This is a genomic window from Allochromatium vinosum DSM 180, assembly GCF_000025485.1.
Taxonomy (GTDB): domain Bacteria; phylum Pseudomonadota; class Gammaproteobacteria; order Chromatiales; family Chromatiaceae; genus Thermochromatium; species Thermochromatium vinosum.
On sequence record NC_013851.1, the window covers coordinates 2,659,305 to 2,772,017 of the forward strand.

Sequence of the window (112,713 nt, forward strand, 5' to 3'; positions counted from 1 at the left end):
GCCGATGCCCTCACGCGTTCGAGGCGTCGAGCGCCGCTTGCAGTTCCGCCAGGACCGCCAAGGCATCCTCGAAGGCATAGTCCTCGATCACGCCTCGGAGGCGCGCCAGGGTGTCCATATGGGCAGTTCCGGTCAAGACCGACTCCAGCGGATCGAGCAGCTCGACGGACTCGGTATCGTCTTCAGCCAGCAAAGCGCGCATCCGCGCCAACAGCGACTCCAGGGCTTCGCGATCGACCACGGAACCGACAGGCTCGACAGGACGCGCGTCAGCCGCGAGCGACTCGGCGCCATCGATCCGTGCCAACCCAGCCAGCACGGGTTCCAGGCAAGCCAGGGTCTCGGCCAACAGTCCATCGAGGCGCTCATCGGACTCGCCCGCCTGACAGGCCGCCTCCAGCGCCTGAGCCGCCGCCTGGACGTCATGGGCCGCGATATTACCGGCCACACCCTTGAGTGTGTGGGCGCGGCGCACGGCCGCCTCGGGATCCGGATCGCGCCGCGCGGCCTCGAAGCTCGCGGCGAAGTCACCCTGACTGTCGCGGAAGCGGCGCAACAGCTTGCGATAGAGCCGAGGGTTATTCTGACTGATGGCCAACCCGGTCTGGACGTCGATCCCCGGCAGTTCGGGCAGTACGCCGGTCTCTCCGTCCGCCACGTCGGCCGACCAGGTCTCGACCACCACCGGCACGGTCTTCAGATGCGCGGGTCGGATCCACTTGGCCATGGTGGTGAACATATCGCGCACATTGATCGGCTTGCCGATGTGATCGTTCATGCCGGCCGCAAGCGCTTTCTCGCGATCGCCGCTCATGACGTTGGCGGTCATGGCGATCACCGGCAGTCCGGCCAGTTCCGGGCGCCGGCGGATGGCGCGCGTGGCCGTATAGCCGTCCATCACCGGCATCTGGCAGTCCATGAGCACGCCGTCGAAGCGCGATTCACCGGCGAGCCGGTCGAGCGCTTCCTGGCCATTGGCGGCGATCTCGACACTCAGCCCGTTGCTCACCAGCAGCTCCAGCGCCAGTTCCTGATTGAGTTCGTTGTCCTCGACCAGCAGCACATGGGCGCCGCGCAGACGGGCACAGGCTTCGCTGGCGGCCTCCTGACGGCTGGCCGCGCGCGTCAGTTCCGAGACCTCGTGGCCGATGGCGTGCATGAGGGTGTTGAGCAGGGCCGAGGGAGCCACCGGCTTGGTCAAAAAGCCGGCCACGCCCAGATCGGCGCTGGCCTGGCGTACCCCCTCGCGTCCATAGGCCGTGATCATGATCAGCGCCGGCACCTGGCTGACCGCCGCCTCGGCCCGCAGAGCGCGGATGGTCTGCACGCCATCGAGTCCCGGCATCTTCCAGTCCAGCAGCATCAGATCGAACGGCGCCTGCGTCTCGACGGCGCGCAGCCGCGCGATCGCCTCCGCGCCGCTGCTGACCGCCTCGGCGCCGAACCCGAGCTGCTGGAGCATATGCGTCAGGATCGCGCGCGCACTGGCGTTGTCGTCAACCACCAGCACGCGCAGCGGCAGCAGCTCACGCGCCACATGCAACGCGCCTTCCGGCGCCGCGCGCTGGCGCCCGAGCCGGACGCTGAACCGAAAGCAGGTACCCGCACCCGGTTCGCTCTCCACACCGATCTCGCCGCCCATCAGCTCTGTCAGATACTTGCAGATCGCCAGCCCCAGACCCGTGCCCCCGTAGCGGCGCGTCGTCGACATGTCGGCCTGGCTGAAGGATTCAAACAACCGTCCGCACTGCTCCGGCGTCATCCCGATCCCGGTGTCGCGCACCTCAAACCCCAGACATACCCAATCCGCCCCCTCGGCCTCCACCCGCACGCCAATCAGTATCTCGCCACCCGGCTCGGTGAACTTCACCGCGTTGTTGCCCAGGTTGGTCAGAATCTGCCCCAGGCGCAGCGCATCACCGATCAACGCCGTCGGAACCTCGGGCGGCAGGTCGAACATTAGCTCCAGCCCCTTATCCTCGGCCTTCAGTCCCACCAGGTTCGCCAGGTTGTCCATCACGTCCTCCAGCCGAAAATCGATCTGCTCGATGTCGAGCCGGCCCGCCTCGATCTTGGAGAAGTCCAGAATGTCGTTGAGAATCCCCAGCAGCGCCTCGGCCGAGCGGTGCACCTTCTCGATGTAGTCGCGCTGGCGCGCGTCCAGCGGCGTCTGCAACGCCAGGTGCGCCATGCCAATGATCGCGTTCATCGGCGTGCGGATCTCGTGGCTCATGTTGGCCAGAAAATTCGACTTGGCCTGCGTCGCCTCCTCCGCCTGCTCCTTGGCCCGCAACAGCTCCGCCTCCACAAGCTTGCGCGCCGTGATGTCCTCGAAAAAGGCGATGAACCACTCCTCGCCAGGAGCCTGGTGCAGGTAGATGGTGGTGGAAACCGGGTAGGTGGAGCCATCCTTGCGCCAATGCCGAGTCTCGAGCCGCAGACAGCGCGAACTCCCACGCAGCTCGTCGGCCACCTGACGCACGGCCGCTGGCGGATATTCGTGGTTGACGTCACTGACTGTCAGTGACAAGAGCTCTTCGTAGGTGTAGCCGAGCTGACGGCAGAGTTCGTCGTTGACATAGAGAAAATGCCCGGTGTCGACGCTGTTCCAGGAGATGCCGATACCCACCCGATCCATCGCAAACTGCGTATGCGCCAGGCGTTCGTTGCTGTGGCGCAACTCGGACGTACGCTGCTCGACCAGGGATTCGAGTTCGCGCTGGTAGCGTGCGAGTTCCGCTTCGGCATGCTTCTTCTCGGTGATGTCCTGCCAGACGACGTGTATCTGCTGACACTCACCAAAGACCATGGGGGTCAGCAATACATCGGCGAAAAAGTGTTCGCCATCGGCCCGCACGTGTTCCCACTCAAAGCGGCTCGATCCTGACTCCCGAGCCACATGGAGCAGCTCCTGCGCCTTCTCCGCGCTCAGGCGCCCATCCGGCTGGTATTCGGGCGAGATATCCGATGGCTTGAGTCCCAGGAACTGCTCGCGGCTCTCCAGCCGCAGCATGTCGAGAGCAGCCTGATTGGCATCGACGAAACATCCATCCTCGATCAGCGTGATGGCCTGCTTGCTCTGCTCGAAGAGCCGGCGGAAACGCTGCTCACTCTCTATCAGTCGCGCTTCAGCCTCCCGCTGGTCGGTGACATCAAGAGCCACGCCGTCCCAGATCACGGCGCCCTCTGCGGTTCGGCGCGGGCGCGAGTGGACCAGAAGCCAGCGTTGCCGCCCATCCGGCAGGTCGAATGGCAGCAACCCTGAAAAATCGCTGAGCGTCTCAGCGCTTTTGGCCTCGGCCTTGGTGTATTCCTTCAACACAGCGGGCGACATCAGCGCAAAGAGCGGTCCTGCATCATGAGTCATCTGCTCGGGCCTGTAGCCGAGCGTTCGCTCGACACCCGCGCTGATGTAGCGGAACCTGGGGCAACCATCCATGACTTCGTATTGGAAGACGACACCGTTTGGAAGGTTGTCGCCCACCGAACGCAGCTGCCACTCGCGCTCACGCAAAGCACGCTCGGCGCGCGCATACTCGGCCGTGCGTACCGTCACGGCACGGCGCAGCGACCAGACCCAAACGCCGAGCACAGCAAGCACCAGGGCCATCACAGCGATCGTTTCGAGCGCATGTGTGACATAAAAGGCGTAATCGATCGGCTCGTTCAGCCACTTGCGGCGCAACGCCTCCATCTCGGCGGCGGAGATGCTCGCCATGCCCCGCTCGACCAAGCGCAATGTCGCCTGATCGCCTTTGCGCACGGCCCGGCGGAACTGTCCTCGATAGAGCTCAAAGGCCTTGACGAACTGCCGATGCGCCTGCTGCTGGTAGAGATAGAAATTAGCGGGATACTCGTCGAGGCAGAAGACCTTGATGTCATGCGCCTTGGCGGCCTGGATCATCTGGGTATAGTTCGGGTATGCGACGAGCAAATCGATACCCCGCCCCTTGAGATATTCGATACAGGCATCGCCCTGCATCACGCCCACCTGGAAGCCGCTCAGCGCATTCAGGTTGGTCAGGCCGCCGATCGAGACGTGGCGATAGATCGCGACCGGCAGATCGGCATAGGGTTCGGAGAAATCGTAGAATGGTTCGCGAGCCGGGGTTTTGAAGATGTCTTCGATGACATCGGCCTCGCCGCGCAGCAGGATGCGTTGCGCTTCGTCCCACTGGGCTGATTTCAGCTCGACCCGGATGCCGGTCTTGCGTTCCCAGAGTCGCCAGAGATCGACGAGAAAGCCGTCTTCACGACCGTCGGCGTTGAGAAAGAGATATGGGGGGTAGTTTTCGTCGCCGACGACACGCAGGATACGTTCACTGGCTTGGGCGGCGAAGGGGATGAACAGCAATGCCGCCAATATGGCGACAAGTAAAAATGGAGGCTGAGCCCGGAATCGAACCGAGGTACACGGCTTTGCAGGCCGCTGCATAACCACTCTGCCACTCAGCCTTAAGAGTCAGGCATTGTAATCGCAAAGCGCCACCCTGTCACCTCCATCGTGCAGGATTTCGCACCCCGACCGTCGCTTTGGTGGTATGTTTCATCCCATGAACACACACTTCTCTGAATTCCTCCTTCCCGACGCGCTCATGCGCGGTTTGGCCAACGAAGGCTATACGACCCCGACCCCGGTCCAGGCCCAGGTGATCCCGCTGGCGATGGACGGCGTCGACCTGCTGGTCTCAGCGGCCACCGGCTCAGGCAAGACGGCGGCCTTCCTGCTGCCGATCATGCAGCGCTTCATCGACGTGCCGCGCCACGATGGCAGCACCCGCGCCCTGATCCTGGTGCCGACCCGCGAGCTGGCGCGTCAGATCCATATCCATTTCATGCGCCTGGGAAGCTACACGCGCCTGACCAGCGGCGTCATCACCGGCGGCGAGTCCAAAGCCCATCAGATCGCGACCCTGCGCAAAAATCCCGAGATCCTGGTGGCCACACCGGGACGCCTGCTCGAATTCCTGGAGACGGGTCAGGCAAACCTGCGCGACCTGGAGTTCCTCGTGCTCGACGAGGCCGACCGCATGCTCGACATGGGCTTTGCCGACGACGTGCTGGCGATCATCCGTTACAGCCGTCCCGAGCGCCAGTCGCTGCTGTTCTCGGCGACGCTTGAGCAGCGGGGTCTGAGTCAGATCACCGAGCGTCTGCTGCGCGATCCGCAGCGGGTCGATGTCGATCCGGTCCGCCAACAGCATCCGGACATCGCGCATTGCATGTTGCTGAGCGATGGGCTGGAACACAAACAACAGCAACTGCTGTGGTTGCTGCGCCATGAGACCTATGAAAAGGCCCTGATCTTCACCAACACCCGCGAGGGGGCCGTGGCGCTGGGCAACTTCCTCCAAGGCCAACAGCAGCGGGTTGCCGTGCTGCATGGCGAACTCGATCAACGTGAGCGCAACCGCGTCATGGGCCTGCTGCACAGCGGGCGTGTGAATACGCTCATCGCGACCGACCTGGCGGCGCGCGGCATTGATGTACCGGGCGTGCAGCGGGTGTTCAATTTCGACCTGCCGCGCCGGGGGGACGACTATCTGCATCGTACCGGACGCACCGGACGCGCGGGTGAGGCGGGCGTGGCCATCTCGCTGGTCGGCCCGCCCGAATGGAATCGGATGGAAAGCATCGCGCGCTATCTCAACCTGACCTTCGAGCCGCGCGAGATTGAAGGACTCAAGGCCAGCTTCAAGGGACCGACAAAGCGCAACAAACCGAGCAAGCCGGCCGCGACGAGCGGCAAGCGCAAGTCCACAGCCGCCGCGGAAGAGAAACCGCGCAAGAAGGAGCGTCTGCGCGACCGCAAGAACATCGGCAAACGGCGCGTGCCCACGAGCGCCAAGGCGCAAGAGGCCGGCCATGCGCCGCTGACACGGCGCGCACGCGAGCATGCCAAGCCGGACGCGGACTGAGAGGTTTCGAGCAGAGTACAGCCCTCCGAAGGCTGTGCTCTCTCACTGCAAAACCGTCTGCTCTCTACTTGGTCAGGGGCGAGAGAGCGTCAAGCCCTACCCCATCAGCCACATTCGACCGAATCGCCCACCCTCAGCGCAAGCTGCCGATCGGCACGCCCCTGATTGACCGCGATCTCGATCAAACCTAGGGCGTTCTCATACCAGAACGCCTGTCCCGGCTCGACCTCGCAGAAGGTCCGGGCACGGGGCAGCGGCTGCCCCCGAACCCGCAACACAGCCTTGGCACCAACACCGGACGCACGCACGCCCGTCATCAGATTGCCGAAATGGTCGACATAGACGATGGTCGCGCGTTCGTCCGGCCAGTAGGCACCGACCAGGTCAGCCGGTGCCAGTAGCGTCAGCTCCAGATCCTCACTCAGAACCAGCCGCGCGGCGGCCGGCGCGAACCAGTCGCGTCCGTGGAAGCTCGCCGACATCCGCTCCGGCTGCCAACCGATCCGCCACACAGCCCCATCACCGGCACGCCGTGCCACCAGCGCAAACAACCCATTGTCCGGCCCGATCAACCAGTGACCATCGGCCCGGACCAGCAATCCGGCACGCTCACCGCCAACTCCCGGATCGACGACACAGAGCACGAGCGAGTCGCGCGGCAGATCGCGCAACAGCGCCGGGAGCAGATAAGCGGCCAGATCCGGCCTGAAAGGCGGCAGATCCTGCATGAGGCCCACGCAGGGGACACCGGGCGCGAGCGCATGCAGACGCGCCTGCATCTGCCCAACATAAAGATCCGCGCCAAAGTCCGTGGCGAGCAGAATACGGTCGATAGCAGGCTGAGCAGACATGAATCGGATCTCGCTGGATCGAAGCCAGAGGCGTTTCGAGCAGACACAAAAAAGCCGAGCACGAGCCCGGCTTTTTAAGGCATCCTGGAACCGGGTCGACTCATTCTACCGAGTCCCCCACTCCAGACAGGACGCACCTCAATCCTCGTCGTCCTCGACTGCCACAGCCGTCGCCGGACGGTCGACCAGCTCGACATAGGCCATGGGCGCGGCGTCGCTGTGACGATAGCCGCACTTGAGGATACGCAGATAACCGCCCGGACGGCCCTGATAACGCGGTCCCAGCTCGACGAACAGCTTGCCGACCGCTTCCTTGTCGCGCAGACGCGAGAACGCCAGACGGCGCGTGTGAACGGAGTCGGTCTTGGCCAGGGTGATCAAGGGCTCGGCGACGCGACGCAGTTCCTTGGCCTTGGGCAGTGTGGTCTTGATCAGCTCGTGACGGAAGAGCGAGGAAGCCATGTTGCGGAACATGGCCTCGCGGTGTGAGCTGGTGCGATTCAGTTGCCTTCCGGCTTTGCGGTGACGCATGGTCCTGATCCCGAAATAATCGTTAAATCGTTAGATGGCGTGGGTCGGCCGGTGCGGATCCTGATGCCGGATCCGCACGCCGGCCTTAGCGAATACTGAGTTCGGCGATGTTCTCGGGCGGCCAGTTCTCGAGACGCATGCCCAATGACAGCCCGCGCGTGGCCAGCACGTCCTTGATCTCGGTGAGCGACTTCTTGCCCAGGTTGGGCGTCTTGAGCAGCTCGACCTCGGTGCGCTGGATCAGGTCGCCGATCAGATAGATGTTCTCGGCCTTGAGGCAGTTGGCCGAACGCACCGTCAGCTCCAGGTCGTCGACCGGACGCAGCAGGATCGGATCGTAAGGCGACTCGTCGCGCGACTCCTGGACCTGGGTCTCGGCCGGCGCCGTGCCTTCCAGCGCCACGAAGCTCGACAGCTGATCGCGCAGGATAGTGGCCGCGCGCTGGATGGTCTCTTTCGGATCGATGGTGCCGTTGGTCTCCAGATCGATCACCAGCCGGTCGAGGTCGGTGCGCTGTTCGACACGCGCCGATTGCACTTCGATGGCCACGCGCCGCACCGGACTGAAGGAGGCGTCGATCGGCAGCTTGCCGATCGGCCGATCCTCGGCGCCCTCGAGCTCGCGCTGGCTCGCCGGCTCATAGCCGCGACCGCGACGCACGGTCAGCGTCATGCTCAGCTCGCCACCGGTCGTCAGGTTGGCGATCACCAGCTCGGGGTTGGCGATCTCAGCCGTATGATCGATGGCGATGTCGGCGGCTGTCACCGGTCCCGGACCGCGTTTGCTCAGCGCAAAGGTTGCCTCGTCCTTGCCCTGGAGCACAATGGCAAGCTGTTTGAAGTTGAGCAGGATTTCGAGCACATCCTCCTGCACACCCTCCAGCGTGGTGTACTCGTGCAATACGCCCTGGATCTCGACTTCCGTTACGGCGTACCCGTCCATCGACGACAGCAAGATCCGCCGCAGCGCGTTGCCGAGCGTGTGGCCGAAACCGCGCTCGAGCGGCTCCAGCGAGACCCGCGAGTGACACGGGTTGCCGTCGACCTGCTCGACTTTGACGATGCGCGGTTTGAGAAATTCGCCAATAGCGTCAGTCATTCAGTGCCTCTCAGGGTGCTCCTTACTTGGAGTACAGCTCGACGATCAGGGATTCATTGATGTCGGCTGGCAGATCCGAACGGTCCGGGATGCGCTTGAAGACACCCTTCAGACCCTTGCTGTCGACCTCGACCCAATCCGGGAAGCCGTACTGCTCGGCCAGCGCCATGGCGTTCTGTACGCGCACCTGCTTCTTGGCCGCTTCGCGGACTTCGACGTGGTCGTCAGCATTCACCTGATAGGAGGCGATGTTGACGATACGGCCGTTGACCAGGATGCCCTTGTGACTGACGAGCTGACGCGCCTCGGCCCGGGTGGCACCAAAGCCCATCCGGTAGACGACGTTGTCGAGTCGGCGCTCGAGGATCTGCAACAGGTTTTCACCGGTCGCGCCCTTGGACTGAGCCGCCTTTTTGTAGTAATTGCGGAACTGGCGCTCAAGCACACCGTAGATACGGCGCACCTTCTGCTTCTCGCGCAGCTGCACGCCATAGTCGGAGAGGCGGCGGCGACGGTCGGTCGTCTGACCGGGCTGCTTCTCCAGCTTACATTTGGTATCGAGCGAACGCGCGCGGCTCTTGAGCGAAAGGTCTACACCCTCGCGCCGCGCCAGCTTGCAGGTCGGGCCTATGTAACGTGCCATGTGTCTTCCTGTTGAACTGTCGGACCGTCAGACGCGCCGCTTCTTGGGCGGGCGGCAGCCGTTGTGCGGGATGGGCGTCACGTCGGTGATGCTGGTGATCTTGAAACCGGCATTGTTGAGCGCGCGCACGGCGGACTCGCGTCCCGGTCCCGGCCCCTTGACGTTGACATCCAGGTTGCGCAGACCGTACTCCTTCGCGGCTTGACCAGCCTTGTCGGCGGCGACCTGTGCGGCAAAGGGCGTGCTCTTGCGCGAGCCGCGGAAACCCGAGCCGCCGGAGGTCGCCCAGGCCAGGGCATTGCCCTGCCGGTCGGTGATGGTAATGATAGTGTTGTTGAAGGAGGCATGGACGTGGGCGACCCCGTCCGCGACCTGCTTCTTGATTTTCTTCTTCGTGTTGCGAATCGGTTTAGCCATTCGACGTAATCCAGCTCATCTGGCCGAGCGCGAGCGCTTAGCGTTTGATCGGGCGACGCGGCCCCTTGCGGGTCCGGGCGTTGGTACGGGTGCGCTGACCGCGCAGCGGCAACCCGCGACGGTGACGGATGCCCCGGTAGCAGCCGAGATCCATCAGCCGCTTGATGTTCATCGACACCTCGCGCCGCAGATCGCCCTCGACCGAATACTTCGCGACCTCATTACGCAGCTTGTCGACTTCTTCTTCCGTGAGGCTCTGCACCTTGGTGGTACGCGCGATACCCGCTGCATCGCAAATCAGACCCGCACGGGTACGACCAATGCCATAGATCGCGGTCAACGCGATCACGGCGTGTTTTTTATCTGGGATGTTGACGCCGGCGATACGGGCCATGTTTACGAACCCCTTAGTCCTAAATGCTCAGCGGGTAAACCGCGCAGTATATCAAACAGTTTGTTCAGGTCAACCAAGGATCGATCAACCCTGGCGCTGCTTGTGACGCGGATCGGAACAGATCACACGCACCGAACCATTGCGCCGAATGATTCGGCAGTTTCTGCACAGCTTTTTGACGGATGCACGCACTTTCATGTTTTGTCTCCTGAACCGCGTCCACGTACGACAGGCGGTGTTTGCAATGAACCGACCGTCCGAGAGCGACTCCGGACGGTCGCCGCGCTGGACGCGGTCTACCAAGATTTGTTGACGGCTTCAGCGCAGCAGTCCGCCGCCCGGAGCCTTCAGATTGGCCTTCTTCATCAGCCCTTCGTACTGATGCGACATCAGATGCGCCTGCACCTGGGCCATGAAGTCCATGACCACGACCACCACGATCAGCAGCGAGGTACCGCCGAAGTAGAAGGGCACGTTGTAGCCGACGATCAGGAACTCCGGCAGCAGACAGACGGCGGTGATGTAGATGGCACCGGCGGCGGTCAGCCGGGTCATGACGCCATCGATGTACCGGGCCGTCTGCTCGCCCGGACGGATGCCCGGAATGAAGGCACCCGAGCGCTTCAGGTTGTCCGCTGTTTCCTTGGCGTTGAAGACCAACGCGGTGTAGAAGAAACAGAAGAAGATGATCGCCGAGGCATAAAGCAGCACATACACCGGCTCACCGGGCGCGAGCTTGGACGTGATGTCCGCGATCCAGCGCAGATCCTCGCTGCTGCCGAACCACTGACCGAGCGTGCCCGGAAACAGGATGATGCTGGAGGCGAAGATCGGCGGAATCACACCGGCCATGTTGAGCTTGAGCGGCAGGTGCGTGCTCTGTGCCTGCATCATCTTGCGCCCCTGCTGGCGGCGTGCATAGTTCACCGTGATACGCCGCTGACCGCGCTCGACGAAGACCACGAAGGCGGTCACGGCCAGCGCCATGGCAAACAGCGCCAGGACGGCCAGTGCGTTCATCTCACCGGTGCGCGCCAGCTCCAGCGTGCCGCCGAGCGCAGCTGGAAGACCGGCGACGATACCGCCAAAGATGATCATCGAGATGCCGTTGCCGATGCCGCGCTCGGTGATCTGCTCGCCGAGCCACATCAGGAACATAGTACCCGTCACCAGCGATACGGTCGCCGTGAACACGAAGCCCACGCCCGAGTGTGCCACCAGCGCCGAGCCGCCGGCCGTCTGCCCTTGCAGTGCCATCGAGATACCGATGGCCTGGAAGGTCGCCAGGAACACCGTGCCGTAGCGGGTGTACTGGGTGATCTTGCGCCGCCCGGCCTCGCCCTCTTTCTTCAGCTGCTCAAGCTGAGGCACCACCGCCGTCATCAACTGCACGATGATGGAGGCGGAGATGTAGGGCATGACGCCGAGTGCGAACAGACTCGCGCGCTCCAGAGCGCCACCCGAGAACATGTTGAACATGTCCAGGATGGAACCCTGGTTCTGGTCGAAGAGGATGGCCAGCGCCTCCGGATTCACACCCGGAACCGGGATGAAGGTACCGATGCGATAGACGAGCAAGGCCCCCAACAGGAACATCAGACGCCGACGCAACTCGGTCAACTGCCCCATCCCGCCGAGCGCCCCAGCCATGGATCCAGCGTTTTTAGCCATCCGTCTCAAACCCTTGGGTTAGTCTTCGATCGTGCCGCCGGCGGCCTCGATCGCGGCGCGCGCGCCCTTGGTCACGCCCAGACCACGGATGGTCAGGGCGCGCGTGACCTCGCCGGAGGCGATGATCTTGGCGCTCTTGACGACGCGATTGATCAGACCGGCTGCTCTGAGCGTCTCTAGGTCGACGACATCGCCCTCGACCAGGTTCAGCTCGGTCAGACGCACCTCGTCCTTCTCCAGCGACTTGCGCGAACGGAAGCCGACCTTGGGCAGACGGCGCTGCAAGGGCATCTGACCGCCCTCGAAGCCGACCTTGTGGAAACCGCCGGCACGGGCCTTCTGACCCTTGTGGCCGCGACCGCAGGTCTTGCCTAGGCCGCTGCCGATACCGCGACCGACGCGCTTGGCGGAGGGACGGCTGCCCGGATCGGGCCGCAGATCATTGAGTTTCATCTCAGGCTTCCTCCACGACCTTGACCATGTACTGCACGGCGTTGACCATGCCGCGCGTACAGGGCGTATCCTCGACCTCGACGACCTGGTGCATGCGACGCAGCCCCAGACCGCGCACGCAGGCCTGATGACGCTTGAGGCGCCCGTGCACGCTGCGCACCAGCTTGACCTTCATCATTTTCTTGTCGGACATCGCTTACCCCAGGATCTCTTCGACGCTCTTGCCGCGCTTGGCGGCAACGGTCGCCGGATCGCTCATGGCGCGCAGACCATTGACGGTGGCGCGCACGACGTTGATCGGGTTGTTGGTGCCGATGCACTTGGCGAGCACGTTCTGCACGCCCAGCACCTCGAACACGGCACGCATGGCGCCGCCGGCGATGATTCCGGTACCCTCGGAGGCCGGCTGCATGAAGACCTTGGCCGCACCGTGCTTGCCCTGCAAGGGATATTGCAGGGTCGAGCCGTTGAGCTTGACCTCGATCATGTTCTTGCGCGCGTTCTCCATCGCCTTCTGGATCGCGATCGGCACCTCACGCGCCTTGCCGCGACCGAAGCCGACCCGGCCCTTGCCGTCGCCGACCACAGTCAGGGCGGCGAAACCGAACTGACGGCCACCCTTGACCACCTTGGCGACACGATTGACCGCCACCAGCTTTTCGAGGAGATCGTCGCCTTCCACTTTTGGATTGAAGTTTGCCATTGCTCGCTCCCCTAGAATTTCAATCCGCCTTCACGCGCGGCATCCGCCAGCGCCTTGAGACGGCCGTGATAACGGAAGCCGGAACGGTCGAAGGCGACTGTCTCGACACCAGCGGCCAGAGCGCGCTCGGCGATTGCCTTGCCGATGACGGTGGCAGCGGCGATGTTGGCCTTGTTGCCCGTGATCTGCTCGGCCAGCGCCTTCTCGACGGTCGAGGCACTGGCGAGCACGCGGTCGCCGGTCTCGCCGGGCGCGATGATCTGGGCATAGGTGTGGCGCGGCGTGCGATGCACGCACAGCCGGTAGGCGCCAAGCTCGCGAATTTTGGCGCGGGCCCGCGTCGCACGACGCAGGCGAGCCTGTTTCTTGTCCATCGTTGAGACCCCTTATTTCTTCTTGGCTTCCTTACGCAGGACGTTCTCGTCCGCGTAACGAACACCCTTGCCCTTGTACGGCTCCGGCGGACGATAAGCCCGGATCTCGGAGGCGACCTGACCGACCTGCTGCTTGTCGGCGCCCGACACCAGGATCTCGGTCTGACTGGGGGTCTCGATCGTGATGCCCTTCGGCACCGGATAGTCGACCGGATGTGAGAAGCCCAGGCTGAGGTTGAGCACGTCGCCCTTGGCCTGCGCGCGATAACCGACGCCGACCAGGGTCAGCTTGCGCGTGAAGCCGGCGCCGCAGCCGGTGACCATGTTGTTGAGCAGCGCACGGGTGGTGCCGGCCATGGCCCAGGCTTCGGTCTGGCCCTCGGCGGGCGCGACCCGGATCTCGCCGTTCTCTTCGCAGACGCGAACGGTCGGATGGACACACCAGTCCAGGGCGCCTTTCGGACCCTTGACCTTGACGTCCTGACCGCTGATCTCGACGGTGACGCCCTTGGGCAGCTTGATGGGAGCTTTTGCAACACGTGACATCGTAGTCTCCCCTTAAGCGACGTAGGCGATGATCTCGCCGCCGTGTCCGGCCTGACGGGCCGCGCGGTCGGTCATCAGACCCTTGGAGGTGGAGACGATGGCGATGCCGAGCCCGGCCCAGACCTTGGGCAGCTCGTCCTTGCCGCGATAGATGCGCAGTCCGGGGCGCGAAACGCGCTTGAGGAACTCGATCACGGGCTTGCCGCGATAATACTTGAGCTTGATGACCAGCTCGGGCTTGCCACCCTTGGCTTCGACCATGGCGTCGGCGATGTAGCCTTCTTCTTTAAGCAGATTCGCGATGGCGACTTTCTGCTTTGAAGACGGCATCACGATCGTGATCTTACCGCGCTGCTGGCCGTTGCGGATGCGTGTCAGCATATCCGCAATCGGATCCGACATACTCATTGGCTTCTCCGTGGGTCAGGCCGTCGTTGCGACGCGATACCCGGTAGGTTGAAAAACGTGTGGCTGAACTTACCAGCTCGCCTTGACGACGCCGGGGACGTCCCCGCGCATCACGGCCTCGCGCAGCTTGTTGCGCGACAGGCCGAACTTGCGATAGACCGCGTGCGGACGACCGCTGACGCGGCAGCGACGCTGCTGGCGCGTCGGGCCGGCATCGCGCGGCAGCTTCTGCAGCTTCGCCAGCGCTTCGTCGATCTGCTCGGAACTCGCGCTGCGATCATTGATTACGGCCTTGAGGGCCGCGCGCTTAGCGCTGAACTGGGCTGCGATCTCGGTGCGCTTGCGGTCGCGCGCAATCATGCTCTTCTTCGCCATGGGGCTCTACCTTAGGTTCGGAACGGAAAATTGAAGGCCGCGAGCAGGGCACGTCCTTCTTCGTCCGTCCGCGCCGTGGTCGTAATGGTGATGTCGAGTCCGCGCAGCGCATCGATCTTGTCGTAATCGATCTCGGGGAACATGATCTGCTCACGCACGCCCATGGAATAGTTGCCGCGGCCATCGAAGGACTTGGCACTCAGACCGCGGAAGTCGCGGATACGCGGGATCGAGACACTGATCAGGCGATCGAGGAACTCGTACATGCGCTCGCGACGCAGCGTGACCTTGCAGCCGATCGGCCAGCCTTCGCGGATCTTGAACCCGGCGACCGATTTGCGGGCGTAGGTCACGATCGGCTGCTGACCGGCGATGGCGCGCAGATCGGCGACGGCATTGTCCATGACCTTCTTGTCGGCCACGGCCTCGCCCACGCCCATGTTGAGTGTGATCTTCTCGATCTTGGGCACCTGCATCACGCTCTGGTAGCCGAAATGCTCCTTGAGCTGAGGAACGATGCGCTCTTTGTATTCAGTCTGTAATCTGGACATCTCGCTTCACCCGGTCAGACGTCGACGACTTCGTCGTTGGACTTGAACACACGCACCTTGCGCCCGTCTTCCAGGGTCTTGAAGCCGACTCGGTCGGCCGCACCCTTGATCGGGTTGTAGAGCCCGACATTGGAGACGTGGATCGGCATCGCCTTGTCGATGATGCCGCCCGGCGCTCCGGCTTGCGGATTGCCTTTCTGGTGCTTGCGGGCGATGTTGATGTTCTCGACGACGACGTGATTCTCGTCGACTACCTTGAGCACCGTGCCGCGCTTGCCCTTGTCCTTGCCGGCGATGACCATGACGTCATCACCCTTCTTGATCTTTCTCATGACTATCGTCTCCTCAGAGCACTTCCGGCGCCAGCGAGATGATCTTCATGAAACGCTCGCCGCGCAGCTCGCGCGTGACAGGCCCGAAGATACGGGTGCCGATGGGTTGAAGCTGGTTGTTCAAGAGCACGGCGGCGTTGCCGTCGAAACGGATCAGCGAACCGTCGGGGCGGCGCACGCCATGACGGGTGCGAACCACGACCGCATTGTACACATCGCCCTTCTTGACCTTGCCGCGTGGGATGGCGTCCTTGACGGTGACCTTGATGACATCGCCGATGCCCGCGTAGCGACGATGCGACCCGCCGAGCACCTTGATGCACATCACGCTCTTGGCGCCGCTGTTGTCGGCGACGCTCAGATTGGTCTGCATCTGAATCATTGTCTTTTACCTAAAAAGCTCGTTGCTGATCCGGGAATGGACCGATGGCTCCGCGAAATGACCGCGCCGGCCGCACCGCAAGCGCCGGGCCGGAAGTACGCGAGACTGGCAAATGCCGCTCAGCGCGCCTTTTCGAGGATCTCGATCAGACGCCAGGTCTTGGTCTTGGAGAGCGGACGGCACTGCTCGACCCGCACCAGATCGCCGACGTTGCAGCTGTTGGTCTCGTCATGCGCGTGGATCTTGGTCGAGCGGCGCATGAATTTACCATAGAGCGGGTGCTTGACACGGCGCTCGATCACGACCGTGATGGTCTTGTCCATGGCGCTGCTGCTCACGCGCCCTTCGAGTGTCCGATTGGTCTTGATCTCGTTCTCGTCGCTCATGATTTCCCGCCCGCCTTCTGCTCGGCCATGATGGTCTTGATCCGGGCGATGTCCCGGCGCACGGCCTTCATGCGCGAAGGCTTGGACAACTGACCGGTGCCCCGCTGCATACGCAGATTGAATTGCTCGCGCAGCAGCTCCATCAACTGTGTCTGAAGCTCTTGGGCGCTGTTGGTTCTAAGCTCGTTGGCCTTCATCACAGAATCGTCCGCTTTTCAAAGGTGGTCTGCACCGGCAGCTTGGCCGAGGCCAGCTTGAAGGCTTCGCGCGCGACTTCTTCGCTGACACCCTCGATCTCGTAGAGCATGCTGCCCGGCTGAATCAGGGCGACCCAGTACTCGACGTTACCCTTACCCTTACCCATACGCACTTCGAGCGGCTTTTTGGAGATCGGCTTATCCGGGAACACCCGGATCCAGATCTTACCGCCGCGCTTGACGCTACGGGAGATGGCACGACGGGCGGCCTCGATCTGGCGTGCGGTAAGACGACCGCGCTCGGTTGCCTTGAGACCGAACTCGCCGAAGCTCACCCGGTTACCGCTCTGGGCCAGACCGCGGTTGCGGCCCTTGTGTTGCTTTCTGAATTTGGTGCGTTTCGGTTGCAGCATGACTTAACCCTTCTTTCCGGACGCCTTCGGCGCCGGTTCCTCGGGCAGCTGGTCGCCGAAAACCTCGCCCTTGAAGATCCAGACCTTGACTCCGAGCACGCCGTAGGTCGTCTTGGCCTCGGCAAAGCCGTAGTCGATGTCGGCACGCAGGGTGTGCAGCGGCACACGGCCTTCACGCGCCCACTCGCTGCGTGCGATCTCGGCACCGTTCAGGCGACCGGCAACGCTGACCTTGATGCCCTCGGCGCCCAGACGCATGGTGTTCTGGATCGAACGCTTCATGGCGCGGCGGAACATGATACGCCGTTCGAGCTGCTGAGCAATGCCCTCGGCCACCAGTTGCGCGTCGAGTTCCGGCTTGCGGATCTCTTCGATGGCGATGTGCACCGGAATGCCCATCATCTCCGAGACCTTGGCGCGCAGCTTGTCGATGTCCTCGCCCTTCTTGCCGATCACCACGCCCGGACGGGCGGTGTGGATGGTGATGTGGGCATTCTTGGCCGGACGGTCGATCTGGATGCGGCTCACCGACGCCTTGGCGAGTTCCTTGCGCAGGAAGTCGCGGACCTGGAGATCGGTGTTGAGCAGATCGGCATAGTCCTTGGAATTGGCATACCACTTGGATGTCCAGTCCTTGACGATGCCAAGCCGGATACCATTCGGATGAACTTTCTGTCCCATACTGGTCCCCTGGATCCTCTAGGCTTCGGCCACGGTCAGCGTGATGTGGCTGGTGCGTTTCATGATGCGGTTGGCGCGGCCCTTGGCGCGCGGCATGATCCGCTTCATGGTCGGCCCCTCGTTGACCTGGATGGCCGCGACCTTGAGTTCGTCGATGTCGGCGCCCTCATTGTGCTCGGCGTTGGCGATCGCCGACTCCAGGACTTTCTTGATGATGTCGGCGCCCTTCTTGGGGCTGAAGGACAGCGTGTTGAGGGCTTCCTCGACACGCTTGCCGCGAATCAGATCCGCGACCAGTCGGGCCTTCTGCGCCGAGATCCGGGCGTATTTGTGTGTGGCTACAGCTTGCATCGCGATCTCCGACTAGCGCTTCTTCGCTTTCTTGTCGGCGGCGTGACCACGATAGGTACGGGTCAACGCGAACTCGCCGAGCTTGTGGCCGATCATGTTTTCGTTGACGAGAACCGGCACATGTTGACGCCCGTTATGGACGGCAATGGTCAGACCAACCATCTCAGGCAACACCATGGAACGGCGCGACCAGGTCTTGATCGGGCGCTTGCTGTTTTGGGCGACCGCCTCTTCCACCTTCTTGATCAGGTGGTGATCGACGAACGGGCCCTTTCGAATCGAACGTGGCACTGGCTCAACCTCGACTGATGCTATTTCTGACCGCGACGACGCACGATCATGCCGTCGGTCCGCTTGTTATGGCGCGTCTTGTGGCCCTTGGTCGGCACACCCCAGGGCGTGACCGGATGACGGCCGCCGGAGGTCCGGCCTTCACCACCGCCGTGCGGGTGATCGACCGGGTTCATGACCACGCCGCGCACCGTCGGACGGATACCGCGCCAGCGGCTCGCGCCGGCCTTGCCGAGCTTGCGCAGGCTGTGTTCGCTGTTGCCCACCTCGCCGATGACGGCGCGGCAGTCGGAATGCACTTTACGCATCTCGCCGGAACGCAAACGCAGGGTTGCGGTACCGGAGTCGCGCGCCACCAGCTGCACTGCGGCACCGGCCGAACGCGCGATCTGCGCGCCCTTGCCGGGACGCATCTCGATACAGTGCACCTGGGTGCCGACCGGGATGTTGCGTAGCGGCATGCAGTTGCCGACCGCAATCGGCGCGGCCTCGCCCGAAATGACCGAGTCGCCGGCCTTCAGGCCCTTGGGGGCAATGATGTAGGTGCGCTCGCCGTCGGCATACTTCAGCAGTGCGATGTGCGCCGAGCGGTTCGGATCATACTCCAGACGCTCCACGGTGGCGGGAATCCCGTCCTTGCGGTTGCGCTTGAAGTCGATGATGCGATAACGCTGCTTGTGACCGCCGCCCTGATGGCGAACGGATACACGGCCCTGATTGTTGCGTCCGCCGTGCTTGCTCTGCTTGTCGATCAGGGGCGCATGGGGCGCGCCCTTGTGCAGATCGGGCGTCGTCACCTTGACGACGAAGCGTCGTCCGGCGGACGTCGGTTTGGTCTTTACGATTGGCATCTTGATCTATCCGTTGCTGTCCGCCGCCGCGCTCAAGCGGCGTCGCCGAAGTCGATGTCTTGGCCGGCCTTGAGGCGCACATAGGCCTTGCGCCAGTCCTGACGCTTGCCCAGACGCTGCCCATGGCGCTTCTGCTTGCCCTTGACGTTGAGGATCTGGACGCGATCGACTTCGACCTCGAACAGCATCTCGACCGCCTTGGCGACTTCCTGCTTGGTCGCATCGCTCAGGACACGGAAAGTCACCTGACCGGCCGTCTCGGCCAGACGGGTGGCTTTCTCGGAGATCACGGGCGCGACCAGCACCTTCATCAGACGCTCTTTGTTCATGCCAGCCGCTCCTCCAGCTTCTTGATCGCCGCCTCGGTGGCGAGGATGGTCTCGAAGGCGACCAGGCTGACCGGATCGACCTCTTGAGCCGACAGCACGTCGACCTTGGGCAGATTGCGCGCGGCCAGATAGAGCGTGTCATCGAACCCATCGGTGAGGATGAGGGCGTCGGTCAGGTCATGGCTCTTGAGCAGCGCGATCAGAGCCTTGGTCTTGGCCTCTTCCAGCGCCAGCTCGGAGACGACCACCAGACGCTCGGTGCGTACCAGCTCAGACAGGATCGAGCGCACGGCGCCGCGATACATCTTGCGGTTGACTTTCTGGCCGTAGTCGCGCGGCTGGGCCGCGAAGGTCACACCGCCCGAGCGCCACAGCGGGCTACGGGAGGTACCTGCGCGGGCACGACCGGTTCCCTTCTGGCGCCACGGTTTGGAACCGCCACCGGAAACCGCCGCACGGTTCTTCTGGGCCTTGGTGCCGGCGCGCGCGCCCGCCATGTAGGCGGTCACGACCTGGTGGACCAGGCCTGGTTTGTATTCCACGCCGAAGACGGCGTCGGAAACCTGCACACTGGACGCGCCAGTGTGGTTTCGAATGGCGATCTCCATGAGTGCTCAGCCCTTGTTCTTTTGCTTCACGGACGGCAGCACGACCAGACGCCCTCCCGTCGGTCCGGGCACGCCGCCACGGACGAGGAGCAGGTTGCGTTCGGCGTCGATGCGCACGACCTCGAGATTTTGCTGACAACGATTGGCGGCGCCAAGATGACCCGCCATCTTCTTACCCTTCCACACGCGCCCGGGGGTCTGGTTCTGACCGATGGAACCCGGCGCGCGGTGCGACAGCGAGTTGCCGTGGGTGCGGTCCTGACCGGCGAAGTGGTGACGGCGGATGACGCCGGAAAAACCACGACCCTTGGTCACGCCACGCACATCGACCTTCTGGCCCGGCTCGAAGATGGAGACCGAAATCTCCTGACCGACCTGGAGGTCGGCGCCTTCGCCGCCTTCCAGACGGAACTCGCGCAGCACTTCACCCGCCTCAACACCGGCCTTGGCGTAATGACCCGCCATCGGCTTGGTGACGCGCGAGGCGCGACGCTGGCCGAAGGCGACCTGGATGGCGCGATAGCCATCGGTCTCTTCGGATTTGACCTGACTGACGCGGTTCGGCGTGACCTCGATCACGGTGACCGGGATGCTTTCACCTGCCTCAGTGAAGACACGGGTCATGCCGGCTTTGCGTCCGATAACTCCGATCGACATGATTTCGTCCTCAGCTCAGCTTGATCTGGACGTCGACACCGGCGGCCAGATCGAGTTTCATCAGGGCGTCGACGGTCTTGTCGGTCGGATCGACGATGTCCATCAAACGCTTGTGCGTCCGCAGTTCGTACTGGTCGCGTGCGTCCTTGTTGACGTGCGGTGAGACCAGAACGGTGAAACGCTCTTTCTTGGACGGCAGCGGGACCGGGCCACGCACCTGAGCGCCGGTGCGCTTGGCGGTATCGACGATCTCACGCGCGGACTGATCGATCAGACGATGATCGAACGCCTTCAGCCGAATTCGGATTCTCTGATTCGTCATGCCCTTACTCGATGATCTTAGCAACAACACCCGCGCCGACGGTGCGACCGCCCTCGCGGACCGCAAAGCGCAGACCTTCTTCCATCGCGATCGGCGCGATCAGCTTGATCGTCATTTTGACGTTGTCGCCCGGCATCACCATCTCGATGCCTTCGGGCAGCTCGCAAGCGCCGGTGACGTCGGTGGTGCGGAAGTAGAACTGCGGACGATAGCCGTTGAAGAAGGGGGTGTGACGACCGCCCTCTTCCTTGCTCAGCACGTACACTTCAGCTTCGAAGTGGGTGTGCGGGGTGATCGAGCCGGGCTTGGCCAGCACCTGACCACGCTCGACGTCTTCACGCTTGGTGCCGCGCAGCAGGGCGCCGATGTTGTCACCGGCCTGACCCTGGTCGAGCAGCTTGCGGAACATTTCGACACCGGTGCAGATGGTCTTGACGGTGTCTTTGATGCCGACGATGGCCACTTCTTCGCCGACCTTGACGATGCCGCGCTCGACACGTCCGGTCACCACGGTGCCGCGTCCGGAGATCGAGAACACGTCTTCGATCGGCATCAGGAAGGCGCCGTCGATGGCCCGCTCCGGCTCGGGAATGTAGCTGTCGAGCGCCTCCATCAGTCGGTCGATCGAGGGACCGCCGATTTCGGAGGTGTCGCCTTCCAGCGCCAGCTTGGCCGAGCCGGTGATGATCGGGGTGTCGTCGCCGGGGAAGTCGTAGCTGGAGAGCAGCTCGCGCACTTCCATCTCGACCAGCTCCAGAAGCTCGGCGTCGTCGACCATGTCGGCCTTGTTCAGGTACACCACGATGTAGGGCACGCCGACCTGACGTGACAGCAGGATGTGCTCACGGGTCTGGGGCATCGGGCCGTCGGCGGCCGAGCACACCAGAATCGCGCCGTCCATCTGCGCCGCGCCGGTGATCATGTTCTTGACATAGTCGGCGTGACCGGGGCAGTCGACATGGGCGTAGTGACGCTTGTCGCTCTCGTACTCCACGTGCGCCGTGGCAATGGTGATGCCGCGCTCGCGCTCTTCCGGGGCGTTGTCGATCTGGTCGTAGGCCCGCGCCTCACCGCCGAACTTCTTGGCCTGATGCGTGGTGATCGCCGCCGTCAGCGTGGTCTTGCCGTGGTCGACGTGGCCAATCGTGCCAACGTTGACGTGAGGCTTGCTACGTTGAAATTTTTCTTTGGACATCCCGCTCTACCCTTCGGATGAATCGTTACTTCTTCTTGGAGACCGCTTCGGCAATGCTGGCGGGCACCTCGTTGTACTTGCAGAATTCCATGCTGTAGGTCGCGCGACCCTGGGTCGCCGAACGCAGGTCGGTGGCATAACCGAACATCTCCGACAGCGGAACCTCGGCACGGATGATCTTGCCGGACGGGGAATCGTCCATACCCTGGATCATGCCGCGACGGCTGTTGATGTCACCCATGACGTCGCCCATGTTCTCCTCGGGCGTGACCACCTCGACCTTCATGATCGGCTCCAGAAGAACCGGCTTGGCCTTGGCCGCCGCTTCCTTGATCGCCATGGAGCCGGCGATCTTGAACGCCATTTCACTGGAGTCAACTTCGTGATAGGAGCCGTCGTAGAGGGTGACCTTGATATCGACCATGGGGAAGCCGGCCAGGATACCGTTCTTCATGGCCTCCTGGATGCCCTTGTCGACCGCCGGAATGTATTCTTTCGGCACGGTACCGCCGACGATGCCGTTGACGAACTCGTAACCGCCACCGGCTTCCATCGGCTCGACGCGGATGAGGACATGACCATACTGACCGCGACCGCCGGACTGACGGGCGAACTTGGTGTCCTGCTCGACGCTGGTGCGAATGGTCTCGCGGTAGCTGACCTGGGGCGCGCCGACGTTGGCCTCGACCTTGAATTCGCGACGCATGCGGTCGACGATGATTTCGAGGTGCAGCTCGCCCATGCCGGAGATGATGGTCTGACCGGATTCCTCGTCGGTATGGACGCGGAACGACGGGTCTTCCTGCGCCAGCTTCTGCAGCGCGATACCCATCTTCTCCTGGTCGCCCTTGGTCTTGGGCTCGACCGCGACCGAGATGACCGGCTCGGGGAACTCCATGCGCTCCAGGGTGATGATCTGATTGAGATCGCACAGGGTGTCGCCCGTGGTGACATCTTTCAGACCGACGGCAGCGGCGATGTCGCCGGCGCGGACTTCCTTGATCTCCTCACGGTTGTTGGCGTGCATCTGCAGGATACGGCCGATGCGCTCTTTCTTGCCCTTGACCGGGTTGTACAGGGTATCGCCTGAGTTGAGCACACCCGAATAGACACGGAAGAAGGTCAGGGTACCGACGAAGGGGTCGGTTGCGATCTTGAACGCGAGCGCGGCAAAGGGCGCGGTGTCGGACGCTTCGCGCGAACCTTCGCTCTCGTCCCTGTCATCAAGGATGCCCTTGATCGCAGGCACATCGACCGGCGACGGCATGTAATCGAGCACGGCGTCGAGCATGGCCTGCACGCCCTTGTTCTTGAACGCCGAGCCGCACAGCATGGGCACGATTTCGCTCTTCAGGGTACGCGCACGCAGACCGGACTTGATCTCGTCCTCAGTCAGAGCTTCGCCTTCGAGGTACTTCTCCATCAGCTCTTCGCTGGACTCGGCAGCGGCCTCGACCAGCTTCTCGCGCCATTCCTCACAGTCGTCGACCATGTCGGCCGGAATGTCGCCGTACTCGAATTTGGTGCCCTTGGACTCATCGTCCCAGAGGATGGCTTTCATCTTGACTAGGTCGACGACGCCCTTGAAGTGCTCTTCGGCACCGATCGGCAGCTGGAGCGGAACGGGATTGCCGCCCAGACGATCCTTGACCTGACCGACGACGCGCAGGAAGTTCGCGCCCATGCGGTCCATCTTGTTGACGAACGCCAGACGCGGAACGCCGTACTTGTTGGCCTGACGCCAGACGGTCTCGGACTGAGGCTCGACGCCACCGACCGCGCAAAAGACCGCGCAGGCGCCGTCGAGGACGCGCAGCGAACGCTCGACTTCAATGGTGAAGTCGACGTGCCCGGGAGTGTCGATGATGTTGATGCGGTGCTCAGGACGGTCGAGCGCCATGCCTTTCCAGAAGCAGGTCGTGGCCGCCGAGGTGATGGTGATACCACGCTCCTGTTCCTGCTCCATCCAGTCCATGGTGGCGGCGCCGTCGTGCACCTCGCCGATTTTGTGCGAGACACCCGTATAGAACAGGATGCGCTCCGTGGTAGTGGTCTTCCCGGCATCGATGTGTGCCATGATGCCAAGATTGCGGTACCGCTCGATGGGTGTGCTACGTGCCACGACTGAATCCGCCCTGATGATCCTAAAGAACTCGAAAAAACGAACGCGAAACCGCCGAATTACCAGCGGTAATGCGAGAAGGCTTTGTTGGCTTCGGCCATGCGATGGGTGTCTTCTTTCTTCTTGACTGCCGTGCCACGCGAGTCGGCCGCGTCCATCAGCTCGCCAGCGAGACGCTGGGCCATGGACTTTTCGGACCGCTTGCGCGCCGAATCGATCAGCCAGCGCATGGCCAGCGAATTGCGGCGAGCCGGACGCACCTCGACCGGAACCTGATAAGTAGCACCGCCGACACGACGCGACTTGACTTCGACCATCGGACGCACGTTCTCCATCGCCTGCTCAAGCAGCTCGACCGGGCTTCCGCCTTTCTTCTCGGCGATCTGATCCAGGGCGCTGTAGATGATATGCTCGGCGACGGACTTCTTGCCGTCCTCCATCATCATGTTGATGAACTTGGTCAGCAACTCGCTTCCGTGCTTGGGATCCGGAAGGATTTGACGGCGAGCGGCAACGCGTCTTCTTGGCATGGTCTTCTAAGGCTCCGACGTATTCGTTGTAGTCTGGGTCGCGTCAGCGCGCGATCACTTCTTCGGACGCTTGGCGCCGTACTTGGAACGCGCCTGACGGCGCTTCTCGACACCCGAGGTGTCCAGGGTACCGCGTACGGTGTGGTAGCGCACGCCCGGCAAGTCCTTGACACGACCGCCGCGAATCAGGACCACCGAGTGTTCCTGAAGATTATGGCCTTCGCCGCCGATGTAGGACGCGACCTCATACCCGTTGGTCAGACGCACGCGGGCCACTTTACGCAGCGCCGAGTTCGGCTTCTTGGGCGTAGTGGTGTAGACGCGCGTGCAGACCCCGCGACGCTGCGGACAGGCCTCGAGGGCGGGCACGTTGGTTTTCGCCACGTTTCGCTTGCGAGGCTTGCGGACGAGTTGGTTGATCGTTGCCATGCGATGAGTCTCCAGCGGCGCCCTCGCGCCATGATTCTTCTTTGGAGTCAAACGAAGCCTGCGCGCACGGGCCGGCTCGATGACATCGCCGGAATGACACGCACCAGATGCGACCGTCTGCTCAGGGGCCGGGCAAAGGCGCCCAAACCAGGGAATCGGATAAAAAATGAAGCTAGCCGATAGTCTACCGGCTAGCTGAGACAGAGCAGTATAGGGAGACGCCTAGGACGTGTCAACTCCCTGATCGACCTAGGCGGATGTCCATTCGGACTACTCAGCGGCTTCCGGGGTGTTGAGCGCCTGTTCCAGATCTTCGGTGGCCATCTCGACCTTGCCCGAGTCGAGCACCCGCTGACGACGCCGTTCCTGATGGTAGGACAGCCCCGTACCGGCCGGGATGAGACGACCGACGATGACGTTCTCCTTCAGCCCCACGAGCCGATCGGTCGAGCCGCGCACGGCGGCTTCGGTGAGCACGCGCGTGGTCTCCTGGAATGAGGCCGCCGAGATGAAGGACTCGGTGGCCAGCGACGCCTTGGTGATGCCGAGCAGCAACGGCTCGTAGAGTGCCGGCTGCTTGCCCTCGGCCATGGCGCGCTTGTTCTCGTCGATCAGCAACGCATGTTCGACCTGCTCGCCGCGCAGCAGTCGGGTGTCGCCCGGTGCCGTGACCTCGACCTTGCGCAGCATCTGACGCACGATGACCTCGATGTGCTTGTCGTTGATCTTCACGCCCTGCAGACGGTAGACGTCCTGGATCTCCTTGACCAGATACTCGGCCAGCGCGGTGACGCCCTTCAGACGCAGGATGTCGTGCGAGGCCAGTTCGCCGTCGGCGATCACCTCACCGCGCTCCACGCGCTCGCCCTCGAAGACGTTGACATGACGCCACTTCGGAATCAACTCCTCGACCGTCTCGCCGTCGTCCTTGGTGATGATGAGACGCTGCTTGCCCTTGGTGTCCTTACCGAAGCCGATGGTACCGCTGGCCTCGGCGAGCAGGGCCGGTTCCTTGGGCTTGCGTGCCTCGAACAGATCCGCAACGCGCGGCAGACCGCCGGTGATGTCGCGGGTCTTGGAGGACTCCTGCGGAATACGCGCCAGGATGTCGCCAACGCCGACGTTGGCGCCATTGGCCACACTGACGATGGCGCCCGAGGACAGGGCATAGCGTGCCGGCAGATCCGTACCGGCAATGTTGAGCTCGTTGCCGTTCTCGTCGAGCAGCTTGACCATGGGCCGCAGATCCTTGCCGGCCGCCGGACGCTGCTTGGGATCGATGACCACCAGCGAACTCAGACCCGTGACATCATCAGTCTGGGCCTGTACGGTCACGCCCTCGATGAAGTCCTCGAACTCCAGTCGACCGGCCACCTCGGTGACCACGGGGTGGGTGTGCGGATCCCAGGTCGCAACCACGTCGCCCGGCTTGACGGCGTCGCCGTCGCCGACGCGCAGGGTCGCGCCATAGGGCACCTTGTAGCGCTCCTTCTCCATGCCGCGCTCGTCGACCACGGTCAGTTCGCCCGAACGCGAGACCGCGACCAGGTTGCCCGAGTGATGCTGCACGGTCTTGATGTTGTGCAGACGCGCCGAGCCGCCGTTCTTGATCTCGATGCTGCTGACGGCCGCCGCACGCGAGGCCGCACCACCGATGTGGAAGGTGCGCATGGTGAGCTGGGTGCCCGGCTCGCCGATCGACTGGGCCGCGATGACACCGACCGCTTCGCCCATGTTGACGCGATGACCGCGCGCCAGATCGCGTCCATAGCACTGGGCGCAGACGCCGAGTCGCGACTCACAGGTGATGGGCGAACGCACCCGCACCTGGTCGATACCGACGTCTTCGAAGCGCTCGACCCAACCCTCATCGAGCAGGGTGCCGGCCTTGCAGATCAACTCCGGGTTGTCGACGCCCGGACGATAGACATCGACCGCCGTCACACGCCCGAGGATGCGATCACGCAGCGGTTCGACCACGTCGCCGCCCTCGATGACGGGCGCCATCAGCAGACCCTGATCGGTGCCACAGTCCTCTTCGAGCACCACCATGTCCTGCGCCACGTCGACCAGACGCCGGGTGAGATATCCGGAGTTCGCGGTCTTGAGCGCGGTATCGGCCAGACCCTTGCGCGCGCCGTGAGTCGAGATGAAGTACTGGATGACGTTCAGACCCTCGCGGAAGTTTGCGGTGATCGGCGTCTCGATGATGGAGCCGTCCGGCTTGGCCATCAGGCCGCGCATCCCGGCGAGCTGACGGATCTGGGCCGCCGAGCCACGGGCGCCGGAGTTGGCCATCATGTAGATGGAGTTGAACGAGTCCTGCTTGCGCTCCTCGATCAGGCGCGTCGGCGCCTCCTTGAGTCCGCTCGCCAGACGCTCGCGACCCTCGGACGTCTTGATCCGCTCAGGGTCGAGCTTGGCCATGACCTCGGGACGATAGCGCGCGGTCAGTTCGTCGAAACGAGCGTTGAACGCCTCCAGGCTCAGTTCCTCGCGCGCCAGTGCCCGAGCCGCCGAACGCAGCTCGCCCTGCCACTCGGCGAAGATCGCCCGTAGCGCCTCGTAGCCCTCAGGCTCGACCGCCGACAGGGCCGCCTGACGGTACTCACCGATCAGACGCTCGGCCTCGAAGCCGGGATCGGTCTTGGCCAGATCCGTACCCAGCTTGGACATCATGGCCTTGGCGACCTGATCGTTGGTGCGCGACCAGATGTCGACGACCTTGTTGTAGCGCTCGCCGTTCGTCACCAGACCCGAGGCGTACTGCTGCTGGATCTCCTGCACCTCGAGCTCAGCCGCCGCGAGCAGTGCGCCCTTGTCCATCTTGGCGTCCTGGTCGTCGCGCGGCACCTCCATGTCGTCGAGACCGATGGAGACACCGGCGCGGGTGGCCATGCGGAAACCCAGATACATCACCTGGTCGGCGAAGACCACGGTGTCCTTGAGTCCCAGGCGGCGATAGCAGGTGTTGATCAGCATCGAGATCTGCTTCTTGCCCAGCGGACGGTCGACCAGCTCGAAAGGCAGCCCCTCGGGCACGATGGCGAACACCATGGCACGCCCGACAGTCGTTTCCTTGAGGCTTGTACGCTCGGTCAGCGAGCCGTCCTTATGCTTGATGACTTCGCGGAGACGCACCGTGCAGCGCGCATGCAAATCCGCGTGTCCGGTCTCATAGGCGCGGCGCGCTTCGTCGATGTTGCTGAACAGCGCGCCCTCACCCTTGGCGCCGATGCGCTCGCGGGTCATGTAATAGAGACCCAGGACCACGTCCTGCGACGGCACGATGATCGGCTCGCCGTTGGCGGGCGAGAGGATGTTGTTGGAGGCCATCATCAGGGCGCGCGCTTCCAACTGCGCCTCCAGCGACAGCGGGACGTGCACGGCCATCTGGTCGCCGTCGAAGTCGGCGTTGAAGGCGGTACAGACCAGCGGATGGAGCTGGATCGCCTTGCCTTCGATCAGCACCGGCTCGAACGCCTGGATGCCCAGACGGTGCAGGGTCGGCGCGCGGTTGAGCATGACCGGATGCTCGCGGATCACCTCTTCGAGGATGTCCCACACCTCCGGGGTGCCGCGCTCGACCATCTTCTTGGCCGCCTTGATGGTGGCCGCCAGCCCGCGGAACTGGAGCTTGCTGAAGATGAAGGGCTTGAACAGCTCCAGGGCCATGCGCTTGGGCAGACCGCACTGATGGAGCTTGAGCGTCGGACCGACCACGATGACCGAACGGCCCGAGTAGTCGACGCGCTTGCCGAGCAGGTTCTGCCGGAAGCGGCCCTGCTTGCCCTTGATCATGTCGGCGAGCGACTTGAGCGGACGCTTGTTGGTGCCGGTGATGGCACGCCCGCGACGCCCGTTGTCGAGCAGCGCGTCGACCGACTCCTGGAGCATGCGCTTCTCGTTGCGCACGATGATGTCGGGCGCGATCAGATCGAGCAGGCGCTTGAGACGATTGTTGCGGTTGATGACGCGGCGATAGAGATCATTGAGATCCGAGGTCGCGAAGCGTCCGCCGTCGAGCGGCACCAGCGGGCGCAGTTCGGGCGGCAGCACCGGCAGCACGGTCAGGATCATCCACTCCGGCCGGTTGCCCGAGGCCAGCAGCGACTCCATGAGCTTGAGGCGCTTGGCGAGCTTCTTGATCTTGGTCTCGGAGTTGGTCGACTCGATCTCCTCGCGCATGCGGCGGATCTCGGCGGCCATGTCGATGCTGCGCAGCAGTTCGTAGATGGCCTCGGCGCCCATGCGTGCGTCGAACTCGTCGCCATTGGCTTCGAGCACGTCGAGATACTGCTCGTCATTGAGCAGTTGACCGCGTTCGAGATCCACGATCATGCCCGGATCGATGACGACGAAGGACTCGAAATAGAGGATGCGCTCGATGTCGCGCAGGGTCATGTCGAGCAGGAGGCCGATGCGCGAGGGCAGCGACTTGAGGAACCAGATGTGCGCCACCGGACTCGCGAGATCGATATGGCCCATGCGCTCGCGGCGCACCTTGGCCAGCGTGACCTCGACGCCGCACTTCTCGCACACCACGCCGCGATGCTTCAGGCGCTTGTACTTGCCGCAGATGCACTCGTAGTCGGTGATGGGTCCGAAGATCTTGGCGCAGAACAGCCCGTCGCGCTCCGGCTTGAAGGTGCGATAGTTGATGGTCTCGGGCTTCTTGACCTCGCCATAGGACCAGGAACGGATCATCTCGGGCGAGGCCAGCCCGATCTTGATCGCGTCGAATTCGAGTGCCTGACCCTGTTGCTTGATGATTTTGAGTAGATCTTTCAAGACCTTGATCTCCTGCCTGGAATAACCGGCTTGGGATGGGTAGAGCGGCAGCGACACCCATCGCCACAACGCTTGAGCTTTGAACGGAGACCGGGATGCGGCATCGAAAGAACCGCATCACCGGCGATCGGTGCGGTTCGCTCACCGCACCCTACCCCATCAATCCTGCTGTAGCTCCACGTTGATGGCGAGCGAGCGGATCTCCTTGACCAGCACGTTGAAGGACTCGGGCATGCCGGCCTCCATGCGGTGATCCCCATCCACGATGTTCTTGTACATCTTGGTGCGCCCGTTGACGTCGTCGGACTTGACCGTGAGCATCTCCTGCAGGGTGTAGGCGGCGCCATAGGCTTCCAGCGCCCAGACCTCCATCTCACCAAAGCGCTGACCGCCGAACTGCGCCTTGCCGCCCAGCGGCTGCTGCGTGACCAGGCTGTAGGGACCGGTCGAACGGGCGTGCATCTTGTCGTCGACCAGATGGTTGAGCTTGATCATGTACATGTAGCCCACAGTGACCGGACGCTCGAACTGGTCGCCGGAGCGCCCGTCGAACAGAATGGTCTGACCGCTCGGCACGCCCTGTTCGGTGTTGTCGCGGTCGGCGAGCTTGAGCATCGCCTTGATCTCTTCCTCGGTCGCACCGTCGAAGACCGGCGTGGCCAGCGGCACGCCTCGGGTCAGATTGCGCGCCAGCTCCAGGATCTCGTCGTCGGAGAAGCTCGCCAGATCTTCCTGCTTGCCGCTGGTGTTGTAGACCTGCTCCAGGAAGTCGCGCAGCTCGCCGATCGCCGTCTGGCGTTGCAGCATACGCCCGATCTTCTCGCCCAGACCCTGGGCCGCCCAACCGAGATGGGTCTCCAGCACCTGACCGACGTTCATGCGCGAGGGCACGCCGAGCGGGTTGAGCACGATGTCGACCGGCACGCCGTCGGCCGAGAACGGCATGTCCTCGACCGGCACCACCTTGGAGATGACACCCTTGTTACCGTGACGGCCGGCCATCTTGTCGCCGGGCTGGATGCGGCGCTTCACGGCCACATAGACCTTGACCATCTTGAGCACGCCGGGCGCCAGATCGTCACCGCTGGCGACCTTGCGCTTCTTGACCTCATAGCGCTCGCGGAATTCCTCGCGCTGCTGCTTGACCTGGGCGGCGACGGCTTCGAGCTGGGTGGCGACGTCCTCGTCACGCACGCGGATCTCGAACCAGCCGTCGCGCGAACCCTTGGACTTGAGCGAATCGAGATAGTCCTTGGTGATCTCGGAACCGGGACGGAAGCCGCCCGGACCGCCGTCGGCGACCCGGCCCACCAGGAGCTTCTCGACACGCTGGAAGGTGTCGTTCTCCATGATGCGCTGCTGGTCGGCGAAGTCCTTGCGCACGCGCTCCAGTTCCATCTCCTCGATCTCGATGGCACGCTTGTCCTTGTCCACGCCGTCGCGGGTGAAGACCTGGACGTCGACCACGGTGCCGTTCATGCCGGTGGGCAGACGCAGCGAGGTGTCCTTCACGTCGGAGGCCTTCTCGCCGAAGATGGCGCGCAGCAGCTTCTCTTCCGGGGTCAGCTGGGTCTCGCCCTTGGGCGTGACCTTGCCGACCAGGATGTCGCCGTCACGCACTTCGGCGCCGACATAGACGATGCCCGACTCGTCGAGCTTGGAGAGCGCCGACTCACCCACGTTCGGGATGTCGCCCGTGATCTCCTCCGGCCCGAGCTTGGTGTCGCGCGCCAGACAGGACAGCTCCTCGATATGGATGGTGGTGAAGCGATCCTCCTGCACCACGCGCTCCGAGATCAGGATCGAGTCCTCGAAGTTGTAGCCGTTCCAGGGCATGAAGGCCACGCGCAGGTTCTGACCCAGTGCCAGCTCACCCATGTCGGTCGAGGGACCGTCGGCCAGGACATCGCCGCGCGCGATCGCATCACCCAGCTTGACCAGCGGACGCTGATTGATACAGGTGTTCTGGTTGGAGCGGGTGTACTTGGTCAGGTTGTAGATGTCGACGCCCGGCACGTCCGGGGTCTTGGCCGCCTCGTCGTCGTTGACGCGCACCACGATACGCGCCGCATCGACCGACTCGATGACACCACCGCGCCGCGCGACCACGTACACGCCCGAGTCACGCGCCACCACGCGCTCCATGCCGGTGCCGACCAGCGGCTTTTCGGCGCGCAGCGTGGGCACGGCCTGACGCTGCATGTTCGAACCCATGAGCGCGCGGTTGGCGTCGTCGTGCTCCAGGAACGGGATCAGCGACGCGGCCACCGAGACGATCTGACGCGGCGAGACGTCCATGTACTGGACTTCTTCGGGTGCGCGCATGGCGAACTCGTTGGCATGACGGCAAGAGACCAGCGCATCGGCGAGCCGACCGTCCGCGTCCAGGGTCGCGTTGGCCTGGGCGATGACGAAGTTGCCCTCCTCGATCGCCGACAGATAGTCGATGCGATCGGTGACACGGCCGTCCTCGACCTTGCGATAGGGCGTCTCCAGGAAGCCGTAGGAGTTGGTGCGGGCATAGACCGCCAGCGAGTTGATCAGACCGATGTTCGGACCTTCAGGGGTCTCGATCGGGCAGACGCGGCCATAGTGGGTCGGATGGACGTCGCGCACCTCGAAGCCGGCCCGCTCGCGCGCCAGACCGCCGGGACCGAGCGCCGAGACGCGCCGCTTGTGCGTGACCTCGGACAGCGGGTTGTTCTGGTCCATGAACTGCGAGAGCTGCGAGGAACCGAAGAACTCCTTGATCGCCGCCGACACCGGCTTGGCGTTGATGAGTTCCTGCGGCATCAGCCCCTCGGACTCGGCCAGCGACAGACGCTCCTTGACCGCGCGCTCGACACGCACCAGACCGACGCGGAACTGGTTCTCGGCCATCTCGCCGACGCAGCGGATGCGACGGTTGCCCAGATGGTCGATGTCGTCGACCATACCGCGACCGTTGCGCAGCTCGACCAGTACCTTGAGCGAATCGAGGATGTCGGAGGCACCCTCGCCGTACTGGTCGAAGAGCTTTTTGGAGAAGTCATCCGTGCGACCGGCGAAATAGCGCCCGTCATAGATGACGCCCGGCCCCGTCTCGTCGGCACGACCGAGCCGGCGGTTGAACTTCATGCGACCGACCGCCGAGAGATCGTAGCGATCGGAGGTGAAGAACAGGTTGTGGAACAGATTCTGGGCGGCCTCCTTGGTCGGCGGCTCGCCGGGACGCATCATGCGATAGATCTCGATCTGAGCGTCCAGATCGTTGGTCGTCGGATCGATGCGCAGGGTCTCGGAGATGTAAGGCCCCTGGTCGAGATCGTTGACGAACAGGGTCTCCAGGGTCTCGATGCCCTTGCGGAACAGGGTCTCCAGCAACTCGGGCGTGATCGGATCATTGGCCTCGGCGAAGACCTCGCCGGTGTCGCTGTCGACCTGGGCGTGCGCCAGGATGCGGCCGAGCAGGAAGTCCGCCGGCACTTCCAGACGATCGACGCCGGCCTTCTGGAGTTCGCGGATGTGGCGCGCCGTCACACGCCGGCCGGACTCGACCAGTACCTCGTCGCCGATCTTCACATCGAAGCCGACGGTCTCGCCGCGCAGACGCTCGGGGACCAGATCAAGCGTGACGGTCTGACCCTGGAGGCGGAAGGTGTCGGTCTCGAAGAAACGTCCGAGGATGTCCTCGACGCCATAGCCGAGCGCACGCAGCAGCACCGTGGCCGGCAGCTTGCGCCGACGGTCGATGCGCACGAAGACGTTGTCCTTGGGATCGAACTCGAAGTCGAGCCAGGAGCCGCGATAGGGAATGACGCGCGCCGAGAACAGCAGCTTGCCCGAGGAGTGGGTCTTGCCCTTGTCATGGTCGAAGAAGACACCGGGCGAGCGGTGCAACTGCGAAACGATGACGCGCTCGGTGCCGTTGATGATGAAGGTGCCGGTCTCGGTCATGAGCGGCAGTTCGCCCATGTAGACTTCCTGTTCGCGCACGTCCTTGACGACCTTGGAGCCGGCCGGGGCCTCCTTGTCGTAGATCACCAGCCGCAGCAGCACGCGCAGGGGCGCCGCGAAGGTCGCGCCACGCAGATGACACTCGCGCTCGTCGAACACTGGATCGCCCAGGCGATACTTGACATACTCCAGCACAGCGTTGCCCGAGTAGCTCTCGATGGGGAACACGGACTTGAAGGCCGCATGCAACCCGAGATCCCGGCGGTCCTTGACCGACACATCGGCTTGCAGGAACTCGCGATAGGAGTCGATCTGCGTGGCCAGCAGGAACGGGACGTCCAGGATACTGGGACGCTTGCCGAAGTCTTTGCGGATGCGCTTCTTTTCGGTGAACGAATAGGCCATTATGCCTTCCCTCGAGATGCTTGCGTGGGTCCCTGACGGGGCATGGACACGGATGCGGATGGCTCGAAACTCGAAATCGGAATCAAGACACGCCCGGATTTGGGCGTGCTATCCCACCGGATTCGCCGAATCCAACGGGAAAAGGCCGGCGGCTAATCGCCGCCAGCCTCGCTTACTTGGTCGAACGAATAACGACGCAACGCGCCGTTACTTGATCTCGACCGCGGCGCCAGCCTCTTCGAGTTCCTTCTTCGCGGCTTCGGCCTCGGCCTTGGACACGCCTTCCTTCAGGACGGTCGGAACGCCTTCGACGGCGTCCTTGGCTTCCTTCAGGCCCAAACCGGTGATCGAGCGTACGGCCTTGATGACGCCAACCTTGTTGGCACCGAACGAGGTCAGAACGACGTTGAACTCAGTCTGTTCCTCGACGGCGGCGGCCTCAGCGCCACCAGCGGCCGGACCGGCGGCCACGACAGCGGCGGCGGCAGTCACGCCGAACTTCTCTTCCATCGCGCTGATGAGGTCGACGACCTCGAGCACGGTCATGTTGCCAATCGCTTCGAGAATGTCGTCTTTCGAAACGGCCATGGGTTTCTCCTAGAAAATACGGTTGATCGGGTAGCTGATGGATGGAAGACGCGCCTTAGGCGGCTTCCTTGGCATCGCGAATCGCGGCGACGGTGCGGACGAGCTTGCCCGGCACCTCGTTGAGCGTTGCGGCGAGCTTCTGGACCGGAGCCTTCATGGTCGCCATGAGCAGACTGATCGCCTGATCGTAGGTCGGCATCTTCGCGAGACTGCCGATCTCCGTGGGCGCGAGCAGCTTGCCGCCCAGGGCGATGATCCGCACCTGGAACTTGTCATGCTCCTTGGCGAAGGGCTCCAGAACGCGCGCGACCGAACCCGGATCGTCCTGCGAAAAGGCGAGGATCATCGGGCCGGTGAGCCCATCCCGCATGCAGGCGAAATCCGTGTCTTCCAGCGCGCGCTTGGCCAGGGTATTCTTGACCACGCGCACATAGACCCCGGCCTTGCGTGCTTCCACGCGCAGCTTGGTCAGTTGCTCGACGGTCAAGCCCCGGTACTCGGCTGCGATGGCCGAATAGGCGCTCTTTGCAACTTCCGCGACTTCGGCGACGATTGCTTCTTTTTGCGCAAAATTCAGCGCCACTGTCGTCACCTCTACTGACATTGGAACCCGGTCGAGACCGGGCGGCGAGCGGGCCGTCACGTCCAGTGACGAACCGACTCGCCAGGTTCGTGCGCCGTCATCAGCTAACGATCTGACTCGGGAGCACCGTCTGCGCGGGCGTGGTGGGCATTAAGTCCAGACGCTGCATTCCGTCATAGCGTCTCGGACACCCGCGGTCTTTAACGGTCTCCAGCGATGCCCGAGACCTCAAAGAAAATCCTCCAAGCGTGCCGGCCCGAGAGCCGGCACCCTGGATCAGAAGGTCAGGGCCGAATGGTCGACCGTCAGGCCCGGTCCCATGGTGCTGGAGACCGTGACCTTCTTCATGTAAATACCCTTGGCGGCCGTCGGCTTGGCCTTCATCAGACTGCCGAGCAGCATCTCAAGGTTCTCGCGCAGCTTTTCAGGCTCGAAGTCGACCTTGCCGAGCGGGCAGTGGATGATGCCCGCCTTGTCGGTGCGATAGCGCACCTGACCGGCCTTGGCATTGCGCACGGCCTCGGCCACATCCGGGGACACGGTGCCGACCTTGGGGTTGGGCATCAGACCCCGCGGGCCGAGCACCTTACCGAGCTGACCGACGATACGCATCGCATCCGGAGAGGCGATGACGACGTCATAGTCGAGCTGACCGGCCTTCATCTCCTCGGCCAGATCCTCGAAACCGACCTTGTCGGCCCCGGCTTCACGCGCGGCATCAGCACCGGCGCCCTGGGCGAAGACGGCGACGCGCACGGTCTTGCCGATGCCGTGCGGCAGCACGGTCGAGCCGCGAACGACCTGATCCGACTTACGCGGATCGACGCCCAGATTCACCGACACATCGACGCTTTCGGCGAACTTGACCTGGGAGAGTTCCTTGAGCAGCGAGAAAGCCTCGTCAGCCGCATAGAGCTTGCCGGCCTCGACACGCTCACGGATTGCACGCACACGCTTGCTGAGACGCGCCATATCAGTTCACCCCCTCGACGTTCAGACCCATGGAGCGCGCGCTACCGGCGATGGTGCGCACGGCGGCATCCATGTCGGCGGCGGTCAGATCGGGCATCTTGACAGTGGCGATCTGTTCGAGCTGCTCGCGCGTGACGGTGCCGACCTTGTTGGTATTCGGCTTGGCGCTGCCGCTCGTGAGACCAACGGCCTTCTTGAGCAGAATCGAAGCCGGCGGGGTCTTGGTGATGAAGGTGAAGCTGCGGTCCGAATAGACGGTGATGACCACCGGAATCGGCAAGCCCTGCTCCAGTTCCTGCGTGCGCGCATTGAACGCCTTGCAGAACTCCATGATGTTGACGCCGTGCTGACCAAGCGCCGGGCCGACCGGCGGACTGGGTGTCGCCACCCCCGCCTTGACCTGAAGCTTGATGTAGGCATTGATCTTCTTTGCCACGATGACTCTCCAATGGGTGCAAGCGCCGGAGGATCGATCCGGCTCCCCGTGTGTGTTGCCCGAAACGGGCGGTCTGGAGACCGAGTCCGGGAGGGCTCGGCCAAGAAATTCAGTTCACGCGGATCAGTGGATGGACGCCGTTCAGACCTTCTCGACCTGGGCGAATTCCAGCTCGACTGGCGTCGAGCGACCGAAGATGAGTACCGAGACCTTGACGCGACTCTTGTCGTAGTCGACGTCCTCGACCACGCCGTTGAAGTCGGTGAAGGGGCCGTCGGTGACGCGCACCACCTCGCCCGGCTCGTAGAGCACCTTCGGGCGCGGCTTCTCGCCACCCTCCTGCAAGCGCTGCAGGATGACATCGGCTTGGGAGTCCGGGATAGGCGCCGGACGATCGCCCGTGCCGCCGATGAAGCCCATGACTTTGGGCACGTTCTTGACCAGATGCCAGGTCTCGTCAGTCAACTCCATGTGGACGAGGACATAGCCGGGGAAGAACTTGCGCTCGCTCTTGCGCTGCTGTCCGCCGCGCATCTCGACCACTTCTTCGGTCGGCACCAGGATCTGCCCGAACAGCTCATCGAGCCCGGCACGCTTGACGTGATCTTCCAGCGAACGCTTGACCTGCCCCTCGAAGCCCGAGTAGGCATGAATGACGTACCAACGCTTGGACATGCTCAGCCCCCCTGGCCAGTCAGGAATCGCAGAATCGACATCAACATCATATCGAACAGCCAGAGGACGATGCCGACGAGCAGCACCATGACCACGACGACCAGGGTCGTCTGCAGGGTCTCCTGACGCGAGGGCCAGACGACCTTGCGCACTTCCATGCGCGAATCGGACATGAACTGCCAGAGCGCGCGACCGCGTTCGGTCTGGAAGGCAATGGCCGCCGCGCCGCCGCTGATCACCAGCAGCGCGATCACGCGCAGCAGCGTCGAGACTTCGGAGAAATAATAGAAGGCCAGGATACCGCCGACCAGGAGGAATGCAGCGCCACCCAGCTTGAGAGAATCCAAGCCGGCACCGCGGGTCTCTGCGCGTGAACTCATGAATTCGCCTATTTCCAAACCGCGTCTAGCGCGACAAATTTAGCTTTCTGGCTCGAATACAGCACATCAAAAACCAACGGACTCAGCGGAACGCGGCCTGAAAAATGCCGTCAAAACGCGCCCGACAGGAAGCCTCATTGACTCACGCGAAGCTAGGGGATCTCACCATAAACCGCTCCCAGGAGGGAGCGGTTGCGGTGATTTGAATGGCAGGCCAGGAGGGACTCGAACCCCCAACCTGCGGTTTTGGAGACCGCTGCTCTGCCAATTGAGCTACTGGCCTAAACTCGAAGCGATGTCAGCGGATGCGAAACCTGGGGATGATTTCGCGCCGCCGCGATCGCGGATTACTCGATGATCTTAGCAACAACACCCGCGCCGACGGTGCGACCGCCCTCGCGGACCGCAAAGCGCAGACCTTCTTCCATCGCGATCGGCGCGATCAGCTTGATCGTCATTTTGACGTTGTCGCCCGGCATCACCATCTCGATGCCTTCGGGCAGCTCGCAAGCGCCGGTGACGTCGGTGGTGCGGAAGTAGAACTGCGGACGATAGCCGTTGAAGAAGGGGGTGTGACGACCGCCCTCTTCCTTGCTCAGCACGTACACTTCAGCTTCGAAGTGGGTGTGCGGGGTGATCGAGCCGGGCTTGGCCAGCACCTGACCACGCTCGACGTCTTCACGCTTGGTGCCGCGCAGCAGGGCGCCGATGTTGTCACCGGCCTGACCCTGGTCGAGCAGCTTGCGGAACATTTCGACACCGGTGCAGATGGTCTTGACGGTGTCTTTGATGCCGACGATGGCCACTTCTTCGCCGACCTTGACGATGCCGCGCTCGACACGTCCGGTCACCACGGTGCCGCGTCCGGAGATCGAGAACACGTCTTCGATCGGCATCAGGAAGGCGCCGTCGATGGCCCGCTCCGGCTCGGGAATGTAGCTGTCGAGCGCCTCCATCAGTCGGTCGATCGAGGGACCGCCGATTTCGGAGGTGTCGCCTTCCAGCGCCAGCTTGGCCGAGCCGGTGATGATCGGGGTGTCGTCGCCGGGGAAGTCGTAGCTGGAGAGCAGCTCGCGCACTTCCATCTCGACCAGCTCCAGAAGCTCGGCGTCGTCGACCATGTCGGCCTTGTTCAGGTACACCACGATGTAGGGCACGCCGACCTGACGTGACAGCAGGATGTGCTCACGGGTCTGGGGCATCGGGCCGTCGGCGGCCGAGCACACCAGAATCGCGCCGTCCATCTGCGCCGCGCCGGTGATCATGTTCTTGACATAGTCGGCGTGACCGGGGCAGTCGACATGGGCGTAGTGACGCTTGTCGCTCTCGTACTCCACGTGCGCCGTGGCAATGGTGATGCCGCGCTCGCGCTCTTCCGGGGCGTTGTCGATCTGGTCGTAGGCCCGCGCCTCACCGCCGAACTTCTTGGCCTGATGCGTGGTGATCGCCGCCGTCAGCGTGGTCTTGCCGTGGTCGACGTGGCCAATCGTGCCAACGTTGACGTGAGGCTTGCTACGTTGAAATTTTTCTTTGGACATGAACGGCTCCCCGCATGTGACAAATCGATTGAACGCACCTCACGGCACGCAAGACCTTAAATTCCGAAATTATGGAGCCCATGACCGGAATTGAACCGGTGACCTCACCCTTACCAAGGGTGTGCTCTACCAACTGAGCTACATGGGCAAAAACTCAAACGACCTTCATGCAAGACCTGGAGCGGGTGATGGGAATCGAACCCACACCATCAGCTTGGAAGGCTGAGGTTCTACCATTGAACTACACCCGCGAAAGCGTCGAGCCGCGCCAGACATCCGCGAGAACGTCAATCGCAACGAACATATTTGGTGGAGGGGGGAGGATTCGAACCTCCGAAGGCTGAGCCGTCAGATTTACAGTCTGATCCCTTTGACCGCTCGGGAACCCCTCCAAATGAGCGGCGCATTTTAGGGGTGAACTCAGACCCCGTCAACAGGTATTTTACGTTCGACCGCCAGCGGCCACTCTGCCCAGACTGCGACAGCCTGGCCAACACGCCTGGGCGTCGCCCGATTCGCTGCAATGCGTTCGTCATGCAGCCACATGATCCAAGCTGCTAACATGAACGGCTTCGATCCCAATCCTTGACGATTATCCGAGAATTACAGCGATGGATGTGACGATCTTTGGTACTGGATATGTAGGGCTGGTGACGGGCGTCTGCCTGGCCGAGGTGGGCAACAACGTGCTCTGCATCGACATCGATCCGAACAAGATCGATCTGCTCAACAGCGGCGGCGTGCCGATCTACGAGCCTGGACTCGACGAGATGATCCAGTCCAACCGCGAGGCCGGCCGGCTGCGCTTCTCGACCGACGCCAAGGCCGGCGTCGAGCACGGCTTGTTCCAGTTCATCGCTGTCGGCACCCCGCCCGACGATGACGGCTCGGCCGATCTCCAGTATGTCCTGGCAGTCGCGCGCACCATCGCCGAGCACATGACCGAATACCGTATCCTGGTCGACAAGTCGACCGTGCCCGTAGGTACCGCCGACCGGGTCGCCGATACGGTGCGCGAGGTGCAGGCGAGTCGAGGCCAGACAGTCGAGTTCGATGTCGTCTCCAACCCCGAATTCCTCAAGGAGGGCGCGGCGATCGAGGACTTCATGCGGCCGGACCGCATCATCGTCGGCACCGACAATCCGCGCACCGGCGAACTGCTGCGCGCGCTCTATGCGCCCTTCAACCGCAGTCACGACCGACTGATGCTGATGGACGTGCGCTCAGCCGAGCTGACGAAGTACGCCGCCAACGCTATGCTGGCGACCAAGATCAGCTTCATGAACGAGCTGTCGAACATCGCCGAGGCCGTCGGCGCCGACATCGAGAAGGTGCGCGTCGGCATCGGCTCGGACCCGCGCATCGGCTATCAGTTCATCTATCCGGGCTGCGGCTATGGCGGCTCCTGTTTCCCCAAGGACGTGCGCGCCCTGGAGCGCACCGCGCGCGGGCTGGGCTACGCGGCCGAACTGCTGCAAGCGGTCGAGGCGGTGAATTTCCGCCAGAAAGAGGTGCTTTTCAGCAAGATCCGCGACTATTTCGGCAACGAGCTGGCCGGCAAGACCATCGCCATCTGGGGACTGTCTTTCAAACCCAATACCGACGACATGCGCGAGGCCTCCAGCCGGGTGCTGATGGAGGCGCTATGGGAGGCCGGCGCCCAGGTCCGAGCCTATGATCCGGTGGCCATGGAGGAAACTCGGCGGATCTATGGCGAACGCGCCGACCTGACCCTGGCCGGTGACGCGCTCGCGGCCGTGGATGGTGCCGATGCATTGGCAGTGGTGACCGAGTGGTCGCAATTCCGCAGCCCGAACTTCGAAGCGATCCGCTCCCGATTGCGCACCCCGGTCATCTTCGATGGACGCAACATCCTCGACGGATCGCTCGCCCGCGCCACCGGCCTGACCTACATCTCCATCGGTCGCGCGCCGCTCACGCCCGCCTGAGGCCGGCGCCCCCTCGCGGTTGAGCGACAGCGCGCCCGACCTACCCGCCCCACTCGGACCGGCTCGATTGACATTCGTCAATCGAGCCCTGATCGCGCCATCGGCGCTTGTGATAAATTCACGCCGTCGCGTATCACGACTGAACCGACGACCCGAACGATAATACTCAACCGAGGGGGACATACCCATGCGTTTCCATCGCTCCACATTGACCGCGAGCCTGATCCTGGCCATGACCATGCCGCCCGGCGCTCAGGCCACCAATGGCTACATGTCACACGGCTTCGGCACCAAGAGCAAAGGCATGGCCGGCGCGGGTTCGGCCCTGCCGCAGGATGCCATGATCTCGGCCTCGAACGTGGCCGGCGTCGTATGGCTGAGCGAGCAACGCCTGGACATCGGAGCCTCGCTGTTCTCGCCCCACCGCAACTATACGCAGCACGCCTCAGAGTCCGGCATTCCCGGCAATCCGCCGATTCCGATCGGCAGTGATGCGGATTTCACAGGCACGGTCGACAGCGACAAGGAACTCTTCCTCATCCCGCACTTCGCCTACAGCCGCCCGCTCGACGACGTCAGCGCCATCGGCGTCTCGCTCTACGGCAATGGCGGCATGAACACCACCTACCGCTCCGAAGACACGACCATGCGGCTGGGCACTTACGGCGGCGCCATGGCCCAGCCCTCGGATTCCAACACCGGCGTGGATCTCAGCCAACTGGCGCTGAATCTCAACTATTCGCGCAAATTGACCGATGATTTCTCGGTCGGCGCCGGACTGATCCTGGCCTACCAATCCTTCAAGGCCAAGGGATTGTCGTCGCTCGGCTCCCTCGCCGCCGATGGCAACCCGGACAATCTATCGAGTCGCGGGCGCGAGGGCGTCTTCGGCTGGGGACTGCAAGTCGGTGCGCTGTGGCAGCTCAACGAACGACTCTCGCTCGGCGCCGCTTATCAGACCCAGGTCGACTTCGAGCGCTTCGACAAATACTCAGACCTCTTCGCCGAGGATGGCGATCTGGATGCACCCGCACTCGTCAACATCGGCCTGGCCTTCAAGGCGCGACCCGACCTCACGCTCGCCTTCGACGTTCAGCACATCTGGTATGGCGACGTCGATGCACTCAGCAACGACATGACAAAGAACATCATGCTGTGCATGCAAGGCTATACGGCTCACTGCCTGGGCGGCAGTCAGGGCGTCGGCTTCGGCTGGCGCGACATGACCGTCTACAAGTTTGGCGCACAATGGGCGATGCGCCCGGATCTGACACTGCGCGCCGGTTACAGCTACGGCAAGCAGCCCGTGCCGGCCGACGGCGTGCTCTTCAACGTCATCGCACCGGCCGTCATCGAGCACCACTTCACGCTCGGTCTGACCAAGGAGCTGAGCAAGCGCACCGAACTCAGCTTGGCGGCCATGTACGCCCCCAAGAGTGACCTCGATTGCGGCTGCCTGCTGCCGCTCTCCGGCGGCCCTGAATCCATCAACATCGCCATGGACCAATGGGAGCTGGAGCTGAGCTTCGGGCTACGCTTCTAAACGCGATCCGCCCTGCCATCAGGCTCGCGCGCTCACCGCGCCGAGCCTGATGGCCCAGTCGCTTACGGACGAGTCTTGCCAAACGCGACTAACGCTGGCTATGCAGACGATTCATCGCCAGCTGGAATTGACCCTCGACGAGTTCGGCCAACCGGCGGTCAGCATCGTCGAGCGACTCACGGATACGCGACTCGTCGTCGCGGGAGGGACGGCCCAGGACATAGCCTGTCACCAGGGTGCGATCGCCTGGATGGGCGATACCGATACGCAGACGCCAGAACTCGCGCGAACCCAGCGCCGAAATGCTGTCACGCAGACCATTGTGTCCGGCGTGCCCCCCGCCCTGCTTGATGCGCGCCACGCCGACCGGCAGGTCGAGCTCGTCGTGCGCGATCAGGATACGCTCAGGAGGGATGTCGAAATAGCGGGCCACGGCCACGACCGATTGGCCGCTGCGGTTCATGTAGGTGGAGGGCTTGAGCAGACGGACGTCCTGACCTGCGATCCGGACCCGCGCCAGTTCACCGAGGAATTTCGGCTCGGCGCGAAAGGATTCGCCCTGGGCGCGCGCGATGGCCTCCACCCACCAGAAGCCGACGTTGTGGCGTGTCGCCTCGTACTGGGCGCCTGGGTTGCCCAGCCCCACGATCAGTTGGATACCGGCGTCTGACATCGTCGCTCGCGTCGATCTCGCATATTCGCGCAGACCCCGAACCGAAGCCGGGGGCGGCGCGAATACTCAAACCAAGAGATGAGGCCGCCCGATCAGGCCGCCGTCTCCTCGCCCTCGGCCTCTTCGCCGCCGCGCGCGCTGTGGATCACGACCACCGGCTCGTCCGGGTCCGGTGCGTGCGCCAGGGCCACACCCTCGGGCAGCGCGAGCTCGGACAGATGCACGATCGAGCCGATCTCCATCTCGGCCATGTCGACGCCGATGAACTCAGGCAGATCCTGGGGCAGACAGACGATCTCGACTTCGGTGATGGTGTGCGAAACCACGCCGCCCAGCTTGACGCCCTTGCAGGTGTCTTCGTTCAGGAAGTGCAGCGGCACCACCATCTTGAGCTTTTCGTCCTGCGAGACGCGCATGAAGTCGACGTGCAGGATGAAAGGCTTGGCCGGATGGCGCTGCATGTCCTTGAGCACGACCTTGGTCACGTCATCGCCGACCTTGAGGTCGAGCACGTGCGAATAGAAGGCCTCGTGCTCCAGGTGCTTGAGTAGCTCGTTGTGCGACACCGACACCATCTCGGGATCCTGGTGCGCGCCATAGACGATGGCCGGAACCAGCCCTGTCCGGCGCAGGCGGCGGCTCGCACCCGTCCCAGTGCCGGTACGCGGCTGTGCATTGACTTCGAAACTCACGCTCATTGGTGTTCTCCACTCGATTGGATCGTGATAAACGAACGCGCCGGAATCCCGCGACCAGGATCCCGGCGCTCTTGGAGTGCGAGCCTGGACGGCCCGCGAATGCTGTGACGCCTCAGTCCACGAACAGCGAACTGACCGACTCTTCGTTCGAGATGCGGCGCATGGTCTCGGCCAGCAGCTCGCCGATGCTCAACTGACGGATCTTGCCGCAGGCGCGGGCCTGTTCGGTCAGCGGAATGGTGTTCGTGACCACCAGCTCGTCGAGCACCGAACCCGAGATGTTGTCGACCGCCGGCCCCGAGAGCACCGGATGCGTGCAGTAGGCGACCACCTTGCTCGCGCCGTGCTCCTTGAGCGCCTCGGCGGCGCGACAGAGGGTGCCGGCGGTGTCGACCAGGTCGTCGACCAGCACGCAGGCGCGCCCGTCGACATCGCCGATGATGTTCATCACCTGGGCTTCATTCGCGCGCGGGCGGCGCTTGTCGATGATCGCCAGATCCGCATCGTCGAGCCGCTTGGCCAGCGCGCGCGCGCGCACCACGCCACCGACGTCGGGCGAGACCACCATGAGGTCGTCGTGCTTCTGGCGCCAGATGTCGCCGAGCAGGATGGGCGAGGCATAGACGTTGTCGACCGGGATGTCGAAGAAGCCCTGGATCTGGTCGGCATGCAGATCGACCGTCAGGACGCGATCGGCGCCCGACTTGCTGATCATCTTGGCCACCAGACGCGCGGTGATGGGCACGCGCGCCGAGCGCGGGCGCCGATCCTGGCGCGCATAACCGAAATAGGGCACGACCGCCGTGATGCGCTTGGCCGAAGCCCAGCGCAGGGCGTCGATCATCACCAGCAGCTCCATCAGGTTGTCGTTGGTCGGCGCACAGGTCGGCTGGACCACGAAGACGTCGCGGCCGCGGACGTTCTCCTGGATCTCGGCCATGACCTCGCCGTCACTGAACTGACCGACGACGGCCTTGCCGAGCGGAAGGCTGAGATGAGAGACGATTTCGGCTGACAGCCCCGGGTTGGCGTTCCCGGAGAAGACCATGAGTTGGCTTGCAGGCACGGGTGGATTCCTGTCTGCGCGAAGGCGAGAAAAAACTGGAAAATGGCTGGGGTGCCAGGATTCGAACCTGGGAATGCCGGGATCAAAACCCGGTGCCTTACCGCTTGGCGACACCCCAAATCTGGATAACGGACGTGAACGGCGCGAATGACACCTGAAGCGACTCGCGGACTCGGCGCCTGTCTCGGCTCAGCCTTGATTCAGACGATCGAGCACGGGCGAGCGATTGAGCCCCCGGGCTACGAAGCCCCGCATTCGCGCAGGCGCTCGACTGAGAGCTTTCAGAGCGCACGCTTCGTCGTCGAAGACGGCAAAGACGCAGGCTCCCGTACCTGTCAGTCGACCACCCCCCCAAGCGGAGAGCCAATCGAGCGCCGATTCGACTTCGGGATAGTCGCGCCGGACGACCGGCAGGCAGTCGTTCGTGACATCCCCGCTCAGAAAGTCAGCTAGTGTGATGGGTTGGGAGTCGCGTGTCAATTCCGGATGACAAAAAACATCGCGCGTCGATACCGAACAGGGCGGCGCCAGCACCAGATACCAGGGTTCGGGCAGCTCGACCGGCTCCAGCCGCTCGCCGACGCCTTCACCCCAGGCCGCGCGCCCGCGCACGAAGACGGGCACATCGGCCCCGAGCGGCAGCGCAAGGGCCGACAGCGCCTCTTCGTCGAGTCCCGTACCCCAGAGCCGGTTCAGAGCGACCAGGGTGGTGGCGGCATCCGAACTGCCGCCGCCCAGCCCGCCGCCCATGGGCAGATTTTTCTCGCAGCGGATGTCGACCCCGAGCCGACAGCCGGTGGCGCGCTGGAGCGCGCGTGCCGCCCGCACGGTCAGATCGTCGTCCTCGGCCACGCCCGCGAGCGCATCGAGTCGACGCACGGCGCCGTCCTCGCGCACGTCGAACCATAGCCGGTCGCCGTGCTCGATGAACTGGAAGACGGTCTGGAGCTCGTGATAGCCGTCGGGACGGCGCCCGACGACTCGCAACATCAGGTTGAGCTTGGCCGGCGCTGGCCAGGCCAGCGCGGGATCGCGGTCGGTCATGTCAGTCGTGTCACTCATTCGGGTTCAGTTCAGGATTCAGTCCGAGGCCGCGCCCTGGCCGGCGGACTCGCTTCGGGAGAGCCGATGCCGACCGACAACCTCTTGCAGATAGGCATGATCCGGATGGGTTTCGACAGCCTTGTCCCAGACCGCCCAGGCTTCGGTGCGCCGACCCAGCGCCCAGAGCACCTCGCCCAGATGGGCGGCGATCTCGCCATCCTGAAGCAAATCATTGGCCTGTTGGAGATAGTCCAGCGCCCGCTCCAGATCGCCGAGACGATAATGGACCCAGCCGAGGCTGTCGAGGATCGCCGGCTCCTCGGGCTTGAGCGCATGGGCGCGCTCGATGAATTCGAGCGCTTCGGCGAAACGGTCGGTCTGGTCGGCAAGCGTGTACCCGAGGGCGTTCAGGGCATCGGCATGATCCGGATCGGCCTCGATGATCTGGCGCAGATCGCGCTCGCCGAGTTCGATCTGCCCGTGCTTCATGGCATGCAGGCCGCGCGCATAGAGCAATGTGTCGTCATCCGGAAAGGCCGCAAGCGCCTCGTCATAGACGGCCCGCGCCTCGTCGGGGCGTTCCACCTCGTCGAGGATCTCGGCCTCGACCATGAACAGCGCCAGCGCATTATCCGGCGACTGGTCGCGCATCCGTTGCAGGATCTCGCGCGCCTGGGCCACCTCCCCGCGCTTGGCGCGCAGAAAGGCCAGACGCACCCGCGCATCGTCGGCATTCGCTCCGCTGACCTTGGCATACCAGTCGAGCGCGGTCGCGACGTCCTCGGCACGCTCGGCGGTCTGACCCAGATAGAAGGCGGCCTCGTCCTGGCGCTGCCCGGTCTCGTAGAGTCGCCCGAAGTGCAGCCGGGCGCCGGCCAGATCCTCCAGCTGGAGCGAGAGGATGCCCACGGCGAAGAGGACGTCGGGATCCTTGGGATATTCGCGCAGCATCCGCTCGAAGACTTCGCGCGCGGTCGAGAACTCGCGCTCGTCGACCAGCAACTGGCCATAGAGCATCTTGAGCGCCCGGTCGCCGGGATTGGTTTCGACGAACGACTCCAGCAAGGCGCGCGCCTCGGGACGCTTGTCGTCCGAGAGCAGCAGACGCACCAGGAACAACCGCGGATCACTCCAGTCCGGACGCAACGTCATGGCGCGCCGCGCCGCGCGCTCGGCGACCTCGGGCTGCGAGAGTCCGGCCGCAAGCATGGCCAGTGCCTGATGGGCGTCCGCGCTCTCGGGGAAGCGCTCGACCAGCGACTCCATCATCGCGAGGCGCTCTTCGGGAGTCGGCAGCCGCGCCAGGATCGCTGCCGCCTTGGCGAAGGCCGTCTCACCGCCCTCCCCCGACAGCTCGACCAGACGCTGGAGATGAATCAGAGCGCCCTCGCGATCCTCGGCCTTGAGCCGCAGGAAGGCCGCGACCTGGTGGGCGTCCGGCGCATTGGGGGCGAGCGTGAGCCACAGCACCATGGCCTCGCCGGCGGCCGCCTCGTCCTCAGCGCTGATGGCCGCGCGCACCGCCAGCTCGGCCAGCTCGGGCGCACGGGTCAGCTCGGCGGCCTTGAGATAATGGGTGAAGGCCAGACGCATGTCGCCCCGGCGTCCCGCAACCTCGGCGACCAGCACATGATAGACCTGATCCGGCGTCAGCCCGGCGATGGGTCTGGGCGCGGTCGGCTTGCTCACGACCGGCGGATTGTCGGCGGCGGGCGCGGGCGTCTCGGTGAGGGCCGGGACGGCGCCCACCTGAAACCACAGGGCCAGACCAAGAACGACTGGAGCGGACGGAAAGCGCTGAGCGGGCATGTTGAAGCGTCCCAAGGATGAAAGCGGGTGTGGAGCGCGAACCCGGCGTCGCGCGGACGTCGAGTATAGCCAAGTGACCGGCACGGACTGAAGCACCCCGCGCGGGCATCATTTCGACAAAAAAATTGGTAACATTGCGCCGCGTCTCATCTATCCCAACTCAGAGCGACACGAATTCAATATGAAGCTGCTTGTCCTCGGACTCAACCACAAGACTGCTCCGGTCGACATCCGTGAGCGACTGGCCTTTGGTCCGGACATCATCGCCGGTGCGTTGCGTGACTTGACCGGGTGCGATGGCGTCCTTGAGGGGGTCATCCTCTCGACCTGCAACCGCACCGAACTCTACTGCGCCGTCCAGGACGGCGCCGAAGAAACGCTGCGGCGCTGGCTGAGCGGATTCCACGGCATCGAGCACGAACGGGTCGATCCCTTCCTCTACGCCCATGCCGACCGCGATGCCGTCGTCCATCTGCTGCGCGTCTCCAGCGGACTGGATTCGCTGGTGCTCGGCGAGCCGCAGATCCTCGGCCAGGTCAAGACCGCCTACCAGACCGCCAGCGACTGTTCGGCCACCGGCAAGCTGCTGGGACGGCTGTTTCAGCATACCTTCTCGGTGGCCAAGACGGTGCGCACCGAGACGGCGATCGGCTCCAACCCGGTGTCGGTGGCCTTCGCCGCCGTCAACCTGGCACGCCAGATCTTCTCGGATCTCTCCAAGCAGACCGCGCTCCTGATCGGTGCCGGAGAGACCATCGAACTGGCCGCGCGCCACCTGCATCACAACGGCGTCGGGCGCATCATCGTCGCCAACCGCACCGTCGAACGCGCCCATGATCTGGCGACCCAGTTCGAAGGCTTCGCCATCTCGCTGACCGAGATCGCCAATCATCTGCCCGAGGCCGACATCGTCATCGCCTCCACCGCCAGCCCGCTGCCGGTGCTCGGCAAGGGCACCGTCGAACGCGCGCTCAAGAAGCGCAAGCATCGTCCCATCTTCATGGTCGACATCGCCGTGCCGCGCGACATCGAACCAGAGGTCGGGGAGCTGGCCGACGTCTATCTCTATACCGTCGACGATCTGCAAGGCGTCATCGACGAGAGCCTGCGTTCGCGTCAGGCCGCCGCCGTACAGGCCGAGGAGATCATCGATTTCCACTCGGGCGAGTTCATGGCCTGGCTGCGTTCGCTCGATGCCGCCGGTCTGATCCAGGACTACCGCCAGCGCTCCGAGGAACTGCGCGACGAGGTGCTCGCCCGCGCGCGCCGCCAGCTCGACGCCGGCAAGCCACCGGCCGAGGTGCTCAACTTCCTCGCCCATACGCTCACCAACAAACTGCTGCACGCGCCCAGTTCGCGCCTGCGTCAGGCCGCGCGTGATGGGGATGCGGTCATCCTGGACGCGGCCAACGAGCTGTTCCAGCTGGCTCCCGAGCGATCGCAGTCCAACGTATGACCCCATCGATTCGCGCCAAGCTGGAGCGCATCGCCGAGCGCTTCGGCGAGGTCATGGCGCTCCTGGCCGAGCCCGAGACCCAGTCCGACCAGGGGCGTTTTCGCGACCTCAGTCGCGAGTATGCCCAGCTCCAGCCGCTGATGGAGTGCTACGAACGCTATCGGGATGCCGAGCGCGATCTGGCCGCCGCCGAGGAGCTGCTGACCGATCCCGAGATGGCCGCACTCGCCCGCGACGAGATTGAGGCCGCGCGCGAACGTCTGGACGTACTCGAACCCGAGTTGCAGACGCTCCTCATCCCGCCCGACCCCAACGATCAATGCAACGCCTTCCTCGAAATCCGCGCCGGGACCGGCGGGGCCGAGGCGGCGCTGTTCGCCGGTGATCTGATGCGCATGTACATGCGTTACGCAGAACTGCTCGGCTGGCGCACCGAGCAGGTCTCGGCCAGCGAGGGCGAGCTGGGCGGCTACAAGGAGGTCGTGATCCGGGTCAGCGGCAGCGGCGTCTATTCGCGGCTGAAGTTCGAGCCGGGCGCGCATCGCGTCCAGCGCGTGCCCGAGACCGAATCCCAGGGCCGTATCCATACCTCGGCCTGTACCGTCGCCGTACTGCCCGAAGCCGAATCGATCGACGCCATCGAGATCAACTCCAACGATCTGCGAATCGACACCTATCGCTCATCCGGCGCCGGCGGTCAGCACGTCAACAAGACCGATTCGGCGATCCGCATCACGCATCTGCCCAGTGGCATCGTCGTCGAGTGCCAGGAAGAGCGCTCGCAGCACAAGAACCGAGCCAAGGCGATGTCGCTGCTGCACGCCAAGCTGCTTGCCGGTGCGCGCGAGACTCAGGCCAGCGAGCAGTCCGAGTCGCGCAAGCTCCAGGTCGGCAGCGGGGATCGTTCCGAGCGCATCCGCACCTACAACTTCCCGCAGAACCGGCTGACCGATCATCGCATCAACCTCACGCTCTACAAGCTCGACGAGGTCATGACCGGACAGCTCGATCAGGTCATCGAACCGCTGCTGGCCGAGTACCGCGCCGAGCAGTTGGCGGCGATGATGGATGCCTGAGACAGCGTCAATCGGTGCGCGGCACCATCGCACTGACGCCCTCCTCGCCCGCGCAACAGCCGCGCTGGCAGATCTGCCGGACGCAACGCCCAGGCTGGAGGCCGAGCTACTGCTCGCCGAGGCGACCGGCTGGACACGCACCTCGCTGCTCGCCTGGCCTGAGCGTGCACCGCCGGACGAAGCCGTCGCGACCTTCGAGGCGCTGCTCGCGCGCCGGCTGACCGGCGAACCGATCGCTTATATCCGTGGGCGGCAGGAGTTTTGGACGCTCGAACTCCGGGTCACACCGGATACCCTGATCCCCCGACCCGAGACCGAGCAGCTGGTCGAACTGGCGCTCGATCGGCTCGATGCCCAGCGTCCATTGCGGATCGCCGATCTCGGTACGGGCAGCGGGGCCATCGCGGCAGCGCTGGCGAGCGAACGGCCCGATTGGTCGCTGGTCGCCACCGACCGCTCGGCGGCGGCGCTGGCGGTCGCCCGCGACAATTTCCGCACCCTGGGTCTGGAGCGGATCGGCTGCCTGCGGATGGACTGGCTCGCGGCCCTGGCATCCGGCAGTCTGGACGCCATCCTCAGCAACCCACCCTATGTCGCCGGACAGGACCCGCATCTCGACCGGGGCGATCCGCGCTTCGAACCGCGCTCGGCGCTCACGCCCGGCGGCGATGGGCTGGATGCCATTCGCACCATCGCCGCCGAGACCGGACGCTGCCTGCGTCCAGGCGGGCTGCTCGCCGTCGAGCATGGATTCGATCAGGGGGACGCGGTACGCCGTATCTTCGCGTCCGCCGGGCTGCATCGGGTCGAGACGTGCCGGGATCTGGCCGGACTGGATCGCGTCACGCTCGGCCATCTGCCAGATCGCGGCTGATGCCATGTCGATGCGTTCCCCAAACGTCACCTCAGGATCGCGACCCGGTACGCGCTGACTCAGCCATGAGCGAGGTCGCGGTCTCGCGAATCCACTGCTCGACCCGCACCGTGAGTTCCTCGACTCCACCTGCACAGTCCATCGGCTCGCCGATCACCAGCCGTATGCGCCCCGGCTTGCGCAGCAACGAACGCGCCGGCCAGCAATCGCCGGCATTGTGGGCCATGGGCAGCACGCGCCGTCCGGCCTGACAGGCCAAACGCGCGCCACCGGCATTGAAACGTCCGACCTGCCCCGGTGGCTGGCGTGTCCCTTCCGGATAGATGACCACGCTCACCCCCTGGTCGAGCCGCTGCTTGCCCACGCGCAACAGCGTTTTGAGCGCATTGACCGGCTTGCCGCGATCGATGGCGATGGGTTCGAGCAGCGCCAGCGCCCAGCCGAAGAACGGCACCCACAGCAGTTCGCGCTTGAGCACCGTGGCCTGCGGCGAGATCAGCAGTTGCAGATAGAAGGTCTCCCACTCGCTCTGATGATTGGCCATGATGACCACGGGCTCATCGCGCGGCAGGTTCTCGCGCCCCTCGACTTCGATCTCGACGCCATTGAGGCGGCGCAGCAGCCACATGGTCGCGCGCGTCCAGTGATTGACGAAGCGATGGCGCTGTTCGCGCGTCTGGAACGGCGCCAGCGCCAGACTCACCAGACTGTGCACGATACCCATCAGATTGTAGAGGATGAAAAACAGCAGACTGCGCAGCCAGAGGGCCGGCGTAATATTGGTTTCTTTCATCATTCACCCAAAGGATATAGATCTTCCAAGCTTTTAAAGCGCTTGATTATTTCGGGTTCCGTATTAGCATAAGGATACTATGGACATTGACGACGACGAGCGCATCAAGCATCGCGAAATCGTGTTTCATCGGATTCACCCGAATCCGCATCAAGCGCGAACGGCGGCGCTTTTCCTGGCCGAGGTGGACGGCATCCTCCATGCCGAGCCGGCCTCACCCTTTCTGCTGCATATCCGCTACGACGTCCTCAAGACCACCTTGGTCGAGATCGAGGACGCCCTGAGCGAGCTGGGCCTGCATCTCGACACCAGTCTCTTCAATCGTCTGCGCCGCGCCCTGCATCACTACACCGAAGAGACACTGCGCGCCAACAGCGGTCTCGAACTCGACGAACTCAACTCCACCCAGAAGCTTTTCGCCAAGCGCTATGCGCTGATCGAGCACGGCTGCCGCGACGAGCGCCCCGAGCACTGGCGGCGTTATCTGTAGCCGTCGACCCGCTCACTCCTCCCTTTCAAGCCAGTCTCCGCCGCTCGCCGTCCCCGGACGCGAGGCGCGTTTCATTCGCCCCTCGAAATCGCGAAAATCGGCAGTATTTCACAGCTCGACGACTTCCGAAGGCTTAGACTCGAACGTACTGAATTGACGCCCCACATGGATTCAGAGGTCGGGACGATGAATAGGCTAGACGCTGCACATGCTGGATCGGGAGACGCATCATGCTGTTCGGCCTCTGTGGGCGAGCCGGACAACTCGCGGGGGGGGCGACCCGAATACGCTTGCGGAGTACATGAGCGCGATCTGGAGATTCGAGCCTACTATCGCGGCCGGCATCAACGGATCTCACTCATGGATGTCGTCTATCTGCGCGCGGATCAGAAATACGTGAGCGTCTGCCATCCGGACGGCCTCCTGCTCATCGACGGCTCATTGCGGACCTTCGAGCGTGACTTCCCGGATCTGCTGCTGCGCATCCACCGCAACACCCTGGTCGCGCGTTCGCGTCTGCTTGGACTCGAACGGCGACCCGATGGCTCGACGTGCGCTGTCATGCTCGACTGCAGCGACACACCCGTCGTCAGCCGGCGTCACCTCGCCGAGGTTCGCCGCTGGCTGCGCGCGACACAGTGATCGAACGACGCCGAGCGAGCCTGCAACGTCCGATGTCAGGTGCGCGGCTGATCCGCTCGCGCGCGCCAGGCGCGGAGTCCGGTCGATCCCGCCCAGTAGAGTGCCGTCAGCAACCCGATCCAGAGCGCGGCGAGCCACCCGATGGTGCCGTCATAGTCGCCGACCAGGAACGACAGCGGCGAGTCGTCGTTGCCATCGGTCAGCCGGCGGTTGACCTGGATCACCAGCACCCAGCCGGCGTGTAATCCGATACACCAGCCGATGTGTCCGGTCCGTTCGCGCACCAGAGCCAGCAACAGACCGACCGCGAACAGCGCCGCCAGTGAGTCCAGATGTTGCCACTGGAAAAGATCGATGAAGACATGGGCGAACATCCAGAGCGCCCCGGTCGTGTCGAATACCATCGACTCGGGCAAGGCACCGGGCTTCATGAAATGCAGCACGGCATAGAGCGCGGCGCTCCAGACCATGGCCGAACGCACACCGTCGCGCCGACGGATCGCCGAATAGAGCGCGCCGCGAAAGAAGGTCTCCTCCAGCAGCCCGATCAGTAGCCCGCCGATCAGCGCCTGCACGACGCGCGCGGCGATCCGCATCCAGGATTCCGGATTCGGGTCCGGGAGGCGGATCTCCAATTCGAGCAGGGCGATCGCCAGTGCCAGCAGGATCAGCACACCCAACCCCCAGCCATCGACGATCGAGCGTCTGACGACCGGCCAGCCGGGACCGAATCCAAGCGCCTCGCGGTTGGTCAACCCCTGCCAGCGCAACAGGGGCCAGAGCCCGAGCAGGATCAGCACCTGCGCCAAACGGCCCATGACTCTGTGCGGTTCGATCTCGATCCAGCCGGTGGTCATCAGCGGCGGCGTGAGCAAGGTCGCCAGAATCAGGCAGGTGAGCAAATAGAGGAAGAACAAGGCTGTGGAACGCATGGATTCGCTCTAAAACGCGTTGAACACTGACTCAAGGTTCTGAGCCGACAGGCGGCGGCCCGAACAGTCCCTCGAAATCTCCGCTGTCGAGCAGACTGGAACCACCGCTCTCGGGCAGTACGATCTCGCCTGGATCGCTCAGCGTCGTGGCGCCGTCCAGACCCCAGTTCACCAGCTCGGGGAAGGCGATGATGAGGAACACCATGAACAACTGGATGCCCAGGAAGGGCACCGCACCCCAATAGAGATCGGTCGTGCGCACACTCGGTGGGGCGACCGAGCGCAGATAGAAGAGCGCGAAGCCGAACGGCGGATGCATGAAACTGGTCTGCATGTTGACCCCGATCAGCACCCCGAACCACACCAGATCGATCCCGAGCTTTGCGGCCACGGGCGCCAGCAGCGGCAGGATGATGAAGGAGATCTCAAAGAAGTCGAGAAAGAAGGCCAGCAGGAACACCAGCAGGTTGACGAAGATCAGAAAACCGAGCACGCCGCCCGGCAGGGATGTCAGCAGATGCTCGACCCAGAGATCCCCGTCGACGGCGCGGAAGGTGAGACTGAAGACGCTCGCGCCGATCAGGATGAAGATGACGAAGCTGGTGATGCGCGCGGTCGAGGCCATGGACTCGGTGAGCATGTCTCGCTTGAGCCGTCCCTTGAGACCGGCCAGGATCAGGGCGCCGACCGCACCCATGGCTCCGCCCTCGGTCGGGGTCGCCCAGCCGATGAAGATCGTCCCGAGCACCAGGAAGATCAGTGCCAGCGGCGGGATGAGCGCCAGCACCACGCGCTTGGCCAGGGCACGACCGTGCAGGGTGCGCGCCTCGGGCGGCAAAGCCGGCGCACGCTCGGGCCAGATCTTGGTGTTGGCGAAGACATAGAGCGCATAGAGTCCGGTCAGGATCAGGCCCGGCAGGAGCGCGCCCTTGTACATGTCGCCCACCGAGCGCCCAAGCACATCGGCCATCACGATCAGGACCAGCGAGGGCGGGATGATCTGCGCCAAGGTTCCACTGGCGGCGATGACGCCGGTGGCCAGTCGCGGGTGATAGCCGTAGCGCAGCATGATCGGCAGCGAGATCAGGCCCATGGCAATCACGGTCGCGGCGACGACGCCCGTGGTCGCCGCCAGCAGCGCGCCGACGAAGACCACGGCATAGGCCAGCCCGCCGCGCACCCCGCCGAAGATCTGACCCACGGTGTCGAGCAGCTCCTCGGCCAGCCCGCTGCGTTCCAGGATCAGCCCCATGAAGGTGAAGAAGGGCACCGCGAGCAGGATCTCGTTGCGCATGATGCCGAACACCCGGTCCGGCAGCGCTTGCAGCAGCGCCGGGGTGAGCATCCCGAATTCGATCCCGATCCAGCCGAACAGCATGCCGACGGCGGCGAGCGAGAAGGCGACCGGATAGCCGATCAGCAGAAACAGCACCAGTGCACTGAACATCACCGGCGCCATGTTGGCGGCGAGCCAGGCTGTCATCTCAGTATCCTCCGGTCGTCGGTGCCGGCAGCGGGCGGTGGCCGGTCAGGGCGGCGAGACCCTTGATGATCTCGGACACCCCTTGCAGGGCCAGCAGCGCGAAACCGATCGGAATGGCCAGCTTCATCGGCCACCAGATCAGCCCGCCCGGATTGACCGAGGACTCGTTCTGCTCGAAAGCGATGAGGAAATAGTCCCAGGCGTCGACCACGATCAGCAGCGAGACCGGCAGCAGGAACAGCAGCCCACCCAGAATCTCGACCAGCACCTGACCGCGCGGTGGCAGCCGGTTGTAGAGGACGTCGACACGGACATGCCCACGCTCCTGGAGCGTCAGGGGCGCGTAGAGCAGAAAGATCAGCCCGAACATGAACCACTGCCCCTCGATCATGGCGTTCGAGCCCCAGTCGAGCAGGTAGCGCAGGGTGGCTGTCAGGGCGCTGAGCAGCACGCTCAGCAGTACCAGCCACAGGGTGAGCTGACCGACACGGCGATTGAGCCGGTCGATGAACCCTGAGAAACCAAGTAGGAACTCCATGATTCGGTACGACTCCGGTGTTGGGGACGATCAGACACAGACACGGTTGCGCCCTTCGGACTTGGCCCGATAGAGCGCCTCATCGGCGCGCGCCAGCAGCAGGCCCGAACCATCGCTCGGTGGCTGGGTGGCCGCCACGCCGATGCTGAGCGTCACATGGTCGGCGGCGGCCGAATAGGCATGCGGGATGTGCAGGGCACTGACGCCGACGCGGCAGGATTCGGCCAGGGCCAGAGCGCCGGCCGCGTCGGTGTCGGGCAGCAGCAGCACGAACTCCTCGCCGCCGTAGCGCGCCACCAGATCGGCCGGACGTTGCAGCCGTGCGCGCAGGGCATCGGCGACCCGTCGCAGACACTCGTCGCCACGGCCATGCCCATAGTGATCGTTGTAGGATTTGAAATAGTCGACGTCGAGCATGGCCAAAGCCAGTGGCGCTCCCTCGCGGGCGGCACGCGCCCACTCCTGCTTCAGCGCCTCGTCGAAACGGCGACGATTGGGGATGTGGGTCAGGCCATCGAGCGAGGCGAGACTGTCGAGCAGGTCGGTCTTGCGCTTGAGATTGACATGGGTGCGCACGCGCGCGCGCACGATCGGCAGATGGAAGGGCTTGGTGATGTAGTCGACCGCGCCCAGCTCCAGACCGCGCGCCTCCTCCTCGGCCTCGTCCTTGGCGGTGACGAAGATGATCGGGATGGTACTGGTGCGCGGATCGTCCTTCAGGCGCCGGCAGACCTCGTAGCCGTCCATCTCGGGCATCATGACGTCGAGCAGGATCAGATCCGGCGGCGGATCGCCGGCGGCGACCTCGAGCGCCTTGAGACCGCTGGTGGCGACCCGAACGCGATAGTCGGACTTGAGCGTATCGGCCAGGACACGGATGTTGGCCGGCAGGTCGTCGACGATCAGGATCGATGGCAACAGGTCTTCGGGGTCGGGACTGGACATCAGGATTCCGGCTCGCTCAACAGGCGTGACAGACAGTCGATCTCGACCAGGGCCGTATCATAGTCGAAAGAGTCGATCGCCACCCCGAGCCGAGACAGCGGATCGGCGACATAGGGCGTGTCACGGAGTGACTCACCGAGTCCATCGAGCCATGTCGAATCGACCAGATCATTGCTCTCGATCAGCCGTCGCAGACGTTCGAGTCGCTCCAGGATCGGCTGAAGCGATTCAGGCGACAGTCGGCGCGCCACGCCGGGAGCGCTCGTCTCGGCGTGCGCGGGCACCACCCAGCGCCGCAGAACCTCGATCAGCGACTCGAAGACGATCGGTTTGCTCAGATGATCGTTCATCCCGGCCGCCAGACAGCGTTCGCGATCCTCGGACAGGGCGGCGGCCGTCAAGGCGATGATGGGCAATCGCGGATACCGGGCGCGGATCGCGCGCGCAGCGCTCAGACCATCCATGACCGGCATCTGCACGTCCATCAGTACGCCATCGAAATCCAGACGCCCCACACGCTCGATCGCTTGCCGGCCATCGCCGGCGATCGTCACCAGACAGCCGATCCGCTCCAGCAGATCACGCGCCACCTGCTGATTGGTGGAATTGTCCTCGACCAGTAACAGGCGCGCGCCACGCAAGGGGGCGGCCTCGGCCACGAGATCGCGTGCCGGAGGCGCCGTGGGCAGCGTGTAATCGCCCATGAGATCGACGATGGCATCGAAGAGCGCGGAGGGCGTGACGGGCTTGGCGAGCAGACTTATCCCAGCATTCGCCCCGGATTCGGCGAGCAGCCGCTCGCGCTCAGTGACCGTCACCATCCAGATGGCCGGACAGGGCGGATCACCGAAGGTCGGAGACGGCGGCTCGACAGCGCGTTCGGGAGGCCGGTCGAGCACCACCCAGTCGAAGGATTCGCGCTGTCCTCCAGCCGTCGCCGACAGGATCGCACGCGCTTGGGCCAGAGAACGTGCCTCAGCGATCTCCATCCCCCAGGCTTCCAGGATCGCGCGCGGTGCGCGGCGCGCGAGACAGTCATCGGCAGCGATGAGCACGCGGCGGCGCCCCAGTACGCGGGGCGGTGAACCGATGCGCCTCGGCTGGGATTCGGCGATCTGAAAATCGGCCTTGAATCGAAAGACGCTCCCGATCCCAAGCCGACTCCTGACACGGATGTCGCCCCCCATGAGCTGTGCCAACTGACGCGAGATAGACAGTCCAAGTCCCGTGCCGCCATAGCGGCGCGTAATGGAACAATCGGCCTGGGTGAAGGATTGAAAGAGATGCTCGATACTGGCCTGATCCATGCCGATTCCAGTGTCGCGCACACTGAAGGCCAACTGGATCTGTCCCTGGTCCTCACGCAGCGCACGAATCCGTAACTCGACGAACCCGCGCTCGGTGAACTTCACGGCATTGCCGACCAGATTGTTCAGCACCTGTCCCAGGCGCATGGGGTCGCCGCGCAGAACCTGCGGGGTGCGCGGATCGAGATGATAGTAGAGCGCCAGCCCCTTGGACTCGGCCGCCAGCGAGAAGAGCGCCGTGAGCTGATCGAGTACCGCCTCGATCCTGAAATCGACCGTGTCGAGCTGGATCTGACCGGCCTCGATCTTGGAATAGTCGAGCACGTCATTGAGGATGCGCAGCAGGGCGTCGGAGCCCTGGCGGATCTTGTTCATGTAGTCGCGCTGGCGCGAGTCGAGCCCGGAGTCGAGCAGCAGTTGGCCCAGGCCGATGATGGCGTTGAGCGGGGTTCGGATCTCGTGGCTCATGTTGGCCAGGAACTCGCTTTTGGCTCGATTGGCGACCTCGGCGGTCTCCATGGCCTGACGCATGGCTTCCTCACTGGCCTTGCGCTCGGTCAGATCGAGGACGTGAGCCACCATGCGGGAGAGCCTGCCCCACTCGTCCCGGACGGCCGAGACGCTCAGCATCACCGGAATGGGCTGCCCCTGACGATGCAGATAGCGCTTTTCGAACTGTATCCGGTCGGTGGCGCCCGAGACGAGCTGCTCCAGATAGACCAGATCGGCGGCCAGATCCTCGGGATGCGAGATCGACTGGAAGTCACGAACCAGCAGCTCGGATTCGTCATAGCCGAGGATGCGGCAGAGTGCCTGATTGACTTGCAGCCAGTGTCCATCGGGCGCGATCAGCGCCATCCCGTGCGGGGCGATCTCGAAGGCCGCCCGAAATTTGGCCTCGCTACGTCTCAGGCGTTCCTCGGCCAGACGCGATTCGGTGATGTCGCGGTAGATGGCGTAGAACATGCGCCGTCCATCGACGGGCAGCACCTGCACCAGCACATTCACATGACGAAAGCTTCCGTCCCGGCAGCGATGACGGGTCTCGAAGTCATCGTATCCCTGCGTCAACAACGCCTGGACGTGACGCTGAACATCTTCCGGATCCTCGTTCGCTTCATAGTCGGCGATGCGCAGCCGCGCGAACTCCTCGGCGCTGTAGCCGAGCTGTTCGTGCGCCGCGCGATTGAACTCCAGGGGCAGCATGCTCTCGGGATCGATGATGACGATCCCGAGAGGGGCTAACTCGAAGAGCGTGCGCAGGCGTGCCTCCGAACTGGGTGTGTCACTGTTGCCACCAGAGTAGTCTTTCACGGAGGACTGGCCTGAAAAGTCCCAGGTGTGTGATCTAGGAATCCGTCAGCACGGCCCGACAGGCAAAGGGCATTTCGGGTTCGGCGGCGCGCGTGGTCTTACCCTTGCTCCGTGCCCGACCGCTCAACACCTCGTCACTCAGCCACCAGGCCAGATCCTCGCCGCAGCCATCGCCGGGCGGCACGGGCGACTGGTCCTCGCAGCTCGGGCTGTCGGCGGGACAGGCCAGACGCACGTGGAAGTGGGCGTCGTGTCCCCACCAGGGCCGGACCTTGCGCAACCAGGCGCGATCACCGCGCGCGCTCTGGCAGAGTTCCTGTTTGATCGCCGCGTTGACGAAGATACGATCGACGCGCGGATGTCGTGCCGCCGACTCGATCAGAGCGAATTGACTCGCCCCCCAATGCCGGCTGACCGTGCGTCCGCCCGGTGCGACCATGCTCGCCGGATCGGCACGATCGTCCATCAACTGCCGCGCCGCTGTCGGCGAGTTGGCCAGCGTGAACCAGACATCCACGTCCAGTCCGTTCTGATGACTGCGATGCGAGGACGACATGCGCCCACCGCGCGGCTGGCTGAGATCGCCGATCATGACGAACTGGCTACCGCGCTGCTGCTGGCCGCGCCCCAGGTCGTGGACGAACCGGATCAGATCCGGATGGCCGTAATAGCGGTTGCGATAGCGGCGGATGCTGACATAACCGGGTCCGGTCTCGGGCAGGGCGTCGGCCCCGCCGATACAGCCATTGGCCGCGCCGCCGAAGACTTCGGTCAGGCCGGACGACGGGCGTTGAACATCGCCCCAGGGTGTGGCCAGAACAGTGAGGGTCGGCAGACACAGACTCAAGGCCAGCACGACACGGCGCCCCAACGAGCGAGCGAGCCTGGTACGCGCAATAGACATCTCAGCGCTCTCCCCCATCACATCGGAAAGCCGCCGCCCGGAGGGAATCCGCCCGGCGGCAGCATCCCCGGCGGCAGTCGCCCTTGGAGCGAGCGCATCATCTTGGCCATGCCGCCGCCCTTCATCTTCTTCATCATCTTCTGCATCTGCATGAACTGCTTGAGCAGTTGATTGACGTCCTGCACCTGGGTGCCCGAGCCGGCCGCGATACGACGCTTGCGCGATCCCTTGATGACGGCCGGAAACTGGCGCTCGTGTGGCGTCATCGAATTGATGATGGCCACCAGCTTGCCCATTTCCTTGTCGCTGGCCTTGTTCTTGACGTGATCCGGGATCTGGTTCATGCCGGGGAGCTTCTCCATCAGGCTCATCATGCCCCCCATCTTGTTCATCTGCTCCAGTTGCTCCTTGAAGTCGGCCAGATCGAAGTCCTTGCCCTTCTTGAGCTTCTTGACCAGCTTCTCGGCCTGATCCTTGTCGACCTTGGCCTGGACCTCCTCGACCAGCGACACCACGTCGCCCATGCCGAGGATACGCGAGGCCACGCGGTCGGGATGGAAGGGTTCGAGCGCCGTGGTGCGCTCGCCGGTGCCGAGGAACTTGATCGGCTTGCCGGTGATCTGGCGGATCGAGAGCGCCGCACCGCCGCGCGCGTCACCATCGGTCTTGGTGAGGATGACGCCGGTCAGGGGCAGGGCTTCGTCGAACGCCTTGGCGGTGTTGGCCGCGTCCTGGCCGGTCATGGAGTCGACCACGAACAGGGTCTCGACCGGCTTGATCGCTTTATGGATGAGCTTGATCTCATCCATCATCTCGGCGTCGACGTGCAGCCGACCGGCGGTGTCGACGATCAGCACGTCCTTGAAGCGCTTGCGGGCGCTTTCGAGCGCGCGCTGGGCGATGTGGACCGGATCCTCGTCGCCCTGGCTGGGACAGAACTCGGCCCCGACCTCGCCGGCGACGGTGCGCAGCTGTTCGATGGCCGCCGGACGATAGACGTCGCAACTGACCACCATCACGGATTTCTTCTGCTTCTCCTGCAACCAGCGTGCGAGCTTGGCGACACTGGTGGTCTTGCCCGAGCCTTGCAGACCGGCCATGAGGATGACCGCCGGCGGCTGGGCGGCCAGATCCAGGCGCTCGTTGGCCGCACCCATGATCTTGACCAGCTCGTCGTTGACGATCTTGATCAGCACCTGGCCGGGTGTAAGGCTCTTGGTGACGGCCTCGCCGAGCGCCTGCTCGCGGATGTCCTCGATGAACTGGCGCACCACCGGCAGCGCGACATCGGCCTCCAGGAGGGCCATGCGCACTTCGCGCAGGGTGTCCTTGATGTTGTCCTCGGTCAGACGGCCCTGACCGCGCAGATTGGTCAGGACCGTTTCGAAGCGATCCTGGAGATTTTCGAACATGATCGAACCTCGATCCGGGCGTCCCGCGCGAGACACCCTGGGCTAGCGTGAGTGTGGATGGTCGACGGCGAATGTTGCCATCGGTTTACGACAGGACTTTGTGAGTATAATGCAGGGCCATCATCGCCCGATACGACTAGGGACGACTTCCAGCCACCGTCATTCGAGCTTCAAGAACTCACCCATGATCCATATCCTCCTTGCCTACGTCGCCACGCTCTGCTACCTGGCCTCGGCCGCCTTCATCGGCATCCGTCTGTTCCGCAAGGAGGGATGGATTCCGCCCCGCGCGCTCGCGATCGCCGTCGGTTTCGGCGGTCTGGTGCTGCATAGCTGGATACTCTGGCACAGCATCTTCAGCAGTGCCGGCATCAATCTTGGCTTCTATCACGCCCTGGCGCTCACCTCCTGGACCATCGTCGCGCTACTGCTGGTCTCCAGCCTGAACAAGCCTGTCGACAACCTGGGGCTGATCCTGCTGCCGGCGGCGGCGCTGAGTCTGCTGCTGGAGGCGCACATGGCCGATGTCGGCTTCATGCGCGAATCGGCCAGCATGGCGCTCAAGGTCCATGTGCTGCTTTCAATGCTGGCCTATAGTCTGCTGACGCTTGCGGCGGTGCAGGCGATATTGCTGGCGGTACAGGATCATCACCTGCGCAATCGGCATCCGACCGGCTTCGTGCGCACCCTGCCCCCGCTCCAGACCATGGAGAGCCTGCTGTTCGAGATGATCACGGCCGGCTTCGTGCTGCTGACGCTGGCGCTGTTGAGCGGCTTTGCGTTCCTGGAGAATATGTTTGCACAGCATCTGGTGCACAAGACGGTGCTATCGGTGCTGGCCTGGCTGGTGTTCGGCGGCTTGCTGATCGGGCGTTTCCGCAAGGGGTGGCGCGGGCGCACGGCCATCGTCTGGACGCTCGGCGGTTTTGCGATCCTGATCCTGGCCTACTTCGGCAGCAAGGCCGTGCTGCAATTTGCCTTGCAGAATGCGGGCTGAGGGCATTATAATGCCCGGCTTTAAGCGCCCTTAGCTCAGTTGGTAGAGCATCTGACTTTTAATCAGGTGGTCGCTGGTTCGAGTCCAGCAGGGCGCACCATAAAAACAACGGCTTAGACGATCTCCCGTCTAGGCCGTTTTTCTTGTGCCCCAGTTTTGCCCCAGTTCAGCGACCAACTCGGGGTTTTCGGGGGATCAAATTGATACCCCCAAAACCGCCGACCCTAGCCGGAACCTCAGCATGACTGTGGCCAGGGTGCCAGCATGGTCTATGCTTGGATCGCCCCCAGCGGAGCGGGTTGAAGTCAGGCCGATCCATCAGGCTCGGCAGATGCGGCAACCCACATGAGCCGCTGGGGGTGCTACCTCTCCTTTTCAGGCTTTCGCGGCCTGCTGAAGTAGAACTCCATGCAACGCACGACCTCGCCGTCCCGAACCTCGTAGACGGCGGACGAGCTGAATTCGCGTCCGAGATCATCAGACTGGTTTCCCAAGCGCCTATTGACTCGCTTCGACCGCTTCCAGCGACGATACAGCAAGAGGCCAAGAATCAGGGCGGCGACAGCGGCGGCATAGACGGCGTATTCCATGAATAGTGTCCTCTATCTGGTGGGGGCGCGCACGAGTGCGAGCGCGCGAATCGATCTCAGGTTTTCTCAGGTTCGCGTGCAGTGTTTTGCAGTACCGGCAGTCCGTCGCCGGACCTGTAGTTTTCTGTAGTAGCGCCAGCCCCACGCGCGCGGGCGTTCCCGTTTTGAGCGGTGCACGTCCGCGTGCACTGACCCTAGCCCCACGCGCGCACGACCCTTGCCAAAACCTTACCATCGCCGCGCCAGCCACTCAGCCGCCAGGGCATTGGGCCTGGACCTGCGGCAGCCGGGCGGATCAGGTGGTATCTGCTTGCCGGTCCAGCGGTAGAGCGTGGCCCGATAGGGGCGCTGGCAACAGTCGAGCCGACGCACCCCGCCGACAGCGTGCAGGATGCGCGCATGGACCAGCCAGCCCAGCGCGCCCCGGACCTGTGGCTCGGTCACACCCAGCGCCTCGGCCAGCTCGCGGGTGCTGAAGTCCGAGTGACCGAAGCGATCGGCGATGACTTCGAGCACACGCTCGCGGCTCAGGTGTTCGGTGGTCACGGGTCAGCTCGCCCGCACGACCTGAGCGTTGGCGGCGAACCGGCCATCGAGCACCACCTCGAAGCACACGGCCAGCAGGCCATGCAGCATGGCGGCATCCTCGGGTCGGTCGAAGTGGATGCGCCCGGCGTCCAGGGCGCGAACAACCTCCAGCGCCGACGTGCTCAGTCCGGTCTTGATGTCCTCCATCTTCGTGCAGTCGAGCGGCATCGATTTGGCCATCATCCCGAGCAGGCCGATTGTCGGCGACATCATCAGGTCTTGAACGGCTTGGCGCTGCTCGGCGGTCAGGGTCTCCATCATCGGCGTGTTCTCCGGTCACTGGGTCGGGAATGGTTGGGATCGGGCGCCAGCCCATAGGCGGCTCGCGCGCGTCGCTCAGCTTCGGTGCGGGTCAGTCCGGCGTCGAACTCCAGGATCGCGGCGCGTTCCTCGAACGCTTCCAGCCGCGCATCGTGATTTGTCGCCTCGGTGCCCGGCTCAGAATGGGATGGAGTCATGGAAGTCATGGGCCGGTGGCTGGCGCTGGGTCGGTGCCTGATCGCGTTGGCGGTCATCCCCATTCGGACGCTGGCGACCGCCACCAGGGCGCGCGCTCTTGGCGGTCACGACTGATTCGGCCAGCAGCGTCCAGGACTCGCGCTCGGTGCCGTCCTTGCCGGTGTACCGGCCTCGGGTCAGCTTGCCGATGGCGGCGACCATCTGCCCTTTCTCGGCTCTCAGCAGCGCCTCGCACTGGTGCCCGAAGGCCATCAGCGAGACCCACAGCGTTTCGGCGTCGCCATCCTCGGTGCGCTGGCCCGTGACATCCACAGCTACGGACGCCAACGCCATCGGCTTCCCGGTGCGCGTGGTCTTCTCGGTCGGATCGGCAGACAACCTGCCGTAGATGTTGCCGATCAGCATGGGGTGATCTCCTGAAATCGCGTGCAGTGAATTTCGGCATCGGGCCACGGCCACAGCGAGCCGGGGCGCTTGGAGGCAGGCGCGGCGATGGTGCAGTGTCCGAGACCACCAGGGGGATTGATCCGGTCTGGCGTCCAGTGGGCACAGCGGGCACAGACAGCCTTGACGGTGGTCTCGATGCCGGTGTCCGGCTGCGTGGCCTGATCGTCCGGCCAGTCGGCCAGTCCCATCTTCACCACGTCCTCATAGAGTCCGCGCAGTTGCTCCGGGTCGCGCGCCAGTCCCTCGACGAACTCGCGCCGGGCCTGCGCGTCGTCTTCGCCGATGTGGTCGAGCCATGCGTGGATGACAGCCAGCGTCGTCGGGGCGATCGGGCGGGCCGGTCGATCCGGCCTGGGTGTGAGGCGGGCGCCGGGATAGCGGGCCTGGACCTCGGCGAGCGAGAGCGGCGGGCAGAACATCGAACTGAACCGCTCGCCGGTCGGTAGGGTTATCAGCCAAGTGTGATGGCGCTCGACTCCTGCATTGGCGGTTACGCCAGTTACACCAGAAACCTCGATTTCAATAGTCCGCCGTTGGCGGTTTTCGTCAACGGATAGGCGACCCATGGCGCTTGGCGCGCAAGCCTTCAGCGGTGCATCGTCGGTTTTCGTCTCCCCTTTGCTGTTTTCGGCGTAACCGACGTAACCGGCGTAACCTTCAGCAACGGCGCGGCCTGGAGCGGTTACGTCAGTCGATATGCTCGACGTAACCGGCGTAACCGCGCGGCGTTGGAGCAGTGCAGCCAGACTCATAGCAAGTCATCCTCCCGGGGTGCGATGGCATAGAGCCGCTGACTTCGCCCTTGGGCGTTCGTCACCTTGGATCGCTCGCCGGGGTCGCGCTCGGCGATCCAGCCGCTTGAGTCCAGCGCCTCCAGGATGCGCCGCTGATCGAAACCGCCTGCCGCCTCCTTCAGTCCGGCCGGGGTGAACAGATAGATGCGCTCGTCCTCTCGCTCTCGCCACCAGCCCGCCCGGTCGCGCACGCTGATTTCGAGGCCGTCATCCCGCAGCGGGTGCAGCGGCGAGAACCGGGCGTCTCCGTGGCGCGCGATGAAATCAGCGACGGCGCGCAGGATTTGCCGGGTCTCGGTCTGGCCCTTGCCGCGATGGTCGCGCCAGAGCCGGAACGCCAGGGCGGCGGCGTCCAGGGCTTCGCCTTCCGACCAGGGCACGAGGCCCCACTCGATCGCCAGCTCTCCGGCCATCGCGATCAGGGCAAACGCATTGGCCGCGCGCCCCTCGATGCCGGTCTCGGCGGCGAACTCCGGCAGCGCGGCGACTCGGGCCAGGGTCTCGCCAAGATCACGGTCATCGGCAATCAGCCGCTCGACGAACGCCGGTCCGGCGTGGCCATGATGGCGATTGACCGCCGTCTTGAGTGTGTCGGTCAGGGCGCGGCCGCCGTCAAACCCATGCAGCGCATCGAATACGCCGTGCTGGCGCGTGCAGGGGATGTCGAGCAACCGGGCCTCCTGTCCGGCCTTGGCGCGCTTGCCGCCTTCCTCCATCGTGGCAATCAAGGTGCGCTCGCCGGATGACAGCAGCACCACGCGCCAGCGTTTGACCGCGCGCGCTCCACCTGTCCGGGCCGCGCGGCTCTTGCCGGTGCCGTTGCCCACGCTGTAGACGATCGCGCCCACTTCGCGCGGATCGGCCTCGCTGATCTCGTCGAGAATGAGCGCGGTGTCATTGAGCATGGCGGCGGTGCCCTCGATGCCGTTGGACGTGGCCCTCCAGGTGCGGATAAAGCCCGATCCGCCCCAGCAGGACGCGGCCAGCGCCAGCAACGTCGATTTGCCGATGCTCGAATCTCCCCAGAAATGCAGCCCGCAGCCGGTGCGGTGAACACGCGCCAGCAGGGGACCGGCTAGCGCCGCAGCGACGGCCAGGATGAGCATGGGATTCCCAGCGCAGCGCGCGGCGATCTCAGCGCGCCAGCCGTCGAAGGTGCCGGCCTGGACGAACTCATCATGGTCGGCGGTCTCGGACTGATAGCGGACGTTGCCCTCGCCGATGATGCGATGCGGCAGGACGAAGACCTTGCCCTCTCCGTGCCAGCCGGTGCAGGTGGCCGCCATCACGCGCACCTTCGGGTAGCGGCTCATGAGGTACTGATTGAGCAGCCGGTGTGAAGTTGGATCGATGCGCACACCCAGCGCCAGCAATTCCCCGCGCAGCTCTTCGCCCGACCCGCGCAGCAGGTGCATCGGCATCGCCCACTCGCGTTCGCGTCCAAGTGCGTTCTTGAACCGCAGCAGCAATCCGAAGTCCGCGTCTCGATCGCCATGCGTGATGGCCTCGGCATAGAGCGGGGTGCAGATCCATTGATCGATGTCGGTCAGCTCGTCGCCTTTCTCCTTGGTCGAGTGCCACCAGACGCCCGGCTTACCGTAGCCCGTCCAGTCCTCGTGAACCGCGAAGCCAGGACGCTTGACCGCCGGTTTCGGGAGTCGGGTTACGTCGGTTACGTCAGCTTTTTCGGTGGCGTAACCGCTGGAAGCCGCGTCGTTACTGGGGGTTACGTCAGTTACGCCAGTTACGTCGAATTCGGTAAGGGGCGAAACAAAATCGGCGATGGCGCCCGTGATGACAGTCCGCGCAACCTCGATACCGGCCGTCTGGTGCAGGTCGTTGAAGTCGGTCAGGTCAGCCGGTGCGGACGGCTCGATCAGGGGGAAGATCAGCGGCAACGGCGGACGGAACTTCCATGCCGCCTTCACAGCCGCCTCGATCGGTTCGACCGGATCGGTTGGAGCGGTGCGCTTCCTGAGATCGGCGGCGAGGATGACGGCCTTCTCGGGATGCGCGGTCTTCAGTTGGGCGGCGGTCTTGTCGAAGTTGCCGACCGAACCGGACGCGGCCACGGGGTAGCCCGTCGCCTCCAGGATCGATAGCGCCGTCGCGACACCCTCGGCGACGAGGATGGTGTGGTCATCCTCGGCGACAGGACGCGCCAGCCAGAATGCGCGCTGCTTCGTGCCCCTGCCAGGGAGCGAATACTTGAGGCTGGCGCCGTCGATCAGCTCGACCGTGGTCAGCTCGCCATCACGCCGGTAGGGGACCACCAGGACGACGCCTTGCAGCTGTTGGCGGGTGCCGTCTTTCTCGGCTGTCGGGTGACGGCCGGTGATGCGGGTCACGGCCTCGACCGCGATTTGCCGCAGGGTGTCCGTGGCCTGGACGCCTTTTCGACTGAGGTACGGATTCGGCGCCTCGGCGGTGATGATCTCAGCGGCTTCCCATATCTGCGAGGCATGGCGCGCGGTCTGTTGCTGTTGCTCCTGCTCGCGCTGGCGCTCGGCGGCGGCTTCCTGCTCGCGCTTGGCCATCAGGGCCGGGTCAGGCGGCGGAAGGCCGGATAGCTCGTCGATGCCGAAATAGCTGGCGACCTTGAGGAACGCCTCGCCAGCCGACCAGCCGTAGACGTGCGACAGCAGCGCGAAGCCGTCGCCAGCCTGGGTGTCGCCACCACCGCCACAGACCCATGTTCCCCGGTCCTTGTCGTTGTCGAAGCGGAACCGATCGGTGCCGCCACAGCCAGGGCAAGGGCCGTGATGGTCGCGCAGGTGGTCGCGCTCGATCCCGAAGTGAACCAGGATCTCCGGCCAGTGACCGCGTGCGCGCTCGGCCAACCCATCCAGGTCGCGCTTGCGCTGCTCATAGCAGTCCCGGCAGAGAACCGCCGTGGGTGCGGCCTTGGGCGGATGGAAGGATGCGCCGCAGGTGGTGCAGGCGCGCTTGCCCTCGTCGGGTGAGAAGCACGCCAACTCGACCGGCTCTTGCTGGTGCTCATATTCGGCCAGCCGTTCGAGATCGGTCTGAAGATCCGAATCGGCCTCCAGCTCGGCAGCCCGCGCGGTGATCTCGGCGCCCTGGGCGATGGCCTCGGCGAGGTCGAACGGGGCCGGATCGGCGACGGAGTTATCCACAGACGCCTCGAACATATCCGCCGTCTCCCTGCAACGGCGCGGATCGGTGACGGTCTCACGCTCCGACTGTGGATAACTTTCACCCTCAGCGAGATCCTGGAGCGCGCGCCATTGCTCGGCGCTGAGCGTCTTCCCCCGGTATCCGGTCTTGGCGTGCGAGAAGTTTTGCTTCTTCATGCCGATGGCGTCTGCAATTGCAGCCTCGGACAGGGCGTCGCGGGCCTTGATGGTCTCGACCAAGGCACGGATGGCCTCGGGTGTGGGCGGCGCGATCGGCTCAGGCGGCTCCAGCTCGAACGCGGGCGCCTGGGCCTGGATCGAAGCACGGACCTCGGCTGGCAGCCGATCAGGATCGACAACGGGAGCCGTGGCCCCCTGGGGAGTTGGGGCGTTCATCGGACCTCCCGAACAAGCTCAAGATGGATGCGGTAGACAGCCGCCCGACCATCGTCGAACCGGACGCGGAACTCACCAGAGCGCGTGCGGCCTGGAATGGTCCCGGTCTGGACGTTGGTCTTGCGGACGGCTTGAGCAGCGGCAGACGCCAGACGGGACGCGAGATCGGCAGCAGGAGCGGCGGGAACCGCCCCCTCCTTGGGGCGTGCTCTCATTGCCCTTCCCCCCGCCGAATCCCGGCCAGATCGCCGATCTCAAGGGCTTCGTCCAGGATGCGCTGTATGGCGTGGCTGGACGCCTGGATGCTGACCAGGAGCGCGCCAAGCGTCCCGCTGTTGATGTGGGCCGGGCAGTCGGCCGATTGCATGGCGTCGTTGAAGGCGCCGCCCAGCTCGGCCAGCTCAGCGATGGACCACGCGAAGTTGGTCAGGCGGTCGCCGTTGAAGGAGAGCATCCCGCCCATGCGGACCATCGCCAGCACTTCAGCCGGTGTGCCGTAGGGCTTCAGGAGGGTTTCGTAGCTGGTGCTGGGCTGTTCGCCAGCGGTGAAAGTTTCAGGCTTCATGGTTTTGGTTCTCGTTTCAAGTTGAGAACCGACCATCACGGGCGGGATGGCACGCACAAGCGGACAGGTGCAGGCGCACCTTGCCACAGGTATACTGTGCGGGCCGTCGTCCGGTCTGATCGGACTAATCGCGCGGTGCCTTTCTTGGCAGTGAGGCACCGCGCGAACGGCAACACTCTAAGCTGATTTCAGATCCCTTTGCAATGCCCGAGCGACTGGTCCCCGCTCGGGCGTTGTCGTTTCTGGCCCACTTCCGGGCCATCTTCTCGCGCCGTTCGGCGCGGATCTGTCGCGAACGTGTGGACATCTTCCGAACCTCCTTGTTACGCGGCCTGCTCGCGGACTGGGTGCTCTTCGCGCTTGGCGACCCAATCGACCAGGGCCGCCTTGCGGTAGAGCACGAGCTTTCCAATCTTGGTTCTCGGGGGGCCGATACGCTCGGCAAACCAACGGTCGAGCGTGCGGGCGGTGACGCCCAGCTCTTCAGCGGCTTCGTCTTTGGTGAGGTAGTTTTCGCGGATCGCGGGCATGTGGTTATCGCCTCTGTCGTGTTGTTTCGCGCAGAGACGATATACAAAAGGCTAGCTTTTCCGCTCCTCAGAAAACTCAGAATTCTGAGCTTTCTGAGTTTTCTGAATTCGCCTGATCCCTCAGTGCGCTCCAGGCTTTATCGAAGCTTCCACCCGCATTCAGTGACGATGGGCCGAATAGCCTGGGGTGCTGTTCAGCCACCTGATACCCAACCCGCTGCTTGAGTCCGCGCGGTGCGGTCAGTGCGGTAACGCCATGCTCGGCGAGCGCCGCGCGAATCAGATCCACGCGCGCTTGGTGCGGTGTCACCCCGGCTGGTCGAATGACAGGCCGCTCCCCTGGATCGAACTCCACCCCCAGCACAGCGCCAGCCCACAGCCGCGCCTGCTCAATGGTGCATGGGAATGACAGCGCGCAGTCATTTACGAACTCAAGCAGCGCGTCCTGCTCGGCTGGCCAGAGTGAATCGACCTCTTCGGGCGAGAGTCTTTCCGGCTCGATGCGCGGATTCTTTGGGTCTTCCAATTCGGTGATGATTCGGAACTCGCCGTTATCGCCGGGCGCCAGGTGTTCATCACCTATCCACTCATTCACCAGTCGAATGAATGCCCGTGCTGACAGTGACTCACTCACCACCGGCCACCTTGGCGAAGGCCACCACGTTATCCGTGGTCGGGTTGACGATGGCCAGCAAGCGCCGCTCCCATGCCTCCAGGGCCGCGCGGATCTCCAGTGAATAGCGGTGCTGGTTGTAGATGGCGACCACCCCGAGCTTGGTGTGACCGATGACGCGCTCGGCGACCTCCTCGCTGATCCCGATCTCGGACAACCGGGTCCGGCAGGTGCGCCGCAGGTCGTGCGGATGCCAGCGTCCCCAGTCCGGGTGATCCTTGGCTCCGAGCTGATCGGCGTAGCGATCCAGGGCGCGTGAGAGTCCCGCCGTGGTCGCGGGCTTGCCCTCCCGATGCTCGAACACGTACCCGCTTGGCTCCCAGCGGCGACGCTCAGACAGCCGGGCCACTTCTGCGCGCGCCTGCTCCAGAATCACGCGCGCCGTCTCGGTCAGGTAGACACTGTGGGCGGTGCTGGTCTTGCCTCGTCGGCTCGCCGGTATCGTCCAGGTCTCGCCCTCGACCTCATCCCAGCGCATCCCGACCACCTCACCGGGGCGCTGGCCAGTGACCAGGATCAGCTTGAGCGCCAGGGCGGTGAGGCGATGCACGCCGACCGCATCGGCACCGATCCAGAAATCACGGATCTCGGCCTCATCCAGCACGCGCCCACGCTTGACCGACTTCATCGCCGACGAAATTCGTCCAGGCTTGATCCCGGTGGCGGGGGACACCTCGATCAGCTCGCGATCCTCGGCGTAGGAGAACAGCAGTTTGGTATAGGCCAGCAGCAGCGCCGCTGCGCGTGGCGCCGACTCGGCTTTGTCTTCGATCAGAGCAATGATCTCCGACCGCTTCACGCTCTTGAGCTGGCGCCGACCGAGCACGGGCAACAGATCGCGCTCGAAGTAGCGCCGCACCTCAGCCCCGCGTGCCATCCCATCCACACGAGCCTTGCAGAACCGCTCGACGGCATCGGCCACCGTCAGCTCTTGCCGGACCTCCCGGCGTCGCTGCAACGGATCGGTTCCGGCGTCCACGTTGGCGCGGATCTTCGCAGCCTCCAGACGCGCAGCGGTCAGGCTCCAGGGCGTGGGGTACTCGCCGATCGTCTGGATTCGCTCCGTGCCGGTCTTGGCGCGATACCGCAGGACAAAGGACTTTGTACCGCTGGCCAGCACCCGCAGCCCAAAGCCCTTGGGCGAGTCCCGGTGATCGTCCCAATAGATCCGCTTGCCCTTTTCGGGCGGCTCGACGCTCTTGATGAATCGATCGGTCAGCGTGGTCGGCATGGCCCCTGCTCCAGTCAGTTAGTCGGGGGTCTGGAAGCTTTGCCCCAGTTTTGCCCCAGTTGGAAACTGTACTCAGTGTCCGCGAATGTCTCAGAGCCGTCAGTTTACTTCGGCGACTGTCTCAGTCAATACGGGGGTTTTGCTGGTGGGGTCTAGAAACGGCGGGGGATAGAAAAAGGTGGCTGGAACTGACTTTTAATCAGGTGGTCGCTGGTTCGAGTCCAGCAGGGCGCACCACATAAGAAAACGGCTTAGGCGAGCAATCGCCTAAGCCGTTTTTCTTTGGGTCACCATGGAGTCATCTCAGGGTAAAGTTTCCGGCTTCTCGCTTAACCAGCGCTGCGCCTTGGCGAGATCGCCGAAGAATCTTGCGTTAAAGCCGACATTCAAACTCGTTGTCTCATAAAACGAGAAATAGTTTTTGTTCTCTAAGTTATCGAAGACAGCCACTCTGGACGGACGGTGCCTGCCAGGTTTGATCTCCCTCACATGCGTGTAGGTATCACTGACTCCGAGCCGGCCGACAAACCGAGTGCAGTCGATCAATACCTTGTTTGGCGTGTATCGGTCGAAGATCTCATAGACGGCTTGAGCAATATCGAATGCCTCTTTCTTCACCAGCGAACCTGAAATAACAATCTTCAACACGTCATCGTCTAATGAAACAAAAATTTCGTAGCTTTTATTTTTCATCAGACCACCGGGCATAGCACATCCGCCCTTTTCAGGGCGGAGCTATTGGCGCATCACATCCTGCACGGCTCGCCGCAGCCACTGCCAAGATCCCAAGGATCTGAAACAGTGATTCTTCGCGTGTGATCAGATGCTACTGTCAGCGCATCTGTTCCTGGATCAAGCCCAGAATACGCTGACCGTTCGCACTGCCATCCGGCGTGCCATCCGCATTGAGCACGGTCACGCGCGACTCGGTCTCGTTACCACTGACCTTGATCTGATACTGCTTGACGCTGTCGACCTCGTCCTTGCGCCAGAAGGCCATGCGCGACATGAATCCGGGCTTCTTGCCATCGGGTGGCGGACCACCATCCGGACCGCCATAGCGGACATAGTAGACACCCTGAGTCTGGTCGCGATCCTCGACGGCGAAACCGGCGCGATCGAGCGCGGTTCCAGTCAGCCGCCACGCGGAACGGAACTCCTGCGGAACCAGGATGACAGGCACGCCCCCATTGGCGGCAAGACGTGAGTTGGCGCCAACCGGCTGCCCCGTGGCGGCGACCTCGGTCCCCGGACCCGCCGCCCTGGACTGAGAGGCGCCCAGATAGACCATGAGACGCCGCAGCATCTCGGCTTCCTTCTCGCTGTCAGAGCCGCTCGGCTCCCAGATGGTGCGGCTGTTGTCGCCGATGCCGTCCGTGACCAGACGCTCGGCCATGCCGCGATGGGTCATGCGGATGTCGGTGGTGCCCGACTTGAGTCCTTCTTCGATACGCAGACTGTACTGATCGCGGGTCGAGGTCGAATAGACGCCCTCCATGACCTTGCTCACCATGCGCGTGACGAAGTCCTTGCGGATCTCGGCGCGATTGTCGAGCCAGTCGGTGCGCATCACGCCAAGGGTCGGATTCTGCTCGGTCAGCAGGATGCCCTGCTCGCGCCAGAAGGCGACGAGTCGCGGCCAGACGGCCTGGGGCGCAGCCTGGACCTCGAGCCAGCGCTCGTTGCCGCGCCGCTTGAGTTCGACGTTCTGAACCTCGGGCAGCACGTCGCCACGACTGGCGACCCGCTGGCGTTGCTCGCGGCTGCCGGCATATTCGGAGAAGGTCGTCGGCTGTTCGACACCGCCCGGAATATCGAGCGCGTCGTCGAAGCTGCCGGCCGTCAGGTCCGGCGGGATCTCGAGATTCTCGGACGCCTCGCGCTGTTTTTTGTAGACGAGACGCTGATCGGGCAGGTTGTCCTGGATCTTGCTCATACTACAACCCGCCAGCGTCAGCAGCGGCATGAAGAGAACGAGCGCCAAGACGCGCTTGAAACCTGGACTCACAGTCAAGAACCTCTCAACCTGGAAATCATTCGATCGGACTCGGGTCATCACAGCAGTCCGGCCTGGACCATGGCCTGACGCACGCGCGCCTCGCACTCCTCAGTCAGCCAGGTCAGCGGCAGGCGGATACCGGGATGGCAGAGTCCCATCTCAGCGATGGCCCACTTGACCGGAATCGGGTTGGACTGGACGAAGAGATCGCGATGGAGAGCCGCAAGCTGAGCGTCGAGCGACTCGGCGCGTTCGCGATCGCCGGCGAGCGCGGCCTCGCACATGGCCTGCATCAGACGCGGCGCGACATTGGCCGTGACCGAGATGACGCCGTCGCCGCCGCGCAGCATGAACTCGCAGGCCGTGGCGTCGTCGCCGCTGTAGAGCGCGAAGTCCGGGCCGCAGTCGGCACGCAGACGCTCGACGCGCGCCAGATCGCCGGTGGCCTCCTTGACTCCGATAATATTGTCGATCTCGGCGAGCCGGGAGACGGTCTCGGGGAGCATGTCGCAGGCGGTGCGACCGGGGACGTTGTAGAGGATCTGCGGGATGTCGACCGCCTCGGCGACGGCCTTGTGATGCAGATAGAGTCCCTGCTGGGTGGGCTTGTTGTAGTAGGGCGTCACCAGCAGCGCGGCATCGGCCCCGGCCTCGCGGGCGCAGCGCGTGAGCGTGATCGCCTCGCGGGTCGAATTGGCGCCGGTGCCGGCGATGACCGGAAGACGCCCGGCAGCCAGTTCGACCGTGCGCCGGATGACGGCGCAGTGTTCATCCTCGTCGAGCGTGGCCGACTCGCCCGTGGTGCCGACCGAAACGATGGCCGAGGTGCCTTGCGCGACATGGAAATCGACGAGTCGTTGCAGGCTCGCGTCATCGATCTCCCCATCGGCGTGCATGGGCGTGACGAGTGCCACGATGCTGCCGCGAAACATGCTCCAACTCCACTCAAGCAATGCCTAAAAATAAGGCGACATAGTAGCTTGCGCGGCTTGTCGGATACAACCGCCGCCACCGACCGCTAGAACGCGGCCTGGCAGACCGAGAGCAGCGCGGCCGGGAAGAGTCCCAGCGCCAGCAGTGCCAGGCCGTTGAGCGACATGGCGAAGCGCACCCCGCTACTCGTGACCAGCGCCGGCGCATCCTCGGCGGGCTTGTCGAAGTAGATGAACTTGATCACCCGCAGATAGTAGAAGGCGCCGATGATCGAGAAGAACACCGCAACCAGCGCCAGCCACACCATATCGATCCGGACCACGGCTTCCAGCACCAGCAGTTTGGCCATGAAGCCGACCGTCGGCGGCACGCCGGCCATGGAGAACATGATCAGCGCCATCATGGCCGCGTACCAGGCATCGCGGTCGTTCAGGCCCTTGACCTTGAGATCCTCCAGCCGCTCGGCGTCGAAGCCCTGACGGCTCAGGATCAGCAGGATGCCGAAGGCGCCCGCCGACATCACCGCATAGACGATGGTGTAGAACATGGCGGCGGCATAGCCCTGCGCGGAGCCGGCCAGCAGCCCGAGGAAGATGAAGCCGACATGCGAGATGGTCGAATAGGCCAGCATCCGCTTGATGTTGGACTGGGCGATGGCGACCAGATTGCCAAGCCCCATCGAGAGTACGGCCAGGATCACCAGCATGCCCTGCCAGTCCGGGTGCAATGTGTGCAGACCGTCGACCAGCATCCGCACCGCCAGTGCGAAGGCGGCGATCTTGGGCGCGCTACTCAGGATCAGCACGGCCGGGGTTGGCCCTCCCTCATAGACGTCAGGCACCCACATATGGAAGGGCACGGCGCCGAACTTGAAGCCGATGCCGATCACCAGGAAGGCGATGCCGAAGACCAGCACCTTGTTCGACATGCCCTGCTCGGCGACCGCCGCCGCGACTGGTGCGAACTCGATCGAGCCGGTCGCGCCATAGATCATCGAGACGCCATAGAGCAGCAGACCCGAGCCGAGTGCGCCGAGCACGAAGTATTTCATCGCGGCCTCGGCGCCCTTGCTGGAATCGCGGTCGAAGGCGACCAGGGCATAGAGGGCGAGCGCCTGGAGTTCGAGACCCAGATAGAGGGTCAGGAAGCCGTTGGCCGAGACCATGATCAGCATTCCGAGCACGGCCAGCAGTCCGAGGACATAGAACTCGCCGACCAGCATCCCGCGATCCTGGAGCCAGGGGCGCGCGTAGACGAAGGTCAGGATGCTGACGATGAGGATCGCGCCCCGCAGCAGGTCGGTCATGGCGTCGCGGATCAGGTTGCCGTCGAAGAACACCTGAGCTTCGCCGCCGCCGACGAGGCCGGTCAGCGCGATGGCGACCACCAGACCGAGCAGGGTCAGGCTGTGGTTGAGGCCCTTGTCCTGGTCCTTGAGATAGAGATCCAGGATCAGCACCACGCTCGCGGTCACGAGGATGGCGATCTCGGGCAGGATGGGGAGTAGATTGGCGGCGTCGAATGTCATGGGCATTCCAACTTTTCAGTGAATCCGGACGGTTTTTTAAACCGCAAAAGGCGCAAAGGCCACGAAGAATTTCGATTTTTAGCTTTTTGATTAGGATTGCTTCAAGGTTTCGGCATCGATCTTATCTTTGGCGCGCCCTGTGAACTCTTTATCGCCCGTAGCCCGTGGAAATCCATGTACAGCAAGCGCATAAGACCCGACTAATACGAATTCAACTTTTTTTTCTATCAACAAAGACAACATTTCTTTGTAGTCTTGATTGAGCATCGTAAGTGCCGGTAAGCGAATATATTTCTTCAGTCAATTCCCATACGCTGGCAAGAAGCTCTTCATGCGAAAGAACTGACGCTGAGTCTTCAATGTCATGCGACCTTGCCAGCTTTACTTGATCGCGCGCAACTCTTAAGCTTGACATTTTAAAGTTGCTCCAACGTGAGCGCGGCAATTTTTCACTATAACGCCATGATCAAGCTGAGCCAGTTGAGCGAGAGCGCTACTTTCGCTGGGCTTTAATCTCACTAATAATATCTTTCACAGACAAGCCCACAAACAACTTGTCACGATCTATCGTATAATTTCCGGAACCCGCTCGAAACTGATTGAGGAACCGAATTGTATCCACAACCCCGATTTCTTTGATCAATGCGTTAGTTCCGCGCTGCGTGACTTCAGAAATTGGTTGGACCTGTGTTGTCATTGCAAAACCTCCGATACGAGCGCAAGCGCGGAGACGACCTTGCAGTCAAGCCCGGATTCTGCTTTGGCTTTTCGCAAGAGGCGATCATCGCATGTCGTGAAGAAGTCCACTTTTGCTGTTGATGCAAGCGCAAGATGCACGGCATCCATCGGATGTATGCCGCGATTCTCAAAAGATTCAGCCAATTTCTCTGCCTCATCCGTAACTTCAGCATACTCCTTGGACAAAGCTAAAATGGCGGCTACCTCATTACGACGTTGGTCATCTGGAATACGCCTCATCTCGTATTCGAGCGCCTCGGAATTCACAAGGACAATATCGCCGACTTGGACAGCTGCGAGGATTGCCAGAACGGCCTCGGTTTCTACTCGAATCCTTGGCTGTGTTTGATCGTCCAGCGGGCGCTGAAGGGAGCAGCTATCGAGGTAGACTCTCATAATGTAATCTTACTCCGTGCTTGCTATGCTTTCGCGCATAAAATTTGCAATCAGTCGCATAGAGCTACGAAAATTGGCTCGGCGGCCAAGTAAATTTGAGTACGTCTCTGGAAAACAATTCGATCCTGGCCCCTTTTCTTCCTGTGTTAGGCGATTTGGCCGATTCGATTTGTTGGGTGAAAATCAAATCGAACCTGACCCTTTTTCTTCAAGAATGTCCGACTTTGGCCCATTTTTTCTGCTCGTTAATCCCTTGGCTCAAAATCCTCATGGTCTTCAAATTCATCTACGGTTTCATCTGGATGAATATCAGAATAATCATAATCACGATCCCCGTCATAATCATCCGCATCTTCATCCTCATCTAAATACAAATCATCTTCATCAGGCCTTGCCTCATAAACGATTTTTTGCTTGCCTTTGTATTCGCCTTTTTCACCTGTATTCCAAATTGATAGCGTTCCTGACACACTGCACAGCAATAAAGATCTTGCACCTATTCTTTTTGCGGATTCATCTGTAAGCCGTGAAAATACTTCAAATGCCTTGTCAGAATATTCACCGTATGGCAAAGCCATTTATAACCTCCCTTGCCAAAATTGGCATTGACAGGTTGCACATTACTTTTACAAGTTCATTTTTCGTCATGTACTGCAACACAAATAGCGTAGATATATTTATCTATACATTTTGATTGCAGCACAATTTTCACATCTAAACTGACTGCAATCTAAACCTTGCGTACTGCACAACAAAAGCCTCAAAGCAAAATCGAAGCCACAGTCTCAGGTCGTGGCAAAACACACTCCCCAAGCTCAGCCTCAGGTAGCTTGCTTGCACACGCCAGCCTGTTCGACCAGGTTCTCGACCGTCACATGCATGACGTTGACCAGCGGCGCTGGACACAGACCGAAAACAACTTAACCCCAGACTCTTTTACTATTGAAAAATTATTTGTTACAGGCTTTAGATAATTTCCAGTTCAACCATAGTCTTTGCAATCTCGAAAATGCTGGCAAAATCGTTTTCATCCACCCAATTTTTCTCTGTTACATGTTCGATCCAGTTAGATTCATCGAATCTTTCTTTAGCAATATAGTAGTTACTGTGTAAGCAATAGATTCCATCGCGACAAACAACCCAGACACCACGTCGAACGAAGAGAGGCGGAAGATCGAAATACGTTGCTGCCTCAATGATTGACCAATTTTCATTGGGTGTCCCTTTGCGAGGTAAGGTGCCTCGATAGGGTTCCGGCATAATTAATGCGCATTTTGCGTGATTTGTGCTCATATTTTTCTTTTTGTATTACCTAAAAGTGTATGCAAGTTGCAGCACAGTTTTCCTACTCTAAACCGACTGCAATTTAAACTCTGCGTAACGAGCGCCTCAACGCACAATCGAGGCCACCGCCTCAGGCCGAGCCAAAACGCACTCCCCACGCTCCGCCTCAGGCAGCTTGCAGACGCCAACCTGTTCGACCAGATTCTCGATCGTCACATGCATGACATTGACCAGCGGCGCGGGCCACAGCCCAAACAGCAACACCACCGCCGCCAACACCCCCAGATTGATCCGCTCGCGCAAATCCAAATCTGCCAAAGCCGCGACCTTCTCGTTCTTGACCTCGCCGAAGACGACCCGCTTGACCATCCACAGCGTAAAAGCCGCCGCCAGAATCAGCGTCGTCGCTGCCAACAGCGCCCACCAGAAACTCGCCTTGAAGGTCGCCAGAATCACCATGAACTCGCCGACAAACCCCGAAGTCCCCGGCAATCCAGCATTGGCCATCGCAAAATAGACCATGAACGCCCCAAACCAGGGCATTGTGTTGATCACACCGCCATAATCCGCAATCTCACGCGAATGGACTCGATCATAGAGCACACCGACACACAGAAAAAGCGCCCCCGAGATGAACCCATGTGAGATCATCTGCACCATGCCGCCCTCGATGCCCATCACCGCCCCACCCGTCACGCTCGGATTGAGCGCCAGACTAAAGACGATAAAAAAGCCCAGCGTCACAAACCCCATGTGCGCAATCGACGAATACGCAATGAGCTTCTTCATATCCTGCTGCACCAGTGCCACGAAGCCGATATAAACGATCGCGATCAGCGACAGCGCAATGATGACCCAAGCCAGATCCGCGCTCGCATCCGGCGTGATCGGCAGCGAAAACCGCAGGAAACCGTACCCGCCGATCTTGAGCATGATCGCCGCCAGAATCACCGACCCCCCCGTCGGAGCTTCAACGTGCGCATCCGGCAACCAGGTATGCACCGGAAACATCGGCACCTTGACCGCGAACGCCAGGAAGAAGGCGATGAAGATCAGCGTCTGCGCCGTCATGCCCAGTTCCAGCGCATGGAAATCCAGAATGCTGAAACTGCCCGACTGGAAGTACATATAGATCAGCGCGACCAGCATGAACACCGACCCGAGGAAGGTGTAAATAAAGAACTTGATAGTCGCATAAACCCGATTCGGCCCGCCCCAGACCCCGATGATGATGAACATCGGGATCAGCATCGCCTCCCAGAACACATAGAACAGCACCGCGTCGAGCGCCGAGAACACGCCGACCATGATGCCTTCCATGATCAGGAAGGCGGCCATGTACTGGCTCGGCTTGTAGCGGATGACATCCCAGCCGGCGATGATGACGAAGATCGAGATAAAGGTCGTCAGCACGATCAGCGGCATCGACAGCCCATCGACACCGAGGAAGTATTCGACGTTGAAGGTCGGAATCCAGGGCGCGCGTTCGACGAACTGCATCTCAGCCGTGGTCGAATCGAAGCCGATCCACAGCCCCAGACTGACCATGAAGGTCAGCACCGCAAAGGCCAGCGCCGTCCATTTCGACAGCGTCTTTTCCTGATCGCCGCTCGCCAGCACCACCAACCCGCCGATGATCGGCAGCCAGATGGTCAGCGTGAGTAAGGGTAAAGCGTTCATGACTACAGTCTTCTCCCTTAATCGGCGTCAGAGCGTCACGAAGACCGTCAACAGGCCAACCAGCCCGACGATCATCGCAATGGCGTAGTGATAGAGATATCCGGTCTGGAGATGCCGGAAGCGCAGCGCCAGCCGCCCGACGGTACGCGCCGAGCCGTTGACCATGGCGCCGTCGATGACGGTGCGGTCACCCGTGATCCAGAGCGCACGGCCCAGACCGCGACTGCCGCCTGCAAAGAAACGCTGGTTGAAGTCGTCAAAGCCGTACTTGTCCTGGAGCACGCGCGTCACCGGCCCGCCGAACACCTGGAGCAGCTCGTCGATACGCGGATTCCAGGCATGCAGCACCCACCAGATGAGCGCCGCCAGCGCCAGACCCGCCATCGCCAGATAGAAGGGCAAGGCGTGCGTCCCATGCTCGACGAAGGCCGCCTGACCGTGCCAATGCTCGCGCAACGGCTGGAGCGTGTCATGCGACGCGGCGACGACGATCGGACTCCAGTCGCCGGTCGTCCACCAGTCGCCGATCAGCATCGGCTCAATGGCAAACCAGCCGATGAACACCGACGGAATCGCCAGCAGCACCAGCGGCGCCGTCACCACCCAGGGCGACTCGTGCAGATGATGCTTGGTGTGCTCATCCATCCGCTCACGGCCGTGGAAGACCAGGAAGTACATTCGGAAGCTGTAGAGCGCCGTGACGAAGACGCCCGCCGTCAGCAGCAGCGAGGCATAGCCCGAACCGAAGAGCTCGGAATGCCCGACCGCCTCGATGATGGCGTCCTTGGAGAAGAAGCCCGAGAAGCCGGGGAAGCCGATCAGCGCCAGCGAGCCGATCAGGGCGGTCAGCCAGGTGATCGGCATGTACTTGCGCAGACCGCCCATGTGGCTGATGTCCTGCTTGTGGTGCATGGCGATGATGACCGAGCCGGCGGCCAGGAACAGCAGCGCCTTGAAGAAGGCATGGGTCATCAGATGGAAGATGCCCGCCGCATAGGCCGAGGCGCCGAGCGCCGTCACCATGTAGCCGAGCTGAGACAGGGTCGAATAGGCGACCACGCGCTTGATGTCGTTCTGCACCAGACCGATCAGGCCCATGAAGAACGCCGTGCTCGCGCCGACGATGAGGATGAAGCTCAGCGCCGTCTCCGACAGTTCATAGAGCGGCGACATGCGCGCCACCATGAACACGCCCGCCGTGACCATGGTCGCGGCATGGATCAGGGCCGAGATCGGGGTCGGGCCTTCCATCGAGTCCGGCAGCCAGACATGCAGCGGCACCTGCGCCGATTTGCCCATGGCGCCGATGAAGAGCAGGATGCCGATCAGGGTCATCAGCGACACGCCGCCGAGGATCGCGACCTGGGTGTCGGCCAGCTCGGGCGCCTTGGCGAAGACCTCGGCATAGTCCATCGAGCCGAAATACATGCCGATCGCGGCGATGCCGAGGATGAAGCCGAAGTCGCCCACGCGGTTGACCAGAAACGCCTTGAGGTTGGCGAACACCGCACTCTCGCGCGTCGACCAGAAGCCGATCAGCAGATAGGACACCAGACCCACCGCCTCCCAGCCGAAGAACAACTGCATGAAGTTGTTCGACATCACCAACATCAGCATCGAGAAGGTGAACAGCGAGATATAGCTGAAGAAACGCTGATAGCTGTTCTTGCCCGACAGCGCCCCGTGCGGCCAGTTGTGTTCGTCGTCGGCCATGTAGCCGATGGTGTAGAGATGCACCATGAGCGAGACGAAGGTGACGGTGGCCATCATCACCGCCGTCAGCTTGTCGACCAGGAAGCCGACTTCGAAATGCATCCCGTCCGAGACCAGCCAGGTGTAGACCGGGCCGTTGAAGACCGTCGCCTCACCCCAGATGAAGCGCGCCAGCACCCACAGCGACAGCACGGCCGAGACGGCCACGCCCGCGATGGTGGCGCGATGCGCACCCCGGCGTCCGATCCGCTCGCCGAAGAAGCCGGCGACGATAGCGCCGAGCAGCGGCGCGAGCACAATGGTCAGATAGACGTTTTCCATCGTTTAACCCTTGAGCGCGTCGAGATCCTCGACGTTGATGGTGCGGCGGTTGCGGAACAGCACCACCAGGATGGCCAGCCCGATGGCCGCCTCGGCGGCGGCGACGGTGAGGATGAAGAAGACGAAGACCTGCCCCGTCATGTCGCCCAGGAAGTGCGAGAAGGCGACGAAGTTCATGTTCACCGCGAGCAGCATCAGCTCGACGCACATCAACAGCAGGATCAGGTTCTTGCGGTTGAGGAAGATCCCGGCCACGGCGATGGCGAACAGCAGTCCGCCGAGGATCAGATAGTCCGACAGCGCGATCATTGGCTCTCTCCCTTCTCGGCGGCAGCGACCGGGGCGACGTCCTCGGCGGCCATCTTGACCAGCCGCACCCGGTCCGGTCCCTTGCGCACCCGCACCTGTCGGGCCGGATCGACGTATTTGTTGTCGGGACGCCGGCGCAGCGTGAGCCGGATGGCGGCGACGATGGCCAGCAGCAGGATCACGGCAGCGATCTCGACCGGATAGATGTAGACCGAATAGAGCAGCAGACCCAGTTCACGGGTATTGCTGACCTCGGCGCCCAGCGGCTCGGGCTTGGGGAAGGCGTCCAGTCCGAAATTGCCCGGCCCGACGATGAGCAGGATCTCGACCGCCATGATTGCTGCGATCAGCCCCGCCAGCGGCAGATTCTGCACGAACCCGGCGCGGATGGTCGCCAGATCGATGTCGAGCATCATGACGACGAACAGGAACAGCACCATCACCGCGCCGACATAGACCAGGATCAGCACGATGCCGAGGAATTCGGCTTCCAGCAGCACCCAGAGCGCCGCACTGCTGACGAAGGCCAGCACCAGGAACAGCACCGAGTGCACCGGATTCTTGCGCGTGATGACCATCACCGCCGCCCAGACCGTGATGAGCGCGAAGACATAGAAGATCAATTTTTCAGCCATGAGGTGTCATCCCGCTCAGCGATAGGGCGCGTCGGCCGCGCGTGCGGCGGCGATCTCGGCTTCGTACTTGTCGCCGATCTCGAGCAGCTTGTCCTTGGTCAGGATGTGCTCGCCGCGCGTCTCGAAGTGGTATTCATAGATGCCGGTCTCCACGATCGAATCGACCGGACAGGACTCCTCGCAGAAGCCGCAGTAGATGCACTTGAACAGATCGATCTCGTAGCGCGTGGTGCGGCGCGAGCCGTCTTCGCGCGGTTCGCATTCGATGGTGATGGCCAGCGCCGGACAGACCGCCTCGCACAGCTTACAGGCGATGCAGCGTTCCTCGCCGTTTGGGTAGCGGCGCAGGGCATGGAGTCCGCGGAAGCGCGGCGAGATCGGCGCTTTTTCTTCCGGATACTGGACAGTGAACTTGCGCTTGAAGAAGTACCGGCCCGTCACCGACAGCCCCTTGAAGAGCTCGGACAGGGTCAGGCTATGCAAATAGTCGCGCGCGGCTTTCAACATCTCGGGCCTCCAGATCATGCCGACCACCAGGGCGGCAACCGATAGACCACCGCGAGCGCCACGACCAGGATCCAGACGATCGTGATCGGAATGAAGACCTTCCAGCCCAGGCGCATGATCTGGTCGTAGCGGTAGCGCGGGAAGGTCGCCCGCAGCCACAGAAACAGGAACATGAAGACGAAGGTCTTGGCGAGCAGCCAGTGGAAGCCGTCGCCCAGGAGCCAGTTGCCCGCCGTCCAGTCCGCCGGCAACGGTGAGAGCCAGCCGCCCAGGAACATGAGCGCCGTCAGGGCCGAGATCAGCACCATGTTGGCGTATTCGGCGAGGAAGAAGACCGCGAACGCCATGCCCGAATACTCGACATGGAAACCGGCGACGATCTCGGACTCGCCCTCGGCGACGTCGAAGGGGGCGCGGTTGGTCTCGGCGACGCCCGAGATCAGATAGACCCCGAACAGCGGCAGCAGCGGCAGCCAGAACCAGGTGAACAGGCTCCCCTCCTGGGCCGCGACGATGTCGCCCAGATTGAGACTTCCGGCGGCGACCAGCACCCCGACCAGCGCGAAGCCCATCGCGATTTCATAGGCGACCATCTGCGCCGCTGAGCGCATGGCGCCGAGCAGGGCATATTTCGAGTTCGAGGCCCAGCCGGCGATGATGATGCCGTAGACCCCGAGCGAGCTGAGCGCCAGGATGTAGAGCAGCCCGGCATTGATGTCGGCCAGCACCAGTCCTTCGTCGAAGGGGAAGACCGCCCAGACCGCGAGCGCCGGGGCGATGGCGATCATGGGCGCGAGCAGGAAGAGCGTCTTGTCCGCCTTGGTGGGGATGACGATCTCCTTCATCAGCAGCTTGACCGCGTCGGCGATCGGCTGGAGGAGTCCCCGCCAGCCGACCCGGTTGGGTCCGATGCGCACCTGCATGTAGCCGATGACCTTGCGCTCGGCATAGGTGTAATAGGCCACCAGTCCGAGCAGCGGCAGGATGATGGCGGTGATCTTGAGCAGGAGCTGGATCAAGACCGGCAGGCTGTTCCATAGTTCGATCATGACTGCCTCATCCTCTCTCGCCGTGGGCCGAGCGGCCGCTGAGACGTTCGAGTCCGACCGGACCCATCATGGCTCCCAGCCCTTCGCTGCCGGGGACGGCGGCGGGGATGAGCGCCGCGCCGACCGCGACTCGGGCATCCAGGAACAGATGGGTCTCGGCCTGGGCTTCGCCCTGGGTGAGGCGAACGCAATCGCCGTCGGCCAGACCCAGCTCGGCGGCCTGATCCGGATGCAGCCGGACAGCAAACTCAGCGCCGGGCATCCGGGCGAGTGCCGGAGCGCGACGCACCAGCGGGTCGAGCGAGTAGCAGGGCACGGCACCAATGCGCGTCAAGCCGGACTCGGCGGTGAGTATCGGGCCGGCGACGGCCTGGGTTGCGCGCGGCGTATTGTCGGGCGCGGCCTCGGCGCAGAGCGCGGCCAGTTCCTCGCGGATCTCGGTTGTGTCGCGATACTCGAAGCCGGACAGATCCAGCAGGTTGCCCAGCACACGCAGCACCTTCCAGCCCGGACGTCCCTCGCCCGGCGGGGCGACTGCGCCCTGGAACGACTGCCAGACGCCGCTGGCATTGACGAAGGTGCCGGAGGTCTCGGCAAAGGCGCCGATCGGCAGCAGCACATCAGCCGCCGCGCGCAGTGACGGCGAATCGAAGGCCGAGCAGGCGACGACGAGCTTGGCCTGTTCGCAGGCGGCCATGGCTCGGGCCGGGTCGATCAGATCGTGATCCGGCTCCAGGCCCCAGAGCACCAGGGCACCGAGCGGCTGGTCGAGCATGGCACCGACGGCCATTCCGGGTGTCTCGGCTGGATGCGCGCCGGGCAGGATCGCCGGATGGGCGCCGGCCAGATGCGCGCCGATGCTGTTGGCGGTCGCCGGCAGATAACCGAGACGCACACCAGCCGCTTCAGCGATCACGCCCGCCAGCGCCTTGAGCAGACTGTAATCGGGATGCGCTTCAGCCAGCGCGCCGAGCAGCACCACGCCCTGCCCTTCCGCCTGTTTCAGCGTCTGGGCGACGGCTTCATGCGCGTCGGTCGGTTCGCTTGCGCCGATCAGGTCGGCCAGCACGCCCGAACCGCGCGCGTCGAGTGCTTTGGCAATCGCGGCGAGATCGGAAGCCATCCGCGCCGGTGCGCTGAGGATCTGGGTCGAGCGATGGTTGAGTTCCAGCTCCAGCGGATTGACGCACAGCACCTCGGCCCCATCCAGCGCGGCCTGACGAACGCGGTGCGCAAGCAGCGGCTGTTCCTGGCGGATGTGCGAGCCGATCAGCAGGATCGCCTTCTGTCGCGGCAGTTCGGCGACCGGCAGCCCCAGCCAGGGGAACAGCGGGTCGGCGGCATCGGCGCGGAAATCCTGTTGACGCAGACGATGGTCGATGTTGTCGCAACCCAGACCGCGTGCGATCCGCGCCGCCAGATAGAGTTCTTCCAGCGTCGTATTGGGCGCCATCAGCCAGCCCATGTCGGCGCTGTCCGCCGCCTTGAGCCGCTCGGCGACATGGGTCAGGGCTTCGGTCCACTCGACCTGATGCCACTCACCGTCGCGCTTGACCATCGGCGCTTTCAGACGATCCGTGCCATTGAGACCGGCATAGCTGAAGCGGTCGCGATCCGAGATCCAGGTCTCGTTGACGGCTTCGTTGTCGTTGGGATGCACGCGCATCACCTGACCGCGCCGTACATGCAGCCGCAGGTTGGAGCCGAGTCCGTCGTGCGGAGCGATGCTGTCGCGTCCGGTCAGCTCCCAGGGCCGCGCGGTGAAGCGATAGGGCTTTGAGGTCAGCGCCCCGACCGGACAGAGATCAATGACGTTGCCCGCCAGCTCGTGCGTGACCGCGTGGGCGATATAGGTGCCGATGCGCATGTCCTCGCCGCGTCCGGTTGCGCCCAGCTCTCGCACACCGGCGATCTCGGCACAGAAACGCACGCAGCGGGTGCAATGGATGCAGCGCGTCATGTCGGTGGCGATCAGCGGACCCAGATCCTCGTCCAGCACCACGCGCTTGCGCTCACTGAAGCGCGAGACATCGCCGCCATAGCCCATGGCCACGTCCTGCAACTCGCACTCGCCGCCCTGATCGCAGATCGGGCAGTCGAGCGGATGGTTGATGAGCAGGAACTCCATGGTGGCGCGCTGGGCCTCGATCGCCTTGGGCGAGCGGGTCCAGACCTTCAGGCCCTCACCGACCGGGGTCGCGCAGGCCGGCACCGGCTTGGGGAAGGGACGCCCCCCTTGCTCGGCCTCGACCAGGCACATCCGGCAGTTCGCCGCGATGGACAGCTTTTTGTGATAGCAGAACCGGGGGATCGAAATGCCCTCGCGATCGGCGACCGCGATGATCATCTCGCCCGGCGCCGCCTCGCAGACGCGGCCATCGATCTCGATGTTGATCTTGTCCGTCATGTAGGTCTCTCGATCGGCTTTCTTCGGACAGACACGCGGAATGCGCGCCCGGTGTCAGCCGTGGCGAACTATCGGATTACAAACCAAGTCGGCGGACGCCAGACCAGCGGGCGCCCGCCTTGGATCGACTGTCGAGCCGGTTTCAGGCCGCGAGACGGTGCCCGTGCTCGATCATGTACGCAAATTCGTGCCGGTAATGCTTGAGGAAACTCTGCACCGGCATAGCCGCCGCATCGCCCAGCGCGCAGATGGTCTTGCCGCCGATGCGTCCGGCGACGCTATCAAGTAGCTCCAAGTCCTCGGCACGGCCCTGACCATCGAGGATGCGCTTGATGACCCGCGCCAGCCAGCCGGTGCCCTCACGACACGGCGTACACTGCCCGCAAGACTCGTGCATGTAGAAGTGCGACAGGTTGTAGAGCACCTTGACCATGCAGGTTCCCTCGGCGATCACGATGACCGCCCCCGAACCGAGCATCGACCCGGCCTTGGCGATGGAGTCGTAATCCATGTCGACGTCCATCATGATCTCACCCGGCACCACGGGCACCGAGGAACCGCCCGGAATCACGGCCTTGAGCTTGCGCCCGTCCTTGACGCCCCCCGCCATCTCCAGCAACGCCCTGAACGGCGTCCCCAGCGGCACCTCGAAATTGTTCGGCGCATTCACATGCCCCGACACCGAGAACAGCTTCGGCCCGCCATTGTTCGGCCGCCCCTGCTCCAGGAACCACTGCCCGCCCTTCTCCAGAATCACCGGAATCGACGCCAGCGACTCGGTATTGTTGATCGTCGTCGGCCGCCCATAGAGACCGACCTGAGCCGGAAACGGCGGCTTGTAACGCGGCTGGCCCTTCTTGCCCTCGATGGATTCGAGTAGCGCCGTCTCCTCGCCGCAGATATAGGCCCCCGCCCCCATATGCGCATAGAGATCGAAGTCCACCCCCGACCCCTGAATGTCGCGCCCGAGCAAGCCGGCGGCATAGGCCTCACGCACCGCGTCCTCGAACCGCTCGATCGGCTCGTAGAACTCGCCGCGAATATAGTTGTAACCCACGGTCGCGCCGATGCAATACCCGGCGATCGCCATCCCCTCGATCAACTGATGCGGGTTGTAGCGCAGGATGTCGCGATCCTTGCAAGTGCCCGGCTCGCCCTCGTCGGAGTTGCAGACGATATATTTCTGCCCCGGTGCCTGGCGCGGCATGAAGCTCCACTTCAACCCGGTCGGAAAGCCCGCACCGCCGCGCCCACGCAGGGCCGAGCGCTTGACCTCCTCGATCAAATCGGCCGGATCGGGACGCTCGCGCAAAATGCGCTCCCACTGCGCATAGCCGCCGAGATCGCGATAGGCCGCCAGCGTGTGCCGGATGGCTGGATCGAGATGCTGATTGCGGAAGCAAACGGTGTTCTGACGTTCGACCATGCCCTTACTCCAGCCCGTCGATCAGCTTGTCGAGCGACTCGGGCGTCAGCTTCTCGTGATAGACCTTGTCGAGCAGCACCGCCGGTGCATCGCGACAGGCACCCAGACACTCGACTTCCTTGAGCGTGAAGCGCCCATCGGACGTGGTCTCGCCCACCTTGACGCCGTACTTGTGCTCGACGTGTTCGATGAGTTCCTCCGACCCATTGAGCATGCACGAGATGCTGTTGCAGACACAGACCTTGTGCCGACCCTGCGGCGTCAGGTCATACATGCCATAGAAGGTCGCGACCTCATAGACCGAAACCGCCGGCATATCGAGATAGGCCGCCACGTCATCCATCAGCTCGGTCGTCAGCCAGCCGCCGTTGGCATCCTGGACGATGGACAGCGCCGGCATCACCGCCGACTGCTTCCACTCGGGCGGATACTTGGCGATGTGGGCGTCGATGGCCTCGCGGATCTCGGGCGAGAACAGCGCGGATTTGTCGACGTCATGTTCGACGGCCTGGGGTGCGTTGCGAAAGCTCATCAGCGGTCGATCTCCCCGAACACGATATCCAGTGTGCCGATGATGGCCACCACGTCGGCCAGCATGTGGCCCCTGGACATCTCATCGAGCGCGGCCAGATGCGGAAAACCAGGCGCACGCACTTTCAACCGATAAGGCTTGTTGGCCCCATCCGAGACGATGTAGCAGCCGAACTCGCCCTTGGGCGCCTCGACCGCGGCATACACCTCGCCCGGCGGCGGACAATAGCCCTCGGTGAAGAGTTTGAAGTGATGGATCAAGGCTTCCATGTTCTCCTTGACCTCGGCGCGCTTGGGTGGCACCACCTTGTGATCCTCGATCGACACCGGCCCCGGATTGGCGCGCAGCCAGTCGACGCACTGGCGGATGATGCGGTTGGACTGGCGCATCTCTTCCATGCGCACCAGGTAGCGGTCATAGCAGTCGCCGTTCACGCCGACCGGAATATCGAAATCGACCTGATGATAGGCCGCATAGGGCTGCTTCTTGCGCAGATCCCACTCGATGCCCGAGCCGCGCAACATGGGGCCGGTGAAACCGAGCTGCAACGCCCGCTCCGGCGAGACCACGCCGATGTCGACCGTGCGCTGCTTCCAGATGCGATTGTCGGTGAGCAGCGTCTCGTACTCGTCGACATGACCGGGGAAGCGGTCGGTGAAGTCCTGGATGAAGTCGAGCAGCGAGCCGTCGCGGGCACTGTTGCGCTGGGCGATCTCGCGCGCGCTGTGCCACTTGGACTTGCCCTCGTAGCGCGGCATGGTGTCGGGCAGATCGCGATGCACGCCGCCCGGACGATAATAGGTCGCGTGCATACGCGCGCCCGAGACCGCCTCGTAGCAGTCGAGCAGATCCTCGCGCTCGCGGAAGCAGTAGAGGAAGACGCTCATGGCGCCGATGTCGAGCGCATGGGCCGCGAGCCACATCAGATGGTTCAGGATGCGCGTGATCTCGTCGAACAGCGTCCGGATGTACTGCGCCCGCTCCGGCGCCTGGACGCCGAGCAGCTTCTCGATCGCGCGCACATAGCCGTGCTCGTTGCACATCATGGACACATAGTCCAGACGGTCCATGTAGCCGATCGACTGGTTGTACGGCTTGTATTCGGCCAGCTTTTCGGTGCCGCGATGCAGCAACCCGATATGCGGATCAGCGCGTTCGATGACTTCGCCGTCCATCTCCAGCACCAGACGCAGCACGCCGTGCGCCGACGGATGCTGGGGGCCGAAGTTCAGGGTGTAATTGCGGATCTCAGGCATGACGGGCTTCCTCGCCGGGACCGACGTAACGGCTGTCCTCGCGGATCACGCGGGGCACCAGCACGCGCGGTTCGATGGAGACCGGCTCGTAGACGACGCGCTTGAGCTCGGGGTCGTAACGCATCTCGACCTGACCGCTGAGCGGGAAGTCCTTGCGGAACGGATGGCCGACGAACCCATAGTCGGTGAGGATGCGGCGCAGATCCGGATGCCCCCGGAAGAGAATGCCGTAGAGATCGAAGGCTTCGCGCTCGAACCAGTTGGCCGAGTCCCAGACCGGGATCAGCGAATCGACGATGGGCGCAGCCGCACCGACATGCACGCGTAGCCGCAACCGATGATTGTGGGCGAGCGAGAGCAGATGGACCACCACGCCGAAACGCTTGGGATCATCCGCCTCGATCCGGAGGTCACGATCGACACCGCGCCCGAAGCCCGTCGTCGATGCCTCGTCGGTCTCCCACTCCGAGCAACCATAGGCGGCATAGTCGACGCCGCAGAGATCGATCAACTGCTCGAAGCGGAAGTCGTCGTGATCGCGCAGGGTCCGGGCCACGTCGAGCAGCCGTTCAGCGGGCACGACCAGAGTCAGCTCGTCGAATGCGTCGATCAGCTCGAAGTCCGACTCGGCGAAATGCGCGCGAATGGCCGCGACAAGCGCGTCCACCCTGGCGGTGCGGGTCAGGATGTGTGTCACCATGATCTCTGAAGGAACTCAGCGGGCGATGGTATTGGTGCGGCGGATCTTCTCCTGCAATTGCAGGATGCCGTAGAGCAGCGCTTCCGCCGTTGGTGGACAGCCGGGGACATAGACGTCGACCGGCACGATGCGGTCACAGCCGCGCACCACCGAATAGGAATAGTGATAGTAGCCGCCGCCATTGGCACAGGAACCCATGGAGATGACCCAGCGCGGTTCGGCCATCTGGTCATACACCTTGCGCAGCGCCGGCGCCATCTTGTTGACCAATGTGCCGGCCACGATCATCACATCGGACTGACGCGGACTCGGTCGGAAGATGATGCCGAAGCGGTCGAGGTCATAGCGCGCGGCGCCGGCATGCATCATCTCGATGGCGCAGCAGGCCAGCCCGAAGGTCATGGGCCAGAGCGAGCCGGTACGTGCCCAGTTGATCAGCTTGTCGGCGGTCGTGGTGACGACGCCCTCCTCAAGCAAGCCTTCTATTCCCATTCCAGGGCCCCCTTCTTCCACTCATAGATGAAGCCAACGACCAGGATTCCGAGAAACACGACCATGGCCCAGAAGGCGAAGAGGCCCAGCTCACCGAGCGCAACGGCCCAGGGGAAGAGGAACGCGATCTCCAGATCGAAGATGATGAACAGGATGGCGACCAGATAGTACCGGACGTCGAATTTCATGCGGGCGCTCTCGAACGCCTCGAAGCCGCATTCGTAAGGGGAATCCTTTTCGCTATCGGGGCGCCGGGGGCCAAGCAGATAGCCCATGACCAGCGGACCCACGCCAACCAGAATCCCGACCAGGATGAAGATCAGGATCGGCAGATAGTTGTCGAGCACTCTGTCCCCTCTCTGACGTTTTTCTAATATTCGCGGCCGAACCGGGAGTCTAGTGCAGGGGTTGGCGCGCTGTCAACCCTGCCATCAATCCAAATTATTTGATTTTTCAAAGCATTAGATAATTATCAATGACACAAAGAAAAACGGCATACCGCGTGGGCGATATGCCGTTTATTGTTGGTGCCGACGGCCAGACTCGAACTGGCACGGCTTGCGCCACTACCCCCTCAAGATAGCGTGTCTACCAATTTCACCACGTCGGCTAAAACTGAAATCATTGTTTATCGGCTGCCTGATCACCGGATGATTCGGCATCCGCATTCGGCTCGACAGAATCCTGTAACGGCGCTGTCGGAACATCGGAAGCGGTCGATTCGGAGGGCATCGCCGCTCCTGGAATCGCAGGCACATCCGAACTCGCCGGGCGCGGAATCGACTCGGCCGGCACGCTCGGGACGACGACTGCGTCGCCCATTTTATCCATCAATCCGGCCGGTCCGCTAGTCTGAGTTGCATAATAGGCCAAGGCCATGCTCGTCAGAAAGAACAGCGTCGCCAGGATCGCCGTGAGCCGCGTCAGAAACGAACCCGAACCCTGGGCGCCGAAGACGGTCGCCGAAGCACCGCTACCGAAGGCCGCGCCCGCATCCGCACCCTTGCCATGCTGGATCAGCACCAGACCGATCAGACCCAGCGACAGAAAGACTTGGAGGACTGTCAGAATCGTTTGCATGCGTTACTCAACAAAGGGCGTCTCAAACTGCCGTCTCTCCAGCCTGGCAGATCGCCAGAAAATCTTCGGCCACCAGCGAGGCGCCGCCGATCAGACCACCGTCGATGTCCGGCATTGCCAGCAATTCAGCGGCGTTCGACGGCTTCATGCTGCCGCCGTAGAGAATCCGAACCTTCTCGGCGATCGCGGCGTCATGCGCGGCGACACGGCGACGAATGAAGGCATGGACTTCCTGCGCCTGTTCGGGCGTGGCCGTCTTGCCGGTCCCGATCGCCCAGACCGGCTCATATGCGATCGCAACCTGACCGAACGATTCGATGCCATTGGCTTCGATGATCGCGTCGATCTGCCCTGCAATCACAGCTTCCATGAAGCCCTGCTCGCGTTGTTCGAGCGTCTCGCCAACGCAGAGAATGGGCGTCATGCCGGTGGACGCGACCATCGCCAGCTTTTTGGCAACGATGGCGTCGGTCTCACCATAGTATTCGCGACGCTCGGAGTGCCCGCAGATCACATAGCGGCATCCGAACTCGTTCAGCATCTCAGCCGATGTTTCGCCTGTATAGGCGCCACTCGCTTCAGTGCAGACGTTTTGCGCGCCGAGCCGGATCGAACGACCAGACAGTAAACGCTGAGCAAGCTCTAGAAAGACGAAGGGCACGCAGACCGCTATTTCGGCTTTTGCTATCCCACTCGAACCTTCGAGGACACCCTGAATCAGCGACTCGGCGCTGGAACGGGTGCCGTTCATCTTCCAGTTACCTGCAATCAGAGGCTGACGCATGGCGATACGGCTCCATGTTTTGCTCAAACTAGCAAGCTCGAAGCGAGCCGGCGATTATAGACACTTTCGCGCATTCCGCAAGCCCCCTGTGAATGTGAAATCGCGAGGCTTAATCCGGCGCGCGCTTTCGGCTACACTCGCGCGCATGGCAAAAGGTACCAAGAAAACTTCCGACGGCAGCTCGACCATCGCCCTCAACAAGAAGGCCGGGCACGACTATTTCATCGAGCAGCGCCTCGAGACCGGACTCGTGCTCGAAGGCTGGGAGGTCAAAAGCCTGCGCGCCGGGCGCGTGCAGCTCAAGGAGAGCTATGTCAAGATCCTCCATGCCGAGGCCTTCCTCATCGGCGCGCACATCTCGGCGCTGGCGACCGCCTCGACCCATATCAGCCCCGACCCGACCCGTAGCCGCAAGCTGCTGCTCAAGCGCTCGGAACTCAACCGGCTGATCGGGTTGACTGAGCGTGCAGGCTATACCCTGATCCCGACCGCGATGTATTGGAAGCGCGGACGCGCCAAGCTCGAGATCGGTCTGGCCAAGGGCAAGAAGCAGCACGACAAGCGCGCCACCGAGCGCGACCGCGACTGGCAGCGCGAGAAGGAGCGCATCTTCAAGACCGGTTGAGGTCGGGCGGCGACTTTTTCGGTTGCCCTGGAACCAAAGCTTCCCTATATTGACCAACTTCTCACCTGGGGGCGACATGGCTTCGACGTGGGTCGCAAAACCTGAGGTGCATGCCGAGGTGCGGGAAACCTCGTAAAACCATCCGCAAACCAATAGTTGCCAACGACGACAACTACGCTCTCGCTGCTTAATCCCAGCGGGCCTCAGACCGCTGCCTGCCTATGGACGGCGGATTCCTGGGGTAAAAACACATAGGATCGCGGTGACGGGCGTCCGGACCTGATCTGCTAAAACCTAACGGAATCGCCGACTGATCGCCCTGCCCCTTGGGCGGCGGGAGGCTAAAAACAATAAAGCGGGCTAAGCATGTAGGACCAATGGCAGAGGGCTTGCGGACGCGGGTTCGATTCCCGCCGCCTCCACCAAATACTCGTCCACAGACGCCCACAAACCCGCTTAAGTGCGGGTTTTTCATGCCTATACGCTCCTCATGCGGGCATGTCCGTCCATCGACATCATCCAAACTGGGGCAACATTGGCGGCAAGCGATCCGCTACTGCATGGAGTTACCCCGTGCCCCAGCACAGACCATGGAAAGTGAGTTTTTGGGGATCGAGGCACGATGAAAGCAGACAAGGCTATCGCGACCTACCGACGCATGCGGACTCAGCCCCTGTGGCGTCTGCTGGCCTCGGACAACGGCCCCACTGTCATTGGCCTGCTTCAAATCCATCTCTATGAGAGCGAGCAAAGCCTTCCCGCCTCCACTTTTCATGAGCGGATCGGGAGGAGTTTGGAAGTGCTTCGCGCTCAAGGTGAGGATTTCCCCCAAACCGCCCAGGCCTATGTCGCCAACTGGCTCGCCGATGGCTATCTGGAGCGCCGCTTTCCGGCCGGCGCTTCCGAGGAGGAATATGAACTCTCCACGGCAGCCATCGAGGCTATTCGCTTTGTCTCTGGGCTGACGCAGCCCCACTCCGCTGCGACCGAGAGCCGTCTGACACTCGTCATCGAAGCGCTGACCCGGCTTGCCGAGGACACCGACACCGACAAGTTCCGCCGCATCGATCGGCTCATGGCCGAGCAGGCGCGTATCGACAAGGAGATAGACGCCATCCAGAAGGGGCAGATGCGCGTGCTTCCTCATGCAGCGGCGCTGGAACGCACGCGGGAGATCATCACGCTGGCCGACGATCTTGCGGGCGACTTCCGGCGCGTGCGTAATCAGTTCGAGCAACTGAATCGAGATCTCCGTGAGCGCCTCATGGACAATGATGGCAATCGGGGCGAGGTGCTGGATTCGCTGTTTGCCGGAATCGACCTGATTTCAGAGAGCGAAGCGGGGCGCACCTTTTCCGCTTTCTGGCGCTTGCTAACGGACCCGGAACAGGCGGCCACCCTCGACCAGGCCCTTGATAGCGTGCTGTCGCGGGAATTCGTGACTCAACTCGACGCCAAGGAGCGACGCTTCCTTCTCCGGCTGACGCGAACCCTTCTTGAGCAAGGCGGAATGGTTCATGAGGTGCTCCAGACTTTCGCTCGCAGCCTGAAGCATTTCGTTCAGAGTCGTGAGTACCTTGAGCAGCGCCGACTCAATCACCTTTTGAAGGATGCCCAGCGTGCCGCCCTCGCCCTGAAGGATGAGGTCAGGGCCACGGAAACCCTCCAGTACACGCTCGAACTCTCAAGCAGCCGTTTGCGCTCCCTATCCCAGTGGGTGCTGTACGATCCCTCCCTACAAGCCTTGCCTGGTCAGATGGCCGAAGGGGACGCGCTGCCCATCGACCTGGAGTCTGTCGGCGAACTGATCGCTCAATCCGAGATCGATTTCCGCACGCTGAAGGCCAACGTGCTGGCCGTCCTGGAACACCGATCCCAGGCTTCCATTGCCGACGTTCTGGAGCGGTTCCCCGCCGCACAGGGACTCGGCAGCGTGGTCGGCCTTCTGGCGTTAGGCAGTCGGCATGGTTTCCGGTCCGATCACAGCGAAACCGTGGGCTGGATTGGAGGCGACGACCAGAGTCGTAGCGCCCGAATTCCAAAGATCTTGTTTTTGAGGGAGCGGGCCAATGAGCTGGTCTGAGATTGACGAAGCGGCGTTGCCGGACGAAGAACGAGCGCCGGATGCAGTGCCGGCCTCCGCCAACACGCTGTTCATAGGCGATAGCGGCGAATTGCCCCTGGACACCCGGCGCGCCCTGGTACAGCTCCTGGCGGGGCCGTCACTCGATGGATACCGACACCCCAAACTCTGGCCGATCCTGATCAGAGACGAAGTGCCGATACGTCGCCGCCTCGCCGAACTGTTCCTGGAGCTGGTCATCGACCGGGACATGCAAGTCGCCTTCACCCGTCAGGCGGATACCGGTGAACTGGAGGTTCCGACCCTGCTGCGTCGCGCCCAGTTGACCTTCATCGACTCTATTCTGCTGCTCCATCTTCGCCAACGCTTGACCCAGGCAGATTCGCGGGGCGACCGCGCCGTGGTGTCGACGGATGAGATCATGGAGTTCCTCAACCTCTATGAGCGAGCGTCCAACACCGACCGCGCCGGGTTCGTGAAACGGATCCATGCCTCCATCGAGAAGATCAAGAAGCACAGCATCCTCCAGAAAATTCGTTCCAGTGAGGATCGATTCGAGATCTCGCCGACACTGAAGCTCCTCTTCTCGGCCGAGGAAATACAAGCCCTGACGCACCTGTATCAACGCATGGCCGCCGATGAGACGCCGGCGCCTGTGACTCGGACCGAATCTGATGATGAAGAGGCCGACCCATGATCCTGGAACCACAAACCGCCTCCTTGTTCGCCCGGGAACAATTCCGGATGGCTCGCTTGCAGGTTTTCAACTGGGGAACATTCTCTGGCCTGCATGACATCCCGATCAGCGAGCGCGGCTTTCTGTTCGTAGGCCGATCCGGAGCGGGTAAATCGACTCTGCTCGATGCCATTTCGGCCCTGCTGGTGCCGCCTCAGTGGATCGACTTCAATGCCGCCGCTCGCGAGGCCGATCGCAGCGGCCGCGATCGGAATCTCGTCACCTACGTCCGCGGCGCATGGGCCGAGCAGAAGGATGGCGAGTCGGGTGAAATCGCCACCCGTTATCTGCGCCCAGGGACCACATGGTCAGCCTTGGCGCTGACATACCAGAACACATTGGGTCAGACCGTGGTGCTGGTCCGGGTGTTCTGGCTGCGAGGCAGCGCCAATGGCAGTGCCGATGTCAAACGCCACTACCTCATCCTGGAGCGGCCTTTCGATCTGCGCGAACTGGAGGACTTCGGACAATCCAACTTTGACGTTCGCAAGCTCAAGCAATCGTTCCCGAATGCCTTCGCCCGCGACGAGTTCCGCCCGTATTGCGAGCGATTCAGTCGCTTGCTCGGCATCGAGAGCGAGATGGCGCTGCGCTTGCTGCACAAGACCCAGTCGGCCAAGAATCTGGGCGACCTCAATACCTTCCTGCGCGACTTCATGCTCGACAAGCCCGAAACCTTTGAGGTGGCGAATCGCTTGGTCAGCGAATTCGACGAACTCAACGCGGCGCACCAAGCGGTCGTGACGGCGCGCGAGCAGGTGGAAACCCTGCTGCCTGCGCGAGAGCAGGATCAACATCGCGAGTCGCTGTTATCACGGCGCAATGGACTGGAGGAACTTCGGCTGGGGGTGGATGGCTACCGGGAAACCCGCCGCATTGAACTACTGAAGCAGCAGGTGGCATCTCTGGAGGTGCAAGCCGGCGGCACAGAGGGTGAGATCAGCCGGTGCAAAAGTACACTAGACAACCATAAAACGACGTTGCGAGACCTGGAGAGGCAGCATCGCGAGGCTGGTGGTGACCGGATCGAGCAGTGGGAGTCCGAGAAATCGGGCTTGGAAACCCAACGTACGGACCGCCTTCGCAAACGCAGTCAGGCAGAAGAGGCTTGCAAAAAGCTTGGCTGGAGCCTCCCGGATTCACCCCAAGCCTTTGCCGAATCATTGGGTAACGCGCGGCAGGAGATCGAAAACCGGGAGCAGTTCAGCAACGAAAATCGGGAAGAACAATTTCGTCTCGCCGGTCGGAAGAAGGACGCCGAGACGGCGTTTTCGCAAGCGGTGAAAGAGGTGCAGGCACTCCAGCGCCAGCCGTCGAATGTGCCTGCCGATATGCTCGAAATGCGCCGCGATATTGCCGCAGCCATTGGGATCTCAGAGTCGGCCCTGCCCTTCGTCGGCGAACTCATCGAGGTGAAGGCCGATGAGGCCGAGTGGCGCGGCGCCATCGAGCGCGTATTGCATGGATTTGCACTCTCTCTTCTGGTGGACGAGCGTCATTATTCCGCGCTGGCCAATCACATCAACGACACCCATCTTGGGCAGCGCCTGGTGTACTACCGAACCGGCCGCCCTGAGACCTGGCAGGTCAGACCCATCGGGCCCAACTCGCTGGTCCTCAAACTGAACGTCAAGGAAGGGGCCTATTCCGATTGGTTACAGGCTGAGCTGCGACAGCGTTTCGATTATGTGTGCGTCGACGGAATGACGTCTTTCAGGACCGCTGATCGGGCCATCACGCGAGAGGGTCAGGTCAAGCACAACAAAATCCGACATGAGAAAGACGACCGTCGAAATGTCGGTGATCGACGAAGCTGGGTGCTTGGGTTCGACAACCGCGAGAAGCTCGCGCTCTTTCAGGCACAGGCTCAGGAACTGGCAGCCACGATCAGCCGCCTCGCAAGAGAGATCGACGCCCTGGCCTCCCAGGACAAGGACCGTGCGGACCGAGCCATGCAGTGCCAGACTCTGGTGAGTCTCCAGTGGCAGGAAATCGACGTCGTTCCGTTGCTGGACCGTATTGCCGCCATCGAGCGGCAGATCCGCGAAGCGCGTGAAGGCAATACAGCCCTGCTGCACCTTAGTGAGCGGATCGAGCAGCAACAGAAGCGGGTTGCGGAAGCCGAACAAGGCCTCCAAGACGCCAGGGTGACGCACGAGTCGGTTCTGAAAAAAATTCGGGAAAGCACTCAAGAGCTGGAGTCTCTCCTCCAGGACGCCTCCAGGGTTCCACTGACTCCGCATCAGATTACCGGACTCGACGAACGCTTCGACAAACAGGCGGATGTACTCAGCCTGAACAACCTCGGCAAGGTAGCGACCACTGTCGAGCGAGCGCTCAACACAGAGATCACGGACATCGACCACGCGATCCGCGATTGCGAGAAGATCATCGAAGCGCGCTTTACCGATTTCAAACGGCAGTGGCCCATGGATGCCGGCGACATGGATACGAGTCTCTCCAGCGCGCCGGACTTTTTTGCCCGGCTGGTTCGGCTGGAGACGGATGGTCTGCCGGCGCATGAACACCGCTTCTTCGAGTTGCTGCAGAACCAGAGCCACCAGAATCTGGCCGCACTCGCCTCCTACTTGCGCGATGAGCGAAAGGCCATCCTTGAACGAATGGACCTGGTGAACGACAGTCTCAGCCAAGTGCCGTTCAATCAGAGCGCCAACCAACGCACCTATCTCCACATCGACACCAGCGACCGGCAACTTGCCGACGTCAAGGAATTCCAGCAGAACATTCAGCGGGCACTCAGCCACGCCTGGAGTGAGGACCGCGAGTTTGCCGAGGCACGGTTCTCGGTCTTGCGCCAACTTGTCGAACAGCTCGCCAGTCAGGAGCCCGAGCACAGACGCTGGCGCGAGTCCGTGCTGGACGTCCGGCAGCATGTCGAGTTCATCGGGCGGGAAATCGATGAGTGCGGCGTCGAGGTCGAGATCTACCGCAGCGGTGCGGGCAAATCGGGAGGCCAGCGCCAGAAGCTGGCCACCACCTGTCTGGCCGCCGCCCTGCGTTACCAATTGGGCGGAAACGATCATGGCGTGCCGATGTACGCACCGGTCGTGCTCGACGAGGCGTTCGACAAGGCAGACAACGAATTCACCGCCTTGGCGATGCATATCTTTGCCAATTTCGGATTTCAGATGATCGTCGCCACGCCGCTGAAGTCCGTCATGACTCTGGAACCGTTCATCGGAGGCGCGTGCTTCATCGATATCAGCGACCGGCGCGTATCGGGTGTCCTGATGATTGAATACGACAATGATCGTCAGCGGTTGAGACTGCCTGAGCACGCCCAAGAGGAGGCCGACGTTGAAGCTTCCTGAAGATGTCCGGCAGCTTCTCGCCCGCCGCTTTCAGAGCAAACACCGCTCGTGGCTGGCCGGTGAGTCCGGCGAAAACCAATGGCCACTGAAAATCGCGCTCGGTGTACCCACGGAGCAGGCCGCTCTGCGGCAAGTCGAAGGCGTTCGCGTCTGGGTGAGCGCATGGCAGCACTGGCATGGACCAGGTGCGCTGTCCTGGTGCGAGCGGCGTTGGAAGACGCTTGGCGTTCAACGAGTGCCCGACACGCTGATACTGAACGGCCCCGATGAGGTGGCTCAGTGGATCGGTGAAGGCACTCGCTGGAAGCAGGCTCAATCGCGTTATCAGACACTCATTGCACGTTGGCCGCTGCTGGCTCGGCCGTTGCGGAAATACTTCGATGTTCTCGCCGACTACGGCGACGCCGATTTTCGGCGCATGGCGGACATGCTGGCCTGGATCGCAAGCCACCCGAACTCCGGTCTCTACCCCCGCCAGTTGCCCGTGTCGGGTCTGGACAGCAAATGGCTCGACGGACGCACAGGCCTGCTGAAGGATCTGATGGCCGCGATACAGGGAGACGCCGCCAACGACCTGGATTTCTACGAACGATGCGGTCTGAAAGCACCACCGCTTCTGGTGCGGATGAGGATCCTCGATCAGGGGCTGCGAACCTGGATCGGCGGTATGGGAGACATCACCGCGCCGGTGGAAGACCTGGCGCGTATCCATTTACCGGCCTCGCATGTGTTCATTGTCGAGAACCTTCAAACCGGATTGGCCATGTCCGACATGCCGGGCGCTGTCGTCTTCATGCGGCTTGGCTACAACGTGAACGTGCTGGCCGGACTGCCTTGGCTCACCCACGCCCAGTGCATCTACTGGGGCGATCTGGATACCCATGGATTTGCGATCTTGCACCGGGCCCGTTCCTATCTTCCAGGCCTGCGGTCCGTCCTTATGGACGAAGACACCTTGCTCCGTCACAAAGCCTTGTGGGTGGATGAGAAGGAACAACATGCAGCGGCGGAACTGACGCTTCTGAACGAGACTGAGCGGGAGGTCTACCAGGGACTCAAACAGCAGCGATGGGGGCAGAACGTCCGCCTGGAGCAAGAGCGGATCGCTTGGGATACGGCTTGGCCTACCTTGCAGCGGCTCGTCGGCACCCTGTAGCGCTGTGTCGCATCCCCGGAGACGATAACGGGTTTTCTTGCGGAGAAATCGATGAAACCGAACTGGTACGGCCTGAGTGTCGACGAGGCACTCGATACCCTGAACGCCTCGCACGAGCGCGGCCTGTCGCGCACCGAGGTCGAGGCCCGCCGCCCAGAGGCCGGCTGGAACGAACTCGCCTTCAAGAAGACGCCCGCGTGGGTGCGTTTCCTGCGGCAGTTCAAGGACTCGATGGTCGTCATCCTGCTGGTGACGGCGGCCATCACCGGTCTGCTGACCGCGCTCGGCAGTCACATGCTGCCCGACACCCTGGTCATCCTCGGCGTGGTGCTGCTCAATGCCATCCTCGGCTTCGTGCAGGAGGGCAAGGCCGAGGGCGCGCTCGATGCTCTGCGCAGCCTGATGGTGCCCGAGTGTCTGGTGATGCGCGACGGCGAGCTGCAACGCCTGCCCTCGCGCGAGCTGGTGCCGGGCGATCTGGTGATCCTGGAAGGCGGCGACAAGATCCCGGCCGACATCCGCTTCATCGACACCAGCAGCGCCTATGTCGACGAGTCCTCGCTGACCGGCGAATCGGTGCCGGTGCAGAAGTCCACCCAGCCCATCGCCGGCGACAATCTGGTTCCGGGCGACCAGCGCAACATGGGTTTTTCCGGCACCTATCTGACCCAGGGCACGGCGCGCGGTCTGGTGGTCGAAACCGGCGCCAACACCGTCTTCGGCCGGATCGCCGACATGGTCAAGAGCGCCGACGCGGGTCAGACGCCCTTGCAGCGCAAGATGAGCGAGTTCGTCCATACGCTCATCAAGGCCATTCTCGCCGTCGGCGCCTTCAACTTCGTCTATGGACTCTATCTCGGCTATGACCTGGGCTACAGCTTCCTCGGTGCCGTGTCGCTGGTGGTGGCCGCCATCCCCGAGATGCTGCCGGCGCTGGTGACGGCCATCCTCGCCGTCTCCGGCACCCTCATGGCCGCGCGCAAGGCGCTCATCCGCAAGTTGCCTGCCGCCGAGACCCTGGGCGCAACCTCGGTCATCTGTTCGGACAAGACCGGCACCCTGACCGAGAACCGCATGACAGTCACACGCGTCCAGAGCGGCGCCCAGACCCTGGAGGTCACGGGCGTCGGCTATGACGTGAGCGGACACTATGCGCGCGACGGCGAACGGCTCGACGCGGAGGGACACCCCGCCCTGCGCGCGCTGCTGGAAGTCGGCGCCGTCTGCAACAACGCCCATCTGAAGGATGAAGGCGGCGGTGTCGGTGACCCGACCGAACTGGCGTTGCTGGTCAGTGCCGCCAAGGCCGGTATCACCAAGGCCGACGCGCACCGGCTGGCCGAGATCCCGTTCGACTCGGCCACCAAATACATGGCGGTGCTGACTGAGCATGGCGGGCGGCGCTTCATCGCGGTCAAGGGCGCACCCGAGACCGTGCTTGGCCTGTGCGCGACCCAGTTGGACGCCGACGGCCGGACGGTCTCGCTCGACGCCGCATCCTACCTGAGCGCCGCCCAGGGCTTCGCGCGCCAGGCGCTACGCACCCTCGGTTTCGCTTTCAAGGAAGTCGACGCCGATCATGTCGACCTGCTGCACGCCGACCTGAGCGGTCTGACCTTCGCCGGACTCCAGGGCATGATCGATCCGCCCAAGCCCTCGGCAATCGAAGCGGTCGCCAAGTGCAAGAGTGCCGGAATCCGCACCGTCATGGTCACGGGCGACCATCCCGACACGGCGCAGGCGGTGGCGGCGCAACTCGGCATCACCGCCGACCAGGTGATCACGGGCGCGCAGCTCGCCGAGATGTCGCCCGAATCACTGCGCGAGTGCGTCAAGGCCGTCTCAGTGTTCGCGCGCGTGGCTCCCGAGCACAAGAAATCCATCGCCGAGGCGTTCCAAGCCAATGGTCTGGTGGTCGCCATGACCGGCGACGGCGTCAACGATGCCCCGGCACTCAAGCAGGCCGACATCGGCGTGGCCATGGGCATCGCTGGCACCGAGGTCGCGCGCGAGGCCGCCGACATGGTGCTGGCCGACGACAACTTCGCCACCATCGTCAACGCGGTCGAGGAAGGCCGCCATGCCTGGACCAACCTCCAGAAAGCCATCCTCTACACCCTGCCGACCAATGCCGCTCAGGCACTGCTCATCATGGGCGCGATCTTCATGGCCGCCTTCGTGCCGGTGTTCGCCGAGCGCTTCGTGCTCGAACCCATCCAGATTCTCTGGATCAATCTGATCGACTCGGTGCTGCTGACGCTGCCGCTGATGATGGAGCCGAAGGAGAAGGACCTGCTGTCGCGCCCGCCGCGCGATCCGGGCGTGCGCGTCATCGACGCGCTTTTCCTCCAGCGCGTGGTGCTCATGGGGCTGATGATCGCGGTGCCGAGCTTCCTCATCTATCACCACTTCGGTGCGGCGGCGGTGGTCGAGGGCGAGCTGGTCGATCCGCTGCTGTTGACCCAGGCGCAGACGGCGGCGTTCTGGGTGATCCTCATGACCCAGATCGGCTATCTGATCTCGGCGCGCTCGCTGTTCGACTCGGCCTTCCGGCTCGACCCGCTCGGCAATCCCTGGCTGCTCGGCGGCATCGGTCTGAGTGTGCTGCTGCATCTGATGGGAACCTTCGTGACGCCCGTGGCCGACGCCTTCCGGCTCGCGGCCTTCCCGATCGAATGGTGGCCATTGATCTTGGCGACACTGCTCCCGAGCTTCCTGGCGATCGAGACCGATAAGCTCATCCGCGCGCGTCTGGCTCGGCGTTAGCGCATCGCTAGCGCGGCTTCGACACGGTATCGAGCGCGCGGGCGGCCGCGAACAGCCCCAGGCTGGCGGTGACTGTGACCACCGAACCGAAGCCCGCGCAGTTGAGTCCGGTCGGTCCCGGACGGCTCGGGTCGCAGACTGCCCCGGGCGGCGGTTGGCGTAACGGCTCGACGGAATAGACCGCCTCGATGCCGAAGCGCTTGTTCGGCACGCGCGTGAAGCCGTGTGACTTGCGCAACTGGGCGCGCACCCGCGACAGCAGCGGATCCTGGATGGTGCGCGCGAGATCGTCGACCCGGATGCGGGTCGGATCGGCCTTGCCGCCGGCTGCGCCGCAGGTCACGAGCGGGATGCCGGCCCGATGACAGACGGCGATCATGGCTACCTTGGCGCGCACCGAATCGATGGCGTCGATCACATGATCGAAACCGGCGCCGACGAGTTCGGCAGCATTCTCCGGGGTCAGGAAATCCTCGATCAGGTTCAGGTCGCAATCCGGGGCATAGCTGGCGATGCGCGCGCGCATGGCCTCGACCTTGGCCTGACCGAGCGTGGGGTCGGTGGCCTGGATCTGGCGATTGATATTGGATTCGGCGACATGATCCAGGTCGATCAGGGTGAGACGGCCGACCCCACTGCGCGCCAGCGCCTCGGCCGCCCAGGAACCCACACCGCCGATGCCCACGACACAGACATGCGCCGCCGTCAGCCGGGCCTGTCCCTCCTCACCATAGAGTCGCGCTAGGCCGCTGAAACGGCGGCGGTCGTTGATCGTTCGTTCAGGGATCGGCAGGTTCGGCATGAGTCGCAAGACGGATGAAGCGCGAGCATGACGTGCTCAGGGACAGGACAGTTGAACCAATGATGCCGTATCGGGCCGTTTCCGGTCCAAGGATATTCAAGGCAGGCTGGTGAACCGATCGATCGGCGTCTGCTCGCCGAGCATCGAGACCCTGGAGCCTGCCGTGTCAGACCGCCGTCTTGGGAAAGACCGCCTCCCTGATCCGGTCCGCCGTCAGTTCCGGCGCGCACGCACGGATGAAGCTCAGGGCATAGTCGCGCAGATAGCGCCCGCGTCTCAGGCCCAGCCGGGCGGTGTTGGTCTCAAAGAGGTCAGGCAGTTCGATCAGCCGCAGTCCGGCGTCGCGGGCGGGGTGCCAGGCCATCGCCGCGATGAGTCCGACCCCAAGCCCCAGTTCGACATAGGCTTTGATGACATCGGCGTCGAGCGCCGACATGACGATCTCCGGCACCAGTCCGGCGCGCGCGAAGGCAGCGTCGATGCGCGCCCGCCCGGTGTAGCCGGGATGGTAGGTGATGAGCGGATACTCGGCGATCGTCTCCAGCGTCAGCGGACCGGCCACCGTCAGCGGATGCCCCTCCGGGACAATCAGCGCATGGCGCCATTCATAGAAGGGAAAGCTCACCAGATCCGGTTCGTCGGCCAGCGCCTCGGTGGCGATGCCGATGTCGGCCTCGCCCGAGCGCAGACGCTCGACGATCTCGCCCGGACCGCACTGATGCAGTTCCAGATGCACCCTGGGAAAGTGTGACTTGAAGCGTGTCACCACCGGCGGCAGGGCATAACGGGCCTGGGTGTGGGTGGTGGCGATGGCCAGATGTCCGGTGTCCTGTTGCGCGAACTGCTCGCCCAGCCGCTTGATGTTCTGGAGATCGAGCAGGATACGCTCGACAATCGGCAGCAGTTCCCGTCCGGGCGCGGTCAGTCCCAGCAGACGCTTGCCGCGGCGCGCGAACAGCTCCACGCCCAGTTCGTCCTCCAGATCCTTGATATGCTTGGAGACGCCCGACTGGGCGGTGAAGAGCGCGTTGGCCACTTCGGTCAGATTGAACTGACGGCGCGCGGTCTCGCGCACGATGCGCAATTGCTGGAGGTTCATCTCAGGCCGCTCGGTGCTCGAAGACGCGGAGGCGCGAAGGCACCAGCCGCACGCGCTGTCCAGCGACCAGTCCGAGCGCCTGCACCTGATCGCGCGGCAGCACGACCTCGTAGTGCACCGGTCTGCCGCTGTCCGCGGTCGACGCCGGACTGTCGAGCTCGACCGTGGCATTGGCGCCGAAGTTCAGCAGACGCGACACCGTAGCGGCGATGCCCTCGGCACTGTCCGGGTCGGTGAGGATCTCCAGTTCGTGTGGACGGGCGAAGGCGATGGCCTCGGCACCCGGTGCCAGTGCCGCCGCCTCATGTACAAGTGTCGCCTCGCCCACGCGCAGCCTCCCGCCCTCGATGCGGCCGTGGAAGGTATTGACGGCTCCGAGGAAGCCATAGACGAAGGGCGTGGCCGGCTGTTCGTAGACCTCGATCGGCGTGCCCTGCTGCTCGACCCGACCGCGATTCATCAGCACCACCCGGTCGGCCACTTCCAGCGCCTCTTCCTGGTCATGCGTGACGAAGACCGAGGTGATATGCAGCTCGTCGTGCAGCCGGCGCAGCCAGCGGCGCAGTTCCTTGCGCACCTGAGCGTCGAGCGCGCCGAAAGGCTCGTCGAGCAGCAGAACCTTGGGTTCAACCGCCAGGGCGCGCGCAAGCGCGATGCGCTGACGCTGGCCGCCGGACAACTGACTCGGGAAGCGGTCGGCGAGCGGCGCGAGCTGGACCAGTTCGAGCAGACGCCTCACCCGCGCACGGATCTCGGCCTCTTTCGGACGTTCGCGTCGGGGCTTGACCCGCAGTCCGAAGGCGACGTTCTCGAACACCGTCATGTGCCGGAACAGCGCATAGTGCTGGAAGACGAAACCGACCCGGCGCTGACGCACATGGGTGTCGGAGGCATCCTCGCCGGCGAGGACGACCCGCCCGCCGTCGGCGCGTTCCAGTCCGGCGATGACCCGCAGCAGCGTGGTCTTGCCGCAGCCCGAGGGGCCGAGCAGCGCGGTCAGGGCGCCGGTCGGGAAGTCGAGCGAGACATCGTCGAGCGCGACGAAGGAACCGAAGGTCTTGTGGATGTGTTCGACCTGGATGCTCATGCTGAAATCCTGAATGCTGATGGCGGTGTTCGGGTCAGGCGTCCACCGGGGCGTGTTGACGGGCCTTCCATTCGACGAGCGACTTGAGCCCCAGCGTGACGAGCGCCAACAGCGCCAGCAGCGAGGCCACGGCGAAGGCGGCGGCAAACTGATATTCGTTGTAGAGGATCTCGACGTGCAGCGGCAGGGTGTTGGTCTGGCCACGGATGTGGCCGGAGACCACGCTCACCGCGCCGAACTCGCCCATCGCCCGCGCGTTGCAGAGAATGACGCCATAGAGCAGACCCCACTTGATGTTGGGCAGAGTGACGCGCCAGAAGACCTGGAACCCGTTCGCGCCCAGCACCACGGCGGCCTCCTCCTCCTCGCGGCCCTGCGCCTCCATCAGCGGGATCAGCTCGCGGGCGACGAAGGGAAAGGTGACGAACACCGTCGCCAGCACCAGTCCGGGCACGGCAAAGACGATCTGGATATCGTGCTCAAACAGCCAGGCGCCGAACCAGCCGTGCGCGCCGAACAGCAACACGAAGATCAGACCCGCAATCACCGGCGAGACCGAGAACGGCAGGTCGATGAGCGTGGTCAGAAAGCGTTTGCCGCGAAACTCGAACTTGGCGATCGACCAGGCCGCCGCCACGCCGAACACCAGGTTGAGCGGCACCGCAATCGCCGCGATCAGCAGTGTCAGGCGTACCGCCGCCAGCGCGTCCGGGTCGGAGAGCGCGGTGACATAGGTGAACCAGCCTTTGCGCAGCGCCTCGGCGAAGACCGCGATCAGCGGCATCAGCAGAAAGAGCGCGAAGAAGCTCAGGGCCGTACCGAGGATCAGACGCCGGACCCAGGGTGACTCACAGGTCGCGGCATTGGCTTCATAGCGGCAGGCATCGATACGCCCATGCAGGACTCCGGCGACGGCCATCAGCGATTCCTCCCGGTGCGCTTGGCGCTCCACGCCTGCAACAGATTGATGGCGAGCAGCATGATGAACGAAAAGACCAGCATCACCACCGCCACGGCGGTCGCGCCGACATAGTCGTACTGTTCGAGCTTGGTGATGATGATCAGCGGCGTGATCTCCGAGACCATCGGGATGTTGCCGGCGATGAAGATGACCGAGCCGTATTCACCCACGGCGCGGGCAAAGGCCAGCGCGAATCCGGTCAGGAGCGCCGGCAGCAGTACCGGCAGCAGGACGCGGGTGAAGGTCTGACGGCGGTTCGCGCCGAGACTCGCGGCGGCCTCCTCCAGCTCGGTCTCCAGGTCTTCGAGGATCGGCTGCACGGTGCGCACCACGAAGGGCACGCCGATGAAGACCAGCGCCACCAGCACCCCGAGCGAGGTGAAGGCGACCTTGATCCCGAGCGGCTCCAGCCACGCGCCGATCCAGCCGTTGCCGGCATAGAGCGCCGTGAGCGCGATACCGGCCACCGCCGTCGGCAGGGCGAAGGGCAGATCGACCAGGGCGTCGATCAGCTTCTTGCCCGGAAACTCGTACCGCACCAGGGCCCAGGCCAGCATGAGTCCGAAGACGGCGTTGATCGCCGCCGCCAGCAGCGCGGCGCCGAAGGAGAGTCGGTACGTCGCCGCCACGCGCGGCTCCGAGACCACGGCCCAGAACTCCGGCCACGACAGGCTCGCGCTCTTGATGAAGACCGCCGACAGCGGAATCAGCACCATCAGCGACAGATAGACCAGGGTGTAGCCGAGCGCCAGCGGGAAGCCCGGCAGCACCCGCGTCTGGCGGATCGGAGTGAAGACTGGCGCGGCGCCGAACGGTAGCGGCATCCGGTGTGTCATGGTGATGGCCTCGGTGGCGGACGATGAGGCCCAGGAGAGTAGTGCAACTCCGAAATAACCAAAACGAACGAAAGGTTATTTCGTTATTCGATATGACTATATCTCGCCATGTCGGCGGCCAGCCGCGCGCAGATAAGTTTTGCAATTTTTGTTGGTTGGTGTGGGACGACGCCGGCTTTCAAATAGCCGCCACTATCGATCCATGCCCACCAACCCCGAGGAATCCATGATGAAGTCGCCTCTTCCACTGAAATCACTGCTCGCCGGCGCTGTGCTGGGTCTCTCCAGCCTTGCCCCAACCCAAGCCGCCACCACCCTGCTCAACGTCTCCTATGATCCGACCCGCGAGTTCTATCAGGAACTCAACCCGATCTTCATCCGGCATTGGGCGGACAAGACCGGCGAGAAGCTCCAGATCCAGCAGTCGCACGGCGGCGCCGGCAAGCAGGCGCGCGCGGTGATCGACGGCCTGGAGGCCGATGTCGTGACGCTGGCCCTGGCCTATGACATCGACGCCATCGCCGAGACCGGCCTTCTGGCCAAGGACTGGCCGTCGCGCCTGCCGCTCAACAGCGCGCCCTACACCTCGACCATCGTGTTCCTGGTGCGCAAGGGCAATCCGAAAGGCATCAAAGACTGGGGCGATCTGGTCCAGGACGGCGTCTCCGTCATCACGCCCAACCCCAAGACCTCGGGCGGGGCGCGCTGGAACTATCTGGCCGGCTGGGCCTGGGCGGAGAAGCAATACGGCGGCGACGAAGCCAAGGTGAAGGACTACATCACCCGGCTCTACAAGAACGTCCCGGTGCTGGATTCCGGCGCGCGCGGCTCGACCACGACCTTCGCCCAGCGCGGCATCGGCGATGTGTTTCTGTCCTGGGAGAACGAAGCCTTCCTGGCCCTCAAGGAATTCGGCGCCGACCAGTTCGAGATCGTGGTGCCCTCGCTGTCGATCCTGGCCGAACCGCCGGTCACGGTCGTCGATCGCACGGTGGACAAGAAGGGGACGCGCGCGGTCGCGACCGCCTATCTGGAATTTCTCTACACCAAGGAGGGGCAGGAGCTGGCCGCCAAGCATTTCTATCGCCCGACCGACCCCGAGGTAGCGGCCCAGCACAAGGGCCAGTTCGTCGAGGTCGATCTGGTGCGGATCGATGATCTCGGCGGCTGGCAGGCCGCGCAGCAGAAGCACTTCGCCGATGGCGGGGTGTTCGATCAGATCTACAGTCCCTCGGCACGCTGATCCCTGGAGCCCCGGACGATTCCTGGCCGCGCCGGGGATCGACAGAATCGAGGCGCCGGAGCGATCGGCTCAGATCTCATAGTCGCTGCCCCCTTCGCTCAGGGCGCGCTCGATCACCCGGCGCGTCAGGTGGGGGGCGAAGCCCTCGATGAAGGCATAGACATAGCCCCGCAGCCAGGATTTGCGGCGGATTCCCAAGTGGGTGACGCTGGCGTCGAACAGATGGCTCGCGTCGACCACACCCAGCCCCGCATCGGTCTGGGGATCGTGGGCCATTTGAGCGATGAGTCCGATCCCCAGCCCCATGCGCACATAAGTCTTGATGACATCGGCATCGAGCGCCGTCAGCACGATGCGCGGCTCCAGTCCATGCGTATGGAAGGCGCGATTCATCAGCCCGCGTCCGGTGAAGGCGCCGTCATAGGTCACGATCGGCCAGCGGGCGATGGCTTCCAGCGACAGCGGGTCGCTCTCCAGGATCGGATGACCCAGCGGAGCGATGACACAGCGGTTCCAGGCATAGCAAGGCAGGCTCAGGAGTTCGGGCGCCTCGGCCACGGCCTCGGTGGCGATGACCAGATCGGCCTCGCCGGCGATCACCAGATCGCACACCTGGGTCGGATTGCCCTGACGCAACGACAGCCGGACATCCGGGTAGCGCGCTATGAAGTCACGGATCGCCGGCGGCAGCACATAGCGCGCCTGGGTGTGAGTGGTGGCGATGGTCAGACAGCCCGCCGTCTCCTGACCGAACTCGGCGCCGATCTGGCGCAGGTTGTCCAGCTCGCCGAGCAGCCGCGCGGCGATGGCCAGGACATGGCGCCCCGGCTCGGTGACGGCCACCAGACGCTTGCCCTGGCGGCGGAAGATCTCGATCCCGAGTTCGTCCTCAAGCTGGCGGATCTGCTTGGAAACGCCCGGCTGGGAGGTGAAGAGCGCCTCGGCCGCCGCCGAGACATTGAGTCCCTGACGCGCGACCTCCTGGACATAGCGCAGTTGTTGCAGATTCATCGCGCTCGAACTCCAAATAACCCAAAGTCATATCAATCTAACTCGAAATTCCTTCTGCGTCCTAACGGCGCTCGCTAGCATGGCCCGCATTCCTCATCCCCGAGACGAATCGCGAGTATCCCATGCACCTGAACGACGCCGATGAGCCGCTCCGCCTCCTGGAGCACATCACCCGCTTCCGCGATCAGACCCAGGCCTATCTGAACGGCGATCTGAGCGAGGAAGCGTTCCGCCCACTGCGCCTGCTGCACGGACTCTACCGACTGCGCGAGACCACCATGCTGCGCGTGGCCGTGCCCCAGGGTCGGCTCTCCAGCGAGCCGTTGCGTCGGCTGGCGCGTATCGCCCGCGAGTATGCGTTGGGCGAGGTGCATCTCACCACACGCCAGACCATCCAGTTCACCGGCCCGGCGATCGGCGCCGTGCCGCAGATCCTCGCCGAGCTGGCCGAGGTCGGACTGTCGAGCTTTCTGACCTCGGGCAACGGCATTCGCGGCATCGTCGTCGATCCGCTCGCCGGGCTGGCCGCCGACGAGCT

112 protein-coding genes, 8 tRNA genes, 1 other RNA gene and 1 pseudogene (1 of these 122 cut by a window edge) are annotated in these 112,713 nt (G+C 63.3%); 19 read left to right on the forward strand and 103 right to left on the reverse strand.

Annotation, left to right across the window (positions count from 1 at the left end):
- Positions 1–10: 10 nt before the first annotated feature.
- Together ALVIN_RS17830 and ALVIN_RS11635 are read right to left on the reverse strand one after the other, a co-directional pair.
- On the reverse strand, positions 11–4,354 hold the full coding sequence (locus ALVIN_RS17830) for a response regulator (RefSeq protein ID WP_050750326.1): 4,344 nt from the start codon (positions 4,352–4,354) through the stop codon (positions 11–13).
- A gap of 27 nt (positions 4,355–4,381) precedes the next feature.
- A tRNA-Cys gene (locus tag ALVIN_RS11635) sits at positions 4,382–4,455 on the reverse strand.
- A 98-nt stretch (positions 4,456–4,553) separates the two neighbouring features.
- Between ALVIN_RS11635 and ALVIN_RS11640 the strand changes: the two genes are divergently transcribed.
- Positions 4,554–5,918 (forward strand): DEAD/DEAH box helicase, encoded by a 1,365-nt coding sequence (locus tag ALVIN_RS11640; RefSeq protein WP_012971524.1) that lies wholly within the window; start codon positions 4,554–4,556, stop codon positions 5,916–5,918.
- Positions 5,919–6,022: 104 nt separating this feature from the next.
- Here the strand turns inward: ALVIN_RS11640 and ALVIN_RS11645 are convergent, their stop codons facing one another.
- The 46 genes and pseudogenes from ALVIN_RS11645 to ALVIN_RS11865 form a co-directional block, all read right to left on the reverse strand.
- Positions 6,023–6,769, reverse strand: coding sequence for an SAM hydrolase/SAM-dependent halogenase family protein (locus tag ALVIN_RS11645; RefSeq protein ID WP_012971525.1), 747 nt, complete (start codon positions 6,767–6,769; stop codon positions 6,023–6,025).
- A 138-nt stretch (positions 6,770–6,907) separates the two neighbouring features.
- A complete protein-coding gene (gene rplQ, locus ALVIN_RS11650; protein ID WP_012971526.1) occupies positions 6,908–7,300 on the reverse strand; it encodes a 50S ribosomal protein L17 in 393 nt (130 codons plus the stop codon).
- Between the two features lie 85 nt (positions 7,301–7,385).
- The gene (locus ALVIN_RS11655) at positions 7,386–8,399 is read right to left on the reverse strand and encodes a DNA-directed RNA polymerase subunit alpha (RefSeq protein WP_012971527.1); all 1,014 of its coding nucleotides are present in this window, start codon (positions 8,397–8,399) and stop codon (positions 7,386–7,388) included.
- A 22-nt stretch (positions 8,400–8,421) separates the two neighbouring features.
- Positions 8,422–9,042 (reverse strand): 30S ribosomal protein S4, encoded by a 621-nt coding sequence (gene rpsD / locus ALVIN_RS11660; RefSeq protein ID WP_012971528.1) that lies wholly within the window; start codon positions 9,040–9,042, stop codon positions 8,422–8,424.
- Positions 9,043–9,069: 27 nt separating this feature from the next.
- On the reverse strand, positions 9,070–9,459 hold the full coding sequence (rpsK, locus tag ALVIN_RS11665) for a 30S ribosomal protein S11 (RefSeq protein ID WP_012971529.1): 390 nt from the start codon (positions 9,457–9,459) through the stop codon (positions 9,070–9,072).
- Positions 9,460–9,496: 37 nt separating this feature from the next.
- A complete protein-coding gene (rpsM, locus tag ALVIN_RS11670) occupies positions 9,497–9,853 on the reverse strand; it encodes a 30S ribosomal protein S13 (RefSeq protein WP_012971530.1) in 357 nt (118 codons plus the stop codon).
- A gap of 84 nt (positions 9,854–9,937) precedes the next feature.
- A complete protein-coding gene (gene rpmJ, locus ALVIN_RS17160) occupies positions 9,938–10,051 on the reverse strand; it encodes a 50S ribosomal protein L36 (RefSeq protein WP_012971531.1) in 114 nt (37 codons plus the stop codon).
- A 120-nt stretch (positions 10,052–10,171) separates the two neighbouring features.
- Entirely contained in the window at positions 10,172–11,524 is a 1,353-nt protein-coding gene (gene secY, locus ALVIN_RS11675) for a preprotein translocase subunit SecY (protein WP_012971532.1), read from the reverse strand.
- An 18-nt stretch (positions 11,525–11,542) separates the two neighbouring features.
- Complete coding sequence (gene rplO / locus ALVIN_RS11680) at positions 11,543–11,977, reverse strand: 50S ribosomal protein L15 (protein ID WP_012971533.1); 435 nt, start codon at positions 11,975–11,977, stop codon at positions 11,543–11,545.
- A gap of 1 nt (position 11,978) precedes the next feature.
- Positions 11,979–12,170, reverse strand: coding sequence for a 50S ribosomal protein L30 (rpmD, locus tag ALVIN_RS11685; protein ID WP_012971534.1), 192 nt, complete (start codon positions 12,168–12,170; stop codon positions 11,979–11,981).
- A 3-nt stretch (positions 12,171–12,173) separates the two neighbouring features.
- Positions 12,174–12,680, reverse strand: a complete 507-nt coding sequence (gene rpsE, locus ALVIN_RS11690; protein WP_012971535.1) for a 30S ribosomal protein S5 — start codon at positions 12,678–12,680, stop codon at positions 12,174–12,176.
- A gap of 11 nt (positions 12,681–12,691) precedes the next feature.
- Positions 12,692–13,054 carry a 50S ribosomal protein L18 gene (gene rplR / locus ALVIN_RS11695; protein ID WP_012971536.1) on the reverse strand — a complete coding sequence of 121 codons (363 nt, stop codon included), beginning with the start codon at positions 13,052–13,054 and terminating at the stop codon, positions 12,692–12,694.
- 12 nt (positions 13,055–13,066) lie between these two features.
- Positions 13,067–13,600 carry a 50S ribosomal protein L6 gene (gene rplF, locus ALVIN_RS11700; protein ID WP_012971537.1) on the reverse strand — a complete coding sequence of 178 codons (534 nt, stop codon included), beginning with the start codon at positions 13,598–13,600 and terminating at the stop codon, positions 13,067–13,069.
- Between the two features lie 12 nt (positions 13,601–13,612).
- A complete protein-coding gene (gene rpsH / locus ALVIN_RS11705; protein WP_012971538.1) occupies positions 13,613–14,008 on the reverse strand; it encodes a 30S ribosomal protein S8 in 396 nt (131 codons plus the stop codon).
- Between the two features lie 69 nt (positions 14,009–14,077).
- Positions 14,078–14,383: a 30S ribosomal protein S14 gene (rpsN, locus tag ALVIN_RS11710; RefSeq protein WP_012971539.1), complete on the reverse strand. Its 306-nt coding sequence runs from the start codon at positions 14,381–14,383 to the stop codon at positions 14,078–14,080.
- 11 nt (positions 14,384–14,394) lie between these two features.
- A complete protein-coding gene (rplE, locus tag ALVIN_RS11715; protein WP_012971540.1) occupies positions 14,395–14,934 on the reverse strand; it encodes a 50S ribosomal protein L5 in 540 nt (179 codons plus the stop codon).
- A gap of 14 nt (positions 14,935–14,948) precedes the next feature.
- Positions 14,949–15,266: a 50S ribosomal protein L24 gene (rplX, locus tag ALVIN_RS11720; RefSeq protein ID WP_012971541.1), complete on the reverse strand. Its 318-nt coding sequence runs from the start codon at positions 15,264–15,266 to the stop codon at positions 14,949–14,951.
- Between the two features lie 13 nt (positions 15,267–15,279).
- On the reverse strand, positions 15,280–15,648 hold the full coding sequence (gene rplN / locus ALVIN_RS11725) for a 50S ribosomal protein L14 (protein ID WP_012971542.1): 369 nt from the start codon (positions 15,646–15,648) through the stop codon (positions 15,280–15,282).
- A 119-nt stretch (positions 15,649–15,767) separates the two neighbouring features.
- Complete coding sequence (gene rpsQ / locus ALVIN_RS11730; protein ID WP_012971543.1) at positions 15,768–16,034, reverse strand: 30S ribosomal protein S17; 267 nt, start codon at positions 16,032–16,034, stop codon at positions 15,768–15,770.
- A complete protein-coding gene (gene rpmC, locus ALVIN_RS11735) occupies positions 16,031–16,231 on the reverse strand; it encodes a 50S ribosomal protein L29 (RefSeq protein ID WP_012971544.1) in 201 nt (66 codons plus the stop codon). The genes rpsQ and rpmC overlap by 4 nt, the downstream gene beginning before the upstream one ends.
- Positions 16,231–16,644 (reverse strand): 50S ribosomal protein L16, encoded by a 414-nt coding sequence (gene rplP / locus ALVIN_RS11740; RefSeq protein ID WP_012971545.1) that lies wholly within the window; start codon positions 16,642–16,644, stop codon positions 16,231–16,233. Before rplP ends, rpmC begins: the two co-directional genes overlap by 1 nt.
- Before the next feature lie 3 nt (positions 16,645–16,647).
- Positions 16,648–17,325: a 30S ribosomal protein S3 gene (gene rpsC / locus ALVIN_RS11745; RefSeq protein ID WP_012971546.1), complete on the reverse strand. Its 678-nt coding sequence runs from the start codon at positions 17,323–17,325 to the stop codon at positions 16,648–16,650.
- 18 nt (positions 17,326–17,343) lie between these two features.
- Entirely contained in the window at positions 17,344–17,676 is a 333-nt protein-coding gene (rplV, locus tag ALVIN_RS11750; protein WP_012971547.1) for a 50S ribosomal protein L22, read from the reverse strand.
- A gap of 12 nt (positions 17,677–17,688) precedes the next feature.
- Positions 17,689–17,967: a 30S ribosomal protein S19 gene (rpsS, locus tag ALVIN_RS11755; protein ID WP_012971548.1), complete on the reverse strand. Its 279-nt coding sequence runs from the start codon at positions 17,965–17,967 to the stop codon at positions 17,689–17,691.
- Between the two features lie 20 nt (positions 17,968–17,987).
- The gene (gene rplB, locus ALVIN_RS11760) at positions 17,988–18,818 is read right to left on the reverse strand and encodes a 50S ribosomal protein L2 (RefSeq protein ID WP_012971549.1); all 831 of its coding nucleotides are present in this window, start codon (positions 18,816–18,818) and stop codon (positions 17,988–17,990) included.
- 32 nt (positions 18,819–18,850) lie between these two features.
- Positions 18,851–19,147, reverse strand: coding sequence for a 50S ribosomal protein L23 (gene rplW, locus ALVIN_RS11765; RefSeq protein ID WP_012971550.1), 297 nt, complete (start codon positions 19,145–19,147; stop codon positions 18,851–18,853).
- Positions 19,144–19,755 carry a 50S ribosomal protein L4 gene (gene rplD / locus ALVIN_RS11770; RefSeq protein WP_012971551.1) on the reverse strand — a complete coding sequence of 204 codons (612 nt, stop codon included), beginning with the start codon at positions 19,753–19,755 and terminating at the stop codon, positions 19,144–19,146. The genes rplW and rplD overlap by 4 nt, the downstream gene beginning before the upstream one ends.
- 6 nt (positions 19,756–19,761) lie before the next feature.
- A complete protein-coding gene (rplC, locus tag ALVIN_RS11775) occupies positions 19,762–20,412 on the reverse strand; it encodes a 50S ribosomal protein L3 (protein ID WP_012971552.1) in 651 nt (216 codons plus the stop codon).
- 10 nt (positions 20,413–20,422) lie between these two features.
- The gene (gene rpsJ, locus ALVIN_RS11780) at positions 20,423–20,734 is read right to left on the reverse strand and encodes a 30S ribosomal protein S10 (RefSeq protein WP_007040450.1); all 312 of its coding nucleotides are present in this window, start codon (positions 20,732–20,734) and stop codon (positions 20,423–20,425) included.
- 4 nt (positions 20,735–20,738) lie between these two features.
- Complete coding sequence (gene tuf, locus ALVIN_RS11785; protein ID WP_012971553.1) at positions 20,739–21,929, reverse strand: elongation factor Tu; 1,191 nt, start codon at positions 21,927–21,929, stop codon at positions 20,739–20,741.
- 25 nt (positions 21,930–21,954) lie between these two features.
- Positions 21,955–24,051 (reverse strand): elongation factor G, encoded by a 2,097-nt coding sequence (gene fusA, locus ALVIN_RS11790; RefSeq protein WP_012971554.1) that lies wholly within the window; start codon positions 24,049–24,051, stop codon positions 21,955–21,957.
- A 59-nt stretch (positions 24,052–24,110) separates the two neighbouring features.
- Complete coding sequence (rpsG, locus tag ALVIN_RS11795; protein WP_012971555.1) at positions 24,111–24,581, reverse strand: 30S ribosomal protein S7; 471 nt, start codon at positions 24,579–24,581, stop codon at positions 24,111–24,113.
- Between the two features lie 54 nt (positions 24,582–24,635).
- Entirely contained in the window at positions 24,636–25,010 is a 375-nt protein-coding gene (gene rpsL / locus ALVIN_RS11800; protein ID WP_012971556.1) for a 30S ribosomal protein S12, read from the reverse strand.
- A gap of 354 nt (positions 25,011–25,364) precedes the next feature.
- A pseudogene (gene rpoC / locus ALVIN_RS11805) lies at positions 25,365–29,801 on the reverse strand (DNA-directed RNA polymerase subunit beta'); the annotation flags it as partial.
- A gap of 159 nt (positions 29,802–29,960) precedes the next feature.
- A complete protein-coding gene (gene rpoB / locus ALVIN_RS11810) occupies positions 29,961–34,142 on the reverse strand; it encodes a DNA-directed RNA polymerase subunit beta (RefSeq protein WP_012971558.1) in 4,182 nt (1,393 codons plus the stop codon).
- Between the two features lie 207 nt (positions 34,143–34,349).
- Positions 34,350–34,730: a 50S ribosomal protein L7/L12 gene (gene rplL / locus ALVIN_RS11815; protein ID WP_012971559.1), complete on the reverse strand. Its 381-nt coding sequence runs from the start codon at positions 34,728–34,730 to the stop codon at positions 34,350–34,352.
- A gap of 55 nt (positions 34,731–34,785) precedes the next feature.
- Entirely contained in the window at positions 34,786–35,313 is a 528-nt protein-coding gene (gene rplJ, locus ALVIN_RS11820; protein WP_012971560.1) for a 50S ribosomal protein L10, read from the reverse strand.
- A 276-nt stretch (positions 35,314–35,589) separates the two neighbouring features.
- Entirely contained in the window at positions 35,590–36,285 is a 696-nt protein-coding gene (gene rplA / locus ALVIN_RS11825; protein WP_012971561.1) for a 50S ribosomal protein L1, read from the reverse strand.
- A gap of 1 nt (position 36,286) precedes the next feature.
- A complete protein-coding gene (rplK, locus tag ALVIN_RS11830) occupies positions 36,287–36,721 on the reverse strand; it encodes a 50S ribosomal protein L11 (RefSeq protein WP_012971562.1) in 435 nt (144 codons plus the stop codon).
- Positions 36,722–36,862: 141 nt separating this feature from the next.
- The gene (gene nusG / locus ALVIN_RS11835; RefSeq protein WP_012971563.1) at positions 36,863–37,396 is read right to left on the reverse strand and encodes a transcription termination/antitermination protein NusG; all 534 of its coding nucleotides are present in this window, start codon (positions 37,394–37,396) and stop codon (positions 36,863–36,865) included.
- Positions 37,397–37,398: 2 nt separating this feature from the next.
- The gene (secE, locus tag ALVIN_RS11840) at positions 37,399–37,776 is read right to left on the reverse strand and encodes a preprotein translocase subunit SecE (RefSeq protein WP_012971564.1); all 378 of its coding nucleotides are present in this window, start codon (positions 37,774–37,776) and stop codon (positions 37,399–37,401) included.
- Between the two features lie 207 nt (positions 37,777–37,983).
- A tRNA-Trp gene (locus ALVIN_RS11845) sits at positions 37,984–38,059 on the reverse strand.
- A 64-nt stretch (positions 38,060–38,123) separates the two neighbouring features.
- Positions 38,124–39,314 carry an elongation factor Tu gene (gene tuf, locus ALVIN_RS11850; protein WP_012971553.1) on the reverse strand — a complete coding sequence of 397 codons (1,191 nt, stop codon included), beginning with the start codon at positions 39,312–39,314 and terminating at the stop codon, positions 38,124–38,126.
- A 72-nt stretch (positions 39,315–39,386) separates the two neighbouring features.
- Positions 39,387–39,462, reverse strand: a tRNA-Thr gene (locus ALVIN_RS11855).
- 29 nt (positions 39,463–39,491) lie between these two features.
- A tRNA-Gly gene (locus ALVIN_RS11860) sits at positions 39,492–39,565 on the reverse strand.
- Between the two features lie 56 nt (positions 39,566–39,621).
- Positions 39,622–39,706, reverse strand: a tRNA-Tyr gene (locus ALVIN_RS11865).
- Positions 39,707–39,925: 219 nt separating this feature from the next.
- Between ALVIN_RS11865 and ALVIN_RS11870 the strand changes: the two genes are divergently transcribed.
- Complete coding sequence (locus tag ALVIN_RS11870) at positions 39,926–41,263, forward strand: UDP-glucose dehydrogenase family protein (protein ID WP_012971565.1); 1,338 nt, start codon at positions 39,926–39,928, stop codon at positions 41,261–41,263.
- A 187-nt stretch (positions 41,264–41,450) separates the two neighbouring features.
- Positions 41,451–42,806, forward strand: a complete 1,356-nt coding sequence (locus ALVIN_RS11875) for an OmpP1/FadL family transporter (protein WP_012971566.1) — start codon at positions 41,451–41,453, stop codon at positions 42,804–42,806.
- 88 nt (positions 42,807–42,894) lie between these two features.
- Here the strand turns inward: ALVIN_RS11875 and pth are convergent, their stop codons facing one another.
- The 6 genes from pth to ALVIN_RS11905 all read right to left on the reverse strand — a co-directional run bounded on the left by pth (position 42,895) and on the right by ALVIN_RS11905 (position 48,096).
- Entirely contained in the window at positions 42,895–43,479 is a 585-nt protein-coding gene (gene pth, locus ALVIN_RS11880; protein WP_012971567.1) for an aminoacyl-tRNA hydrolase, read from the reverse strand.
- 92 nt (positions 43,480–43,571) lie between these two features.
- Positions 43,572–44,177 carry a 50S ribosomal protein L25/general stress protein Ctc gene (locus ALVIN_RS11885; protein WP_012971568.1) on the reverse strand — a complete coding sequence of 202 codons (606 nt, stop codon included), beginning with the start codon at positions 44,175–44,177 and terminating at the stop codon, positions 43,572–43,574.
- A gap of 112 nt (positions 44,178–44,289) precedes the next feature.
- Positions 44,290–45,243: a ribose-phosphate diphosphokinase gene (locus ALVIN_RS11890; RefSeq protein WP_012971569.1), complete on the reverse strand. Its 954-nt coding sequence runs from the start codon at positions 45,241–45,243 to the stop codon at positions 44,290–44,292.
- A 43-nt stretch (positions 45,244–45,286) separates the two neighbouring features.
- A tRNA-Gln gene (locus ALVIN_RS11895) sits at positions 45,287–45,361 on the reverse strand.
- 71 nt (positions 45,362–45,432) lie between these two features.
- A complete protein-coding gene (gene ispE / locus ALVIN_RS11900) occupies positions 45,433–46,287 on the reverse strand; it encodes a 4-(cytidine 5'-diphospho)-2-C-methyl-D-erythritol kinase (protein WP_012971570.1) in 855 nt (284 codons plus the stop codon).
- A gap of 36 nt (positions 46,288–46,323) precedes the next feature.
- Entirely contained in the window at positions 46,324–48,096 is a 1,773-nt protein-coding gene (locus ALVIN_RS11905; protein WP_012971571.1) for a tetratricopeptide repeat protein, read from the reverse strand.
- A 181-nt stretch (positions 48,097–48,277) separates the two neighbouring features.
- Here ALVIN_RS11905 and hemA point away from each other — a divergent pair, with 181 nt between their 5' ends.
- Genes hemA through prmC form a run of 3 tightly spaced genes read left to right on the forward strand, consistent with a single transcriptional unit; the run spans position 48,278 to position 51,502 of the window.
- Positions 48,278–49,552 carry a glutamyl-tRNA reductase gene (gene hemA / locus ALVIN_RS11910; protein WP_012971572.1) on the forward strand — a complete coding sequence of 425 codons (1,275 nt, stop codon included), beginning with the start codon at positions 48,278–48,280 and terminating at the stop codon, positions 49,550–49,552.
- Positions 49,549–50,628, forward strand: a complete 1,080-nt coding sequence (prfA, locus tag ALVIN_RS11915; RefSeq protein WP_012971573.1) for a peptide chain release factor 1 — start codon at positions 49,549–49,551, stop codon at positions 50,626–50,628. The genes hemA and prfA overlap by 4 nt, the downstream gene beginning before the upstream one ends.
- Complete coding sequence (gene prmC / locus ALVIN_RS11920) at positions 50,621–51,502, forward strand: peptide chain release factor N(5)-glutamine methyltransferase (RefSeq protein WP_012971574.1); 882 nt, start codon at positions 50,621–50,623, stop codon at positions 51,500–51,502. The genes prfA and prmC overlap by 8 nt, the downstream gene beginning before the upstream one ends.
- Before the next feature lie 31 nt (positions 51,503–51,533).
- On the opposite strand, the gene ALVIN_RS11925 is transcribed toward prmC, so the two are convergent.
- On the reverse strand, positions 51,534–52,298 hold the full coding sequence (locus tag ALVIN_RS11925; protein ID WP_223295213.1) for a lysophospholipid acyltransferase family protein: 765 nt from the start codon (positions 52,296–52,298) through the stop codon (positions 51,534–51,536).
- Positions 52,299–52,374: 76 nt separating this feature from the next.
- Between ALVIN_RS11925 and ALVIN_RS11930 the strand changes: the two genes are divergently transcribed.
- Together ALVIN_RS11930 and ALVIN_RS18040 are read left to right on the forward strand one after the other, a co-directional pair.
- Positions 52,375–52,785, forward strand: a complete 411-nt coding sequence (locus ALVIN_RS11930) for a hypothetical protein (RefSeq protein WP_012971576.1) — start codon at positions 52,375–52,377, stop codon at positions 52,783–52,785.
- 360 nt (positions 52,786–53,145) lie between these two features.
- Positions 53,146–53,427 (forward strand): LytTR family DNA-binding domain-containing protein, encoded by a 282-nt coding sequence (locus ALVIN_RS18040; RefSeq protein ID WP_050750327.1) that lies wholly within the window; start codon positions 53,146–53,148, stop codon positions 53,425–53,427.
- A gap of 35 nt (positions 53,428–53,462) precedes the next feature.
- Here the strand turns inward: ALVIN_RS18040 and ALVIN_RS11940 are convergent, their stop codons facing one another.
- The 7 genes from ALVIN_RS11940 to ffh are packed head-to-tail and all read right to left on the reverse strand — an operon-like array spanning position 53,463 to position 62,262.
- Positions 53,463–54,359: a CPBP family intramembrane glutamic endopeptidase gene (locus ALVIN_RS11940; RefSeq protein WP_012971577.1), complete on the reverse strand. Its 897-nt coding sequence runs from the start codon at positions 54,357–54,359 to the stop codon at positions 53,463–53,465.
- Between the two features lie 31 nt (positions 54,360–54,390).
- A complete protein-coding gene (locus ALVIN_RS11945; protein WP_012971578.1) occupies positions 54,391–55,842 on the reverse strand; it encodes a TRAP transporter large permease in 1,452 nt (483 codons plus the stop codon).
- A gap of 1 nt (position 55,843) precedes the next feature.
- Positions 55,844–56,380, reverse strand: a complete 537-nt coding sequence (locus ALVIN_RS11950; RefSeq protein ID WP_012971579.1) for a TRAP transporter small permease subunit — start codon at positions 56,378–56,380, stop codon at positions 55,844–55,846.
- Positions 56,381–56,410: 30 nt separating this feature from the next.
- Positions 56,411–57,325 carry a diguanylate cyclase domain-containing protein gene (locus tag ALVIN_RS11955; protein ID WP_012971580.1) on the reverse strand — a complete coding sequence of 305 codons (915 nt, stop codon included), beginning with the start codon at positions 57,323–57,325 and terminating at the stop codon, positions 56,411–56,413.
- A complete protein-coding gene (locus ALVIN_RS11960) occupies positions 57,325–59,946 on the reverse strand; it encodes a PAS domain-containing hybrid sensor histidine kinase/response regulator (RefSeq protein WP_012971581.1) in 2,622 nt (873 codons plus the stop codon). Before ALVIN_RS11960 ends, ALVIN_RS11955 begins: the two co-directional genes overlap by 1 nt.
- Positions 59,947–59,980: 34 nt before the next feature.
- Positions 59,981–60,850 (reverse strand): penicillin-insensitive murein endopeptidase, encoded by an 870-nt coding sequence (gene mepA / locus ALVIN_RS11965; RefSeq protein WP_012971582.1) that lies wholly within the window; start codon positions 60,848–60,850, stop codon positions 59,981–59,983.
- A gap of 17 nt (positions 60,851–60,867) precedes the next feature.
- Complete coding sequence (ffh, locus tag ALVIN_RS11970) at positions 60,868–62,262, reverse strand: signal recognition particle protein (RefSeq protein WP_012971583.1); 1,395 nt, start codon at positions 62,260–62,262, stop codon at positions 60,868–60,870.
- 184 nt (positions 62,263–62,446) lie between these two features.
- Here ffh and ALVIN_RS11975 point away from each other — a divergent pair, with 184 nt between their 5' ends.
- Positions 62,447–63,259, forward strand: coding sequence for a cytochrome C assembly family protein (locus ALVIN_RS11975; protein WP_012971584.1), 813 nt, complete (start codon positions 62,447–62,449; stop codon positions 63,257–63,259).
- A gap of 24 nt (positions 63,260–63,283) precedes the next feature.
- Positions 63,284–63,359 (forward strand) — tRNA-Lys (locus ALVIN_RS11980).
- 262 nt (positions 63,360–63,621) lie between these two features.
- Here the strand turns inward: ALVIN_RS11980 and ALVIN_RS11985 are convergent.
- The 35 genes from ALVIN_RS11985 to tpiA all read right to left on the reverse strand — a co-directional run bounded on the left by ALVIN_RS11985 (position 63,622) and on the right by tpiA (position 94,438).
- Positions 63,622–63,849: a hypothetical protein gene (locus ALVIN_RS11985; RefSeq protein WP_012971585.1), complete on the reverse strand. Its 228-nt coding sequence runs from the start codon at positions 63,847–63,849 to the stop codon at positions 63,622–63,624.
- Positions 63,850–64,077: 228 nt separating this feature from the next.
- A complete protein-coding gene (locus ALVIN_RS11990; RefSeq protein WP_012971586.1) occupies positions 64,078–64,395 on the reverse strand; it encodes a hypothetical protein in 318 nt (105 codons plus the stop codon).
- A gap of 3 nt (positions 64,396–64,398) precedes the next feature.
- Positions 64,399–64,698 (reverse strand): hypothetical protein, encoded by a 300-nt coding sequence (locus ALVIN_RS11995; RefSeq protein ID WP_012971587.1) that lies wholly within the window; start codon positions 64,696–64,698, stop codon positions 64,399–64,401.
- The gene (locus tag ALVIN_RS17170) at positions 64,695–64,895 is read right to left on the reverse strand and encodes a hypothetical protein (RefSeq protein WP_223295214.1); all 201 of its coding nucleotides are present in this window, start codon (positions 64,893–64,895) and stop codon (positions 64,695–64,697) included. The genes ALVIN_RS11995 and ALVIN_RS17170 overlap by 4 nt, the downstream gene beginning before the upstream one ends.
- Positions 64,876–65,301: a single-stranded DNA-binding protein gene (locus ALVIN_RS12000; protein ID WP_012971589.1), complete on the reverse strand. Its 426-nt coding sequence runs from the start codon at positions 65,299–65,301 to the stop codon at positions 64,876–64,878. Before ALVIN_RS12000 ends, ALVIN_RS17170 begins: the two co-directional genes overlap by 20 nt.
- Positions 65,295–65,762, reverse strand: coding sequence for a hypothetical protein (locus ALVIN_RS12005; protein WP_043795649.1), 468 nt, complete (start codon positions 65,760–65,762; stop codon positions 65,295–65,297). The genes ALVIN_RS12000 and ALVIN_RS12005 overlap by 7 nt, the downstream gene beginning before the upstream one ends.
- 329 nt (positions 65,763–66,091) lie before the next feature.
- Positions 66,092–69,670, reverse strand: coding sequence for a DUF927 domain-containing protein (locus ALVIN_RS17175; protein WP_012971591.1), 3,579 nt, complete (start codon positions 69,668–69,670; stop codon positions 66,092–66,094).
- 211 nt (positions 69,671–69,881) lie between these two features.
- Entirely contained in the window at positions 69,882–70,235 is a 354-nt protein-coding gene (locus ALVIN_RS12020) for a hypothetical protein (protein ID WP_012971592.1), read from the reverse strand.
- 323 nt (positions 70,236–70,558) lie between these two features.
- Positions 70,559–70,765, reverse strand: a complete 207-nt coding sequence (locus ALVIN_RS12025) for a helix-turn-helix transcriptional regulator (protein ID WP_050750328.1) — start codon at positions 70,763–70,765, stop codon at positions 70,559–70,561.
- A 76-nt stretch (positions 70,766–70,841) separates the two neighbouring features.
- Positions 70,842–71,399 (reverse strand): hypothetical protein, encoded by a 558-nt coding sequence (locus ALVIN_RS12030; protein ID WP_148217508.1) that lies wholly within the window; start codon positions 71,397–71,399, stop codon positions 70,842–70,844.
- The gene (locus ALVIN_RS12035) at positions 71,392–72,669 is read right to left on the reverse strand and encodes a tyrosine-type recombinase/integrase (RefSeq protein WP_012971593.1); all 1,278 of its coding nucleotides are present in this window, start codon (positions 72,667–72,669) and stop codon (positions 71,392–71,394) included. Before ALVIN_RS12035 ends, ALVIN_RS12030 begins: the two co-directional genes overlap by 8 nt.
- 303 nt (positions 72,670–72,972) lie before the next feature.
- Positions 72,973–73,377: a hypothetical protein gene (locus tag ALVIN_RS12040; protein ID WP_012971594.1), complete on the reverse strand. Its 405-nt coding sequence runs from the start codon at positions 73,375–73,377 to the stop codon at positions 72,973–72,975.
- 124 nt (positions 73,378–73,501) lie between these two features.
- A complete protein-coding gene (bamC, locus tag ALVIN_RS12045) occupies positions 73,502–74,677 on the reverse strand; it encodes an outer membrane protein assembly factor BamC (RefSeq protein WP_012971595.1) in 1,176 nt (391 codons plus the stop codon).
- Between the two features lie 47 nt (positions 74,678–74,724).
- Positions 74,725–75,600, reverse strand: coding sequence for a 4-hydroxy-tetrahydrodipicolinate synthase (gene dapA / locus ALVIN_RS12050; RefSeq protein ID WP_012971596.1), 876 nt, complete (start codon positions 75,598–75,600; stop codon positions 74,725–74,727).
- Between the two features lie 86 nt (positions 75,601–75,686).
- Positions 75,687–77,129 carry an NADH-quinone oxidoreductase subunit NuoN gene (gene nuoN, locus ALVIN_RS12055; RefSeq protein WP_012971597.1) on the reverse strand — a complete coding sequence of 481 codons (1,443 nt, stop codon included), beginning with the start codon at positions 77,127–77,129 and terminating at the stop codon, positions 75,687–75,689.
- Positions 77,130–77,219: 90 nt separating this feature from the next.
- On the reverse strand, positions 77,220–77,396 hold the full coding sequence (locus ALVIN_RS17835; protein ID WP_190275501.1) for a hypothetical protein: 177 nt from the start codon (positions 77,394–77,396) through the stop codon (positions 77,220–77,222).
- A 426-nt stretch (positions 77,397–77,822) separates the two neighbouring features.
- The gene (locus tag ALVIN_RS12060) at positions 77,823–78,263 is read right to left on the reverse strand and encodes a PIN domain-containing protein (protein WP_012971599.1); all 441 of its coding nucleotides are present in this window, start codon (positions 78,261–78,263) and stop codon (positions 77,823–77,825) included.
- A gap of 245 nt (positions 78,264–78,508) precedes the next feature.
- Positions 78,509–78,841 carry a hypothetical protein gene (locus tag ALVIN_RS17640; RefSeq protein WP_148217509.1) on the reverse strand — a complete coding sequence of 111 codons (333 nt, stop codon included), beginning with the start codon at positions 78,839–78,841 and terminating at the stop codon, positions 78,509–78,511.
- 388 nt (positions 78,842–79,229) lie between these two features.
- Complete coding sequence (locus ALVIN_RS17645; RefSeq protein ID WP_223295215.1) at positions 79,230–79,556, reverse strand: hypothetical protein; 327 nt, start codon at positions 79,554–79,556, stop codon at positions 79,230–79,232.
- Between the two features lie 96 nt (positions 79,557–79,652).
- On the reverse strand, positions 79,653–81,227 hold the full coding sequence (locus ALVIN_RS12070; protein ID WP_012971600.1) for an NADH-quinone oxidoreductase subunit M: 1,575 nt from the start codon (positions 81,225–81,227) through the stop codon (positions 79,653–79,655).
- A gap of 27 nt (positions 81,228–81,254) precedes the next feature.
- Positions 81,255–83,261, reverse strand: a complete 2,007-nt coding sequence (gene nuoL / locus ALVIN_RS12075; protein WP_012971601.1) for an NADH-quinone oxidoreductase subunit L — start codon at positions 83,259–83,261, stop codon at positions 81,255–81,257.
- 3 nt (positions 83,262–83,264) lie between these two features.
- Positions 83,265–83,570, reverse strand: a complete 306-nt coding sequence (gene nuoK / locus ALVIN_RS12080; protein ID WP_012971602.1) for an NADH-quinone oxidoreductase subunit NuoK — start codon at positions 83,568–83,570, stop codon at positions 83,265–83,267.
- Complete coding sequence (locus ALVIN_RS12085) at positions 83,567–84,205, reverse strand: NADH-quinone oxidoreductase subunit J (protein WP_012971603.1); 639 nt, start codon at positions 84,203–84,205, stop codon at positions 83,567–83,569. Before ALVIN_RS12085 ends, nuoK begins: the two co-directional genes overlap by 4 nt.
- Before the next feature lie 15 nt (positions 84,206–84,220).
- Positions 84,221–84,712, reverse strand: a complete 492-nt coding sequence (gene nuoI, locus ALVIN_RS12090) for an NADH-quinone oxidoreductase subunit NuoI (RefSeq protein WP_012971604.1) — start codon at positions 84,710–84,712, stop codon at positions 84,221–84,223.
- Positions 84,713–84,726: 14 nt separating this feature from the next.
- Positions 84,727–85,761 (reverse strand): NADH-quinone oxidoreductase subunit NuoH, encoded by a 1,035-nt coding sequence (gene nuoH / locus ALVIN_RS12095; protein WP_012971605.1) that lies wholly within the window; start codon positions 85,759–85,761, stop codon positions 84,727–84,729.
- A gap of 7 nt (positions 85,762–85,768) precedes the next feature.
- A complete protein-coding gene (nuoG, locus tag ALVIN_RS12100) occupies positions 85,769–88,168 on the reverse strand; it encodes an NADH-quinone oxidoreductase subunit NuoG (RefSeq protein ID WP_012971606.1) in 2,400 nt (799 codons plus the stop codon).
- A 142-nt stretch (positions 88,169–88,310) separates the two neighbouring features.
- A complete protein-coding gene (nuoF, locus tag ALVIN_RS12105) occupies positions 88,311–89,594 on the reverse strand; it encodes an NADH-quinone oxidoreductase subunit NuoF (RefSeq protein ID WP_012971607.1) in 1,284 nt (427 codons plus the stop codon).
- A gap of 4 nt (positions 89,595–89,598) precedes the next feature.
- Positions 89,599–90,126 (reverse strand): NADH-quinone oxidoreductase subunit NuoE, encoded by a 528-nt coding sequence (gene nuoE, locus ALVIN_RS12110; protein WP_012971608.1) that lies wholly within the window; start codon positions 90,124–90,126, stop codon positions 89,599–89,601.
- Positions 90,126–91,382, reverse strand: coding sequence for an NADH-quinone oxidoreductase subunit D (locus tag ALVIN_RS12115; RefSeq protein ID WP_012971609.1), 1,257 nt, complete (start codon positions 91,380–91,382; stop codon positions 90,126–90,128). The genes nuoE and ALVIN_RS12115 overlap by 1 nt, the downstream gene beginning before the upstream one ends.
- Positions 91,375–92,082 carry an NADH-quinone oxidoreductase subunit C gene (locus ALVIN_RS12120; RefSeq protein WP_012971610.1) on the reverse strand — a complete coding sequence of 236 codons (708 nt, stop codon included), beginning with the start codon at positions 92,080–92,082 and terminating at the stop codon, positions 91,375–91,377. The genes ALVIN_RS12115 and ALVIN_RS12120 overlap by 8 nt, the downstream gene beginning before the upstream one ends.
- 15 nt (positions 92,083–92,097) lie before the next feature.
- Entirely contained in the window at positions 92,098–92,574 is a 477-nt protein-coding gene (locus tag ALVIN_RS12125; protein WP_012971611.1) for a NuoB/complex I 20 kDa subunit family protein, read from the reverse strand.
- Positions 92,565–92,921 (reverse strand): NADH-quinone oxidoreductase subunit A, encoded by a 357-nt coding sequence (locus ALVIN_RS12130; protein WP_012971612.1) that lies wholly within the window; start codon positions 92,919–92,921, stop codon positions 92,565–92,567. Before ALVIN_RS12130 ends, ALVIN_RS12125 begins: the two co-directional genes overlap by 10 nt.
- A 178-nt stretch (positions 92,922–93,099) precedes the next feature.
- A tRNA-Leu gene (locus ALVIN_RS12135) sits at positions 93,100–93,184 on the reverse strand.
- Between the two features lie 11 nt (positions 93,185–93,195).
- Positions 93,196–93,654 carry a preprotein translocase subunit SecG gene (gene secG / locus ALVIN_RS12140; RefSeq protein WP_012971613.1) on the reverse strand — a complete coding sequence of 153 codons (459 nt, stop codon included), beginning with the start codon at positions 93,652–93,654 and terminating at the stop codon, positions 93,196–93,198.
- A 22-nt stretch (positions 93,655–93,676) separates the two neighbouring features.
- The gene (gene tpiA / locus ALVIN_RS12145) at positions 93,677–94,438 is read right to left on the reverse strand and encodes a triose-phosphate isomerase (protein ID WP_012971614.1); all 762 of its coding nucleotides are present in this window, start codon (positions 94,436–94,438) and stop codon (positions 93,677–93,679) included.
- A 145-nt stretch (positions 94,439–94,583) separates the two neighbouring features.
- Here tpiA and smpB point away from each other — a divergent pair, with 145 nt between their 5' ends.
- From smpB to ALVIN_RS12175, 7 genes are all read left to right on the forward strand, one after another.
- Positions 94,584–95,063, forward strand: a complete 480-nt coding sequence (gene smpB, locus ALVIN_RS12150; protein WP_012971615.1) for an SsrA-binding protein SmpB — start codon at positions 94,584–94,586, stop codon at positions 95,061–95,063.
- A 67-nt stretch (positions 95,064–95,130) separates the two neighbouring features.
- Positions 95,131–95,488: a transfer-messenger RNA gene (gene ssrA, locus ALVIN_RS17185) on the forward strand.
- Between the two features lie 197 nt (positions 95,489–95,685).
- Positions 95,686–97,146: a DUF3375 domain-containing protein gene (locus ALVIN_RS12155; protein WP_012971616.1), complete on the forward strand. Its 1,461-nt coding sequence runs from the start codon at positions 95,686–95,688 to the stop codon at positions 97,144–97,146.
- Positions 97,133–97,843, forward strand: a complete 711-nt coding sequence (locus ALVIN_RS12160) for a DUF4194 domain-containing protein (RefSeq protein WP_012971617.1) — start codon at positions 97,133–97,135, stop codon at positions 97,841–97,843. The genes ALVIN_RS12155 and ALVIN_RS12160 overlap by 14 nt, the downstream gene beginning before the upstream one ends.
- Positions 97,840–101,214 (forward strand): ATP-binding protein, encoded by a 3,375-nt coding sequence (locus ALVIN_RS12165; protein WP_012971618.1) that lies wholly within the window; start codon positions 97,840–97,842, stop codon positions 101,212–101,214. The genes ALVIN_RS12160 and ALVIN_RS12165 overlap by 4 nt, the downstream gene beginning before the upstream one ends.
- The gene (locus tag ALVIN_RS12170) at positions 101,201–102,370 is read left to right on the forward strand and encodes a DUF3322 domain-containing protein (RefSeq protein WP_012971619.1); all 1,170 of its coding nucleotides are present in this window, start codon (positions 101,201–101,203) and stop codon (positions 102,368–102,370) included. Before ALVIN_RS12165 ends, ALVIN_RS12170 begins: the two co-directional genes overlap by 14 nt.
- Positions 102,371–102,421: 51 nt before the next feature.
- Positions 102,422–105,136, forward strand: coding sequence for a cation-translocating P-type ATPase (locus tag ALVIN_RS12175; RefSeq protein WP_012971620.1), 2,715 nt, complete (start codon positions 102,422–102,424; stop codon positions 105,134–105,136).
- 7 nt (positions 105,137–105,143) lie between these two features.
- Here ALVIN_RS12175 and ALVIN_RS12180 read toward each other — a convergent pair whose 3' ends face one another.
- From ALVIN_RS12180 to cysT, 5 genes are all read right to left on the reverse strand, one after another.
- On the reverse strand, positions 105,144–105,938 hold the full coding sequence (locus ALVIN_RS12180) for a tRNA threonylcarbamoyladenosine dehydratase (RefSeq protein ID WP_012971621.1): 795 nt from the start codon (positions 105,936–105,938) through the stop codon (positions 105,144–105,146).
- Positions 105,939–106,104: 166 nt separating this feature from the next.
- Positions 106,105–107,037 carry a CysB family HTH-type transcriptional regulator gene (locus tag ALVIN_RS12185; protein ID WP_012971622.1) on the reverse strand — a complete coding sequence of 311 codons (933 nt, stop codon included), beginning with the start codon at positions 107,035–107,037 and terminating at the stop codon, positions 106,105–106,107.
- Between the two features lies 1 nt (position 107,038).
- Positions 107,039–108,124 (reverse strand): sulfate/molybdate ABC transporter ATP-binding protein, encoded by a 1,086-nt coding sequence (locus tag ALVIN_RS12190; protein ID WP_012971623.1) that lies wholly within the window; start codon positions 108,122–108,124, stop codon positions 107,039–107,041.
- A 34-nt stretch (positions 108,125–108,158) separates the two neighbouring features.
- Positions 108,159–109,043, reverse strand: a complete 885-nt coding sequence (gene cysW / locus ALVIN_RS12195; protein ID WP_012971624.1) for a sulfate ABC transporter permease subunit CysW — start codon at positions 109,041–109,043, stop codon at positions 108,159–108,161.
- Entirely contained in the window at positions 109,043–109,921 is an 879-nt protein-coding gene (cysT, locus tag ALVIN_RS12200) for a sulfate ABC transporter permease subunit CysT (protein ID WP_012971625.1), read from the reverse strand. Before cysT ends, cysW begins: the two co-directional genes overlap by 1 nt.
- Before the next feature lie 226 nt (positions 109,922–110,147).
- Here cysT and ALVIN_RS12205 point away from each other — a divergent pair, with 226 nt between their 5' ends.
- A complete protein-coding gene (locus tag ALVIN_RS12205) occupies positions 110,148–111,164 on the forward strand; it encodes a sulfate ABC transporter substrate-binding protein (RefSeq protein WP_012971626.1) in 1,017 nt (338 codons plus the stop codon).
- A 69-nt stretch (positions 111,165–111,233) separates the two neighbouring features.
- Here the strand turns inward: ALVIN_RS12205 and ALVIN_RS12210 are convergent, their stop codons facing one another.
- Positions 111,234–112,175: a CysB family HTH-type transcriptional regulator gene (locus ALVIN_RS12210; protein WP_012971627.1), complete on the reverse strand. Its 942-nt coding sequence runs from the start codon at positions 112,173–112,175 to the stop codon at positions 111,234–111,236.
- Between the two features lie 122 nt (positions 112,176–112,297).
- Between ALVIN_RS12210 and ALVIN_RS12215 the strand changes: the two genes are divergently transcribed.
- Positions 112,298–112,713, forward strand: partial view of a nitrite/sulfite reductase gene (locus ALVIN_RS12215; protein ID WP_012971628.1) — the 5' end (the start) only. The gene runs 1,273 nt beyond the window's last position; only the first 416 of its 1,689 coding nucleotides appear in the window; the start codon lies at positions 112,298–112,300; the stop codon falls past the right edge of the window.

Excerpts from the sequence above, each read along its gene's own strand:
- ALVIN_RS11640 (WP_012971524.1), top strand. The coding sequence starts at position 4,554 with ATGAACACACACTTCTCTGAATTCCTCCTTCCCGACGCGCTCATGCGC.
- ALVIN_RS11645 (WP_012971525.1), bottom strand. The coding sequence starts at position 6,769 with ATGTCTGCTCAGCCTGCTATCGACCGTATTCTGCTCGCCACGGACTTT.
- rplQ (WP_012971526.1), bottom strand. The coding sequence starts at position 7,300 with ATGCGTCACCGCAAAGCCGGAAGGCAACTGAATCGCACCAGCTCACAC.
- ALVIN_RS11655 (WP_012971527.1), bottom strand. The coding sequence starts at position 8,399 with ATGACTGACGCTATTGGCGAATTTCTCAAACCGCGCATCGTCAAAGTC.
- rpsD (WP_012971528.1), bottom strand. The coding sequence starts at position 9,042 with ATGGCACGTTACATAGGCCCGACCTGCAAGCTGGCGCGGCGCGAGGGT.
- rpsK (WP_012971529.1), bottom strand. The coding sequence starts at position 9,459 with ATGGCTAAACCGATTCGCAACACGAAGAAGAAAATCAAGAAGCAGGTC.
- rpsM (WP_012971530.1), bottom strand. The coding sequence starts at position 9,853 with ATGGCCCGTATCGCCGGCGTCAACATCCCAGATAAAAAACACGCCGTG.
- rpmJ (WP_012971531.1), bottom strand. The coding sequence starts at position 10,051 with ATGAAAGTGCGTGCATCCGTCAAAAAGCTGTGCAGAAACTGCCGAATC.
- secY (WP_012971532.1), bottom strand. The coding sequence starts at position 11,524 with ATGGCTAAAAACGCTGGATCCATGGCTGGGGCGCTCGGCGGGATGGGG.
- rplO (WP_012971533.1), bottom strand. The coding sequence starts at position 11,977 with ATGAAACTCAATGATCTGCGGCCCGATCCGGGCAGCCGTCCCTCCGCC.
- rpmD (WP_012971534.1), bottom strand. The coding sequence starts at position 12,170 with ATGTCCGACAAGAAAATGATGAAGGTCAAGCTGGTGCGCAGCGTGCAC.
- rpsE (WP_012971535.1), bottom strand. The coding sequence starts at position 12,680 with ATGGCAAACTTCAATCCAAAAGTGGAAGGCGACGATCTCCTCGAAAAG.
- rplR (WP_012971536.1), bottom strand. The coding sequence starts at position 13,054 with ATGGACAAGAAACAGGCTCGCCTGCGTCGTGCGACGCGGGCCCGCGCC.
- rplF (WP_012971537.1), bottom strand. The coding sequence starts at position 13,600 with ATGTCACGTGTTGCAAAAGCTCCCATCAAGCTGCCCAAGGGCGTCACC.
- rpsH (WP_012971538.1), bottom strand. The coding sequence starts at position 14,008 with ATGAGTATGTCGGATCCGATTGCGGATATGCTGACACGCATCCGCAAC.
- rpsN (WP_012971539.1), bottom strand. The coding sequence starts at position 14,383 with ATGGCGAAGAAGAGCATGATTGCGCGCGACCGCAAGCGCACCGAGATC.
- rplE (WP_012971540.1), bottom strand. The coding sequence starts at position 14,934 with ATGTCCAGATTACAGACTGAATACAAAGAGCGCATCGTTCCTCAGCTC.
- rplX (WP_012971541.1), bottom strand. The coding sequence starts at position 15,266 with ATGAGAAAGATCAAGAAGGGTGATGACGTCATGGTCATCGCCGGCAAG.
- rplN (WP_012971542.1), bottom strand. The coding sequence starts at position 15,648 with ATGATTCAGATGCAGACCAATCTGAGCGTCGCCGACAACAGCGGCGCC.
- rpsQ (WP_012971543.1), bottom strand. The coding sequence starts at position 16,034 with ATGAGCGACGAGAACGAGATCAAGACCAATCGGACACTCGAAGGGCGC.
- rpmC (WP_012971544.1), bottom strand. The coding sequence starts at position 16,231 with ATGAAGGCCAACGAGCTTAGAACCAACAGCGCCCAAGAGCTTCAGACA.
- rplP (WP_012971545.1), bottom strand. The coding sequence starts at position 16,644 with ATGCTGCAACCGAAACGCACCAAATTCAGAAAGCAACACAAGGGCCGC.
- rpsC (WP_012971546.1), bottom strand. The coding sequence starts at position 17,325 with ATGGGACAGAAAGTTCATCCGAATGGTATCCGGCTTGGCATCGTCAAG.
- rplV (WP_012971547.1), bottom strand. The coding sequence starts at position 17,676 with ATGCAAGCTGTAGCCACACACAAATACGCCCGGATCTCGGCGCAGAAG.
- rplB (WP_012971549.1), bottom strand. The coding sequence starts at position 18,818 with ATGCCAATCGTAAAGACCAAACCGACGTCCGCCGGACGACGCTTCGTC.
- rplW (WP_012971550.1), bottom strand. The coding sequence starts at position 19,147 with ATGAACAAAGAGCGTCTGATGAAGGTGCTGGTCGCGCCCGTGATCTCC.
- rplD (WP_012971551.1), bottom strand. The coding sequence starts at position 19,755 with ATGGAGATCGCCATTCGAAACCACACTGGCGCGTCCAGTGTGCAGGTT.
- rplC (WP_012971552.1), bottom strand. The coding sequence starts at position 20,412 with ATGTCGATCGGAGTTATCGGACGCAAAGCCGGCATGACCCGTGTCTTC.
- rpsJ (WP_007040450.1), bottom strand. The coding sequence starts at position 20,734 with ATGACGAATCAGAGAATCCGAATTCGGCTGAAGGCGTTCGATCATCGT.
- tuf (WP_012971553.1), bottom strand. The coding sequence starts at position 21,929 with ATGTCCAAAGAAAAATTTCAACGTAGCAAGCCTCACGTCAACGTTGGC.
- rpsG (WP_012971555.1), bottom strand. The coding sequence starts at position 24,581 with ATGCCAAGAAGACGCGTTGCCGCTCGCCGTCAAATCCTTCCGGATCCC.
- rpsL (WP_012971556.1), bottom strand. The coding sequence starts at position 25,010 with ATGGCAACGATCAACCAACTCGTCCGCAAGCCTCGCAAGCGAAACGTG.
- rpoB (WP_012971558.1), bottom strand. The coding sequence starts at position 34,142 with ATGGCCTATTCGTTCACCGAAAAGAAGCGCATCCGCAAAGACTTCGGC.
- rplL (WP_012971559.1), bottom strand. The coding sequence starts at position 34,730 with ATGGCCGTTTCGAAAGACGACATTCTCGAAGCGATTGGCAACATGACC.
- rplA (WP_012971561.1), bottom strand. The coding sequence starts at position 36,285 with ATGGCGCGTCTCAGCAAGCGTGTGCGTGCAATCCGTGAGCGTGTCGAG.
- nusG (WP_012971563.1), bottom strand. The coding sequence starts at position 37,396 with ATGTCCAAGCGTTGGTACGTCATTCATGCCTACTCGGGCTTCGAGGGG.
- secE (WP_012971564.1), bottom strand. The coding sequence starts at position 37,776 with ATGAGTTCACGCGCAGAGACCCGCGGTGCCGGCTTGGATTCTCTCAAG.
- tuf (WP_012971553.1), bottom strand. The coding sequence starts at position 39,314 with ATGTCCAAAGAAAAATTTCAACGTAGCAAGCCTCACGTCAACGTTGGC.
- ALVIN_RS11870 (WP_012971565.1), top strand. The coding sequence starts at position 39,926 with ATGGATGTGACGATCTTTGGTACTGGATATGTAGGGCTGGTGACGGGC.
- ALVIN_RS11875 (WP_012971566.1), top strand. The coding sequence starts at position 41,451 with ATGCGTTTCCATCGCTCCACATTGACCGCGAGCCTGATCCTGGCCATG.
- pth (WP_012971567.1), bottom strand. The coding sequence starts at position 43,479 with ATGTCAGACGCCGGTATCCAACTGATCGTGGGGCTGGGCAACCCAGGC.
- ALVIN_RS11885 (WP_012971568.1), bottom strand. The coding sequence starts at position 44,177 with ATGAGCGTGAGTTTCGAAGTCAATGCACAGCCGCGTACCGGCACTGGG.
- ispE (WP_012971570.1), bottom strand. The coding sequence starts at position 46,287 with ATGACCGACCGCGATCCCGCGCTGGCCTGGCCAGCGCCGGCCAAGCTC.
- ALVIN_RS11905 (WP_012971571.1), bottom strand. The coding sequence starts at position 48,096 with ATGCCCGCTCAGCGCTTTCCGTCCGCTCCAGTCGTTCTTGGTCTGGCC.
- hemA (WP_012971572.1), top strand. The coding sequence starts at position 48,278 with ATGAAGCTGCTTGTCCTCGGACTCAACCACAAGACTGCTCCGGTCGAC.
- prfA (WP_012971573.1), top strand. The coding sequence starts at position 49,549 with ATGACCCCATCGATTCGCGCCAAGCTGGAGCGCATCGCCGAGCGCTTC.
- prmC (WP_012971574.1), top strand. The coding sequence starts at position 50,621 with ATGCCTGAGACAGCGTCAATCGGTGCGCGGCACCATCGCACTGACGCC.
- ALVIN_RS11925 (WP_223295213.1), bottom strand. The coding sequence starts at position 52,298 with ATGATGAAAGAAACCAATATTACGCCGGCCCTCTGGCTGCGCAGTCTG.
- ALVIN_RS11930 (WP_012971576.1), top strand. The coding sequence starts at position 52,375 with ATGGACATTGACGACGACGAGCGCATCAAGCATCGCGAAATCGTGTTT.
- ALVIN_RS18040 (WP_050750327.1), top strand. The coding sequence starts at position 53,146 with ATGGATGTCGTCTATCTGCGCGCGGATCAGAAATACGTGAGCGTCTGC.
- ALVIN_RS11940 (WP_012971577.1), bottom strand. The coding sequence starts at position 54,359 with ATGCGTTCCACAGCCTTGTTCTTCCTCTATTTGCTCACCTGCCTGATT.
- ALVIN_RS11945 (WP_012971578.1), bottom strand. The coding sequence starts at position 55,842 with ATGACAGCCTGGCTCGCCGCCAACATGGCGCCGGTGATGTTCAGTGCA.
- ALVIN_RS11950 (WP_012971579.1), bottom strand. The coding sequence starts at position 56,380 with ATGGAGTTCCTACTTGGTTTCTCAGGGTTCATCGACCGGCTCAATCGC.
- ALVIN_RS11955 (WP_012971580.1), bottom strand. The coding sequence starts at position 57,325 with ATGTCCAGTCCCGACCCCGAAGACCTGTTGCCATCGATCCTGATCGTC.
- mepA (WP_012971582.1), bottom strand. The coding sequence starts at position 60,850 with ATGTCTATTGCGCGTACCAGGCTCGCTCGCTCGTTGGGGCGCCGTGTC.
- ffh (WP_012971583.1), bottom strand. The coding sequence starts at position 62,262 with ATGTTCGAAAATCTCCAGGATCGCTTCGAAACGGTCCTGACCAATCTG.
- ALVIN_RS11975 (WP_012971584.1), top strand. The coding sequence starts at position 62,447 with ATGATCCATATCCTCCTTGCCTACGTCGCCACGCTCTGCTACCTGGCC.
- ALVIN_RS11985 (WP_012971585.1), bottom strand. The coding sequence starts at position 63,849 with ATGGAATACGCCGTCTATGCCGCCGCTGTCGCCGCCCTGATTCTTGGC.
- ALVIN_RS11995 (WP_012971587.1), bottom strand. The coding sequence starts at position 64,698 with ATGATGGAGACCCTGACCGCCGAGCAGCGCCAAGCCGTTCAAGACCTG.
- ALVIN_RS17170 (WP_223295214.1), bottom strand. The coding sequence starts at position 64,895 with ATGACTCCATCCCATTCTGAGCCGGGCACCGAGGCGACAAATCACGAT.
- ALVIN_RS12000 (WP_012971589.1), bottom strand. The coding sequence starts at position 65,301 with ATGCTGATCGGCAACATCTACGGCAGGTTGTCTGCCGATCCGACCGAG.
- ALVIN_RS12005 (WP_043795649.1), bottom strand. The coding sequence starts at position 65,762 with ATGTTCTGCCCGCCGCTCTCGCTCGCCGAGGTCCAGGCCCGCTATCCC.
- ALVIN_RS17175 (WP_012971591.1), bottom strand. The coding sequence starts at position 69,670 with ATGAACGCCCCAACTCCCCAGGGGGCCACGGCTCCCGTTGTCGATCCT.
- ALVIN_RS12020 (WP_012971592.1), bottom strand. The coding sequence starts at position 70,235 with ATGAAGCCTGAAACTTTCACCGCTGGCGAACAGCCCAGCACCAGCTAC.
- ALVIN_RS12025 (WP_050750328.1), bottom strand. The coding sequence starts at position 70,765 with ATGCCCGCGATCCGCGAAAACTACCTCACCAAAGACGAAGCCGCTGAA.
- ALVIN_RS12035 (WP_012971593.1), bottom strand. The coding sequence starts at position 72,669 with ATGCCGACCACGCTGACCGATCGATTCATCAAGAGCGTCGAGCCGCCC.
- ALVIN_RS12040 (WP_012971594.1), bottom strand. The coding sequence starts at position 73,377 with ATGCCCGGTGGTCTGATGAAAAATAAAAGCTACGAAATTTTTGTTTCA.
- dapA (WP_012971596.1), bottom strand. The coding sequence starts at position 75,600 with ATGTTTCGCGGCAGCATCGTGGCACTCGTCACGCCCATGCACGCCGAT.
- nuoN (WP_012971597.1), bottom strand. The coding sequence starts at position 77,129 with ATGACATTCGACGCCGCCAATCTACTCCCCATCCTGCCCGAGATCGCC.
- ALVIN_RS17835 (WP_190275501.1), bottom strand. The coding sequence starts at position 77,396 with ATGCTCAATCAAGACTACAAAGAAATGTTGTCTTTGTTGATAGAAAAA.
- ALVIN_RS12060 (WP_012971599.1), bottom strand. The coding sequence starts at position 78,263 with ATGAGAGTCTACCTCGATAGCTGCTCCCTTCAGCGCCCGCTGGACGAT.
- ALVIN_RS17640 (WP_148217509.1), bottom strand. The coding sequence starts at position 78,841 with ATGGCTTTGCCATACGGTGAATATTCTGACAAGGCATTTGAAGTATTT.
- ALVIN_RS17645 (WP_223295215.1), bottom strand. The coding sequence starts at position 79,556 with ATGAGCACAAATCACGCAAAATGCGCATTAATTATGCCGGAACCCTAT.
- ALVIN_RS12070 (WP_012971600.1), bottom strand. The coding sequence starts at position 81,227 with ATGAACGCTTTACCCTTACTCACGCTGACCATCTGGCTGCCGATCATC.
- nuoL (WP_012971601.1), bottom strand. The coding sequence starts at position 83,261 with ATGGAAAACGTCTATCTGACCATTGTGCTCGCGCCGCTGCTCGGCGCT.
- nuoK (WP_012971602.1), bottom strand. The coding sequence starts at position 83,570 with ATGATCGCGCTGTCGGACTATCTGATCCTCGGCGGACTGCTGTTCGCC.
- ALVIN_RS12085 (WP_012971603.1), bottom strand. The coding sequence starts at position 84,205 with ATGGCTGAAAAATTGATCTTCTATGTCTTCGCGCTCATCACGGTCTGG.
- nuoI (WP_012971604.1), bottom strand. The coding sequence starts at position 84,712 with ATGTTGAAAGCCGCGCGCGACTATTTGCATAGCCTGACCCTGTCCGAG.
- nuoH (WP_012971605.1), bottom strand. The coding sequence starts at position 85,761 with ATGATCGAACTATGGAACAGCCTGCCGGTCTTGATCCAGCTCCTGCTC.
- nuoG (WP_012971606.1), bottom strand. The coding sequence starts at position 88,168 with ATGACGGACAAGATCAACATCGAGATCGATGGCCGCGTCTGCGAGGCG.
- nuoF (WP_012971607.1), bottom strand. The coding sequence starts at position 89,594 with ATGGTCGAACGTCAGAACACCGTTTGCTTCCGCAATCAGCATCTCGAT.
- nuoE (WP_012971608.1), bottom strand. The coding sequence starts at position 90,126 with ATGAGCTTTCGCAACGCACCCCAGGCCGTCGAACATGACGTCGACAAA.
- ALVIN_RS12115 (WP_012971609.1), bottom strand. The coding sequence starts at position 91,382 with ATGCCTGAGATCCGCAATTACACCCTGAACTTCGGCCCCCAGCATCCG.
- ALVIN_RS12120 (WP_012971610.1), bottom strand. The coding sequence starts at position 92,082 with ATGGTGACACACATCCTGACCCGCACCGCCAGGGTGGACGCGCTTGTC.
- ALVIN_RS12125 (WP_012971611.1), bottom strand. The coding sequence starts at position 92,574 with ATGGGAATAGAAGGCTTGCTTGAGGAGGGCGTCGTCACCACGACCGCC.
- secG (WP_012971613.1), bottom strand. The coding sequence starts at position 93,654 with ATGCAAACGATTCTGACAGTCCTCCAAGTCTTTCTGTCGCTGGGTCTG.
- tpiA (WP_012971614.1), bottom strand. The coding sequence starts at position 94,438 with ATGCGTCAGCCTCTGATTGCAGGTAACTGGAAGATGAACGGCACCCGT.
- smpB (WP_012971615.1), top strand. The coding sequence starts at position 94,584 with ATGGCAAAAGGTACCAAGAAAACTTCCGACGGCAGCTCGACCATCGCC.
- ALVIN_RS12155 (WP_012971616.1), top strand. The coding sequence starts at position 95,686 with ATGAAAGCAGACAAGGCTATCGCGACCTACCGACGCATGCGGACTCAG.
- ALVIN_RS12160 (WP_012971617.1), top strand. The coding sequence starts at position 97,133 with ATGAGCTGGTCTGAGATTGACGAAGCGGCGTTGCCGGACGAAGAACGA.
- ALVIN_RS12165 (WP_012971618.1), top strand. The coding sequence starts at position 97,840 with ATGATCCTGGAACCACAAACCGCCTCCTTGTTCGCCCGGGAACAATTC.
- ALVIN_RS12175 (WP_012971620.1), top strand. The coding sequence starts at position 102,422 with ATGAAACCGAACTGGTACGGCCTGAGTGTCGACGAGGCACTCGATACC.
- ALVIN_RS12180 (WP_012971621.1), bottom strand. The coding sequence starts at position 105,938 with ATGCCGAACCTGCCGATCCCTGAACGAACGATCAACGACCGCCGCCGT.
- ALVIN_RS12185 (WP_012971622.1), bottom strand. The coding sequence starts at position 107,037 with ATGAACCTCCAGCAATTGCGCATCGTGCGCGAGACCGCGCGCCGTCAG.
- ALVIN_RS12190 (WP_012971623.1), bottom strand. The coding sequence starts at position 108,124 with ATGAGCATCCAGGTCGAACACATCCACAAGACCTTCGGTTCCTTCGTC.
- cysW (WP_012971624.1), bottom strand. The coding sequence starts at position 109,043 with ATGGCCGTCGCCGGAGTCCTGCATGGGCGTATCGATGCCTGCCGCTAT.
- cysT (WP_012971625.1), bottom strand. The coding sequence starts at position 109,921 with ATGACACACCGGATGCCGCTACCGTTCGGCGCCGCGCCAGTCTTCACT.
- ALVIN_RS12205 (WP_012971626.1), top strand. The coding sequence starts at position 110,148 with ATGATGAAGTCGCCTCTTCCACTGAAATCACTGCTCGCCGGCGCTGTG.
- ALVIN_RS12210 (WP_012971627.1), bottom strand. The coding sequence starts at position 112,175 with ATGAATCTGCAACAACTGCGCTATGTCCAGGAGGTCGCGCGTCAGGGA.